Below are 110,895 nucleotides of genomic sequence, written 5' to 3' on the forward strand. Positions count from 1 at the left end.
TTTCGAACAGCGCCGCTGCCGCCACCGGATACCGGGCGTCACGCACCCTGCCGATCTGGGCCGAGATGCGCCGCCAGGCCTCCCGGCGCCGTACCCAGCTCGCCCTCGGCTTCATGGTGCTGCTGCCGCTGATCATGCTGATCGCGTTCGAGGTCGGCGACCCCGGCCCCGAGGAGGACGGCGACGGCAGCGGCGCGTTCAGCAGCATCGCCGACCTGGCCACCTCCGGCGGGCTCAACTTCGCCCTCTTCGCCCTCGCCGTCTCCGCAGGATTCCTGCTGGTCGTGGTCGTAGCGTTGTTCTTCGGCGACACGGTGGCGTCCGAGGCCAGCTGGGGCAGCCTGCGCTACCTGCTGGCGATCCCGGTCCCGCGCGGCCGGCTGCTCGGCGTGAAACTGATCGTCGCCGGCGTGTACTCCCTGCTGGCACTGCTCACCCTCACCGGCACGGCCCTGCTGATCGGCACGCTGCGCTACGGCTGGGGGCCGCTCGGCAGCACCATCGCGGCCGAACTCCCGGCTTCCGAAGGCCTGCTGCGGTTGCTGGCCGTCGTGGCGTACCTGGCAGTGGTGATGCTCGTGGTGGCCGGCCTGGCGTTCCTGCTGTCGGTGCTGACCGACGCGGCCCTGGGCGCGGTCGGCGGCGCCGTGATGCTCTGGATCCTCTCCAGCATCCTCGACCAGATCACCGCGCTCGGCGCGCTGCGCAACCTCCTGCCGACCCACTACGCCGACGCCTGGCGCGGGCTGCTCTCCAGCCCGGTGCAGACCGAGGATCTGGCGCAGGGGGCGATCTCGGCGGTCGTGTACGCGACGCTTTTCTGGGGGCTGGCGTTCTACCGCTTCACCCGCAAGGACGTAACTTCTTAAAAAGCGGGGGTCGCAGCGGGGTGGTGGGTGCGGACCGCCGCTCCCGCCGAGGCGCGCGGGCCGGCGTGCCGGCCGCTGGCGCGTCCGGAACGCACGCCTGCCCCGCGCGGCGTGCGTGAGCGGTTGCGCCCTTCTCCTCTCAGTCCCGCCCCCGGCCGACCCATCCACCCGTCCCCGCCGCGCCAGCAGATCGCCCGCCACCCGTTCGCGGGCCCGCCGCCGGTTCGTGCGCGTTCAAGTGGATCATTGCGATGAGCTGCGGGTTTGTCCGCGGCTTGGTCTTGAGCGGGGTAGCCGGCTCTTCGTGTCGGCCGACCGGGTCAAGGGCGCACGGCTCCTGCTCGAGGTGGGCTGCTGGCGGCGCCGGAGGGGTGGTCAGAGCACACATAACGTCGTTGTGGGCTCTCGCCTATGCCATGGCAGGGATGGGGTCATACGCACCGCATCGGTGTGCCCTCGTCGTTGCTGGTGCGGGCTTCGGTGTGCCCGCCTCTACCGGCCAGAGCCGCATCACGGCGGTCCACGGGCATAAAGGCGATGAGTCGGGCACGGGACGGCGGAGTGGTAGTGGGTGTGCGGTATTTCGTGGGGCCAATAGCGTCCGCCGGGTTCCGTGAAGCAGCTGGTTGCCCGGCGACGAGGACACTCAGCGTGGTCGGGGGAGGGCGCGGGGAAGCGGTAAAGGGCGGAGGGAAGTCGCTCACACCTCGGGAACTCGTGGTGGAGATCTCGGTCTCTCGTCGTAAGCTTCGGGAAACAACTGAATACCTCATCCAGAGGGGCAGAGGGAACGGCCCGATGAAGCCCCGGCAACCACCGCGCGTGTCTCGATGACGAGGCCCACCAGCTCGGCAGGTGCTAATTCCGTCCCCGTTCCGGCAGGTCGCCGCGGGGAAAGATGAGAGGAAGGCCTCGATGACGTCTGCCGTCAGCGCACCCACCGCTACCACCTCCACCACCTCCCCGGCTCGCGGCCTGGTGTGCCGCGCCTGCTCCGCGGAGTACCCGCTCGCCGCACAGCACGCCTGTTACGAGTGTTTCGGCCCGCTCGAGGTCGCCTACGACGAGGCGGCTCTCGCGCGGGTGACCCGGGCCGAGATCGAGGCGGGCCCGCAGAACATCTGGCGCTACGCGGCGCTGCTCCCGGCCGGGCAGGACCCGGCCACCCGGGTGACTCTCGACCCCGGCCTGACCCCGCTGGTCTCCGCGCCGGCGCTGGCCGCCGCGATCGGCCTGACCGCGCCGCTGTGGGTGAAGGACGACTCGCAGAACCCGACGCACTCCTTCAAGGACCGGGTCGTCTCGGTGGCCCTGACCGCGGCCAAGGAGCTGGGCTTCAACCGGTTCTCCTGCGCCTCGACCGGTAACCTGGCGAACTCGGTGGCGGCGCACGCGGCCCGTGCCGGTGTGCCGAGCATCGTGTTCATCCCGTCCGACCTGGAGCAAGGCAAGATCGTGACGACCGCTGTCTACGGCGGTGAGCTGGTCGCGATCGAGGGCTCGTACGACGACGTCAACCGGCTCTGCAGCGAGCTGGTGGAGACCGACGAGTTCGAGGACACCGCGTTCGTGAACGTGAACGTGCGCCCGTTCTACGCCGAGGGTTCCAAGACCCTGGGGTACGAGGTGGCGGAACAGCTGGGCTGGCGTATCCCGGCGCAGGTGGTCATCCCGATGGCGTCCGGTGAGCTGCTCACCAAGATTGACAAGGCGTTCAGCGAGCTTGTCGAGATCGGACTGGTGGAGGCGCCGGAGGGCGGCTGGACGGTGTTCGGCGCGCAGTCGGCCGGCTGCAACCCGATCGCGACCGCGCTGCACAACGACACCGACGTGATCACGCCGGTGAAGCCGACCGGTATCGCGAAGTCGCTGAACATCGGCGACCCGGCCGCCGGGCCGTACGCGATCGAGGCCGTGAAGCGCACCGGCGGCTGGATGGACTACGCCGACGACGAGGAGATCCGCGCCGGCATCCGGCTGCTCGCCGAGACCACTGGCATCTTCGCCGAGACGGCCGGTGGCACCACTGTGGCCGTACTGAAGAAGTTGGTGGAGAGCGGGAAGCTCGATCCGGCCAAGGAGACGGTCGTCTACAACACCGGCGAGGGCCTGAAGACTCTGGACGCGATCGCCGGCCAGGTTGGACCGACTCACACGATCAAGCCGTCGCTCAAGGGAGCCCGCGAGGCCGGCCTGCTCGGATGACGCTGAGTAACCGCATCTCTGCCGGTTGTTGAAAATCCCTCCTCGGAGGACTTGCGATCCGATCTCCGGATGGGCAGGATGCTCTACGCGGGAGGACGCGACGCCGTAAGCGGCCCCTCACCTGGACATTGGCGACAATCTCCGAGGGACCCAACGATCCAGCGCTGACCCACATGGCTTCGTGCCGGAGGCGCTGTGCGTCCGTCCTCCCGACCAAACTCACTCCTGGCGGAGGACCCGCCGGATCCACTGTCGCAGCGGCTCGAATTCGGGGTAGTTCCCGTCGGCGAGCCCGGCCCTCTTCTCGAAGTAATTGCGCGCCCCGAACGACTTGGTCAGCGTGATCGACCACGCGCAGGCGACCCAGTACGCCGGCCAGAAGAGCGGGCCGAGCACGGCGTACTGACTGGCGTGTCTGCTCTCGTGGGCCAGCAGGCGCGCGCGCCGGGAGTCCAGCAACCACTCCGCGGATCTCTTCGTGATGATCACTGAGCCGATGGTGAAGCAGGAGGCCGGCGGTTTCCGGAACCGGTAGCCCTCGGCGATCAGGATGCCGTCCGGGCCCCGCTTGATCGTGGTGCCGGTGAGTTTCGCGATCAGCAGGCCCGCCGCGGTGGTGCCGTTCACGGCGGTCAGCACGGTGCGGGTCCGCGGCTTCATCAGATCCGCCGGCGCATCTGCAGCTCGGTGAGCACCGGAACGGTGGGATGCGGCAGGCGCACACCGGTGTCGGCAAAACCCAATTTCTGGTACGCCCGGACGGCCCGCTCGTTGCCGACCACGACCTCCAGCATCAGTTCGTTCCGCCCGGACGCGAGCGACCAGTCCGCCACCGCGTCGACGAGCTGGGCGAGCACCTTGCCGCCCCGGTGGGCGGGCGTCACGTAGACCGCGAAGACGACGGTGCAGTGCGGCTCGTCGGGCAGCACGGTCCCGCCGGCGTGCCCGATGAACGGCTCGCCGGGCGGCTCGGCGATGAACTGGGCCGTCTCCGGCCCGGAGGAGGACTGCCGGATCCGGTGGCGGAAGCTCTCGTGCGGCCGGGCCGCGGCCTGGGCGAGCGTCTCCAGGAAGGCGAGCGGGCTGTCCGCGAGCATCTCCAGGCGCAGCGCTCGCATCCGTCCCGCGTCTTCTGGTGTGACCCGGCGTACGGTCCAGTTGTCCATGACGTCCTCCATACCCGCCGGTCCCCGCCCGGGCAACCCTGACCTGCGCTTTCAAGATCCTTATCGGAATACCGGGCCGGTCCGGAGGTTTCGCGAGAAGATGGTGTTTCTTGCACTCGGTACCGGGGAGTGCTAAACAAGTGATTGGCACTCGCGGCTTGTGAGTGCCAACAGGTCGGGACGGTGGGGTTCCGGTCGTTGCGCTGCCATCGGCGCTGCGACACGAAACCGGTCGTCGCGGGCTATCCGGCTCGGCCTGAGGACGTCACATCGCCAGGTGGTGACGTCCGCAGACTTCCTCAACGTGCGGAGAGCGGGGCCGACGAGGCCCGGCACCGCGGATGTCCGGGAGGACAACGCCGTATGGCCAAGATCATCGCATTCGACGAGGAGGCTCGTCGGGGCCTCGAGCGGGGCATGAACCAGCTCGCTGACGCGGTCAAGGTGACGCTCGGCCCCAAGGGTCGCAACGTCGTTCTCGAGAAGAAGTGGGGCGCCCCCACGATCACCAACGATGGTGTATCCATCGCCAAGGAGATCGAGCTCGAGGACACCTTCGAGAAGATCGGCGCTGAGCTGGTCAAGGAGGTCGCGAAGAAGACGGACGACGTCGCCGGTGACGGCACGACGACCGCGACCGTCCTCGCCCAGGCGCTGGTCCGTGAAGGCCTCCGCAACGTGGCCGCGGGCGCGAACCCGATGGCCCTGAAGCGGGGCATCGAGGCTGCTGTCGCCAGCGTCTCCGAGGGCCTGCAGCAGCTCGCCAAGGACGTGGAGACCAAGGAGCAGATCGCCTCCACCGCGTCCATCTCCGCCGGTGACTCCACGGTCGGCGAGATCATCGCCGAGGCCATGGACAAGGTCGGCAAGGAAGGCGTCATCACCGTCGAGGAGAGCAACACCTTCGGCCTCGAGCTCGAGCTCACCGAGGGTATGCGCTTCGACAAGGGCTACATCTCGGCCTACTTCATGACCGACGCCGAGCGGATGGAGGCCGTCTTCGACGACCCCTACATCCTCATCGCGAACAGCAAGATCTCCGCGGTCAAGGACCTGCTGCCGATCCTCGAGAAGGTCATGCAGTCCGGCAAGCCGCTGGTCATCATCGCCGAGGACGTCGAGGGCGAGGCCCTGGCCACCCTGGTCGTCAACAAGGTCCGTGGCACCTTCAAGTCGGTCGCCGTCAAGGCCCCCGGCTTCGGTGACCGCCGCAAGGCCATGCTGGAGGACATCGCCATCCTGACCGGTGGCGCCGTCATCAGCGAAGAGGTCGGCCTCAAGCTCGACGCCGCTGACCTGTCCCTGCTGGGTCAGGCCCGCAAGGTCGTCATCACCAAGGACGAGACCACCGTCGTGGACGGCGCCGGCAACGGCGAGCAGATCCAGGGCCGGGTCAACCAGATCCGCGCCGAGATCGAGCGCTCGGACTCCGACTACGACCGTGAGAAGCTGCAGGAGCGCCTGGCCAAGCTGGCCGGCGGCGTTGCGGTCATCAAGGTCGGCGCGGCCACCGAGGTCGAGCTCAAGGAGCGCAAGCACCGCATCGAGGACGCCGTTCGCAACGCGAAGGCGGCCGTCGAGGAGGGCATCGTCCCCGGTGGTGGCGTCGCGCTCGTGCAGGCCGGCAAGACCGCGTTCGACAAGCTGGACCTGGTCGGCGACGAGGCCACTGGCGCCAACATCGTCAAGGTCGCGCTCGACGCCCCGCTGCGTCAGATCGCCGTGAACGCCGGCCTCGAGGGCGGCGTCGTGGTGGAGAAGGTCCGCAACCTCGCCGCGGGTCACGGCCTCAACGCCGCGACCGGTGAGTACGTGGACCTGCTGGCCGCGGGCATCATCGACCCGGCCAAGGTCACCCGTTCGGCGCTGCAGAACGCCGCGTCGATCGCCGCGCTGTTCCTCACCACCGAGGCCGTCGTGGCCGACAAGCCCGAGAAGAACCCGGCTCCGGCCGGCGCCCCGGGCGGCGGTGACATGGACTTCTGAGTCCAGTCGTAGGAAAGGGCGGTCCGCTTCGGCGGGCCGCCCTTTTCGCTGCCCTCAGCCGGCGGGGACCGCAAGCCGGCGGGGACCGCAAGCCGGCAGGGACAGCGCGCCGGCGGGGGTCGGTCGTGCGCCGGCGGGGGTCGGTCGCTAGCCGGCGGGGGAACGGGGCTTCCGGGCCGGGGGCGTGCTGAGGATGTAGAGGCCGGTTCCGGTCAGGATCACCGCCGTGCCGATCCGGGCCAGCGACATCAGGTCGTGGCCGGTGACCGGCAGAGGGTCCGCGGCCGCGACGACCCGGACGGTGATGGTGCCGGTCGCGGTGCCGCCCCGGTCGTCGCCGATCGTGTAGGTGAAGCTGTCGGTGCCGCTCGCGAAGCCCGGCGCCGGGATGTAGACGATCTTGTCGGTGCTGCTCCGGGCGGCCGCGAGACCGGACGGGGACCCGCTCGATGCGGTGGCGGTGCCGTGTGCGGGCCGGCCGACGTCGATCAGCGAGATCGGGTCGCCGTCGGGGTCGGTGTCGTTGCGCAGCGGCCAGATGGTGACCTGCTCGCCGGCCGTCACGGCCTGGATGTCCGGCCCGATGAGCGGGACCCGATTGGGGCCGTCATCCGGATCGGTCGGGCTCGGAGCCACGGTCGGCGAGACGCCGGGCGACCGGGACGAGCTGGGCGATCGCGAAGAGCCGGGTGGCGAAGAGCTGGGCGGCGAAGAATTGGGCGGCGAAGAGCTGGGCGCGGGATGAGGGCTGGGCGACGGGTTCGGTACGGAAGCCGCGGCCACCCTCACCTCGATCGTCGCCTCGGCCAGGTTCCCGTACTCGTCCACCACCGTGTAGGTGAACGTGTCGGTCCCGCTGAAGCCCGGGTTTGGCGTGTACGTCACGGTCCCGTCCGCGTTCAGCGCCACCGTGCCGTGTGCCGGCGTGCCGAGCCCGGTGACCGTGACCGGGCGCCCCTGACGATCGGTGCCGGGCAGCGTGATCCCGACCCTCTCGCCGGGCCCGGTGGCCGCCGACCTGTCCGGCACGGCGGGCGGCGCGCCCACCGTGATCGTGACGGTTCCGGTCACCCGGGTCCCGGCGTCGTCCTCCGCGCTGTAGCTGAACGTGTCGGTGCCGCTGAACCCGTCAGCCGGGACGTAGCGGACCGCGGCAGTGGTGAACGAGGCGACGCCGTGCGACGGCTGGGTCACCGCGACGACGGCGAGGGTTCCGGCCGGGTCGGCGTCGTTGGCGAGCACCGGCACGGTGGCCGCGGTCCGGTACCCGGTGGCCGTCCGGTCCGGGTTCGCGATCGGCTGCCCGTCGGTGACCGTCACGTCGACGGTGGCCGAGCCGAGCCCGCCCGCGCCGTCGCTGACCTGGTAGGTGAACGTGTCCTGGCCGGTCCAGTTCCCCGTCGGGGCGTACCGGATCTGTCCGCCGGAGAGGGAGGCGACGCCGTGGCCGGGCACGCTCGCCGAGCTGATCGACAGGGTCTGCGCGATGTTGGCGTCGGTGTCGTTGGCGAGCACGTCGATCAGGACGTTGCGGCCGGTGAGCACCGCCGAGGAGTCCGGACGGGCTATCGGCGGCGCGTTCTCGACCACCACGGAGATGCTTCCGGTCGCGGTGTTGCCGGTGACGTCGCGTACCTCGTACGGGAAGGTGTCGGTCCCGGCGAAAGCCGGATCCGGCGCGTAACCGACAGTGCCGTCCCCGTTGATCGCGGCAGTGCCGTGCCCGGGCGTGCCCACCGTGACCACCGTCAGCGCCTCGGATTCCGGATCGAGGTCGTTGGCGGTCGCCGGAATGTCGACGGGCGTCCCGGAAGGCGTGGTCACCGAGTCGGTGACCGGCGCAGGCGGCCCGTTGATCGTGATGGTCACCAGGCCGGTGTCGGTGCGTCCCAGATCGTCCGTGACGGCGTAGGTGAACGTGTCCTGGCCGGTGCTGCCGGGCGACGACCGATAGGTGAGCGTGCCGTCCTCGGCCAGCACGGCCGAGCCCTTGCCGGCGGGTCCGGCCGACGCGATGCTCAGCTCCTGCCCGGTGTTCGGGTCGGAGTCGTTGCCGAGGACGTCCAGTGTCGTGGTGACCTGCGGATGCGCCACGAAGGAGTCGTCGAGCGCCACCGGCGCGGCATTACGCACCGTGATCGAGATGACCGCCGAGGCGGCTAGCCGGTACGGGTCCCTGATCGCGTACCCGATCGTGTCGGTGCCGTAGAAGCCGGTCTCCGGTGTGTACGTGTACGTCCCGTCGCCGTTGTCTGTCATCGTGCCGTGCGCGGCGGCGGTCATCCCGGCCAGCGTGAGCGCGTCCCCGTTCGGGTCGCCGTCGTTGGCGAGCGGGTCGACGACCACCGCGGTGTTCGTGTCGGTGGCGACCGCGTCGGGCCGGGCGACCGGCGCGGAGTTGACCACGCCGATCGTCACGACGGCGGAGGACGACCCGAGGCCGTCACTCAACGTGTATCCGAAGGCGTCGGCGCCTCGGTGCCCGGTGCCCGGTGTGTAGGTGATCCGGTTGCCGGGACCGACGGTCGCCAGGCCGAACGCGGCCGGCGAGGTGACGCTGAGCGTCAGCGGGTCGCCGTTCGGGTCGCCGGTGTCGTTGGCCATCACGTCGATGGCGAGCGGCACGCCGGCCTGCACGGTGATCGCGTCGTCGACAGCCCGCGGCAGCCCGTTCGCCACATCGATGGTGACCCGTCCGGTGTCGGTGTCGCCGTGGCCGTCGTCGATCGTGTAGTCGAAGTGATCGATGCCGGAGAAGCCGGCGTCCGGGGTGTACCGGACGATGCCGCCGGACCCCATCACGGCCGTGCCGTCGGCCGGGTTGGTCACGCCGATCACCCGGAGCGTGTCCGGCGGCAGGTTGCGGTCGGTGGCGCCGGCGAGCACGTCGACGTCCAGATGCGTGCCGTACGGGGTGTTCACCGCGTGGTCGGCGGCGTGCGGTGGATCGTTCAGCACCGTCACGGTGACCATCGCGGTGGAGATGAGCCCGCCGACGTCCCGCATCCGGTAGGAGAAGTCGACGGTTCCGGAGTACCCGGCCGGCGGCTGGTAGAGGACCTGGGAGCCGGACTGGACGCCGGGCGCGTCCACCGAGACGAGGATCTTGGAGTCACCCACGTTGGGGTCGGTGTCGTTGTCCAGCACGGGGATCAGCACGTCGGTCTCGAACGGCGTGGTCTTCGCGTCGTCGGCGGCGGTCGGCGCCGCGTTCTCCACGTCCACGTAGACGTCGCCGGTGTCCTGCCCGCCGTTGCTGTCCTCGACCGTGTAGGTGAAGTGCGCCCGGCCGCTGAACGAGATGTCCGGTGCGTAGGTGAGCACGTTGCCGAGCTGGGTGACGGTGCCCTCGCCGGACTGCGGCTGGGTGAACGCGGCCAGGTACAGGGTGTCGCCGAAAGCGCTGTTCGGGTCGGTGTCGTTGGCCAGCACGGAGATCGGCACCGGGCTGGCCGGCGGGGCGTTGCGCTCGTCGTCGAAGGCCTGTGGCGGGGCGTTCGCCGTGGTCACCGTGACCGTGGCGGTGCCGGTGCCGCCGTTGCGGTCGTTCAGCTCGTACGTGAACACGTCGGCGCCGGTCCAGCCGTACACCGGGGTGTAGTTGATCGTGCCGTTCGACGCGACGGCCGCGGTGCCGTGCGCCGGTGCGGCGGTGATCGACACCAGCAGGGTGGAGACCGTGTCGTCGGGGTCGGTGTCGTTGGCGCGTACGTCGATCGAGACCGCTCGGCCGTTCGAGGTGCCCGCGGTGTCGGCCGTCGCGACCGGCGGCGAGTTGACCGCGAGCGACGCGGTGCCGGTGTTGTTGCCGCTCACGGTGTCCCGTCCGGCGCCGGCGGCGGTCACGGTGGCGACCGCGTCCGCCGCGGTGGAGGAGCCGGCCGTCGCCGGGATGCTGACGCTGGCCTGGTGCCCGGCGATCACCGGACCGAGCTGGCAGGTGACCACCGGGCCGGCTGCCGCGCACCCGGCGGGCAGGGTGCCGGCGGTCAGCCCGGTGGGGAGGGTGAGCTGGGCCCGGGCGGCCGGCTCCGGGTGCGGGCCGACGTTCGTCACGGTCGCGGTGTAGGTCACCGCGGCGGGTGTCGAGGCACGCTGCACGTACGCGGGGACGACGGCCAGCGCGCCGGCCAGGTCGCTCTCCGGCTGGAGCACCGGGGTGGCCGACGTGCCGCCCGCCGCGGCCACCGCCACGCTGGTGGTGCGGCCGGTGTAGCTGACGTTGACCAGGTTGCTGATCGCGTACCCGGCCGGGGTGTTCAGGTTGACCTTGACCCGGAACGTCACATACGTGCTGCCCTGGTACGGGATGCTGCCCAGCTGGAACACGGCCGTGCCGGCACTGACCCGGGCGCCGTCGGTGTCGGCCGCGTCGGTCACCGCCGCGCCCCCGACCCTCGACGAGGACGGGACGTATGTGGTGTAGACCGGCATGGCGTCGGCGAGCGTGACCCCGTCGGCGATGTCGTTGCCGTCGTTGCGGGCCTCGATCCGGTATTCGATCTCGTCGCCGGGCACCAGCGTGCCGCCGTTCAGGTCGGTCGCCGTCTTGGCGGTGACGATCTTGGGGGCGTACAGGTCGATGGCGATCGTGATGACGCCCGGGTAGTACGTCTCCTGGGAGGTGCTGATCCGCAAGGTGGCGCTGGTCGCGGCGTTGGGCAGGATCCCGGACGCGTTGAACTGGTCCATGTCGACGCCGAACAGGTTCCGATAGCCCGGGTTGCGGCCGCCGAGGATCGCACCGCCCTCGCTGGCCGTGCTGTTGAAGACGTTGTTCGCCGGGTTCACCCCGTCACTCAGCGACTGCCCGTTCAGTTGCAGGCCGTCGCCGGTCTTGCCCAGATCACCCTCGTACGCGACAGCGCCCACCTCGGCCTGCACGGGACCGCTGTGCGGCGCCTCGAAGCCGGTCACCGGGATCGTCGTGCTGCCCGAGTCGATCAGGCCGAACCCGTCGTAGACGCGCAGGCTGCGCAGGTCCTCGGCCGGGTTCGAGTACGCGATCACCAGGGTCCAGCCGGCGTACTTGCCCTTGCCCCGGCCCGCCTGGATGTTGGCGACCGAGTACACGCCGTTGCCGGCGCCGGAGACCAGCGCGGTCACGTCGGCGAAACCCTGGTACACCGGTTCCGAGAGGGTGGTCTCGTAGAGGTCGGATGCGGTGATCGGGTTCCAGGTGGAGCCCGCCGGCGTACGGAACAGGACCTTGTTCCGGTCCGCGGGGCTGGGCGCCGCCGTGCCGAGCAGGACGCCGACGGAGGTGCCGGCGTACGGGTCGGCGCCCCAGTAGAGGCCGGCGAAGAGCACCGTGCTGCCGGCCGGCATGTCGACCGTGGCGGTGCTGTCGTTGAACGTCGCCGGGTCGCCGTCCGCGTCGGTGAAGACCATCGGATAGCCGTTGTTGTTGAGCTCCTCGTTGAGGGTCGACCCGGTGCCGTTGCGGGCCGCCGAGCAGGTCGGCGTGAGCAGGTGCACCGGACACGTCAGGTTCGCGTTTCCGCGCAGCATGATCGAGCCGTTCACGTTCACGTCGAACCGGGTGGTGAACGCCGTCGTAATGGCGGCCGCAACCCTGACCGGCAGCGTCGCCAGCATCACAGCCAGGACGAGAAACAGGATCCCGGCGCTCCGTCCGCGCACGCCCTCACGGTAGGTACGTGCGCCGCCAGGCGTACGGAAATGCCTTTTTTCGTCCGCATGGGGTACACCCGAGGGCGCTAACCTGGGACAGGTGCGTGATCCCTCGGTATCCCGGAACTCGGCCGGCCGTCTCTCTCCCATCCGGCGCACGGCCGACCTGCGCCGCCTGCGGAACGAACAGTTCGACGTCCTGGTGATCGGCGGCGGCGTGACAGGCGCCGGCGCCGCGGTGGACGCGGCCTCCCGGGGGCTCAAGGTCGCCCTGGTCGAGGCCCGCGACCTGGCGGCCGGCACGTCCAGCCGTTCCAGCAAGCTGATCCACGGCGGCCTGCGCTACCTGGAGCAGCTCGAGCTGCACCTGGTGCACGAGGCGCTGACCGAGCGCGGCCTGCTCGCCACCCGGCTCGCGCCGCACCTCGTGCGCCCGGTCCCGATCATGGTGCCGCTGCCGGCCGCCAATCTCGCTCAGCGCGCCTGGCAGCGGGGTTACTACGGTCTCGGCGTCGCGGCGTACGACGTGTTCGCCGGCGTCTTCGGCGCCGGCCGCGGCATGCCGCTGCACCGGCACCTGACCCGTGACGGCGCCCGGCACATCTTCCCCAGCCTGCGGGCCGACAAGATCAGTGGCGCGATCCGCTACTTCGACGGCCAGGTCGACGACGCGCGACTCGTGGTCAACCTGGCCCGGACCGCGGCGAGCCTCGGGGCGGCCGTGGTCACCAGCGCCCGGGTCACCGGCTTCGTGCGCGAGGCCCGCCAGGTCGTCGGCGTCCGGGTCCGTGACCTGGAAGCCCCGGGATCAGAGACCTTCGAGGTACGGGCGAAGACGGTGGTCGCCGCGACCGGTGTGTGGAGCGACGACATGTCGCAGATGCTCCGTGACGTCGGCCTGCGGCCCGGCCTGCGGGTTCGAGCGTCGAAGGGCGTGCACCTCGTGGTCCCCCGCTCGGCGATCACCGGCGAGGCCGGGCTGATCCTGCGGACCGCCACCAGCGTGCTCTTCGTCATCCCGTGGGGCGGTCACTGGATCATCGGCACCACGGACACCGACTGGCAGCTGGACCGATCCCACCCGGCGGCCTCGGCCCGCGACATCAGGTACCTGCTCGACCAGGTCAACACGGTGCTGGACCGGCCGCTCACCACCGACGACATCGAGGGTGTCTACGCCGGCCTGCGCCCGCTGCTCTCCGGCGAGGCCGACTCGACGTCGAAACTCTCCCGCGAGCACGCCGTGGTCGAGCCGATGCTCGGCCTGCTCCTGGTCGCCGGCGGCAAGTACACGACGTACCGGGTGATGGCCGCCGACGTGATCGACCGCGCGGTGCGCCGGCTGGGCGGCCCGGCACAGCCGTCCCGCACCGACCAGCTGCCGCTGCTCGGCGCGGACGGGTACGCGGCGGCCTGGCGCGACCGGCAGGACCTGGCCCGGCGGCACGGCGTCACCACCGGGGTGGTCGAGCATCTGCTGGAGAGGTACGGGACGCTCACCGTCCACCTGCTGGCGATGATGGCCGCCGACCCGCGGCTGGCCGTCCCGCTGGCCGGCGCACCCGAGTACCTCGCGGCCGAGGTGGCGTACGCGGCACTCGCCGAAGGCGCCCTGCACCTGGACGACGTGCTGACCCGGCGTACCCGGATCTCCTTCGAGACCGCGCACCGCGGCGCCGAGTCGGCCGAGCACACCGCCCAGATCATGGGTGACGCGCTGGGCTGGGACGCCACCGTGCGGCAGAAGGAGATCGAGCACTACCTGGCCCGGGTGACCGCCGAACGGCAGTCGCAGACGATGCCCGACGACGCGACCGCCGACGCCGCCCGGCTCGGGGTGCCGGACGTGCGCGGGCTGGCCGCCGACCGCCGGGTCGAGCTGCTTGAGATCGATCTTTGATCCTCGTCGACGAACCGCTCTGGCCAGGTCGCGGCTGCCTCTGGTCGCACCTGGTCAGCGACGTCTCGTTCGAGGAGCTGCACGTCTTCGCGGAGATGCTGGGCTCGCCCCGGCGGGCCTTCGACCGGGACCACTACGACATCCCGGAGCACCGGTTCCGCAGCGCGCTCTGGCTGGGCGCGAGGCTGCTGCCGTCCCGTGAGCTGGCGGCCCGGCTCCGGACGGCGGGGCTGCGCCGCCCGAAGCATGTGATGAGACCTAGGCCAGCTCTTCCAGCTCGGCCTTGAGGTTCGCCTGAGCGCGTTCCTCCCACGCGTCCCGGATCTCCGGGTGCCGATAGATCGAGGGCAGCTTCAGCAGCTCGGTCAGCACCCGGGTCCGCCCGGCCCGGAACGCGTCGTCCGGCACGTGCGCGTACTCCCGGCGGATCGCGCTGGTGTACCGCTCGTACCGCTCCGGGTCGGCGGCGAGGATCGACAGGTCGGCGTCGCAGAGCAGCTCGCCGTCCGGGTCGTCCTCCTCGGTGGCGTGCCCGGCGGTCAGCCCGACCAGCCGGGCCACCTCGGCCGCCACCTCGTCCGGCGCGCCCAGGCTCAGCAGCAGCCCTTCGGCGAACTCGGCGCTGTCCCGCTCGTTGGCGTCGCCGAGCGCCCGCGGGTCGTAGACGGCGTCGTGCAGCCAGGCCGCGAGGCGTACCCGGTCCGGGTTCGGCGCCAGGTGCTCGAACCGGTCCACCACGTCCAGGACGGCGGCGAGATGCGTCACGTCGTGGTAGTGGCGTTGCGGCTCGGCCCAGCGGCCGAGCAGGTAATTCGCGGCGGCGTCCAGGTCGGTGTCGCTCGTGGTGGCGCCGGCGCCCCGCGCCGCCGTCCGGAAACGATCGGGCAAAGATGTCACACCCGCATCCTGGCACGTAGGTTGAACTCATGATCGCCGCTCTGGCCCGCGGGCGGGCGGGCCTGATGCTCGCGCTGCAGTCGGGGCTCGCGGCAGGCCTCGCCTGGTTCGTCGCCCACGACCTCTTCGGCCGGCCGATGCCGTTCTTCGCCCCGATCGCCGCGGTGATCACGCTGGGCTCGTCGGTGGGGCAGCGGCTGCGGCGCACCTCCGAGCTGGTGATCGGTGTCGCGGTCGGCATCGGCCTCGGCGACGGGATCATCCTGCTGATCGGAACCGGACCGATCCAGATCGGCCTGATCGTTCTGCTCGCCGTGCTGCTCGCCACCGCGGTCGGCGGCGGGGCACCGCTGATCGTGCAGTCCGCCTCCTCAGCCGTGCTGGTCGCCACCCTCACCTCGACCAGCGGTCAGCCGTGGACGCGCTTCCTGGACGCTCTCGTGGGCGGCGGGATCGGTCTTGCGGTGATGAGCGTGCTGCTGCCGCTGAACCCGCTCACGGTGGTCTCCCGGGCCGCCGATCCGGCGCTGCGCGCCTTCACCGCGGGCCTGCACGACGTGGCGCGCGGGCTCACCGCCCGCGATCCCGAGGTGGTGCAGGGCGCGCTGGAACGCTTGCGCGCCGCGGAGGGGACCTTCGCGGCATTCCGTACGGCGATCGACGCCGCCCGGGAGAACGTGGCGTTCGCACCGGCCCGGTGGCGCTCGCGCGGCGCCCTGGCCCAATACGTGGAGGGCGCGGACCAGCTCACCTACGCGCTGCGGAACGTCCGCGTGATGGTCCGCCGGGCACAGATCGCGCTGAACGACCAGGAGCCGGTTCCGGACGTGCTGCCGGCCTCGATCCAGCACCTGGGCGACGCGGTGGACCTGCTCCGGCAGGAGTGGGACCGCGGGGTGGAGCCGCTGGCCACCCGGGAACGCGCGCTGCGGGCGGTGGCCGAGTCGGGCCGCGCCTACGCCGAGGGCGTCGGGTACTCCGGCGGCGTGGTGGTGGCGCAGGTCCGCACCGCGGTGGCTGACCTGCTGCGGGCCACCGGCATCGAGTACGCGGAGGCGACCCGGCTGGTCCGTGACGCGATCGGCTGGCGTGGCCGTCCGCACGGCGCCCGGAAGCGGCAGATCCGTCCGCGTCAGTCGTGAGCGCTCCTCGGGCACGCTCGTTGCGACATCGGTGACTACGCTGGCGGTCATGGCCGACGTCTCACCGCCGGAAAACGCGGCACCAACGGATGACACCGCGCCGCCGGTGATGCCTGCTGCGCCAGTGACCTCAGCGCCGCCGGTGATGCCCGCTGCCCGGGTGACCTCGGCGCCGCCGGTGATCGCTGTCTCCCCGGAGACCGATCAGATCCCGCAGCAGACCATCGTTGAGCCCCCGGAGACCAGGGATCCGGTCCCGCCGTACCCGGAGACGACCGCCGCGATGGCGAGCGCGCCGATCCCCGGCCGGCGGATCGGCTGGCGGCGCTGGCTGCCGGTCACCGCGGTGATCGTGCTGATCGCCTCGGCCGCGATCGGCATGCTGATCTTCCTCGGTTACTCGATCGGCGTCACCGGGCTGGCCATCGGCCTGACCGCGGCCATCCTGCCGGTGCCGCTGCTGGCCGGCGCGTTCGCCTGGCTCGACAGGTACGAGCCGGAGCCGGTGAAGTACCTGGTCTTCTGCTTCGCCTGGGGTGCCGCCGTGGCGACAGCTGTGGCGCTGGTGGTGAACACCGGCGCGGCCTGGCTCTTCGACCGGGTCGGCCTGCCCGATGCCCTGGTCGCGGTGCTGATCGCCCCGTTCATCGAGGAGACGATGAAAGCGATCGGCCCGCTGCTGCTCTTCTGGCGGCGTCGCAGCGAGTGGTCCGGCATCACCGACGGCATCGTCTACTGCGGTCTCTCCGCGCTCGGCTTCGCGATGGTGGAGAACGTGCTCTACCTGGGCGGGCACGGGTACGCGGCGGGCGCCGACGAGTACGGTCCGGCGACCGGCCTGCAGAACGTCTTCCTGATCTTCATCGTGCGGATCCTGTTCACCGGGTTCGCGCACCCGCTCTTCACCTCGATGACCGGCATCGGGCTGGGCATCGCGGCCCGGTCCGGCAACCGGACGGTCCGCTGGCTCGCCCCGATCGCCGGCCTGCTCGCCGCGATGATCCTGCACGGCCTCTTCAACCTGCTGCCGACGCTCTCCGCGGCCACCGGCGAAGCCCTGATCATGCTGTACGGCTACCTCGGCTTCATGGTGCCGTTCTTCTTCGCCGTCGTCGGGTTCGCGATCGCGCTGCGCAGCTGGGAGGGCCGGCTGGCCGAGCGGGTGCTGCCGCGGTACGTGGCGACCGGCTGGTTCGCGCCGCCCGAGGTGGCCTCGCTCGCCAGCCTCGGCCGGCGGCACTCCGCGCGGCAGTGGGCGAAACGTGTCGCCGGCCCGGCCGGGCACAAGGCGATGCGCAGCTTCCAGTTCGCGGCGACCCGGCTGGCGCTGCTGCGCGACGGCATGGAGCGCGGCCTCTCCCGCGAGCCGCGCGACCTGGACCGGGTGGTCACCGAGGAGCGGGAGCTGCTCGCCGCGATCACCGGGTACCGATCGGTCTTCGCGGGGCGTGACCCGCAGACCCCGTCGGCCTGGTGGGACGGGCACAGCTACCGGATCACGTTCCCGGACGGGGTGGTGCGGGCGATCGCTCCGCCGGCCGAACCGGTGATGCCGGTGCCGGTGCGCCTGGCCGCGCCGCCGGTCTACCAGCAGGGCTATCCGGGTCACCCGCAGCCGGGTTATCCGCAGCCGGGTTATCCGCAGCAGCAGGGCTATCCCCGGCCGGGTTACCCGCACCAGCCGGGCCATCCCCAGCAGCAGCAGAGCTACCCACAGCAGGGCTACCCGCAGCCTGGACATCAGCAGTCCGGTCAGCCACAGCCGGGCTTTCCCGCGTACCCGATGAATCCGCCGCCGTTCCCGCCCACGCCCGGAACCAACGCGCCCTGGCCGCAGCAGCAGCCTCATCCGCAGCAGCAACAGCCGCCGCAAGGCGGCTGGCCTCAGGGGTGACGCCTCAGAGGTAGAGGCCGGTCCCGTCCGACTCGACCCGGGTCGCCGCGACCGCGTGCACGTCACGCTCGCGCAGCAGCACGTACTCCTTGCCGTGCAGCTCCACCTCGGAACGGTCGTCCGGGTCGAAGAGCACCCGGTCGCCGACGACGATCGAGCGGACGCTCGGCCCGACGCCGACGGCGGTGGCCCAGGAGAGCCGCCGGCCGATCGTCGCGGTCGCGGGGATCACGATGCCCGCGCTGGAGCGGCGTTCGCCCTCGCCGTCGTCCTGACGGACGAGAACGCGGTCATGCAGCATCCGGATGGGCAATCCGGCGTCGGTACGGGTATCGGCACTCACAAACGCAGACGGTACGCCCGTGACGAACAGCTCTTCACCGCTGGGGAGGTATGGCCCGGGGAGCGATTCGGGCATCAGGGCACTACCGTGATGAGCGCGTGTCGCACAGTGGGCGAGGGGGTAGGCGGTTGAACCGCTTGCAGCGGGTCCGGGACAACTTGAAGAAGGCGTACGACTCCGGCCGGGAGCAGGTCCGGACCGCTCGTGAAGAGGGAGCGGTCCCGGAGCCGGACTTCGCGCCGCGCCTGCCGGAGCCGGAGATCGTGCACCACTCGACGAACAGCCGCGACGACGCCGACGTGCCGCAGCCATTGCGGGTCGCGGCGGCCTGGAGCTGGCGGCTGATCGTGGTCGGGGTGGTCTGCCTCGCGCTGCTCCGGCTGATCGGCATGGTCAGCATCGTGGTCGTCCCGCTCGCCATCGCGCTGCTGCTCAGCGCGCTGCTCGGCCCGGCCGTCGGATGGCTGCTGCGGCTGCGGGTGCCGAGCTCGCTCGCCACGTTCCTGGTGCTGGTCGGCGGGCTCGCGGCGGTGGCCGGCACCCTGACGCTGGTGGTGAACCAGTTCATCAACGGACTGCCCAACCTGACCGAGAACGCCAGCGCCGGTGTCCGGCAGATCCAGAACTGGGCGCGCACCGGTCCGCTGCATCTCTCCGACGCTCAGGTCGACTCGGCGATCGACTCGGCGCAGGAGTGGGTCAACTCGAACACCTCGCAGCTGACCTCGACCGGCATCTCGACCGCGGCCACCATCGCCGAGGTGGCGACCGGCCTGGTGCTGGTGCTGTTCGCGACGTTCTTCTTCCTGCGGGACGGCCGCAAGATCTTCCGGTTCATCGTCCGGCTCTTCCCGGTGAACGCCCGCTGGTCGGTGGCCGACGCCGGGGACGCCTCCTGGGCGACGCTCGGCGCCTACGTGCGGGCGACAGTGCTGGTGGCGTTCATCGACGCGCTCGGCATCGGCCTGGCGCTGCTGATCCTCGACGTCCCGTTCCCGTTCCCGCTGGCGGCGCTGGTGTTCCTCGGCGCGTTCATCCCGATCGTGGGCGCCAGCATCTCGGGCGCGGTGGCGGTGCTCGTCGCCCTCGTCGACCAGGGCTGGGTGGTGGCCCTGCTGACGCTCGGTGCGGTGATCCTGGTGCAGCAGCTCGAAGGCCACGTGCTCCAGCCGCTGATCATGGGTCGGGCGGTCGCCATCCACCCGCTCGCGGTGATCATCGGGATCGCCTGCGGCGTGGTGCTCGCCGGCATCATCGGCGCGCTCGTCGCGGTCCCGCTGATCGCGGTGTTCAACACCGGCGTGCGGCGGCTGTCGCGCCGCCGCCCGGAGGTGCCGCCGGACGCGGTGGTGGTCACTTCCGGGGGCTCTTCCGCCGGATAGCTCTAAGCCGGATAGCTCTTCCGTCGGGTAGCTCTTCCGCCGGGTAGCAAAAGGGGGCGGAAATCCGCCCCCTTTTCAACAGAGCGTGGACTAAGCGGTAGCCACGTTGATCGAGATCTCGTTGACGCCGACCGTGGCGTCAACGGCGAGCTCGCCGTTGCCGAACCGGCTCAGAGCCCGGACGGTCCAGGAGCCGGGAGCGGCGAAGAACCGGAAGACGCCCTCCGGGGAGGAGACGACCTCGGCGGTGAACTCGCCGGAGCCGTCCAGCAGGCGCACGTAGGCCCCGCCGACCGGGTCGCCCTCGGCGCTTGTCACGATGCCGGTGATCACGGTTTCCCGGGTCAGGTCCACGCTGCTGGGGAGGGGCGCGGACTGGTCCGGGGCGGCGCAACCGGCCGCGGCGGAGGCAGCTGTCACGTTGGCGGGTGAAGTCATGATCACGCCTTTCCGGGTTCGTCGCCGAGCGCGATCGGCACACCGATGAGCGAGCCGTACTCGGTCCACGAGCCGTCGTAGTTCTTCACGTTCTGCTGGCCGAGCAGCTCCTTCAGCACGAACCAGGTGTGCGAGGAGCGCTCGCCGATCCGGCAGTACGCGATGGTGTCCTTGCTGCCGTCGAGACCGGCCTCGCCGTAGATCTTGGCGAGCTCCTCGTCGGACTTGAAGGTGCCGTCCTCGTTGGCGGCCTTGCTCCACGGCACGCTGATCGCGGTCGGGATGTGACCGGCCCGCTGCGACTGCTCCTGCGGCAGGTGCGCCGGGGCGAGCAGACGGCCGGCGAACTCGTCGGGGCTGCGGACGTCGACCAGGTTCTTCACGCCGATGGCCTGGACGACCTCGTCACGGAACGCGCGGATCTCCAGGTCGGGGTCCTTGGCGTTGTAGACGGTCTTGGTGCGGGCCGGGACGTCCTTGGTGTACGGACGAGCGTCCAGCTCCCACTTCTTGCGGCCACCGTCGAGCAGCTTCACGTCGCCGTGGCCGTAGAGCTTGAAGTACCAGTACGCGTACGCCGCGAACCAGTTGTTGTTGCCGCCGTAGAGGATCACGGTGTCGTCGTTGGAGATGCCGCGCTCGGAGAGGAGTGCGGAGAACTGCTCCTTGTTGACGAAGTCGCGGCGGACCGGGTCCTGCAGGTCCTTCTTCCAGTCGATCTTGATGGCGCCCGGGATGTGGCCGCCGTCGTACGCGGTGGTGTCCTCGTCGACCTCGACGAAGACGATGCCGGGGGTTTCGAGGTTCTTCTCGGCCCAGTCGGCCGAAACGAGTGCGGTGTCGCGACTCATCGGTTCACTCCCTGATGGTGGGTGAGGAGAGAGTCAGCGCACGGAGAAATGCTGTCGCACTCCGCGCGGACCCAAGTTGAAGAGTGGGATCACGGGCTGCTGTGCGACGGCGCCACTGCCGGACAAAGAGATGCCCCGGGCTATCTAGAGAAGGTGCTCAGCACCGAGTGGCCCCGTCAGTTTGCGGGGCGACACAGGCACGCGGCCACGCGACACAGGTCGATCGCGCGCCTTTTCGTGAGCAACAGGCTCATGCGGTCGACCCTACCAGCGAGCCCACAGCGCGGAACAGCACCAACCAGCATCCGGGAACAGACGGTCACAGACCGCCTGCGGAGAGGTTCACATCCGCCGCGCCGGCGGTCACCCGCAGACCCTCAGGAAGGGCCTCGACCTCCCGGACGACCAGGTTCAACGGCAGTTCCGGGACCTTCAGCTCGTAGGCCAGCGCATCGATCATGCTCTGCAGGAACGGCAGCGCCGGCAGGTCCTTCGACGTCACCTCGGAGAAACGAACCCGGATCGAGCCGTTCTCGACGGTCAGGTTCGTGGTGCCGGACACCTCCAGCGGCTTCTGGCCGGGGATCTCCAGCTGCACGGTGGCGATCAGCTTGCCGTCCTGCTCGGCGAGCTGCACACCCTTCTGGTCGAGCAGGGCGGCGATCTCGTCGTAGCCGATCGTGCCGGCGCCGGTGACCGTCCCGGCGATCACGTCGCCGCCGTTGCGCAGGGTCTCCAGCGGCGCCCGCACGTCCTCGGCGCGGATGTCCAGCAGCGACATCCGCACCGTGCCGCCGGATCCGTCCGGCGCCGCGAAGTCCGGCAGCTCGATCCGGACCTGGTGGTAGTCGCCGCTGGCGACCTGGGTGAGGAACGGGAAACCGGCGATCGTCACGTCCGGCGTGCCGCTCGTCGAGTTCTGCGCCGCGACCTCACCGGCGATCCGGTCCGCCAGCATGCCCTCCGCATAGGACTTGCCGACCCGGTCCAGCACCAGCGCACCGCCGAGCAGCAGCAGCAACAGCACGACGACGACGGTGAGCAGTCTTCGCCTCACGATGCCTCCTGGTTTCCCGACGCCTGGTTTGCCCGACGCCTGGTTTGCCCGACGCCTGGTTTGCCCGACGCCTGGGAAACGTACATGCCCCCGGCGAGGGTTCGGCGAAACTGCTCTCGTCGGGACTGGTCTCGTCGGGACCGGTCTCGTCGGGACCGGTCTCGTCAGGAGAGATAGAGGTGCACCAGCGTGTAGGCCGCCACCGCGGTCAGCGCGAAACCGCCGAGCGGGCCCTGCATGTGCCTGGCCAGCCAGAACGTCGGCGCCTCCCCGGCCAGCCGGCGGCCCGCCTCACTGAAGTTCACCGCCAGGTCCACCAGGATCGCGGCCACCGCGGCGACCAGGCCCAGCACCGCGCCCTTCGCCGGGGTGAACGGCAGAACCAGATAGCTGCCCAGCACGGCGCAGGCGAGCGTGCCGACCATCGCGCCCAGCACGATGCCTGTCGCGCCGCGCGGCACCTGCGCCGCGATCCTCGGTTTCGGGAAGACCGCGTCGGTGAGCCGGGAGACCAGCAGCGCCAGCCCCGCGCCGGTGCAGCAGACCAGGATCGCCTGCGATCCGATCGGCTGCCGGGTCAGGACGATCAGGATCGCGAACGCCACCGGACCGAACACGATCATCGCGGTGGTCCGGTAGGTGTCACTGATCCGCTGCCGGTCCTCCCTCTTGAACACCTGGCCGACGAGCGCCGCCACGACGCCCGCGGCGCCGGTGTAGAGCAGCGGCATCAGTTCCGGGGTCTCGCCGCTGACCGCCAGGTAGTCGGCGATCAGCGCGGTCACGGCGGCGACCGCCGCGGTGGGCACCGGCGCCGGCGGCTGCAACGCCATGGTCCAGGCCAGCAGGCCGAGCAGCTGCACACCGAAGAGCACTATCGCGTACGACACCCGGGCGTCCGGTCCCGACGTGACCGAGCCCAGCACGAGTGCTATTGCCAGCAGAGCGGCGAAGCCGGCGATCGCGACGGAGAGTTTCGGCCGGACCGGGACGACCTCGATCTCCTCGAACTCGTCGTCGTCCGATTCGCTCGATGGTGGGTCGCCCTCCTCCTCGGGGACGGCGCCGTAGAACCCGGGCTTGGGCCGGCCCGGGTTCATCCGTGCGACCTTCTGGGAGGTTTCGGCGTCCCAGGGATCGTCCTGCGGCATGGAGGGAAACACGTTGCGATCGTGCCAGACCCGTGACCGAGCTCCCAATTCGCTGCGCAGAGTCGGGTGAAAGGTGGGTTACGAATCGGCCGTTCAGTCACCTTAGTGGCGTTCTCCACATGACTCGGGAGCGCGACCACGATGCCGGGAGTGCTGCATCGGTTAAGGTAATCGCAACCCACCCGTCGGTGACGCCGGGCCCTGTCTCTCCGGTGGCGAAGCTCCCCAGCTGCGCGAACCGGGTCACCCGAGCGGCCTTTCAGTGCCGCGAGGACGGAGGTGAGTGTGGAGATCCTTCTGCTGGTGACGGCACGTGCCGGTGAGCCTTCCGCCGTGTTGCCCGCCCTGGACCTTCTGCCCCACTCAGTACGTACCGCCCCCCGTGACGTGCGCACCCTGGTGTCCGGGCCGAGCCCCGACGCCGTGATGGTGGACGCGCGTTCCGAGCTTTCCGAAGCCCGAGCGACCTGCCGCATGCTCCACGCCACCGGCATCGGTGTCCCGCTGATCGCGGTCGTCACCGAAGCCGGCCTGATCGCGCTCAACGCCGACTGGGGTGTCGACGACGTCATCCTGGCCACGGCGGGCCCGGCCGAGGTGGAAGCGCGCCTGCGCCTCGCCGTCGGCCGCATCACCAACGCGACCGCCGGCGCCGGCGGCTCGATCCGTGCCGGTGAGCTCAACATCGACCCGGACACCTACGCCGCGAAGCTCAAGGGCCGCCCGCTCGACCTCACCTACAAGGAGTTCGAGCTGCTCAAGTTCCTCGCCCAGCACCCGGGCCGGGTCTTCACCCGCGACCAGCTGCTCCGCGAGGTCTGGGGCTACGACTACTTCGGCGGCACCCGCACCGTCGACGTGCACGTCCGTCGCCTGCGCGCCAAGCTCGGCTCCGAGTACGAGTCGATGATCGGCACGGTCCGCCAGGTGGGCTACAAGTTCGTGGTCCCGCCGAACGGCCGCCAGCTGCCCGACAACGAGCACGTCTCGCTGCCGGTCTGAGACGGTTCCGATGACGTTGGTGCAGCCGGTTCGTGCTGCGGACCGGCTGTCCGCGTCCGAGATCGACGACGTCCTCGCCCTGGCCGCCGCGGCGGCCGAGGCGGACGGCGTCTACCCCCTATCCGAAGACGTCGTGCTGCGGGTCCGGGGCGACGCGCCGCATCCCGGCACGCACCTTCTCTCCTTCGCGGGTGACCGGCTGGCCGGTTACGCCTATCTCTCCGGCGGCTCCGGCGAGCTCGTGGTGCACCCGCGGTTCCGCCGTCACCGGCACGGCACCGCCCTGCTCGCCGCGGCCGGCACCGGCCCGTTGAGCTTCTGGGCGCACGGCGACGACCCCGGCGCGGCGATCTTCGCGTCCCGCAACGGGTTCGCCCGCGCCCGGGTGCTCTGGCAGATGCGGCGTCCGCTGCTCGAACCCCTTCCCACGGTGCCGTTGCCCGAGGGGGTGACCCTGCGGGCGTTCCGCCCCGGTCAGGACGAGCAGGCCTGGCTCGACATCAACGCGCGGGCGTTCGCCCACCACCCCGAGCAGGGGAAATGGACGATGGCCGACCTGCTGGCCCGCGAGGACGAGCCGTGGTTCGACAGTGAGGGCTTCCTGCTGGCGGTCTCCGGCGACGACCTCGTCGGCTTCCACTGGACCAAGATCCACCCGGCGTCCGGAAGTGACCCGGCGATCGGCGAGATCTACGTGCTCGGCGTCGACCCGGCCGGCCATCGCCGAGGGCTCGGGGCCGCGCTGAGCGTGGCCGGGTTGCGCCACCTCGCCGGCCGGGGCCTGACCATCTCCAACCTGTATGTGGACGAGTCCAACGAGGCGGCCGTGAAGCTGTACCGGCGCCTGGGCTACGACGTCTACAAGACCGACATCAGTTACCAGCGCCCGTAAGGGGTTCCCGGGGCGGTCGCGTCCCCGGCCGAGCCGTAGCTGAGGCAGGTCAAGAGCGTGCGTTCGCTGCGTGGGCTACGGCTCGGGGGCGTGAGCCGTAGTTGAGGCAGGTTAAGCGCGCTCCTTTGCTGCGTGGGCTACGGCTCGGGGTTGTGAGCCGTAGCTGGGGCAGGTTAAGCGCGCTCCTTTGCTGCGTGGGCTACGGCTCCGTCACCCCAGCCGTAGCTCGAGCAGGTTAAGCGCGCTCCTTTGCTGCGTGGGCTACGGCTCCGTCACCCCAGCCGTAGCTCGAGCAGGTTGCCTGTGGGGCAGCCGCACGCCCGGGGCGGCCGCACGCCCGGGGGAGCCGCACGCTCGGGGGAGCCGCACGCCCGGGGAGCCGTCGATTCGGGACTTCTTCGACTGGCGGGACTGGGCGCAGGGTGACCACGCACCGGTAGCCGTAGCCCGCCGGACGGCCGGATGTCGGCAATTGGCCGCGCGGACTCTCGGGGACGGATCATGCTGCGTTTGGGGGCGGCCATGCCCGTACCGGGAAGGCTTGCACGGTCTGTCAGCTGTGACGTGCGCCGCGTAATCGACGCTGCTCATTTGTCACGGCGCGGACAAGCGTATATCTCGCGAAGGTCACGGCCGCCCGGATATTTCCGACATTCCGGATGGCAAGGGCGTGGTTCACTTAACGGACAACTGGCGCTTCGGGGATGGCTACCTTCTGGGGCTTACCTGTTCACCCTCAGTTCATTTGCGGCCGGTTATCCGGTCACTTCGCGCTCCTAGCTTTCGGTGTGCAAGCCGGTGAGTGACTGGCTGCAGATAACCCGAAGGGACAACCGTGAAGCTCCAGCGGTCCGGTTTCGTGGCCGGCATTGCTTTGACTGCGACGATCGCACTCACCGGGTGCGGTTCGGACAACGAGGCGCCGGCGGCGAGCGGTGGCAACTCCGCCGCCCCCGGCAGCTGCGTCAGCGGCAGCCTGACGGCGCAGGGATCCACCGCCCAGAAGAACGCCATGGACGAGTGGATCAAGGCGTACCAGACCCAGTGCGCCGACTCCAAGGTCGACTACCAGGGCACCGGTTCCGGCGCGGGTATCGAGGCCTTCATCGCGGGCACCGCCGACTTCGCCGGTTCGGACTCGGCCCTCAAGGAGGACGAGCAGCCGCAGGCCAACGCCAAGTGCCCCGGCGGCAAGGCGCTCAACCTCCCGATGGTGATCGGCCCGATCGCCGTCGTCTACAACGTCGAGGGCGTCGACGGCCTCCAGCTGTCGGCCAGCACCCTGGCGAAGATCTTCTCCGGCACGGTCACCAAGTGGAACGACCCGGCCATCGCCGCCGAGAACTCCGGCGCGAAGCTGCCGGACGCCACCATCGAGTCGGTGCACCGCTCGGACGAGTCCGGCACCACTGACAACTTCACCAAGTACCTGAGCAAGACCGCCGAGGCCGACTGGAAGTTCAGCAACGCCAAGGCGTGGAAGGCCCCGGGCGGCACCGGCGCCTCGAAGTCGGACGGTGTGGCCGCCAAGGTCAAGAGCACCCCGAACACCATCTCCTACGTCGAGCTCTCGTTCGCCGAGAACAGCGACCTGCAGACGGCGAAGATCAAGAACGGCGCGGGCGAGTACACCGAGCTGACCGGCGAGAGCGCCGGTAAGACCTTCGAGAACGCGACCGTCAAGGGCACCGACGGCGACCTGGCTCTCGAGCTCGACTACGCCACCACCACCCCGGGCGCGTACCCGATCGTGCTGGTGACCTACGAGATCGCCTGCAGCAAGGGCTCCGCGAAGGCCAAGGAGATCCAGTCCTTCCTGAAGTACACCTCGAGCACCGCCGGTCAGACGGCGCTCGCGGAGCTGGGCTACGCCCCGCTGCCGGAGACCCTGCGGGCCAAGGTCGAGACCTCGGTCGCCGCGATCTCCTGACGATTCGTCAATCCCTCCGAGACGACAGCGAGCGCGCAGATGGGTGACAACCCCTCCCGCTCGGTGAACGCCACCGCCGGCGACCTGAGCGTGACCTCCCGTCACGCTCAGGGCGCCGGCTCCGGTGCGTCCCCGAGCAGCTATCAGGAGCCCCCGCTGGGTGGCGGTGGAGCCCTCCCCAAGAAGGCCCGGTTCTCGATCGAGACAGGCTTCCGTGGTCTGTCCACCGCAGCGGGCGCGATGGTGCTGGTCATCATCGTCGCCATCGCGGTCTTCCTGGTGTCGAAGGCGGTGCCCGCCCTTCAGGACAACACCGCCAACTTCCTCACCGAGCGGAAGTGGTTCCCGAACGACACGCAGCCGGTCTTCGGTATCGCCGCGCTGGCCTTCGGCACGGTGCTCAGCTCGATCATCGCGCTGATCATCGCGGTGCCGATCGCGCTGGCCATCGCGCTCTTCCTGTCGCACTACGCGCCCAAGCGGCTGGCCACGCCGCTGGGCTTCGTGATCGACCTGCTCGCGGCCGTGCCCAGTGTGGTCTTCGGCCTCTGGGGACGTGACGTCCTGCAGGAGCCGGTCCGGGACTTCTCGGTGTGGCTGAACCACTACTTCGGCTGGCTGCCGATCTTCGGCGGCGAGGGCCCGTTCGGCCAGTCGATCATGCTCGGTGGCGTGGTGCTGGCGATCATGGTGCTGCCGATCGTCACCTCCCTCTCCCGTGAGGTCTTCCAGCAGACCCCGGGGATGAACGAGGAAGCCGCGCTCGCGCTCGGCGCCACCCGCTGGGAGATGATCCGCACCGCGGTCCTGCCGTACGGCAAGCCCGGTGTGATCGCCGCGGTGATGCTCGGCCTCGGCCGCGCCCTCGGTGAGACCATCGCCCTGGCGCTGACCCTCGGCATCACGTTCAACATCTCGTTCAACCTGATCGAGAACGGCGGCAACTCGATCGCCGCCAACATCGCGAACACCTTCGGCGAGGCCAACGACACCGGTCGTGGCGCTCTGATCGCCTCCGGTCTGGTGCTCTTCGCGATCACACTGGTGGTCAACATGACGGCGCGAGCGATCATCTACCGCCGTCGCGAGTTCCGGGACAGTGCCGCATGAGCCTGCTTGATCGTGAAGTGCCCGGCGTCGTGATGACGCCGGACAACATCCGGACCAAGGAACTTCCGCTCGCCGTCAACCTCGGCGTCGCGGCCGGCGCGCTCGTGCTGGCCGCCGCCGTGGTGCTCGGCACCGGCATCGGCAACTGGGTGCTCGTCGCGGTCGTCGGCGTCGTCCTCTACCTGGTCGGCATCAACATCGTCGCCAGCCGGATCGAGGGCAGGCGCGCCGCCCGCGACCGGGCCATGAAGTCGCTGATCTACGTCGCGTGCATCCTGGCGATCCTGCCGCTGGCCTCGGTCGTGTGGACGCTGGTCTCCAAGGGCGCCGAGCGGCTCGACGGCGCCTTCTTCGGCAGTTCGATGAACAACATCAGCGCCCGGGACCCCAACGGTGGCGCGTACCACGCGATCATCGGCACCCTGGAGCAGGTCGGCATCGCCACCCTGATCGCCGTTCCGCTCGGCGTGCTCGGCGCGATCTACCTGGTGGAGTACGGCCGTGGCCGGTTCGCCAACACGGTCCGCTTCTTCGTCGACGTCATGACGGGTATCCCGTCGATCGTCGCCGGTCTGTTCATCCTCTCGTTCTGGGTTCTGATCGTCAGCCCGTGGTTCAACGACGGGCAGCCGCGCTACTCCGGTTTCGCCGCCGCGCTGGCGCTGACCGTGCTGATGCTGCCGACGATCGTCCGGTCGACCGAGGAGATGCTGCGGCTGGTGCCGGGTCCGCTGCGCGAGGGTTCGTACGCGCTCGGCGTCCCCCAGTGGAAGACGATCCTCAAGGTCGTCCTGCCGACCGCCCTGCCCGGCATCGTCACCGGTGTCATGCTGGCCATTGCCCGTGCCGCCGGTGAGACCGCTCCGGTCCTGCTGGTCGCGGGCGGCGCTGCTGCGATCAACTTCGACCCGTTCGGCGGGAACCAGTCGTCGCTCGCGCTCTTCGTGTACCAGCAGGCGGGCGACGCCTCCCGGTACGCGCCGGCCCGCGCCTGGACAGCCGCGCTCACCCTGGTGGCGCTGGTTCTGATCCTCACCATCGCCGCCAAGCTGCTCGCCCGTCGCAACAAGCTGTCCCGTTAAGAGGTGTCATCAATGGCCAAGCGCATCGAGGCGAGCAACGTCTCCTCCTACTACGGCTCCTTCAAGGCGATCGACAGCGTCTCGATGACCGTCGAGCCGAAGACCATCACCGCCCTGATCGGCCCGTCCGGTTGCGGCAAGTCGACGTTCCTGCGGTCCATCAACCGCATGCACGAGGTGCTGCCGAATGCCCGCATCGAGGGCCGGCTCACCATCGACGACCAGAACATCTACGACCCGGACGTCGACGTGACGGCCGTCCGTCGCATGATCGGCATGGTCTTCCAGCGGCCGAACCCGTTCCCGACCATGTCGATCTACGAGAACGCGGTCGCCGGCCTCAAGCTGAACGGCGTCAAGAAGAAGTCGATCCTGGACGAGGCCGCCGAGAAGTCGCTGCGTTCCGCGAACCTCTGGGACGAGGTCAAGGACCGCCTCGACCGTCCCGGCGCCGGCCTCTCCGGCGGTCAGCAGCAGCGTCTCTGCATCGCCCGCACGATCGCCGTCGAGCCGCAGGTCGTCCTCATGGACGAGCCCTGCTCCGCCCTCGACCCGATCTCCACGCTGGCGATCGAGGACCTGATGTTCAAGCTGAAGGACCGCTTCACGATCATCATCGTGACGCACAACATGCAGCAGGCCGCCCGCGTCAGCGACAAGACCGGCTTCTTCTCGATCGACAAGACCGGCGACCCCGGTCGCCTGATCGAGTACGACGACACCCAGAAGATCTTCAGCAACCCCTCGCAGAAGAAGACCGAGGACTACATCACCGGCCGCTTCGGCTGATCGTCAGGCCTCTCGAGAGCCGGTCCGGCACGTGTGCCGGGCCGGCTTTTCGCATGGGTACGCGCCGACACTCCCCAACCGCAGCCACGCGCTCCCCGCAGCCGCCGCCCCTGACGCCCGTTCCCCCGGCGCACCCCGCCGCCGGCCCCGGCGTCCCGCGCCGGCTTCCCCCGAGCCGCGGCGCTCCGCGCCGGCTTTCCCCGGCCCCGGCGTCCCGCGCCGGCTTTCCCCGGGCCTGGCGTCCCGCGCCGGCTTTCCCCGGGCCTGGCGTCCCGCGCCGGCTTCCCCGGCCCCGGCGTCCCGCGCCGGCTTCCCCGGCCGCGATCTAGGAGTGCGGGACGTGGAGGGTGGCCTGGCCGTCAGGGGAGATCGTGATCCGGGGCTGGACCGGGGTGGCGGCGTCGCGATGTGCGGACGCCGCGATCACGTCGGCGATCGTGGGGCAGGCGGCCAGATGGCGCAGCGTGTGCCGGGTGGGCGGAAGCATCGGCAGCTCGGCGGTGGCGGCCGGTTCCACCCAGGCGGTCCCGTCGGCCTCGCCGGAGACGTCGTGGGTGGTCTGCGACTCCGGTAGCAGCGCCACGAAGAACCAGGTGTCGAACCGCTTCGGCTCGAACTCCGGGGTGATCCAGCGGGCCCACGGCAGCAGCAGGTCGTCGCGCAGGCGCAGGCCACGGCGTTCCAGCAGCTCGGTCATGGTCAGCTCGCGGCGCTGCACCCGGGCGCGGTCACTCTCCCAGTCGACCCCGTCGGCGGCGGCCACCGTGCGGTCCGGTTCGCCGACCGGTCCGGCGAGCAGGACACCGGTCTCCTCGAAGAGCTCACGCGCGGCAGCGCCCACCACGGCGTGCGCCTGCTCCTCCGGCACGCCGAGACGATCGGCCCAGTCCGTGCGGATCGTGGACGGGCGGTCGGACGGGTCGACGACGCCGCCCGGGAAGGCGTAGACACCGCCGAACACCATCGTGGTGGCGCGCCTCAACACGTACACCTCGAAGGAAGCGGAACCGGAAGGCCGCAGAAGGACCACCGTCGCCGCCGGGCGGGCCGCCGCGGGCGGGCCGGTGAACTCGCGCGCGCGTTTCAGCATCGCCGGCGGCAGGATCATCGCATCGGGGGAAGAGTCCGTCACCGGTCGATCGTGCCACCGGAACCGGTTCGGGCGATACGGTATCGATCATGAACGGACAGAAGGTGCGCTGGGGCATTCTCGGCCCCGGCGGGATCGCCAGCACATTCGCCGCTGACCTGCCCCTGGTGGAGGGGGCCGAACTGGCCGCCGTCGGGTCGCGTTCCAAGACCACCGCGGAGGCGTTCGCGCAGCGGCACGGTTTCGCGCGGGCACACGGCTCGTACGCGGAACTGGCCGCCGACGACGGTGTGGACATCGTCTACATCGCGACACCGCACGCCTTCCACTTCGAGGCCGCGATGCTGTGCGTGGAGGCCGGCAAGGCGGTGCTGGTCGAGAAGCCGATCACGCTCGACGTGGCGACCGCGGCGCAGCTGATCCAGGCCGCCCGGACCCGTGGCGTCTTCCTGATGGAGGCCATGTGGATGCGCTGCAACCCGGCCATCCGCAAGATCGCCGAGCTGGTCGACGAGGGCGCGATCGGCTGGGTCAGCGCGGTGCACGCCGACTTCGGCCTGCAGGGACCGTTCGCGGCGTCGCACCGGCTGCGTGACCCGCAGCTGGGCGGCGGCGCGCTGCTGGACCTGGGTGTCTACCCGATCCACCTGACGCACATGCTGCTCGGCAGCCCGGCGTCCGCGCACGCCTGGGCGCATCTGACCCCGGAACGGGTGGACGAGAACACCGGCGTGCTGCTCGGCTACGAGGCCGGCGCGGTGGCAGCCTTGACCTGCAGCATCAACGGCGCCAGCCGGAACGCCGCGTCGATCACCGGCACCGACGGCCGGATCGACCTGCCGCCGGGCTTCTTCATGCCGCGCACGTTCACGCTGAACCGGCCGGACCGGGCGCCGGAGACGTTCGAGTTCGGCTTCGAGGGCAGCGGGTACCAGTTCGAGGCCGCGGAGGCGCAGCGGTGCTTCCTCGCCGGGGAGCTGGAGAGCCCGCTCGTCTCGCATGACACGACGCTCGAGGTGATGGCTCTGCTCGACACGCTGCGCGAGCAGATCGGCGTCTTCTACGGCTGACCGGGGGCGGCCGGGTGTTCGCCGGTCCGCGGCTGACCGGGGGCGGCCGGGTGTTCGCCGGTCCGTTCGCCGCGCGAATTGCCACACCCGCGACGCCGGGAGCCCCGCCCGGATGCGGCTGTCACGGTCGGTGGCTGCCCCGGCGGAGCGTTTGCGCTTTGCGTCATTCCGTGGGGCCTGGGGCGTCCGCAGGTTTCCGCGAAGCGCGAGCTTTACCTCGGAGGCCGGGACACGGGGTGACGGTCGCGCGCTGACCGGTGGGTGCTCGAGAGCGGGTGCCCGCGGGACCGCCGGGTGCTCGGGGGCGGGTGCGCGCGGGCCCGCGGAACGGCGGGTGCTCGCGCGCGGGGGTGGCGGGTGCTCGCGCGCGGGGACGGCGGGTGCTCGCGCGCGGGGACGGCGGGTGCTCGCGCGCGGGGGTGGCGGGTGCGCGCGGGCCGGGGGCCGCAGGGTGACTGGTGCTCGCGCGGGGCCGCGGGGCGGCGCGGGTCAGAAGAGCGGGCGGACGATCAGGTAGATGACGCAGGCGATCAGCGCGGCCGCCGGGAACGTCGTGACCCAGGCGATTATGATGTTGCCGGCCACGTTCCAGCGGACCGCGCTGAGCCGCTTCGTCGCGCCCACGCCCATGATCGCCGAGGTGATCGTGTGGGTGGTGGAGATCGGCGCGTGCAGGACCAGCGCGTTGAAGTAGAGCACCGAGCTGGCGACCGTCTCCGCCGCGAAACCCTCGGCCGGGCCCAGGTCGATGATCTTCCGGCCCAGGGTGCGGATGATCCGCCAGCCGCCCGAGTAGGTGCCGAGGGCCAGCATCGTGGCCGACGCCCAGTAGACCCACTGCGGGATGTGTGTCGCCGAGCTCTGGTACCCGCCGGTGTAGAGCGCCAGGACCACGATGCCCATCGTCTTGGCCGCGTCCTGGATGCCGTGCCCGACCGCCATCGCGGCGGCGGAGAACGTCTGCGCGAGCCGGAAGCCGCGGTTCAGTTTGCCCGGATGCCCGCGCCGGAAGGTCCACATGATCGCGACCATGAAGATGAAGCCGAGGATCAGGCCGACCACCGGCGAGACCACCATCGGGATCAGGACCTTGTTCACGATGTTGGCCCACTGGACCTCGCCGAACGACGCGAGCATGGTGGCACCGACCAGGCCGCCGAAGAGCGCGTGCGAGGAGCTCGACGGCAGACCGAAGTACCAGGTGATCAGGTTCCAGGTGATCGCGCCGAGCACGCCGGCGAAGACGACGCCCAGGCTGGACACGCCGACCGGCAGGGAGACCAGGTCCTCACCGACGGTCTTGGCGACCCCGGTGCCCAGGTGCGCACCGACGAAGTTGCCGACGGCGGCCATGAGCAGCGCGACCCGCGGGGTCAGGGCACGGGTGCTGACGCTGGTGGCGATCGCGTTCGCGGCGTCGTGGAAGCCGTTGGTGTAATCGAACACCATCGCGGCGAGGATCACCGCCACGACGGCGACGAGCTGGGGATCCAAGGCCTAGGACTCCTTGACCGCGATGGTCTCGACGGTGTTCGCCACGTGCTCGAACGCGTCGCAGGCGGCCTCCAGCTCGTCCACGACCTCTTTCATCTTGAGGACGGTCAGAGCGTCGTACTCACCGGAGAAGAGGCGCACGAGCAGCATCCGGTACGCCCGGTCGCCGTCGTTCTCCAGCCGGTTGATCTCGATCCAGTACTCCTCGAGGCCCTTCATCGAGCGCAGCCGGGGCATCGCCTCAGCGGTGATCTTCGCCTGCTGGTCGAGGACCGTCACCAGCTCGTGCATCTCACGGGGCAGCGACGGGAGGGCGGTCAGCCCGTACAGGTAGAGCAGGTTGCCGGCCGCCTCCAGGTGGTCCATCACGTCGTCGAGCTGCGAGCCCAGCGAGTAGATGTCCTCCCGGTCGAACGGGGTGATGAACGTCGAGTTGATCTTTTTGTAGAGCTCGTGCGTGATGGAGTCGCTGTCGTGCTCCACGTCGCTCAGCCGGTCCGAGACCGATTGCACGTCCACACCCGGCAGCGCGAGCTCGTTGAGCAGCTCGGTGCCTTTCACCAGGTTGTACGCCGCCTTGGTGAAGAGGTCGTAGAAGGCGCCCTCGACGGGACGGAAGGAAAACTTCACGGCGTGGACCTCTATCGACGGGTTTTTGTTGGATCTCCGTTTGGCATGCTATCGGTCCACGCTGGTTGTCCCGTTGTCAGCAGTCTTAAACGGGCTCGCGGCGGGCGTTGGGCCGGGGCGTGTGACGGCGAACCGTCCGGGTCGGAAGGTAGGGGAGCGGCGCGGCGGCGGCCGGATGGCGTCGCAGGTGCCGGGCGAGTCCACTCAGGTCGCTGTCGGCGATCACGTCGACCCCGGCGGCGCCGAGCTCGGTCCAGATCGCCGCACGGACCCGGCGCGGGCCGGTGGGCAGGCCGGAGATCCGTACCGTGCGCCCGTCGTCGTGGGCGGCGCGGACCAGCGCGTGCAACTGGTGCCGTTCCTCGGCGGTGATCGGCTCGCGCCCGTCCCAGCCGAAGCGGCGGTTCCACGACTCGCTGATCGACGGCGCGAGGCTCGGTGGCGCGAAGCTGGAGCCGATGTCGTCGAAGGTGGCGTCGGCGAAGGCGTACCTGTCGCGCTGGGCGGCGAGCAGCTCGCGCACGTCCACGATGCCGGTGACTGTCACGGTGACCACCCGGGGCGTCAGCACCCCGCCCCGGCAGCGGCTCAGCAGGCTGCCGTGGTCGCGCAACTGCTGGTCGAGCATCCGGTAGGCGCGGAACAGCGTCTCGGCGTCCCGGCTGGGCCCGCCGAACTCGACGACCAGCCGGAACGGCTCCCGCTGGTCGCGGTAGAGGCGTCCGCCGCCGGCCTGTGCCCGGGTGAAGAGCGGCGCGAGCACCAGCCGCCGCAGGGTACGGCCGGGTTGCGGCCGGCCCGGCCCGAGGAACAGCTCGCCGTGCGGTCCGGGCACCACTGGCACGGTCATCCCGGTCAGCCCTAGTCGCAGCACTCCGGGGAGCGGGTCGACGTCGGTCTGTGGCAGCAGCGCGTGCCCGGCGGGGAGGCTGGGACGTTTCCGGCGGAGCACCGCGACCGAGACCGCACCACCGGCGCCGGCGATCCCGGCGAGGCTGCCCGCGATAGTCGCCATGTCCTGCACGGGTCCACCATCCGATACGTACGATTTGGGTGCTTTATACTGTGGCACAGGTGATACCCGGAGCCGGTCATCTCGCGCAGAATTCCCCTATGCCGTCACCGAGCGCAGCCGAGTTCGAGGCGCATCGCGTCTACCTGACGTCAGTCGCGTACCGGATGCTCGGCAACCGGGCCGAGGCCGAGGACGCGGTGCAGGAGGCCTGGCTGCGCTACGCGCAGCAGACCGAGGAGATCCGGGATGCGCGGGGCTGGCTCACGACGGTCACCGCGCGCATCTGCCTGGACCAGCTCAATTCGGCCCGGGTACGCCGTGCCGCGTACCCCGGTCAGTGGCTGCCCGCCTACGTCGTGGACCCCGACGCCGGCCCCGCCGAGCTGGCCGAACGCGCCGACCAGGTCAGCGTGGCCCTGCTCGTGGTGCTGGAGAGGCTGACACCGGAGCAGCGGGTCGCGCTGGTGCTGCACGACGCGTTCGCGGTCCCGTTCGAGGAGGTGGCCACGGTCCTCGACACCACACCGGCCGCCGCCCGGCAGCACGCCAGCCGGGCCCGCCGCGCGATCGCCGGCGGCGACATCAAGCACACCGCCGGGCCGGCCGAGCAGCGGCGGGTGCTGAACGCGTTCCTGACCGCTGCGCAGAGCGGGGACGTGCACGCGCTCGCCGCGGTGCTCGCTCCGGACGTGGTCGCGATCAGCGACGGCGGCGGCCTGGTCCGCACCGCGATCAACGTGATCGGCGGCGCCGAGAAGGTGGCCCGGTTCTACACCGGCCTGCTCGGCCGCAAGCTGGCCGGGGTCACCGACATGAAGGTCGACCCGGTGCTTGTCAACGGCGGCGCCGCGATGTTGCTGCGCGGCACCCTTCCGGACGGCCGGCCGCTGCTCGCGGTGCTCACCGTCGCGGTCGACCAGGGCCGGATCACCGGTCTGTTCAACCAGCAGAACCCGGAGAAGCTGTTACTGAGTGACCTCTGACAGGTGCTTGCGGTACTGCGTGGCGAACGGCTCGGTACCGTCGCCGAGCGCCACGATCAGGTGCCGGGCCGCCGCCTGGGCGTGACCGACCAGCTCGTCCGGGTACCCGAACGCCTTCCGGTGGTCCTCGAACTCGTCCTCGTCGCGGAGCTCCACCACCCCGGTCTCGCGGCGTCGCACCGCGTCCAGATCCAGGTCGACGATGTGGACCGTGTCACCCTCCCAGCGCGCCGGGGTGGTGATGTCGCAGTACACCTCGCTGGTCCGCGGCGGCGGGTTGAACATGCCCGTCCACCACGCGTAATGCGGGATGAGCAGGACGAACGGGATCTGCTCCACCGAGGGGCGGCCGTGGTAGACCGACGGCGTCCCGCGGTTCACCCCCACCCAGATGCCCAGGTCGTCCTCGGCCAAGCGGCGGGCCGGGTAGTCACGATGAGCCGATCCGTCGTACTTCGTGTAGATGACCCGGACCATCTCGCTCGGCATGAGGTGCACCCTAGCGGTGGTCCGCTTCTGTCGGTGGTGGCGGGTACGGTTCCTGCGTGCCCGCAGCTACCCGAAAAAAGGCGACCGCCGAACAGCTTCTCGCCGCAGCCGTCGGCGCCGTGCCCGGTGGGAGTTCCCGCCCCGGTCAGCAGGCCATGGTCGAGGCGATCGACCAGGCCGTCAAGGACCGCAAGCACCTGCTCGTCCAGGCCGGCACGGGCACCGGCAAGAGCCTCGGTTACCTGACGCCCTCGCTGCTCGTGGACGGCCCGGTGGTGGTCTCCACGGCCACCCTGGCGCTGCAGAACCAGCTGGTCGAGCACGACCTGCCGCGACTGGCCGAGGCGGTCGAGCCGGTGCTCGGCCGCAAGCCCAGCTTCGCCGTGCTCAAGGGCCGTCATCACTACCTCTGCGTGGCGAAGATGGAGCACGCCGACGAGGAGGCGCCGACCGACACGCTCTTCGACGACGCGCCCGCGCCCAAGGCCGGCCAGTGGCTCGGCGAGGCGGGCCGGCTCGGCAAGCAGATCCAGCGGATCCGGTCCTGGGCCGACAAGACCGAGACCGGCGACCGGGACGAGCTGGACCCGGGCGTCGACGACACGGCGTGGCGTCAGGTGTCGATGCCGGCGCGGGACTGCGTGGGCGCCGGCCGCTGTCCGTACGGCGCGGAGTGCTTCGCCGAGGCGTCCCGGGTGCGCGCCCGCGAGGCCGACATCGTCGTCACCAACCACAGCCTGCTCGCCGTCGACATGCTCGCCGAGCGGCAGATCGTCCCGCCGCACAAGCTGCTCGTCGTCGACGAGGCACACGAGCTGGCCGACCGGGTCTCCTCGGCCGCCCAGGCCGAGCTCACCCCGGAGGCGATCGAGCGGGCCGGCCGCCGCGCCCGCACGATGATCACGCCGGCCGCCGCCGAGCAGCTCGCCGAGGCGGCCGACGCGCTGACCGTCGGCCTCGCCGAGGCGCCGGCCGGCCGGATCACCAGCGGGCTGCCGGAGCAGCTGCGGGCGGCGCTCACCCTGCTCGAGTCGGCCGCTCGCGCCGGGCTGTCCGCGATCGGCGAGGTGAAATCCGACGATTCCGACCCGGTCGGCAAGCAGCAGGCCAAGGCGGTGCTGGACGAGCTGTTCACGACCGCGCAGCGGCTGCTCGAGGAGGACGACTTCGACGTCGCCTGGGTGGAGAAATCCGACCTCGGCAGCGGCCGGCGCGCGCTCGTGGTGGCGCCGCTCTCGGTCGCCGGCACGCTCGCGCAGAGCCTCTACGCCGACCGGACGGTCGTGGTCACCTCGGCCACCCTGACCCTCGGCGGCCGGTTCGACACGGTGGCCCGCTCGCTCGGCCTGCCCGCTCCGGCGGCCGGCCCGGACGGCTCGGTCACCTCCGGTGACGGCTGGACCTCGCTGGACGTCGGCTCCCCGTTCGACTACCCGAAACAGGGCATCCTCTACGTCGCGGCGCACCTGCCCCGGCCCGCCCAGTCCGGCCTTCCCGACGCGGCGGGCGCCGAGCTGCTCAAGCTGGTCGAGGCGCTCGGCGGGCGTACCCTCGGGCTCTTCTCCTCGCGCAAGGCCGCGGCGCAGGCCGCCGAGCTGCTGCGGGCCAAGACCGACCTGCCGATCCTCCTGCAGGGTGACGAGACGCTGCCGATCCTGGTCCGCAAGTTCCGGGAGCAGAAGGAGAGCTGCCTCTTCGGGGTGATGTCGCTCTGGCAGGGCGTGGACGTGCCGGGCGACTCCTGCCAGCTCGTGGTGATCGACCGGCTGCCGTTCCCCCGCCCGGACGAGCCGCTGGCCGCCGCCCGCTCGGCCGCTGTCGACGCGGGTGGCGGTTCCGGCTTCGCGTCGGTGAGCGTGCCGATCGCCGCGGTCCGGCTCGCGCAGGGTGTCGGCCGGCTGATCCGGTCGAGCGGTGACAAGGGCGTGGTCGCGGTCCTCGACTCCCGGCTGGAGACGGCCCGGGGCTACGGCGCGTTCCTGCGCAAGTCGCTGCCCCCGTTCTGGTACACGACGCGTGCCGACGTCGCGGTCGGCGCCCTGGAAAGGCTGGCGCAGAGCTGATGGAGGACCGGGGTTGATCAAGAGAGTCGCCTGCACCTTCCTGATCGATCGGGACGGCGCCCTGCTCCTGCAGCTGCGCGACGACAAGGCGCCCTACTACCCGGACGTGTGGGGGCTGCCCGGCGGCGAGATCGAGCCGGGGGAGACGCCGGAGCAGGGCGCGGCCCGCGAGCTGGCCGAGGAGTCCGGCCTGGCGGCGGACGGGCCGTTGCGCCTGTTCGCCCGGCAGGACCTGCCCGAGCAGCAGCGGGAGAAGCACTACTTCTGGGGCGTGACCGGCGCGAGCCAGGCGGACGTGGTGCTCGGCGAGGGCGCGGCGATGCTCTTCGTGCCGGCCGCCGAGGTGCTGGACCGGCCGTTCACGCCGGGCAGCGCCGAGATGATCGAGCGGTTCCTGGCCTCGCCGGAGTACCAGTCACTGCGATGACGGTGGCACCATGTCTGCCGTGACCGCGAGATGACGGGTGGCGCCATGTCTGCCGTGACGGCGAGACGACGGGTGGCACCATGTCAGCCGTGACGGCGAAGGGACGGCGACGCCTGCGGACCGCCGCGGTGGTGGCCGTCTGGATCGCCGTGCTGCTCGCGCTGAGCCTGTGGTCGGTTCGCAAGGACCCGCCGACCGTGGCCGAGCAGCGCGACCTCGGGCAGGCCCTGCCCGAGCTGCGCCGGGCCACCGGCGCCCTGATCGCCGCCGCCGGTGACGAGCGCTGGGTGCTGCGCCTCGGTGAGCTGCGGATCGAGGACTGCTCGATCACCCCGGTCCGGTCCGGGCGGGCCGCGAGCCGGGACCTCACCGTGATCGTCCCGGAAGGCGACGCCCGCACCGCGCTGGAGGGCATCGCGGCGGGTCTGCCGGCCGGTTACCGGGCCTCGGTGACGGCGGTCCGGGGCGGGACGCGGCTGTCGTTCTACGCCGACGCCGGTGAGTTCATCGCGATCGACGCGGCGGCGCTCTCCGCCGACCAGATCCTGACGATCCGGCTGGACTCGGGGTGCCGTCCGGCCGGTGGGACGGCGGAGGTGGCCGATCCGGCGGCGGGGCCCGTGCCGGCGGCGCTGACGGAGACGCTCACCGTGCTGAAGGCAGATGCCGCCGTCACCCCACGGACGCGAGCCGTGGCCTGCCCGGACGGCGGGACGGCGGCGACCTTCGTGGCCGACGCCGGTGTCCATGACTCAGAGAACGGCCCGGTGGGCGTGCCGGACGGGACGGTCCCGGTGTGGTCGGACGCGGCCGGGTGGGCGTACCGGATCGGCCCGGAATCGGTCGTGGTGACCGCTCAGGGTGGGCGCTTGCAGGTGAACGTGACCACCACCTGCGGTTAGTACACGAGCGCCTGTGCGCCCTCGGACATGATCTCCTCGACGAAGACCGCGGCGCCGGCGATCCGGATGCCGGGGACGACGTCGTCCGGACCGATGCCGCGGCGGGCCGCGCACTGCGTGCACAGGGTGACCTTGCCGGCCGCCAGGAGCGCGTCCAGCAGGTCCGGCAGCGGCGCGGCGTGCGGGAGCTCGAACTCGGCGGCCCGGCCCGGCAGCGCGAACCAGGCGGACTCCCCGGTCAGCCAGAACGAGACGTCCAGCCCCGAGGCGACCGCGGTGCTCGCCACCGTGAACGCCTGTGAGCAGCGCTCCGGCGCATCCGCTCCAGAGGTGGCCTTGACGACCAGCAAACGTGCCATACCGGTCAGCATAAGATGGGCGCGTCATGGTTACGGAGATCGGGTTCGTGAGCCTGCTGGTTGCCGCCCTGGGCGCGCTGGCGGGCGGTTTCGGCTATCTGGCCGTTCGTATTTCGAGGGGGCGTTGGTGAGCACCGAGCAGGAAAACCCGCTGGGTCCACCGCCGTGGCTGAACGCGCCACCGGTTGACCCCTATCCCTATGAGGACACGCACGACCTGCGGTCCGGTCCGGACCTCAACCCGGCGCTGCTCGGTCTGCTGCCGTTCGTCGGGCTGTGGCGCGGGCGCGGGCAGGGCGGGTTCCCGCAGGAGGAGGACTACAACTTCGCGCAGGAGATCCGGATCAGCCACGACGGCCGGGCCTTCCTGCGGTACGAGTCCCGCGCCTGGCTGCTCGACGACGAGTCGCAGCCGATCGGCCCGGCTCTCACCGAGTCCGGCTTCTGGCGTCCGATCCTGGTCGACGGCCGCCCCGGCGACGAGATGGAAGCCACGATGATCCGCCCGGACGGGGTGGCCGAGCTGTACATCGGCAAGGCCGCGACGACCCGCCTGGAGATGGGGACGGACGCGGTCGCCTACACGCCGTCCGGCCTGCACGTGACCGGCGGGCACCGGCTGTTCGGCGTGGTCGAGGGGGCGCTGCTCTACGCCCACGAGATCTCCGTCGACAACAGCGGGCTCCAGCCGCACATGTCAGCCCGCCTCCTCCGCGTCGGGGGTTAGAAGCCGAGGAGGTCGAGCAGGCGGGGCGTCCACGGGGATCGGCCGCGGGCCGTCCCGTCCAGCTCGACCACCTCGGCGAGGCCGCGCAGCGACGAGGTGAGCCAGATCGCCTCGGCCCCGGCCAGCTCCGCGCCGGTGATCATCCGCTGGGCCGCGCCGAGGCCGGCCCGACCGGCGACCGACAGCAGGTGCGCCGCGGTGACTCCGGGCAGGATGCCGGCCTCGCCGGGCGGGACCGTGTGGAGCACCCCGCCGGCCAGCCAGATGACTGACGCGGTGGGCGCTTCCAGCACGTACCCCTCGGTGGAAAGCCAGACCACGTCGTCAGCGCCCTGTCGCGCCGCCCAGCGGCGCGCCGCGAAATTGCTCGCGTAGGAGAGCGACTTGGCCGCCGAGAGGGACCACGGCGGCGGGTTGCGCACCGAGAAGCCGAGGTCGGCCGTGAGCACCCGGACGCCGTCGCGGCGTTCCCGGAGCACTGTCGCGGGGATCGCCGAGACCGAGACGTTCAGCACACCGCCGCGCGTGTAGATCACGCGCAGCGCCCCGGAGGAACCGGACAAATCCGAGATCTCCGCGCGGAGACGATCCATCGGCGGCGCCGGCATCTCCAGGATCGCGGCGGATCGGACCAGGCGCGCGAGGTGCTCCTCCAGCAGCCACGGCCCGGACGGCCGCAGATGGATCGTCTCGAAGACGCCGTCACCGAGCAGATCGCCCGGCGTCACCACGATCCGCTCGGTCACAGCAGTTGAAACTAGCGAACTATGCTCGACAACGTGTCCGCCACATCGCTAGCCGCCATGCTGCGTGAGCGTGGTCTGCGGCTCACCCCGCAACGTCAGCTGATCCTGGAAGCGGTGCACGAACTCGGTCACGCGACACCGGAGTCCGTGCACCACGCGGTTCGCGAGCGCGCGGCCGGCGTCAACATCACCACGGTCTACCGGACCCTGGAGCTGCTCGAGGAGCTCGGTCTGGTGAACCACACCCATCTGTCGCACGGTTCGCCGACCTACCATGCGGCCGGCGAGGACCAGCATGTGCATCTGGTCTGCCGGGCCTGCGGCTCGATCGCCGAGGTCGACCCGGCGGTGATGCAGCCGGTCACCGACCGGCTGCGCGACGAGCGTGATTTCCGGGTCGACGTGGGGCACGTGTCGCTGTTCGGCGTGTGCGGCAACTGCAAGGAGACCGCGTGACAGTCGTGATGGTCGAGGACCTCGACCCCAGTTCCGCCGATGCCGGTGTGCCGGCACACTTCGGTGACCCGATGCGCGAGCAGCGCCTGCTGGAGACGTCGGTCGGCCTGGTCGACCGCTCCCACCGGGACGTGATCGCGGTGCCCGGCGAGGAGCGCTCCAGCTGGCTGCACACCCTGACGACGCAGCATCTGTCGCAGCTGTCCCGCGGGCAGGCGAGCGAGCTGCTCGTCCTCTCGCCGAACGGGCACGTCGAGCACCACGCGTTCGTCACCGAGGACGGCGAGACGGCCTGGCTCGACACCGAGCCACGGGCCGGCGCCGGCCTGCTGCGATACCTCGAGATGATGCGCTTCTTCAGCAAGGTCGAGCCGCGGGACGCGACGGCCGAGCTGGCGGTTCTCTCGCTCGTCGGCCCGGGCGCGGCCGATCTCGTCCCCGGCCTGGCGGAACCCCGGGTGGGTGCGGTGCCGGGCCCGAAATTCGCCGCCGGCTCGGTGCCCCCCGAGCCGACGAGCCTCTATGCGGTACGGGAATTCGAGGGTGGCCTGGCCCGCCGGGTGCCCCTCGGCATCGACCTGCTGGTGCCGCGCGCCGAGAAGACGGCCGTGATCGAGAAGCTGGGCGTGGCACGGGCCGGCCTCTGGGCGTACGAAGCGGTCCGGGTCGCCGCCCGCACGCCCCGGCTGAACTGGGAGACCGACCACCGGACCGTTCCGCCGGAGGCCGGGCTCCTCGCCGCCGGTGTGCACCTGGACAAGGGCTGCTACCGGGGCCAGGAGACCGTCGCCCGGGTCCATCACCTGGGCCGCCCGCCGCGCCGCCTGGTGCTGCTGCACCTGGACGGGATCGCCTCGGACCACCCGCCGGCGCAGGGCACGCCGGTCGAGCTGGACGGCCGCGCGGTCGGTTTCGTCGGCACCGCGGTGCGCCACCACGAGCTCGGGATGATCGCCTTGGCCGTCCTCAAGCGCAACGTGCCCGACGATGCGCGCCTCACGGTGGGGGAGTCGGCAGCGGCCGTGGACCCGGCCTAGAACTGGCAATATGAGCCGCATGACCGGAACCTTGATCACCGTCGCCCCGACCGGCGCGGAGAGCAGCAAGGCGGACGTGCCGGCTCTGCCAGTGAACCTGGATGAGCTGGTCTCGACCGCGAAGGAGTGCGAGGCGCTCGGCGCGTCCGTGGTCCACGTGCACATCCGGGACGACGACGCCCGGCCCACCCTCGACCAGGGCCGGTTGCGGGCGACCGTCGCGGCGCTGCGCGAGTCCACCGCCCTGATCGTGCAGCTCTCCTCGGGCGGCGCGGTCACCGACAGGGAGGCGGACCGGCTCGCGGTGCTGGACGCGGAGCCGGAGATGGCCTCCTGCACGATGGGCACTGTCAACTTCGGCGACGGCGTCTTCCTGAACCGCTGGGAGTTCATCGTCGACCTGCACACCCGGATGCAGGAACGCGGCATCGTCCCCGAGTACGAGATCTTCGACCTCGGCCAGCTGACCACCCTCCAGCGGCTGCTCGGCAAGTACGGCCTGCCGTTCGGCGGTCACGTCCACGTCGATCTGGTGATGGGCGTGCCGGGTGGGATGCCGGGCACGGCGGCCGCGCTCGTCGCCTGCGAGCAGGTGATCCGGGACCTGCCGGCGGGCACCACGTTCTCGGCGACCGGGATCGGCCGCAGCACCCTGCCGGTGATGCTGACGTCGCTGGCCGCGGGCGGGCACCTGCGGGTCGGCATGGAGGACACCCTGACGTACGGGAAGGGCCGTCCGGTCGAGTCGAACATGCAGCTCGTGGCGCGGGCCGTCGGCTTCGCCCAGCTGGCCCAGCGCCCGCCGCTGACCCCGGCACAGGCCCGGGAGCTGCTCGGCGTGCCCACCCCGTCACCCGCCACCCAGGAACGGACCGAACGCTCGTGATCGTCGCAGAAGTCGTCCGCTCCGGTTTCGTCGAGAGCGTCCACCACGGAGTCGTGGCCCTGACCGTCGGCACGAGCTTCGGCGACGTCGACAGCCCGTTCTTCCCCCGCTCGTCGAACAAGCCGCTGCAGACCGTCGGCCTGCTCAACGCCGGTCTGGTCCCCCGCGAGGAGTCCGACCTGGCCCTGATCAGCGGCAGCCACGACGGCGAGCCGTTCCACATCGAGCGCGTCCGGGCGATGCTGGCCGCCGCCGGGCTGGGCCCGGAAGCGCTGCGCTGCCCGGCCGACCTGCCGCTCGGTGAGGCCGCACGGCACGCCTGGCTGCGGGGCGGCGGCGAGGCCGAGCCGATCCTGATGAACTGCTCCGGCAAGCACGCCGGGATGCTCGCCACCTGTGTGATCAACGGCTGGCCCCTGGACTCGTACCTGGAAGTGGGTCATCCGTTGCAGAAGGCCCTCGCCGACGCGGTGAGCCGGCTCGCCGGCGAGCCGATCGCGGCGTTCGGTGTTGACGGCTGCGGCGCGCCGATCTTCGCGATCTCCCCGATCGGCCTGGCCCGGGCGTTCCAGCGGCTGGTCGAGGCGGAGCCGGGCACGCCGGAGCGCCGGGTCGCGGACGCCATGCGGGCGCATCCGGCACTGGTCGCCGGCACGGGCACCGAGGACACCGTGCTGATGAACGCGATGCCCGGGCTGCTGGTCAAGAAGGGCGCGGACGGGGTGGCGGCGGCCGCTCTGCCCGGTCTCGGCGCGGTCGCTCTCAAGATCTCGGACGGGGCGACGCGAGCACGCGTACCCGTGCTGCTGGAGGCCCTGCGGCGGCTCGGCGCCGAGACGCCGGAGATCCCTGAGGTCGTGCTGGGCGGCGGACGCCCGGTCGGCGAGGTTCGCGCGGTTTGGTGAATGGCGGGGTGACTCGCTTCACGCTAGCTGTTGCAAGCGTTTTGCTTGCAATAGCTAGCACCCCGAGCTAGCTTCGAGGCATGGCCACACCCAAGGAACTGCCCGAGGACATCGGATCCTTCATCCGAGACCTGAGGCAGACCGCCAAGATCTCGCTTCGGCAGCTCGCCGACAAGGCGGGGGTCTCCAACCCCTACCTGAGCCAGATCGAGCGTGGCCTGCGCAAGCCGAGCGCTGAGGTGCTGCAGCAGATCGCCAGCGCCCTTCGAGTGTCGACGCCCGCGATGTACCTGCGGGCTGGGCTGCTCGATGGCGAGGGTCAGCAGGGTGTGCTGGCCGCCATCGCGGTCGACCCGGAGCTCACGATCGCGCAGAAGCAGTCCCTGTCGCAGATCTACGAGACGTTCCGCAACGAGAACGCGCGAAACCAGGCGGAGTCGTCCGCCACCGATTCCGACCCGATCGCCGAGGAGACCAAGTGACCGAGCAGACCAAGACCAAGATCCCCGCCCCGCTCTACGCCGCCGCCGGCGCCGGTGACCTCGCCTACCAGCAGCTGCGCAAGCTCCCGGCCGTGCTGACCGAGCTGAGCGACCGCGCCGCCGCCTCGCTGAAGGTCTACAACGAGCAGGCCGGCACCAAGGCCGCCGAGCTGCGGGACAAGGCGAACACCGCCGACTTCGTGGCCATCCGGGAGAACGCCGCCACCGCCGCGAACACGCTCGCCCAGGTCGCGCAGGAGCGTGCCGTGGCGCTCTACACCGAGCTGGTGGCCCGCGGCGAGCGCGTGGTCGGCACCGGCGTCGTCGAGGCCGCTGACGTGGTCAACGCCGACATCGAGACCACCGAGGAGCCGAAGGCCGTCGAGGCCACCCCGGCCGTCGTCGCCCAGGCCAAGGCCGTCGAGGCCGCCCCGGCCACCGCGCCGAAGCCGCGCAAGCGCGCGAAGCCGGCCACTCCGAAGACCGCGGAGTGACACCTCGAACTGTCGCTGAGTAATTCGACATGGTTTGCGGGCCCCGGCGTTTGCTGGGGCCCGCGGCATAGACTCGTCGTCATGGCCTACTCCGCGCCGGTCTTTTACGACGACGTCCGCTTGTATATCAACTTCCTGGTTCTGCTGGTTTCGCTGATCGTGCAGTCGGTGGCGCTGATCCACTGCCTGATCCAGCGGGGCGCCGGTTTCCAGGCCCTCGGCACGCTGCCCAAGGGCGCGTGGGCGGCGATCATCGGCGTCTGCCTGGTCATCACGTTCCTGACCAGCGGCAATCTGCTGATCTTCAGCATGATCGGCATCGCCGCCGCCCTGGTCTACCTGCTCGACGTCCGGCCCGGTCTCAAGGACCTGTCGGACGGCAAGGGCTTCTGGTGATCCCGTTCCCGGTGATCGCTTGAGGGGCAGGTTCGGGCCGCCTCCTCCGGACGGTGGCCCGCGCCTGCAGCGCGCGGATCGGACCGGGCCGCGGACCGGCCGGCCCACGTTGCCGGGTCCGGCCACCGAGCTGGTCACCCTCCCCTCGGGGGTACGGGTGGAGCAGCTCATCACCGGCACCGGCGACCCCGCGACCGTCTTCGCGCACGGGCTCGCCGGTGACATCTCCGGCACCCGCCCGCTCGGCAGCGGTGTCACCGGCCGCCGGGTCTTCTTCCACTTCCGCGGCCACGGCCGCTCCGGCGCGCCGCCCGGCCCCTGGTCGTTCGCCGACCTGGCAACCGAGCTGAGCGAGGTCGCCGACCTGTCCGGCGCCACCCGCGCGGTCGGCGTCAGCATGGGCGCGGCCGCCCTGTGCCGCCTGCTCGCCGCGAACCCCGCCCGCTTCGACCGGGTGGTGCTCTACCTGCCCGCGCCACTGGACGGCCGGCGTCCGGCGGTCGCCGCCCAGCGGCTGGAGCGGCTGCTCGCGGCCGTCGAGTCCGGTGAGGCCGCGATGATCGCCGAGGCGGTCGAGGCGGAGCTGCCGCCGGCGGTCCGCAACACGCCGGCCGGGTGGAGTCACCTGCGTCAGCGGGTGGAGCAGCTCCAGCGGGACGGTCTGGCGCCCGAGCTGGAGTCGATCTGGGCCGCGCCGGCGCTGGCCGAGGACGCGCTGCTGCGGGCGTACCGTGGCCGGGCCCTGGTGGTCGGCTGCCTCGGTGACGAGGTGCATCCGGCGTCCTGGGCCGAGCGGCTGGCGGAGTTGCTGCCCGACGCCGAGCTGGAGGTCTTCGACCGGCCGGCCGTGCTGTGGAACCACCGCCGCGAGTTGCGTGATCGGATCTCGGCCTTCCTCAACGATTAGTTGTGCCGTTATGTCCGTTAGCCGTAACTTTTAGGCGCTCTGGAGCGTCTTCAGTACGTGCGCTTGTCCCCTAAATCCCTCTTTTTCGGTTTGGTGATCGCCGGACTCCCGTTCGCGGTCGCGACCGGCTGGGCCCTCGGCGCTCCCGCGGCACGTCCCGCCGCGATCGGCGCCACAGGTGAAACCAGCGCCGTCGACGGTCTCGGCACGGCCCCGGCCGCGACTCTGCCCGATCGGGGCACCGCCGGTGGCTACCGGGCCGGTCCGCCCCGCGCCTCGGCCGCCCCGGTCACCTCGGCGCCCGCCACGGCGGCGACGGCCGGGCCGGCGGTCACGATGACTGTCACGGTGGTCACCTCCGTACCCCCGCCGCTGGTCACCTCGTCCTCCTCGCCGCCGCCGCTGCTCACCGCCCCGCCGGTCCCGACGCCCACCCAGGTCACCGACCCGCCGAGCTCGGCGCCGGCGCCGTCCGCACCGACGTCGTCATCCACGCCGAGTGCCTCGGTCTCGCCCTCCGGCCCGTTCGCGTTCCGGTGGTCCCGGGAGCGGCTCGCTCAGCGTTGGTACCCCGGCTGAGGCGCTGCTGGCGTCCGGGTCCTAAGCTCCCGAGGCGTGGCTGAGGATCAAGGTCGGGTGTTGTCGGCGGCACGGGATTTCGCCACCGGGGTCGGCCTGCTCGGCCGCGGGCTCGGCCTGATCCTGCGCAGCCCACGGCTGCTGCTGCTCGGCCTGCTGCCCGCGCTGCTCTCCGGGGTGCTCTACATCGTCCTGCTGGTCCTGCTGATCCGTTTCCTGCCCGACCTGTCCGAGGGCGCGACCTGGTTCGCCGACGGCTGGGACGCCTGGCTCCGGGACACCGTGCAGGTCTTCGCCGGCGCCGGCATCCTCGGGTTGAGCGTCCTGCTCGGCATCATCACGTTCACCGCTGTGACACTGCTGATCGGCGACCCGTTCTACGAGACGATCTCGGGCCGGATCGAGGCCCGGTTCGGCGGAGTGCCGGACGAGGTGGAGGTCAGCGTCCTGGAGTCGCTGCGGCGCAGCGCGGCCGACTCGCTCCGGCTGATCGGCGTCTCGGTGCTGGTCGCGATCCCGCTCTTCGTCCTGGGCCTGCTGCCGTTCGTCGGGCAGACGGTGATCCCGGTGGTCGGCGGCGCTGTCGGCGGGTGGCTGCTGGCGCTCGAGCTGACCGGGGCTCCGTTCCAGCGCCGGGGCCGGCGCCTGCGCGATCGCCGGGCGGTGCTGGGTGCGAACAAGCCGCTGGCCCTGGGGTTCGGCGCGGCGGTGTTCGTGGTGTTCCTGATTCCGCTGGGTGCCGTGCTGCTGATGCCGGCCGCGGTCGCCGGGGCGACGCTGCTCGCCCGGCGGTCGCTCGGCAAGCCGATCGCGGTGGTCTCCACGCCGTCGCTGTGACGGGCGGGGTCATCTGCCCCTACTACCGCCTGTGGGCGACCCGCAAGCTCAGGCCGATTCCCTCAGCACCAGCTCGGTCGGCAGGACCACCGACTCCGGGACGTCCTCCGCGCCGCCGATCAGCCGCAACATCAGCTGCGCCATGGTCCGCCCGGCCTCGGCGATCGGCTGGCGGACCGTGGTCAGCGGCGGATCGCTGTACCGGCTGATCTCGAAATCGTCGAATCCGATCACAGCGACGTCCTCCGGAACCCGCCGCCCCGCCGCCCGCAGCGTCTGCAACGCCCCGTGCGCCATCAGGTCCGACGCCGCGAACACGGCGTCCAGCCCCCTGTCGCGTTCGAGCAGCTCCCGCATCGCGCTCACCCCGGAGTCGCGGGTGAAGTCGCCGTTCGCCACGAGCGTCGGCAGGCCGGCTTCACCGAGTGTGTCCCGGTACCCGGCGAGCCGTTCCAGGCCGGCGACCATGTCCTGCGGGCCGGCGATGGTGGCGATCCGGCGGCGGCCGGAGGCGACCAGATGGCGTACCGCGGCGGCGACCCCGCCGGCGTGATCGACGTCCACGTAGGGCACCGGGGCGGGTGGGCGGCCGCTGCAGACGACCGGGATGCCGCGTGCGGCGAGCAGGCCGGGTAGCGGGTCGGCGCCGTGGATGGAGGCGAAGAGGACGCCGTCCACGTGACCGGCGACCGCGTACCGCTCGACGCGATGATGACCGGCCGTGGAGCCGGTCATCATCAGGACGAGCTGCTTGTCGGCGGCTTCCAGCTCCATGCCGACGCCCCGGATGATCGCCGGGAAGAAGAGGTCGTCGGAGAAGACCCGGTTCGCGGTTTCCGGCAGGATCAGCGCGATCGAGTCGGTCCGCTGGGTGACGAGGCTGCGGGCCGCCTGGTTCGGCACGTACCCGAGTTCGTCGACGGCCCGGTTGACCGCGTCCCGGATGCCGGCGGCCACTGTGGTGGAGCCGTTGACGACGCGGGACACGGTGGCCCGGGAAACCCCGGCCCGCCGTGCCACCGCTTCCAGGGTCGGCCGCTCCCGCGTCGTCACGAAGCCGCCCGCGTCGTCACGAACGCGGACCCCAAAACGGACCCCAAAGCCGCTCCTAAGAACTCATTCCAGCCCGTTGCGCCGGATCACTTCGCGGTACCACTTCGCACTGTCCTTGAGCACACGCTGCTGGGTGGTGTAGTCGACGTGCACGATACCGAAGCGCTTCGCGTAGCCCTCGGCCCATTCGAAGTTGTCCATCAAAGACCAGGCGAAGTAGCCGCGCAGGTCGACTCCCTCAGCCATCGCGTCGTGGCAGGCGCGCAGGTGCGCGTCGATGTACTCGATGCGGCGCAGGTCCTGCACCTCGCCGTTCTCGCCCGGCCCGTCCGGGTACGCGGCCCCGTTCTCCGTGATCATGAGAGGGGTGCCCGGGTAGTCCCGGTGGATGCGGGTGAGCAGCCGGGTCAGCGACGCCGGCTCGATCTGCCAGTTCATGTCGGTGACCGGGCCGACCGGCGGCCGGAACGCGATGCCCTGGCTGCCCGGGTAGTCCAGCGCGCCGGGTGCGCCGGGCAGCGCCCGGACGTACGACGGGGTGTAGAAGTTGATCCCGAGCACGTCGATCGGCGCGTTGATGGTCGCCTCGTCGCCGTCGCGGATGAACGACAGGTCGGTGATCCGGGCGATGTGGTCCAGCACGTCGGACGGGTACTTGCCGAGCAGCAGCGGGTCGAAGAAGATCCGGTTGGCGACGCCGTCGATCAGCCGGGCGGCGTCCACGTCGGCGGGGCTCGCCGGGTCGAGCGGCGCGACCTGGCACGGGTTCAGGGTGATGCTGATGTTCTGCGCGCCGGCGGAGCGCAGCGCGCGGGCGGCGAGGCCGTGCGCCAGGTTGAGGTGGTGCGCCGCCCGGAAGGCCTTGGCCGGGTCCTGCACGCCGGGCGCGTGGATGCCGGAGCCGTAACCGAGGTACGCCGAGCACCACGGCTCGTTCAGCGTGGTCCAGGTGGCGACCCGGTCGCCGAGGCGGCGGTGGACGATCTGGGCGTACTCGGCGAAGGCCTCGGCGGTCTCCCGGCTGGCCCAGCCACCGCGGTCCTCCAGGGTCTGCGGCAGGTCCCAGTGGTAGAGCGTGACGACCGGGTTGATGCCCTTGGCGAGCAGTTCGTCGGTGAGCCGGTCGTAGAAGTCGAGTCCGCGGACGTTGACCGGGCCGGTGCCGTCGGGCTGGATCCGCGGCCAGGCGACCGAGAAGCGGTAGGCGGCGAGGCCCAGGTCGGCCATGAGCGCGACGTCGTCGGCGTACCGGTGGTAGTGGTCGCAGGCGACGTCACCGGTGTGGCCGGCGTACACCTTGCCGGGGGTGCGGCTGAACGTGTCCCAGATGGACGGGCCGCGACCGTCCTCCCGCGCCGCGCCCTCGATCTGGTAGGACGCGGTGGCCGCCCCCCAGACGAAGCCGTCGGGGAAGGTGATCCCCGCGGGCGCCGGCTGAGCCGACGTGGACGTGACGGTTGCCGTCATTCTGCACCGCTTCCTGCTCTTGATCAGCTCGAACTACTTAACCGGTTCAGAGGATACTTGCTCGCACGCCGATGGCCGCCCTCAGAGTGAGAGCGTTTTCTCGAAGCGGCTCAACCGGTCCGGAGCGCCTGCACCAGCCGGGGGTCGCCGGCCACGGCCAGCTGGTCGACCCGCTTGCGGCCCGTCAGGGCCAGTTGCAGGTCGCTCGCGGTGCCGGTGGCCTTGGCGCGGGCGTGGTGGTCGTCGCTGTCCAGGATCGTCATGGTGTCGAGGAGGGCGATGCCCGGGCCGCGCAGCCGGACGAACCACTCGTGCGCGGCGTCCGTCGCCACCAGGTGCACCACGCCGCGCAGATCGTCCGATCCCTGCCGCCGGCCGGCCGGGAGCCAGGTGTCCAGCACCTCGCTCACGCCGTCGGCCGCCAGTTTCGTCTCGATCGGGGTGGCCCGCCCGGCCGCCTGCTCGGCGTCCCAGCGGCGCAGCGAGATCTCGTGGGCGATCCGGCGGTGCCAGAAGCTCGCCCGCTTGGGCTGGGGCGCCCAGTTCCACGCCGGGAAGTCCGGGTCCAGCGCTTCCAGCGTCTCGATCGTCCCGGTGAGCTCCCGCCGCAGCACGTCCAGCGCCTCCGGCCACTCCGTGGAGACGGGCGCCGGCGCGGGCGAGTCCGGCGAGGGCCGGTCGGTGGAGCCGCGGGCGACGGTGGCGCGCACCCAGCTCAGCAGTCCGGTCAGATGGGCGGTGAGGTCGGCGGCCGCTGGATCCGGGCCGGTCTCCTCGACGGCGTTCAGCAGCGCCGGCCCGTCGGCGCGCAGCGCCGCGAGCCAGAAGTCCTTCGTCGCGTGCAACCTGTTCATCGCACCTGTCTCCCGCTCGGACGGGCCGCCGGTGTCGCGCCCCACAGCCTGAGCTTAGGGTGAACCTCGTGCCCGACGCATTCACCGACCATCTGTTTGACACACCCTCCGCTGCGGAGAGCTCGCTCGCGGCGTACACGACGCTACGCCTCGGTGGCCCCGCCGGCACGCTGACCACGGCGCTCCACGCGGACGAGGCGGTGGAGACGGTCCGCGCGGCCTCGGCCGCCGGCCGCCCGGTGCTGGTCCTGGCCGGCGGCAGCAACGTGGTCATCGGCGACGCCGGTTTCCCGGGCGAGACGCTGCTGCTGCGCACCAGCGGGATCGAGGTGGTGGCCGAGGACCCGCGCAGCGTCGTGGCCCGGGTCGCGGCGGGCGAGACCTGGGACGATTTCGTCCGGTACGCGGTGACGAACGGCTGGTCGGGAGTCGAGTGCCTGTCCGGCATCCCGGGTTCGGCCGGCGCCACCCCGATCCAGAACGTCGGGGCGTACGGCCAGGAGGTCGCGCACACCATCGAGGCGGTGCGTGCCTACGACCGGATCGCCGACGAGATCCGGGTGATGACGCCGGTCGAGTGCGCCTTCGGCTACCGCACGAGCGTCTTCAAGCACAGTGACCGCTACCTGGTGCTCTCGGTCGACTTCCGGCTGGAGCGGTCCGGGAGCTCGGCGCCGATCCGGTACGCCGAGCTGGCCCGCAGCCTCGGCGGCGAGGCCGGTGACCGGGTGCCGCTCGCGCTGGCCCGGGACACCGTGCTCAAGCTGCGGGCCGGCAAGGGCATGGTGCTCGACCCGGAGGACCGGGACACCTGGTCGGTCGGGTCGTTCTTCACCAACCCGGTGATCCCCGAGGACCTCTTCCGGACGCTCGGCGAGATGCCGCACTGGCCGGCCGGGGCGGGCCCGGCCGGGGAGAGCCTGGTGAAGCTGCCGGCGGCCTGGCTGATCGAGCAGGCCGGCTTCCCGAAGGGCTTCGCCGGCGAGGGTGTCGCCATCTCCGGCAAGCACACGCTGGCCCTGACGAACCGGGGCGCCGGCACCACGGCCGCGCTGCTCGACCTGGCCCGCGTCATCCGCGACGGCGTGCGTGCGCGGTTCGGCGTCGAGCTGCACCCGGAGCCGGTGCTGGTCAACTGCGAGTTCTGAGCCTGCCGGGCCGGGACGGTTCACTGCCAGCCGAACACCTGGGTGTAATAAGGCGTGCCGTCGGCCGCGTAGGCGACGCCGGTGCCGACCGCCTTGGCGCCGCAGTTGAGGATGTTGGCCCGGTGTCCGGGGCTGTCCATCCAGGCGTCCACCACGGCCTTCGCGCTGGGGTACCCCCAGCCGATGTTCTCGCCGGCCGGCTGCTGGTACCCGGCGGCCTTGCTGCGGCTGACGAACGTGGCGCCGTCGCGCCACACGTGGCTGAAGAGCCGGGTGCGCGCCATGTACCAGCTCTGCCGCAGCGACGCGGTGCTGAGGTTCGGGTCCACGGTGAGCGCCGGGCACCCGGCGGCCTTGCGCTTCGCGTTGGTGAGGGCGGTGACCTGGATCATCATGGTGCGGGCGCGCAGCCGGGTGGCGGTGGCGGCGCTCGGCTTGCGGCTGGCCGCGGCCGCCGCGGAGGGCACGGCCCGTGCCGCGGCCGCGGGTGCGTCGGGCGCCGGCTGCGCCATCGGCGGGGGTACCCGGTGTGGCCGTGGCGGCAGGATCGGGCCGTGGCCGAGAGCCGGCATGGCGAGAACAAGCAGCGCGGGTGTCGCCGCGATCATCACGACACGTCGTACCACCAGGTCGAACACGGGTGCCTCCGATCGGAGACGGACGCGGATCGTCCATCAGGGCTATCGCACCCCGTTGATCGCGGCGTGTCACATCTTTCGCGGAAAGGGCGAAAAGCCGTACCCGAAATGTCAGGCTGAGGGGATGGCCCAGCCGGCGCCGGCGCTGTGCTGCCGGTAGTCCCGTGGCCACGGATCCTCGTGGACGGGCTCGTGGGCCGGGCGTAGGACGCTAAAATGTCACTGTCCGTAAATAGGCCGTGACATCACGCTATGGTGTTTTTGCGCCTTTGGAAATTCCTCCGTTCGCGGTCGCGCGAACGGTGCCAGGCAAGATGCTGACTTCCCGCGCGGCTTCGCCGTGCCCGGAAGTCGGCCGTGCCCGAGCGGGCGCGAGTGCGGGTTGGGGGCATGGTGAGCAAACGATGAGTCGCCTACTCGTGGTCGAGGACGACCCGGACATCGCTCTCGCCCTGCGACTGCTGTTCAGCCGGGCCGGGTACGAGGTGGCGCACGCCGCCGACGGCCGCGCCGGCCTCAAGGAGGCGTACGCCGAGCACCCCGATCTGGTGGTGCTCGACGTCGGCCTGCCGGAGATGGACGGCTGGCAGGTGCTGGAACGGCTGCGCGACGTCTCGGACGTGCCGGTCCTGGTGCTCACCGCGCACGGTCAGGAAGCCGAGAAGGTGCGCGGCCTGCGCGGCGGCGCCGACGACTACCTGACCAAGCCGTTCGCGAACAACGAGTTGCTGGCCCGGGTGGAGGCACTGCTGCGCCGCTCCTCCAGCGGGCAGAACAACTGGGCCAGCCAGATCTATGACGACGGCCTCGTGCACCTGGACCCGACCAAGCGCCGGGTCTATGTGAAAGGCGAGGAGAAGCGCCTCACGCCGACCGAGTTCCGCCTGCTCAACGCTCTGGTCCGGCATGCCGGGGCGGTGCTCTCGCCGAACCAGTTGCTGACTCAGGCGTGGGACGACCCCACCGGCATCGGCCAGGAACGGGTCAAGTTCGCGGTGCTGCGACTGCGCCGCAAATTGGGGTGGTCCGACCCGGACGAGTCGCCCATCGAGTCCGTACGCGGATTCGGCTACCGATACCGGCGGCCGGGCGGGGAAGCCTGATATTCCGCCGTTTCGGTCGAGTCTTCTCAGTTGGCGCCCGCACACGTCGATGAGGGCTGTGAAGCCGAGCAGGAGGTAAGTCGTGGAAGACCTTGGCGAGATCGTCGGCGAATTCTTGATGGAGAGCCACGAGAACCTGGACCAGATCGACCGGGATCTCGTGAGCCTCGAGCAGGAACCGGACTCGCGTGACCTGATCTCCCGTATCTTCCGGGCGATCCACACGATCAAGGGCACCAGCGGGTTCCTGGCCTTCAGCCGCCTCGAGAAGCTGGCCCACGCGGGTGAGTCGTTGCTGTCCCGGTTGCGTGACGGCGTCCAGCCGGTCACCCCGGAAACCATCACCGTGCTGCTTGCCACCATCGACGGTGTCCGCAACCTGTTGTCCTCCATCGAGGAGAACAACACGGAAGAGGGCATCGACATCGACAGCACCATCGAGCGGATCCACGCCCAGATGAACGCGCCGGCCGCTGCCGCGCCGGCCGCTCCCGCCGCCGAACCGGCCGCTGCCGCGCCCGCTGCCGCGGAGGCGCCCGCCGACGAAGCTCCGGCTGCCGAGGGTGAGGCCCCGGTCCCGTTGGACGAGACGGCGAAGCGCCCCGTGCCGGAGCCGGTCGCCGAGCAGCGCCAGCCGCTCGGCCAGATCCTGGTCGAGGCCGGCGCGGCGCAGCCGAACGACGTCACCTCGGCGCTGCAGCAGCAGATCGAGGGCGACGAGCGCAAGCTCGGCACGATCCTGCTCGAGGAGGGCAAGGCTCAGCCGGCCGCGGTCAGTGAGGCGCTGCAGACGCAGGCGCCGAAGCGCAGCATCGCGGACAGCGCGATCCGCGTCGACGTCGATCTGCTGGACACCCTGATGAACATGGTGGGTGAGCTGGTGCTCGCCCGTAACCAGCTGGTCCGTGGCGTCATGGAGATCGGCGACGCGACGCTTGTCCGCAGCGCCCAGCGCCTCGGCATGATCACCAGTGAGCTGCAAGAGGGCATCATGAAGACCCGCATGCAGCCCATCGAGCACATCTGGTCGAAGCTGCCGCGAGTCGTCCGGGACCTGAGCAACTCGCTCGGCAAGCAGGTTCAGCTGGTCATGGAGGGCAAGGAGACCGAGCTCGACCGCAGCCTGCTGGAGGCGGTCAAGGACCCGCTGACCCACCTGGTCCGCAACGCCGTCGACCACGGCATCGAGGAGCCGGAGCGCCGGACCGCCACGGGTAAGAATCCGGAGGGCACGCTGACGCTGCGCGCGTACCACGAGGGCGGCCACGTCGCCGTCGAGGTGGCGGACGACGGCGCCGGCCTGAACGTGGAGCGGATCGCGCAGAAGGCCGTGGAGAACGGGCTGCTCCGGCCGGAGCAGATCCCGAGCATGGACAAGCGCGACATCATGGCGATGGTCTTCCAGCCCGGTTTCTCCACCGCCGCGAAGGTCACCAACGTCTCCGGCCGCGGCGTCGGCATGGACGTCGTCAAGACCAACATCGAGAACATCGGTGGCGCGGTCAGCGTCGATTCCACCCCGGGCGAGGGTACGGTCTGGCGGCTCACCATCCCGCTGACGCTCGCCATCATCCAGGCGCTCACCGTCGACTGCGGCGACCAGCGTTACGTGGTGCCGCAGGTCGCGGTCCTCGAGCTGGTCTTCATCGACGGCAACACCACCAAGGTCGAGTACGCCTCCGGCGCACCTGTCTACCGCCTGCGCGGCAAGCTGCTCCCGCTGGTCCGGCTGGACCGCGCCCTCGGCTTCGAGGTCGGTGGCGACCAGGGCGTCTACATCATGGTGCTGCAGGCCGACGGCCGGCGGTTCGGCCTGGTCGTCGACCGGGTGCTGAACACCGAGGAGGTCGTGGTCAAGGCGCTCAGCACCAGGCTCAAGGACATCGGCCTGTACGCCGGCGCCACCATCCTCGGCGACGGCAAGGTGGGCCTGATCCTGGACGTCCCGGCGCTGGCCCGCCGCTCGCACCTGGCCGTCGACTCGGAGCGGGAGAACGTCGTCGAGAAGCGCGGCAAGGCCGCCGGCGGCACCGAGCGCCTGCTCGTCACCGCGGTCGGCGAGCGCCGGGTGGCGATCCCGCTGGACACCGTCACGCGGCTCGAGGAGTTCCCGCGCGACCGGCTGGAGCACGCGGGTTCCCGCGAGGTGGTCCAGTACCGCGGGCAGATCCTGCCGCTGGTCCGGCTCTCGCACCTGCTCGGCGCGTACGGCGAGGAGCTCGAGGGCGACACCGTCTCGGTGGTGGTCTACAGCGAGGGCGGCAAGAGCGTGGCGCTGGTGGTGGATCGGATCGTGGACATCGCCGAGAACTCGACGACCGCACGCCGGGAGGCCGAGGAGGACGGCCTGGTCGGCACCGCGGTGATCCAGCAACGGGTAACCGAGCTACTCGACGTGCGCCGGGCCATCCTCGCCGCCGACCCGAACTTCTACAGCGATTCGATGGACGACATGCTGGTGGAGGCCTGATATGGCGAGTCGTCAATTCGCCACCTTCGAGGTGGACGGTCAGCTCTTCGGCGTCGAGGTGCACACCGTCCAGGAGGTGCTCTCGTTCAACGAGTACACCCCGGTGCCGCTGGCGCCGTCGGCCGTCGGCGGCCTGTTCAACCTGCGCGGTCAGGTGATCGCCGCAGTGGACCTGCGGGTGCAGCTGGGACTGGCGCGGAAGGCGCTGCAGGGTCCGGTCATGAACGTCATCCTGCGGGGGGACGGTGAGCCGGTGAGCCTGCTGGTTGACAAGATCGGCGAAGTCGTCGACCTGGACGACGAGACGTTCGAGCCGCCACCGGACACGCTCAGCGGCCCGACCCGGGAGCTGGTCGTCGGAACCTTCAAGCTCGACGGCCGGCTGATGCTGGCTCTCGACGTCAACCAGGCCGTCGACACGGCGCGTGCCACCATCTGATGTACAGCCTCGTCAGCGCACCCGTCCTGGGCTTCGATCTGACCCGCCTCGAAGGCGGGTCAGCGGCGGCCGAGGTGCTGCTGCGTGCGCTCCGCCTGCAGGCCGGCGATCTTCCGGTCCTCGCGGAGAAGCTCCCGGACGAGGGCGTACGAGGACCGCTCTGGGTGGAGGTGGAGAGCGCCGCCCGCCGGATGCCCTCGCTGAAGGGCATGTCGAAGGACGATCCGGCGGCGAACCTCACCCTGGTGGAACGGGCGCCGATCGGCTCGGTGGACGCGCTGCTGACCTGCATCCGGTACGACGTGATGTCGTGGACGTGGGAGGGCAAGGGCCGCGACGCCCGGCAGTCCGACGACGCGGCAGCCGCCACCGCGCTGCTCTGTGACGCGGCGGTCGGCAGCTACCTGCGGGAGGTGCTCGACGAGGAGAGCCGCCGGCGTCTCGGCGCGGGGTGGGTGGCGGCGTTGAAGAAGCTGCCGGCCGGCGCCCCGATCGACCTGGGCCCGCACCACTACACGGTGTCGGCCCTGCTGGACCGGTTGCGGACGTTGCGCCCGGAGGACCGTGAACGGGTGCTCACCTCGGCCGACGACGCGCGCCGCAACACGGCCGGCTGGTCGCCGGCCGTGCATTCGGCGTCCTGGGCCGCCTACCTGTCGGACCGGGTGCGCACCGCCGCAGCGGCGCAGATGCTGCTGGTCCAGGCGGTCGACACCGCAGGCATTCCACTGGCCGACCGGGCCGGTGGCGTCTGGAACATGCTCAGCGGCGCCGTCCAGGCGCTGGTGGTCCGCGATCTGCTGGACACCGCAACGGCTCACCGGCTGCTCGCGCCGGTGGTTGCCGCGCTCGGTCCGGCCTGGCTCGGTTGAAGGGAGTGGTCGAATGATCTCGGTCCTCGTCGTCGACGATTCCGTAGTGGTCCGTCGGCTGATCGTCGACGCTCTCGGGGAGGCGCCGGGCATCCAGGTGGTCGGAACGGCCGCCAACGGCCTGCTGGCCCAAGCCAAGATCGATCAGCTCAAGCCCGACGTGATCACCATGGACATCGAGATGCCTGAGATGAATGGCATCGAAGCCGTCCGCGAGCTGCGCAAACGGCACGCGACTCTGCCGGTGATCATGTTCAGCACGCTCTCCGCGTCGGGGGCCACCGCCACACTGGAGGCGCTCGCCGCGGGCGCGACAGACTACGTCACCAAGCCGAGCAACGTGGGCTCGGTGCAGGAGTCGATCGCGGCGGTACGCGAGCAACTCGTACCCAAGATCCAGGCCTTGGGCGGCAGGCGCAGGCCGGCGGCGGGGCCGCCGCCGTTGCGTCCGCCGGCCGCTCCGCTGCGTCCCGGCGTCGCGCCGCTGCGTCCCGGATCACCGCCGCCGGCGCCCGGACGACTCGGGCCCGGGGTCGCCGCGGGCCCGCCACCGGCCCGGCCGGCCGCGCCCCGTCGCGCGGCGCCCGGTGGCCGGATCGACCTGCTCGCCATCGGCTCTTCGACAGGCGGCCCGGACGCGCTCACCAAGGTGCTGCTCGGCCTTCCCGCCGACCTGCCGGTGCCGATCGTGATCACACAACACATGCCGCCGGTCTTCACCAAGATGTTCGCCGAACGGCTGGACCGCAGCACGCCGTTGCGCGTGCTGGAAGCGGGCGAAGGCATGGAGCTCGCGCCCGGCACGGTCTACATCGCTCCTGGTGATCGCCATCTGGTGCTCACTCGCCGGGGGACCGCGACGCTGACCCAGCTCAGCGGGGCTCCACCGGAAAACTCGTGCCGGCCGGCGGTGGACGTGATGTTCCGCTCGGTGGCCGCACTGTACGGCGCATCGGTCTTCGCGGCCGTGCTCACTGGAATGGGACAAGACGGACGGAGTGGTGCGAAGGTGCTACGAGATGCGGGCGCCGAGGTGCTGGCACAGGACGAGGCGAGCTCGGTGGTCTGGGGCATGCCAGGCGCCGTGGTCGGCGCGGGGCTGGCGGACGAGGTGCTGCCTCTGGACCGGATCGCGGGGGCACTGCTCAGCCGCGTACGGGTGGGACGTTCGCCGGCGGTGGCACGATGACCCTCTCCCAAGCCGACTTCAATTTCGTCTCCACCCTGGTACGCCGGGAAGCCTCGATCGTGCTGGCCCCCGGCAAGGAGTACCTCGTCGAGGCGCGGCTGATCCCCGTCGCACGCGCGGTCGGGGCGGCCAACGTCGCCGAGTTCCTGGCCGATCTGCAACGGCGGCCCAACCCACAGCATCAGCGCAAGATCATCGACGCGCTGACCACCAACGAGACGTCGTTCTTCCGGGACCGCGAGCCGTTCTCCGCGCTCACCGACGTGGTGCTTCCGGAGCTGATCAAGTCGCGGGCCTCGGTGCGGAAACTGCGGTTCTGGTCGGCCGCGAGCTCCAGCGGGCAGGAGGCGTTCAGCCTGGCGATCACCCTGCAGGAGAACCTGCCGGCGGGCTGGTCCTACGAGATCATGGGAACCGACATCTCCACCGCGATGGTGGAGCGGGCGACCAAGGGCGAGTACAGCCAGGTCGAGGTGAACCGTGGTCTCGCGGCGACCCAGCTGGTGCAGTATTTCGAGCGGGCCGGCGCGCACTGGCGAGTGATCCCGGCGCTGCGGAGGAACGTGACGTTCAAGCACATGAGCCTCACCGCGCCGTTCCCGCCGATGCAGCCGTTCGACGTGATCTTCCTGCGGAACGTGCTCATCTACTTCGATGTGGCGACGAAGCGGCAGGTGCTGCAGAACGCCGCCAAGATCCTGCGACCGGACGGCCTGCTCTTCCTGGGAGCCGCCGAGACCACGATCGGCATCGACGACAACTACGAGCGCGTGGCCGCCGGCCGCACCTCTGCCTACCGAACTCGTAACGCGGTGGCCGCCGGCGCCGCGAGAAGGGGATGACGCCGATGCGCGCCATGGTGATCGACGACTCCCGCGCGATGCGCATGATCCTCAAGCGCATCGTCACGAAGCTCAACTTCGAGGCGGTGGAGGCGGGTGACGGCCAGGAGGCGATGGACCGCCTGGCTGAGCTGACCGAGGTGCCGGAACTGGCCCTCATCGACTGGAACATGCCCAACATGAACGGGCTCGAGTTCGTCACCAAAGTCCGGGCCGACCCGCGCCTGCGGGAGATGACCCTGGTGATGGTCACCACTGAGAGCGAACAGAGCCAGATCGTCCGGGCACTCGCCGCGGGTGCCCACGAATACGTGATCAAGCCCTTCACCGAAGGCGCGATGATCGAAAAGCTGGCCCTGCTGGGCCTCGTCCCGACCGGAGCGAACTCATGAGCGTCGAAGTCGAGGTCAACGAGAGCGACCTCGCCGAGATGGTGGAACAGGTGTGGGAGTCGTACCTGGATCCGGAGGGCATCAGCCCGCTGATTCCGACGTACGACGAGAACCAGCCGTCCGAGGTGCACTCCTCGGTTTCCATCACCGGATCCTGGAGCGGGCACGTGGTGTTCGCCTCCTCACTTGCCGCCGCCCAGCGTGCGGCGGCTGCCTTCCTGGCCATGGAGCTGGACGAGGTGAGCGAAGACGACATCTCGGACACCCTTGGCGAACTCGCCAACATCGTCGGTGGCAACGTCAAAGCGATGCTGCCGTCCGGCGCCCAACTGTCGCTTCCCCAGGTCGTGCTCGCGCCGGAGTCCTCGGCGCGCTACCCGAACGCCACCCGCATCAGCGGCGTGTACGGGATCTGGGAGGAAGAGCCGGTCTCCATTTCGATGTGGCACAGCAGTGCCGACCACAAGGAGGAGGGCGAATGAAGATCCTCATCGCCGACGACAGCCGGGTGATGCGGCAGATCGTCGTCCGGACCCTGCGGCAGGCCGGGTTCGGTGACCACGATTTGATCGAGGCGGCCGACGGCAAGGAAGCGTTCGACATGGTCACCAAGGAGAACCCGGACGTGGTCATCTCGGACTGGAACATGCCGCACATGACCGGCATCGAGGTCCTCCGTCAGCTCCGCGCTGCCGGCAACAATGTCAAGTTCGGGTTCGTGACCTCGGAGAGCACCCCGGAGATGAAGACCGCCGCCGAGGGCGCGGGCGCGGAGTTCTTCATCGTCAAACCCTTCACAGCTGAGCGATTCGATGAGGTTTTCGCTCCTATTTTGGGATGATTAAGACATGTCAGACGTCTCGGTACTTCCCGGCTCTCTAGCCGTTCGCAACCTGTTCGAGGACCTACTCGGCCGTGAGGTGATCGTCAGCACCGGTGACCCGCTCAGCGCGGAGGAGATCACCACGGCGACGGTCGCGATCTTCACGGACGCCGGCCAGAAGATCTACGGAGTCCTCGGCATGCAGCTGAGCCTCGCGGCGAACGCCGGCGCGGCGCTCGGTCTGCTGCCGGCCGGCGCGGCCGAGGACAGCATCGACGAGAAGCAGCTCTTCCCCAACCTCGCGGAGAACGTCTTCGAGCTCTGCAACGTCTTCACCAGCCTGCTCAACAAGGAGGGGGCTCCGCACGTCAAGCTCTACCAGGTGATCTACCCGGGCATGGAGCTGCCCGGCGACGCGCGTGCCGTCCTGCTCGCCCTCGGCCGTCGTCTCGACCTCATGTGCGAGGTCAACCGGTACGGAAAGGGCAAGCTCAGCCTGTCGCTCGCACCCTGACCCTAAGGCTCGACATTGAAGATCTCCCGTTGCGGGCCCGCCAATCGGCGGGCCCGCAAATTTTTGCGGTTCGTTCCCGACCCGTCTCGAGGCGTGTGAAGCCGCAGCCGGACCGCGAGGTCTCCACCGCCGGGAACAAATCTCATCGGGGCTAAGCATTTTTGGAGGTGGGCCGAACCTTAGGTTGAGCTCGCGACGGACAGGCTCCGCGACGGACAGGAGATGTCAATGACTTCGTCGACCTCCGGACCGACTGGTGGTCCCAGCGAGGCTGCCAAGGCGGCCGCCGCGGCGGCGAAGCAAGCCGCCGAAGCAAAGAGCAAGTCGCTCGGCGACAAGGACACCTTCATGAAGCTCCTGGTCGCCCAGCTGAAGTATCAGGACCCGACGAAACCCGCCGACTCGACCGCGTTCCTGGCGCAGACCGCCCAGTTCACGCAGGTCGAGAAGCTGGAAGACATGATCAGCATGTTGCAGTCGCAACGGATGATCGGCGCCAGCGCTCTGATCGGCAAGACGGTCACGTACATGGACGACACCGGCGCCACACAGACCGGTGTGATCAGCTCCGCGAAGCTCAACGGCGACAGCGAACCGACGCTCAAGGTCGGGAACACGGATGTGCAGCTGTCCAAGGTCACGGAAATCTCACAGACCGCCCAGCCCAGCTCATCCGACTGAAAAGGAACCTCCTTCCATGCTGCGTTCTCTTTACTCCGGTATCAGCGGCCTCAACGCGCATCAGCGAATGATCGACGTGACCGGTAACAACATCGCGAACGTGAACACCACCGGCTACAAATCGTCGCAGGTGCAGTTCCAGGACACGCTGAGCCAGATGATGGGCGCCGCCGGGTCCCCGCAGAACGGTCAGGCTGGTACCAACCCCGCGCAGGTCGGTCTCGGTGTCCGGGTCGCCGGCATCACCCAGAACTTCAGCCAGGGCTCCGCGCAGACCACCGGCAAGTCCGGCGACATGATGATCCAGGGTGACGGCTTCTTCATCACCCGCAGCGGCAACGAGAACCTCTACACCCGTGCCGGGTCGTTCTTCTTCGACTCCAACGGCACGCTGACCACCACGACCGGCGAGCCCGTGCAGGGCTGGACCGCGGTCGACGGCGAGGTCAACACGGCGGGGAAGCCGGGCGACATCAGGATGCCGCTGGGGGCCACCATCCCGCCGGAGGAGACCACCACGATGACGCTCAAGGGCAACCTCAGCAGCGACAACATCCCGGACGTCAACAACCCGGACAACTATGGCGTGGAGGACACCGGAGCCGGTCTTCCCGGCTACGTCACGTCGATCCCGGTGAAGGTCTTCGACGATCAGGGCAGCACGCGCACGGTGACCGCCAAGTTCACCCGTACCGCGAACGACAACACCGCGAACACCTCCACCTGGCGGGTGCAGATGCTCGGTGAGCCCACCCAGATCGACGACGGCTCCGGCAACATGGTCGACAACGTCGTCGGCGACCCCGTGGAGGTCCAGTTCGAGGCCGGCAAACCGCTGGGCCTGAACAACCTCGGCCAGGTCGAGATCGCCGGTTACAAGGTCGACATGACCGATGTGACCTCGTACTCCGGCCTCACCGACGCCCGGGTGTTCGACACCGACGGCCAGACGGCAGGCGCTCTCACCTCGCTCTCCTACACCGTCTCCGACACCGGCGAGATCATCGGCGTCTACAGCAACGGCTTGAAGCAAACGCTCGGCCAGGTCGCGATGGCGACGTTCAAGAACGTGGCCGGCCTGGAGAAGGTCGGCAACTCGCTGTACCGGACGTCGGTCAACTCCGGGTACGCCCAGGTGGGCCAGCCCGGCAGCCCCGGCATGGGTCAAGTCATCTCCGGCGCGCTGGAGATGTCGAACGTCGACCTCGCACAGGAGTTCACCAACCTGGTCGTCGCCCAGCGCGGCTTCCAGGCGAACTCCCGCATCATCACCACCTCCGACGAGATCCTCCAGGAGCTCGTCAGCATGAAGCGCTGATCCAGGTTTCCGGCCGGCGGCCGGGGCGGGCACTCGTGCCTGTCCCGGCCGCCGTCGTACTCCCGGAAACCCGGTGCCGGCGACGAGCTTCGCACCCGAACAGCGACCGGCTCGATCTCATCGGCAACCGAGGTCGCGCCGAAGTACCTAGTGACGGGCCACGGAGGGCCCCACCAGCCAAGACAGACCAAGGACGGAAGTCGTGATTCTCGTAACCCGCATCAACGGTTCGGTGTTCGCACTGAATCCGGATCTGGTCGAGCGCGTCGATTGCACGCCCGACACGGTCGTGACTCTGGTGGATGGCACGAAGTACATCATCTCCGAGTCCGTCCCCGAGTTCGTCGACTCGGTGCGTCACTACCGCGCTTCGCTGATCGCCCAGGCGAGCCGCATGGAGACCGAGCCTGCGACGCCCACTCATTCCTCTCTCGCCACCTCGTCGTCCGCCGACGACGAGATCGACGCCAAGGTGCTCCCGCTGCACCGAAAGGAACGCTGATGGACCTCGCAAGCATCATTGGTGTAGTCGCCGGTCTGGCGATCGTCTTCCTGGTCCAGGCTGTGGAGGGCGGCAACCCCGCTTCCATCATGCTGTGGCCCTCGATGCTCCTGGTCTTCGGCGGCGGTTTCGCCGCTGCCATGGCCGGTGGCGTCATGAAGGACACCAAGGCCTTCGGCGCTCAGCTCAAGAAGGGCTTCACCAACAAGGTCACTCCGCCCGCCGTGCTGCTCGACAGCGTCGTGAAGCTGGCCGAGCGGGCCCGCCGCGAGGGCCTGCTGGCCCTCGAGGACGCGGTCAAGACGGTCGAGCACCCGTTCCTCAAGCGCGGTCTGCAGCTCGCCATCGACGGCACCGACCCGGACGAGCTGCACGACATCCTGCACGCCGAGGTCGCCGCGAAGAAGAAGGCCGACAAGGCCGGTGTGAAGTTCTTCGAGTCGTGGGGTGGCTACGCCCCGACCATCGGCATCATCGGCACGGTCATGGGCCTGGTGCTCGTCATGGAGAACCTGGACAAGCCCGAGACGCTCGGCCACTCGATCGCTGCGGCGTTCTGCGCGACCCTCTGGGGCGTGCTCAGCGCCAACATGATCCTCCTGCCGATGGGCGCCCGCCTGGCTCGCCTGAGCGCGATCGAGGCGGAGGAGATGGAGCTGGTCATCGACGGAGTGCTGGCGATCCAGGCGGGCTCCAACCCGCGCCTGGTCGCGCAGAAGCTCCGTAGCCTGCTCCCGCCGGACGAGATGAAGAAGGCCGAAGCAGCCGCGTCGACGAAGAAGGCAGCCTGATAGATGAGTTCTGCTGGTGGCGGCTCACGGCGCAAGAAGGCGCACGAGGAGCACGAGGAGCACGTCAACCACGAGCGCTGGCTCGTGTCATATGCCGACATGATGACCCTGCTGTTCGTGCTCTTCGTGGTGCTCTACGCGATGAGCACCGTGGACCAGAAGAAGTTCGCTGAGCTGGCCGCAGGCCTCTCCGCCGGGTTCGGCGCGGACAGCGTGGCCTTCACCGGCCAGTCGGCGCCGCTCGACGGGGCCGCCAACGAGGCGCAGGTGGTGCAGATCGACCCGGGCTCCAACCCCGGCGACGGCACCTCCGGCACCGAGGGCCTGAACCAGAAGCAGCTCGAAGCGGTCGAGGCGGCTCTCAAGGCCGAGGACCGCAAGAACGCTTCGGCGAACGCCGAGAAGGCGGCCCAGGAGGCCGAGGACCTCAAGAAGCTCGAGAACAAGATCTCCGACGCCCTCGCCAAGGACAAGCTGCTCGGCAACGCGAAGTTCACCATCGACTCGCGGGGCCTGATCGTCACCATCGTGACCAACGAGGTCGTGTTCGCCGGCAACCGGGCCGAGCTGCAGACCGGTGGCAAGAAGATCCTCAAGGCCATCGCTCCGGCGCTCTCCAAGCTGCCGAACAAGATCGAGGTGGACGGTCACACCAACCAGCTCAAGAGCAAGACGACGTACTACCCCAGCGGCTGGGAGCTCTCGTCCGCTCGTGCGTCGACCGTGGTCCGGTACTTCACGGAGCACGACATCGCGAAGAAGCGCCTCAGCGCGGTGGGCTTCTCCGACACCAAGCCGCTGCTCGACCCGGCCGACCCCCGGTCGGTCACCCAGAACCGCCGGGTGGACGTCATCGTCCTGACGACGCTCACCGCCGACCAAGCAGCGCTGCTGCCCTCGGCGGCCGGCTCGGACGCGAAGCTGCACGCCGGTCAGACCACCGCCGAGGCTAAGGCCGAGGCCGCGGCTGCCGAGAAGACCACCACCGACTCCACCACTGACAACGACTGACGAGAGGGGTTCCGATATGAGCAAGGACGAGAAGGACACCGCCGCCGCTGAGGCGCCGAAGAAGTCCAACAAGATGCTGATCATGATCGTGGCCATCGCGCTGGTCGTGCTCGGTGGCGGCGGCGCCGGAGCGTTCTTCATGCTCCGCGGCGACTCGGCCGAGGCCGCCGAGGAGGCGCCGGCCAAGGGCATCGTCACGGCGATCGACAACACGATCACCGTGAACCTGGCGGACGGCCACTACCTCAAGATGGGCTTCGCGCTCCAGCAGACCGCGGAGTCCGGCACGCACGAGGTCGACCTCAACCAGGCTCTCAACCTCGCGATCGAGACCTACACCGGCCGGGAGGTCGCCGAGCTCTCCACCGACAAGGGCCGCGAGGCGGTCAAGGCGGAGTTCCTCGAGAAGCTGATCGAGGCGTACACCGAGGAGGACCACGAGATGGTGATGGACGTCTACTACACCTCCTTCGTCACGCAGTAACCGATCGGCACGGATGGGCAGGTTCCCCCAGGGGACCTGCCCATCAGTCGTAAACGGGCATAAAGCGCCACCTCGGCTCAGCGGCTCGCGAACTGAGCCGATGAGGACGACGTGACCAAGTCGTCCTCCGCGGTCTCCGCCGCCCGCTCCCCCGGCAAGATGTCACGTCGCGGCCAAGGCGGAGGGCCCGCGCCGTACGACTTCCGGCGGCCGATCAAGCTGTCCCGGGAACACGTCCGCACGCTGCAGATCGCGTTCGAGACGTACGCGCGCAGTTGCGGGACCTTGCTGACGACCAGACTCCGGGCGGTCAGCAACTGCTCCCTGATCTCCATCGAGCAGCTGAACTACGACGAGTACGTCGCCGCGCTCGCCAACCCCACGATCATCGCGGTGGTCTCCCTCGACCCGCTGCCCGGCACGGTGCTGCTGGAGATCGCGCAGTCGGCAGTGATGACCGCGATCGACCACATGCTCGGCGGCCCCGGCGGCACCCAGCCGGAGCGGCCGCTGACCGAGGTGGAGATGCCGCTGCTGCGCAGCCTGGTCGAGCGGATGCTGGGCGAGCTGCGGTACGGCTTCGAGACGCTGGTGGACATCACGCCGCATCTCAAGGAGATCGAGTACAACGCGCAGTTCCTCCGGGCCCACGCCCCCGGCGACGCCGTCGTGATCGCCTCGTTCGAGATGAAGATCGGCGCGGAGGAGTGCATCTCCACCCTCTGCCTGCCGTTCAACACCATCCTGCCGGTGCTGTCCCGCACCGAGACGATCGTGCTGAGCGCGGCCGAGCGACAGGCCAAGGACCGCGCGCTGCGGAACCTGACGGCCGGACTTTCCGCAGCTCCGATCGACGTAGCAGTGCGATTCCAGCCCATTCGGATGCGTACCGATGACATCGTGGATCTACGCCCCGGGGATGTCGTGCCGCTGGGACACGCGACCAGCCGGCCGCTCGAGGTGACCGTCAACGACATCGTCTTCGCTCATGCAGTTCCCGGTAACCAGGGCGCCCGGCTGGCCTGTCTCGTCGTGCCGTCGCCCCACGAGAGCTCGTCCAAGGAGTCTGGCCCCCAATGACAGCGCCCACCATGACCGCGCCACAGCTGGCGCTCGCCCGGAACGCCGCCGAGGCCGCGCTGGCCGTCCTTCCCACCAGCCGGGCGCTGTTCGCCGCCGATCCGCTGATCCCCGACGAGTCGACGGTGATCGAGGGGCAGGCGGTCACCGCGCGCTTCACCGGCGCGGCCTCCGGCGAGGTCGTGGTGGTCGTCGGACAGGACCTGGCGGACGCGCTGCGGGAGAGCCCGCTCGGCGAGCTGGACCTGACCGCGGCGGTCCGGCCGGCGCTGGAGGCGGCGGCCCGGGTGTTCGGCCCGGTGGTGCTCGACCCGGGTCAGCTGATGGACCCGGAGGTCGCGCTCAGCGCGCTGGCCGCGAAGGAGGGCGCGGTGGCGGTGCCACTGCGCGACGAGGAGGCGGTACGCGCCGTCGTCGCCCTGGCGCTGAGCGCGTGGCCCGGTGAGGATCCGGCCGGCGGGCTCGCCCAGCAGGGCCCCCGGATGGCCGCCGTGATGGGCGGCGGACGCGGTGGCGGGCTGGACATGCTGCACGACGTCGAGATGGAGGTCTCGGCCGAGCTGGGCCGGACCCGGATGAGCGTGCGGGAGCTGCTCTCGCTGACCCCGGGCGCCATCGTCGAGCTGGACCGGGCCGCCGGCAGTCCGGCCGATCTGCTGGTCAACGGCCGGCTGATCGCCCGGGGCGAGGTCGTGGTGGTCGACGAGAACTTCGGCATCCGGATCACCGAGATCGTCGCGCCCGGCGCCGAGTAGGAGTCACCGTCTTGTTCCAGCTCTTGCTCCAGGTCGGTATCACGCTGCTGGTCGTCCTGCTGATGATGTGGGGGCTGGCCCGGGTGATCCGGCGGCCGTTCGGCCTGCGCGGCAACGACGCGCTCATGGTTCTCGGCACTCAGCAGGTGGGCCGGGGTGCGGCCGTGGCCGTGGTCCGGGTGGCGGATCGGGCGCTCGTCATCGGCATCACCGACACCCAGGTCAGCCTCCTCGTCGAGCACGATCTCGGGGCGTTCGAGAGCGAGCCCGAGGAGGAGCACATCCCGGTCGATCTCGAAGGGGACGACCTGCCCGGACGGCATCCGGCGGCGACCGGCGGGCGGCTCGAGGGCTCACTGCTCTCGCCGCGGACCTGGACGTCGGCGGTGGACTTCCTTCGCGAGCGAACGGCACGGCCCGAGCGAACTGCGAGGCGATGATGCGACGCGCGATCCTGCTCCTGATGGCGGCGGCGGGGCTGGCCCTGGTTCTCCTGCCGGGAGCGGTGTCCGCCATGCCCCGGCACGCTCCCGTGGCGCAGGCGCAGGCGCCGGTCGCGCAGGCGCCGGTCGCGCAGGCCCCGGTCGCGCAGGGGCCGGTCGCGCAGGCCCCGATCGCGCGGGCGCCGGCGCCGCCGTCGCCGCCTTCGATCAACCTCAACATCAACGGTACGAACCCCGACGGCTCCCGCCCGGCCTCGTCGCTGGTGATCGTTCTCGGTCTGACCGCGCTCTCCGTGGCACCCGCGCTGCTGCTGCTCTGCACGTCGTTCACCAAGGTCTTCATGGTGCTCGGCATCACCCGCAACGCGCTCGGCCTGACCACCATGCCGCCCAACCAGGTGCTCGCCGGGCTGGCGCTGTTCCTGAGCCTGTTCATCATGGGGCCGACCGTCTCGTCGATCAACGACGTCGGCGTGCAGCCCTATCTGGCCGGCGACAAGACCCAGTCGCAGGCGTTCCAGGACGGCGTCGAGCCGCTGCGCGACTTCATGTCCGAGGTGACCCGCGAGGACGAGGTCGCGCTGCTGATCAGGGTCTCCGGCGAGGAGCAGCCGGCGAACATGGACGACGTCCCGCTGACCACGCTGATCCCGGCGTTCGTCCTCTCCGAGCTGCGGGCCGCGTTCATCATCGGGTTCGTCATCTTCATCCCGTTCCTGATCATCGACCTCGTGGTGTCCGCGTCGCTGATGTCGCTGGGCATGATGATGCTGCCCCCGGTGACAGTGGCGCTGCCGTTCAAGCTGTTGCTGTTCGTGCTGGTCGACGGCTGGGGCCTGATCATCACGGCGCTGGTGGGCTCGTACTGAGGTCATGAACTTCGAAGTCGCCACCGCGGAGTTCCTGGCGGTCATGCTGGGAACGGTCCGCACCGGCGCCTGGATGATGCTCTGCCCGCCGTTCAACTCACGACTCATTCCGGTGCAGGTCAAGGCGCTGCTCTCGGTCGGCCTGACGCTGCCGATGGCGCCGTACCTGCGGGCGACCGTGCCGAGCCTGGACACCCAGGACCTGATCTTCAGCGCGGCCCTGCAGTTCTTCATCGGCGCCACGCTCGGCTTCATCACGCTGATGCTCTTCGCCGCCCTGCAGGCCGCCGGTGATCTGCTCGACCTCTTCGGCGGCCTCACGCTGGCCTCGGCCTACGACCCGCTGTCGCTGAGTCAGAGCTCGATCTTCGGCCGGTTCTACAACCTGGTGGCGGTCACCCTGCTCTTCGCCAGCGACGGGCACCAGTTGATCCTGCGCGGCTTCCTGCAGAGTTTCCGGACCATGCCGCTGGACACCGGGTTCGACACCGAGACCTCGATCCAGGTGCTGGTCCGCGGCGTGGCCGAGATGTTCCTGGCCGGGCTGCAGATCGCCGGCCCGCTGATCGCGGTGCTCTTCCTCGCCGACGTCGCGCTGGGCCTGCTGAACCGGGTGGCGCCGGCGCTCAACGCGTTCCAGCTCGGCTTCCCCGTGAAGATCTTCCTGGTGGTGACGCTCTCCGGCCTCGCCATCACGATGCTGCCGGCCGTGCTCAACGTCCTCGTCGAGAAGTCGGTCACCGTTGTCGTCCGTCTCGGCGGCGGCTGAACCCGCAGGAGGTGAGATGTCCGGCGAGAAGACCGAACAACCGACAGCCCAGAAGCTCAAGAAGGCCAAGCAAGAGGGCCAGATCGGCAAGACCCAGGACCTCGGCGCCTGGGTCGGCATCCTGGCCGCCAGCATCATGCTGCCGCGCACCCTGAGCAAGGCGATGGAGCAGGCGCAGGGCCTGATGGAGAAGATCCCGGACACCGTCCAGAACCCGGACCCGGGCAAGGCCATCGCGATCATGAAGGAGGCGCTGACCGGCGTGGTGTGGGCGGTGCTGCCGCTCGCGCTGACGATGATGCTGGTCGGCGTCGCGGGCGCCGGCGCGCAGGGCGGCATCCGGGTGGCGACCAAGCTGTTCAAGCCGCAGTTCAAACGGCTCAACCCGCTGCCCGGCATCAAGCGGATGTTCGGTGCGCAGTCGCTCTGGGAGGCGACGAAGGCGCTGGTCAAGACGGGTGTGCTGACCGGCGTGCTGTACATGACGATGAAGGACATCGTGCCGAAGCTGATGCAGGCCGGTCAGCTGCCGCTCGCGTCCACCCTCAAGATCGTCAGTGACGCCTCGATCTCGCTGATCCGCGCCGCCGCGGCGGCCGGCATCGTGATGGCGGCGGCCGACTACTTCGTGGTGAAGCGGCGCACCAACAAGCAGCTGCGGATGAGCAAGGAGGAGGTCAAGCAGGAGTACAAGAACACCGAGGGTGACCCGCTCATCAAGGGCCAGATCCGGGCCCGGCAGCTGGCGATGGCCCGCAGCCGGCAGATGGCCGACGTGCCCACCGCGGACGTCGTGGTGGTCAACCCGGTGCATGTCGCTGTCGCTCTGCGGTACGAACCGGAGAAGGGCGCGCCGCGAGTGGTGGCGATGGGCAAGGGCCCGATCGCGGCAAAGATCCGTGACATCGCCACCGAGAACCGTGTCCCGATGGTGCAGGACGTGCCGCTGGCCCGGTCGCTGCACGACAGCTGCGAGATCGGGCAGGAGATCCCGGCCGAGTTCTTCGGCGCGGTGGCGAAGGTCCTGGCGTTCGTGATGAGCCTGAAGTCGAAGGGCTCGGCGGCCGGTCTGCACCAGAGTCCGAACGCTGTCGCGGTGTGACACTCCGGCGTGTCGGCTCGTAACTGACGGGGTTCCTGTGGCATAACGGAAAATTCCGGAGATTTCCTCACATCGCGGTCGGTGAGCAGGGAAGATCGGTGCGTGGCGGTGCCATAGCGGCCTCAGTGACACGGCGAGTGATCGCCGGGGGCTTCGCATCGCCCGGACTGCCCATGCTCGGAAGGTGCCGTGAAGAAGCAGAGCCTCAGCAAGTTCGCCGTACCCGTCGGGGTCGTCGGCATCATCCTCATGATGGTCGTACCCCTGCCGACCTTCCTGCTCGACCTGCTGATCGCCGTGAACATCACGGCCGCCCTGTTGACCCTGCTGATCTCCATGTTCGTCCAGAAGCCGCTGGACTTCGCTGTCTTCCCGGCGCTGCTGCTGGTCATGACGCTGTTCCGGCTGGCACTCAACATCAGCGCGACCCGGCTGGTGCTGCGCGACGGTGACGCCGGCAAGGTGATCCACGCGTTCGGCAGCTTCGTCGTCGGTGGCAACCTGGTCATCGGTCTGGTGATCTTCTCGATCCTGGTGATCGTCCAGATGATCGTGGTGACCAAGGGCGCCGAGCGGGTCGCCGAGGTCGGCGCCCGCTTCACCCTCGACGCGATGCCCGGCAAGCAGATGGCGATCGACGCCGACCTCAACGCCGGCCTGATCGACGAGTCGGAGGCGAGGAGGCGCCGCGCCGAGGTGTCGTCCGAGGCCGACTTCTACGGCGCCATGGACGGTGGCTCGAAGTTCGTCAAGGGCGACGCCATCGCCGCCATCATCATCACCGTCATCAACCTGGTCGGCGGCTTCGCGATCGGCATCATGCAGGCCGGTATGGCACCGGTCGACGCGATGAACCACTACAGCATGCTGAGCATCGGCGACGGCCTGGTCTCCCAGATCCCGGCGCTGCTGCTCTCGGTCGCCACCGGTCTGATCGTGACCCGGTCGGCCACCTCCGGCGACATGGGTTCCAGCGTCACCACCCAGCTCAGCCAGAACAAGCTGGCCCTGCGCATCGGCGGGGGCGCCGCGCTCGCCCTCTGCGTCATCCCGGGCCTGCCGAAACTGCCGTTCCTGTTGGTCGGCGGCGCGGTCCTGGCGATCGCGCAGCGGGTCAAGGAGCCGGTGCCGGAGACGGCCGAGGAGGCCATCGCGGCCGAGGCGGTCGACATGCCCGCGCCCGACTCGCCGGAGCAGCTGCTCGGCGAGATGCGGATCGACCCGCTGGAACTCGCGCTCGCGCCGGACCTGGTCGACCTGGTCGACGCGAGCAGTGGGGACCTGCTCGACCGGGTACGCGCGCTCCGCCGCAAGATGGCCATGGAACTCGGCGTGATCATGCCGCCGGTGCGTACCCGGGACGACCTGGACCTGCCGCTCTCCTCGTACGCGATCCGGATCTCCGGTGTCGACGCCGGCACCGGCCAGGCGCCGCCGGGCGCGGTGCTCGCCATCGGCGAGGGCCTGCAGGCGCTGCCCGGACGAGCCGGTGTGGAACCGGTCTTCGGCCTGGCCGGCAAGTGGGTGCCCGCCGAGCTGCACTACCAGGCCGAGCTCTCCGGAGCGACGGTGGTGGACCGCGCCTCGGTGATCATCACGCACCTCGCCGAGATCGTCCGGAGCAATGCGAGCCGGCTGCTCGGCCGCGAGGACGTCCGCGCGCTGACCGAGATGGTGAAGCGCACGCATCCGGTCGTGGTCGAGGAACTGACGCCGGGCCTGCTCAGCCTCGGTCAGATCCAGAAGGTGCTGCAGGCGATGCTCGACGAGGGCGTGCCGATCCGCGACCTGGTCCGGATCTTCGAGGCGCTCTCCCTGCGCGCCAAGTCGACGAACGATCACGACAGCCTGGTGGAGGCGGCGCGCGGCGCCCTCGGCCCGGCGATCGCCGCCCAGTACACGACGGCCGGGCGGCTCACCGTGATCACGCTCGACCCGATGCTCGAGCAGAGCCTGCTCGAGTCGTTGCGGCCCAGCGACACCGGCGCCTTCATGGCGATCGACGGCATGCGTGCCGAGTCGATCGTCAGTGAGGCCAGCCGGCTCGCCGAAGCCGCCGAGCAGCAGGGCCTCAACCCGGTCCTGGCCTGCTCCCCACAACTGCGGCTGCCACTGATGCGACTGCTGCGGGCCGGCTCCCGCCGGGTGCAGGTGCTGTCGTACAGCGAAATCTCTGGTTCCACCGCACAGATCGAGACGATAGGGGTGGTGAACGGTGCCTACGCGGGTGCTGCTTGAGGGGCCGACCATCGAGCCGCTGCTGGCTCAGGTACGTGACGAGTACGGCTCCGGCGTGAAGATCATTTCCGCCGACAAGGTACGAAGCGGTGGTATCGGGGGCTTCTTCGCGAAGCAGCACTACGAGCTTTCCGTCGAGGTACCGGATCCGACCGAGGACAGTGATGACATGGCGCAACAAACCGTTGCCGGTAACAACCCCAACAACTTCGAGCGCCTGCTCGAACAGGCCGAATCCCAGGACCGGGTGACCACCGAGCCGGGGCAGTCCCCGGACCTGCGCGCGCAGCGTGAGGGCCGCGCCGCCGGGCTCGGCGACACCGGGGCGGCCTTCGCGGATCTGATGGCCGGCCTCGACGTCGCGAGCCATCCGGCCGGCGGCGGCCCGGCCCGGGCAACGGCCCGGCCCCGGCAGACCGAGACACGGGAGGACACCCCGACGGTACGGCCGTTCCGCCCGTCCGCCGCGGGAGGAGCAGCGGTGAACCGGCCGCTGCCGGCCGCGCTGCCCACGGTGCCGAGCTTCCCGGCCCGGCCGGGTGCGGCAGCGCCGAAGGAGCCGCCGATGCCGTCACCGCCGTCCATGCCGCCGCACCCGTCGCAGCCGGCCGCGGCCCAGGTGTCGCCGGCCCCGATGCCGACCGCTCCGATGCCGCCGACCGGGTCACCCCGCAGCGGCATGGCGCCGCCGATGACCTCGGCTCCGATGCCCTCGATGCCGATGACGTCGGCTCCGATGCCGCACATGCCGGAACCGGTCGCGCCGATCCGCACGGCGATGTCCGCGCAGGCGCGGGCCGCCACGCCGACACCGCTGCGGACCTCCGAGCCGACAGCCGTGCCGGCCCGGGCGGCGACCGCGGCGCCGTTCAGCCCGGCGCCGGTGCGCTCCGCGGCCGAGGTGTACGGACTGGACGAGACGCCCGAACCGGTCTCGCCGGCCGCCCCGCCGGTCGCCGCCGCCCCACCGGCGCCCGTACCGGCCCTGCGCTCCGGTGACCTGGACGCGGTGCAGCGCAACCTCGTGACGGTCGGCATGCCGGAGGAGATGGCTCGCCAGATCACCGGCGGGGACACGTACGCGGGGGTGCTCAGCGTCCTCGCGGCCCGGCCCGCCGCACCCGGCATCCCGGACGGACCCGGCGAGATCCTGGTCCTGGCCGGTGAGGTGCACACCGCCGTGCCGATCGCCAAGATGCTGCTCGAACAGGTCCACGTGGATCAGAGCCATCTGCTGCTGGCCGGGCCCTCCACGGCCGGTACCGGGCTGCACTCGTCGCGGCTCATCTCCAGCCGGGGCGCGGCCGAGTCACGCTCCGACAAGCTGCAGAACGCCGATCACTCGTGGATCGTGGTGATCGACGCGCCGGTCGGCGGCACCGACCCGTTCTGGGTGAACGACATGTGCGACGCTCTCGGCGCCACCGCGCTCTGGGCCGTCGTCGACGCCACCCGCAAGACCGCGGACACCGCCCGCCACCTGCGCGGACTCGGTGACGTGGAAGCGCTCGTGGTGCACAGCGTGGAGCTCACCGCCGACCCGGCCTCGGTGCTCGGGCTGGACGTGCCGATCTTCTCGCTGGACGGCAAGCCGGCCACCCCGCACGCGTGGGCGGCGATGCTCTGCGCCCGGATCGCGGCCGAGGTGATGCCGTCCGCGGCCTCGCCGCGCCGGGGAACCCGCGCCAACCGGCGATGATCCGGCCGTCGGTTCTGCTGTTCGCGCTGCTGATCAGCGCGCCGGCCTGGTACCGCCTGCTCTTCGACCAGCTCGACTTCGTGCAGGTGCTGATCCGGTTCCTGATCGCGGTGCCGATCGCCGCGCTGCTGCTGGCCGCGCTGCGTTTCATCATGGCCGGCTATCGGAAGGACCCGGAGTCCACGCCGGTCACGCCCGAACCGACGGACCCGGCACCACCGTCCTGACCCTTCTCATCACCGACCCGGCACCACCGTGCTGACCGTTTCTCATCACCGGCCCGACAGCTACCGGAACGACGACGACCACCCGCGTGCTGCGGGTGGTCGTCGCGCGTATCGCTGTCAGGCCTCGACGTCCACCCGCCCGGCCGGAACCGTCCGGCGGGTGGCGTTCGGCGCCGGCTCGGCCGGCAGGTCCGCGGCACCGCCCTGCGCCGCGCCACCCCGGCGGCCCGGTCCACCGGCCTCCGCGAACTGCTGGCGGGCCTGCTGCTGCGCGGTGCCCTGGCGCAGATCGAGGGTGCAGTTCCCGAAGCCGGATTCCTCCAGTTCGCGGCGCAGGTCGTCGAGGGACGACCGGAGCGCCTCGGTGCCGGCCTCGGTGCCGCCGGAGAGCTGCACGGAGATGTCGCCGTTCCGGATCTCCGCCACCACCTGGACCGGTCCGAGGTCGACCGGGTGCAGGTGCACGGTTAGCCGGTGCACGCCGTCCGCGTCCAGCCGCAGCGGAACGATCCGCATCGCGAGCTGGTTCGCCGTCGGGCCCGGGATCGGCGTGGACGGCGGCGGGGCCGGAACGTCCGCGGCCGGTGCGGTGGTTGCGGCAGGCGCCGCGGCCTGCGGCCCCGTCACTCCTGCCGGACCAGCGGGTACGCCGCCGGGCACGCCCGCCTCGACCGGAGACCCACCGGGTACGCCGGTCGGCAGCGCACCCGGACCGCCGGCAGCCGGAGCCGCGCCGTCGGTGGTGGCCGTCTCCGGTGACCCGAACTGCTCAGCACCGGTTCCGCCGCCGCCGCTGCTCGCTGAGCCGCCGCCGGTGTTCGAGGCGGAGGTGTCAGCGACGGGTCCCGCGTCGGCCGCGGGCGCGGCCGTGGCGTTCTCCCCGATGGCGTTCTGCCCGGTGGCGGGCGTCGTGGTCCCGGCGATCGCCGGGGTGGCGCCGGCCGGCTGGCCGGTTGCGGTGGCCGCGCCGGTCGCCGGTGCCGCAGCGGTCTGCGTCGCGTCCGGGCTCGCCGCGGCCGTCGCGGCCGGGTCCGGTGTGAGTCCCGCGGTGGAGGGTGGCGCCGCCTGGCCCTGCGGGGCCTCGCCCGGGACCGGTCCGGTGGCGGTGGCGCCGGCCTGCTCCACTGCCGCGTCGGCGCCGGCCGGCGTGGCGGACTGCGGCACCTGGGCGGTGGCGGCGGGGGTGCCGGTGGCCGCCGGAGCGGTGGCGGCCGGGGTGGCCGCGACTCCGGTCACCGACAGGGCGCCGGTGGACGTGCCGGTGGTGCCTTCGGTGCCCTCCGCCGGGGTCGCGACCGGCTGCGGCGCGGCCATCGTGGTCATCGCCGCCAGAACGCCGGGGTCGGCGCCGGCAGTGGCCTCGGTCTCGGTGCCCTCGGCTTCCGCGGTCTCGGTTCCGGCGCTCTCGGTTCCGGCGGTTCCGGTTCCGGCGGTGATAGACGCGGCCGCGTCGCCGGTTCCCGGGGTTTCGGCGGTGGTTCCGGTGACCTGCTCGGCGTCCTGGCCGGCGCTCTTGGCGGCGGGACGGCCCGATACCCGTTCGCCGGCGGCGCCGGGGGTGGCCCGGTCTGTCGTGGCCCGGTCGGTCGTGGCGCGGTCCGTGGATGCGCGGTCCGTGGTGGCACGGTCGGCGGTGGCACGGTCGGCGGTGGCCCGGTCGGTCGTGGTGCGGTCGGTGGTGGCGCGCTCGGCCGGCGTGCGCGTATCGGCGCGGTTGACGACAGGCCGGACCGTGGCGCCCCGGTACGCGGACGCCCGGTCGGCGGCGGCCCTGTCGGCGGCGGCCCGGCTCGTGGCTGCCCGCTCGGTGGCTGCCCGGTCCGTGGCTGTCCGGTCGGCGGCTGCGCGGTTGGAGGCGGCCCTGGTCAGGGCGGCGGCCCGCGTGGCGGCGGCCCGGTCGGCTGCCGCGCGCTGGTTCGCCGCTGCCCGGTCGTCGGCCGCGGTGCGCTGGGCTGCGGCTCGGTCGGCCGCCGCGGTGCGCTCGGCAGCGGTGCGGTCGGAGGCCTCCCGGGACGTCTTCGCCGCGGCGGCTGCCTTGTCCTCCTCGCCGCCGGGACGGCCCATCTCGGCCGAGAGAGCCGACCCGAAGTCCGCGCCTCCCTCATCCCGCCGGCCCGACGAACGGCGGGTGCTCTCGGTCGTGGGCCGGCGATCGGGACCCGTCACGGAAGTCGGCATGGGGTCATCTCTCCTGTTCCGGGTTTGGTCAGCCGCCGAGCGCGGCCAGAGCCTTCTGGACCTTCGGGACGTACGCCTGCGTCTCCGCGAACGGCGGGATTCCGTCGTACTTGCGCACCGCGCCACCGCCCGCGTTGTAGGCGGCCAGGGCCAGCGGCACCGACTTGAACTCCTTCAACAGCGAGGAGAGCATCTTCGCGGCGCCGTCCACGGCCTGCGCCGGGTCGAACGAGTCCTTGACTCCCAGACCGCGTGCGGTCGACGGCATGAGCTGCATCAGCCCCTGGGCGCCGGCCTTGCTGACCGCCCTCGGGTCGTACCCGGACTCCACCTTCGCGACCGCGGCGAGCAGCTTCGGCGAGATGCCGTGACGGGCGCCGGCCTGGTTGAACAGGTCGGCGTACGGCACACCGGTGACGCCACCGCCGGTGGTCCGCAGGCCGGCCGGCCGCAGCGCGGACATGTCCTGGACGGCGGCGGCGGGCACGGTGTCGAGGACGCGACGGATGTGGCTCGGCGTCTCGTACACAGATTGGATCTTGACCCGGTCGCCGGGTTTCGGCGCCGCGATCATCTTGTTGTCGCCGAGGTAGATCGCGACGTGGTCGACGGGTGTGTTGAACGCGAGGATGTCGCCCGGCTTGGCATCGGCGATGCTCGCCACCGGGCGCCCCGCGCGGGCCTGCTGCCAGGAGTTACGGGGGACCTGCACGCCGAGGTCCTGGTAGGCCTTCTGGACCAGGGCCGAGCAGTCCAGGCCCTTGGCCGGGTTCTCGCTGCCGAAGACGTACGGCGTACCCAGGTATTTCTTGGCTGCCGCGACGACGTCGGCCCCGCTCGGTCCGGCGGTTCCGGGCTGAGCGACGCCGGCGCCCGTCGCGTCGGCCAGCGCCGATGCGAACTTGGTGCCCGAGGTGCCGGCGGCCGTGGTCGACGGCGGCGGGTTGAGTCCGAGTTGTTCCTTGAGCTCGGCGACGCGGGACAGGACCCCGCTGACACCCATGGACGTCATCGCCGGCTCCCGTCGTCAGAGCCGGAGGCAGCCCGCCGAGCCTTCGAGGTGACTGCCAGTTCATCGAGGTTGGCCTGGTCGACGCGGAGATCGTGGTCGCGGACGGCCTCGGCATGCCGTTCGCCGAGCATCTCCACCGCACGCCGCTTCTTGGCGGACTCGGTGAGCGCGGCCATCTTCTCCCGCTCGAGGTCCTCGGCGTCGGTGACCATGCGCTGCGCGGAGAAGAGGCCGGCGGCCAGGGACTGCCGCGCCACCAGCGAGGCGACCATGGCACGTGCGGTGCCCTCGGTCGGCGCCTGGGCGCCAATCAGATCGAGCCGGCGGCGTTTGACCAGGGCTTCGGCTTCACGGATCTCGGCCCGGGACTGAATGACCGCGCCGCGGGCGGCATCCTCCTGCGCCTTCCGGGCACGAAGTACGGGTCCGAGTCGGAACAAGCGGTTCACGTTCGCCTCCTACCGGGGCCGGGAGGGCCCTCACATGACCGCTTCGGCGTGCGACCCGATTCGCTGAGCCCCTGCACCCGCTCTGCAACCGGCGTAACGCCCGTCACAATCCGTTCCCGCCAGCCCCCGCCCGCGCCGTGCCCCGGCGGGACCGGCAGTGGGCGGGTACCCGGGTGGGTCAGGTGGTGGCTATCAGGGCTCTCAGCTGGGCCCAGGCGTCCTCGGCGGTCAGGCGTTCGTCCAGGTCCTGGCGGAGGAAGGCGCTGATCTGGGGCCACGCGGCGTTGGCCCGGTCGGCGTCCGGGTTGGTGCCCTGCACGTAGGCGCCGATCTCCACGAGTTCGCGTACCTCGCGGTGGGCGGCCATCAGGCGGCGCAGCTCGGCGGCGTCCGCCCGCTGCTCCCGGGTAGTGATCTTGTTGGCGACCCGGGAGATCGAGTCGAGGGCCTGGATCGCCGGGAAGTGGCCGGCCGTGGCGAGCTTGCGGTCCAGCACGATGTGCCCGTCGAGGATCGACCGGGCCGCGTCGGCGATCGGCTCGTTGTGGTCGTCGCCCTCGACCAGCACGGTGTAGAGGCCGGTGATGCTGCCCCGCGCGCCCGGGCCGGCCCGTTCCAGCAGGGCGGCGAGCATCGCGAAGACCGACGGCGGATAGCCGCGGGTGGCGGGCGGCTCGCCGACCGAGAGGCCGACCTCGCGCTGCGCCATCGCCGCCCGGGTCACGCTGTCCATCATCAGCAGCACGTCGGCGCCCTCGTCCCGGTAGTACTCGGCGATCCGGGTGGCGACCGAGCCGGCCCGGAGCCGGACCAGCGGCGGGGTGTCCGAGGTGGCGATCACGACGACCGAGCGGGCCAGGCCCTCCTCGCCGAGGTCGTGCTCGATGAACTCGCGTACTTCCCGGCCGCGCTCACCGACCAGGGCGACCACGTTCAGCTCGGCCGAGGTGCCGCGCGTGATCATGCTCATCAGCGTCGACTTGCCGACGCCGGAGCCGGCGAAGATGCCGATGCGCTGACCTCGGCCGCAGGGCACGAGCGTGTCGAGAACCCGTACCCCCAAGGACATGGGTTCGTCGACCAGCTGGCGGTCCATCGCGGCCGGCGGCGCGGCGTCGATCTCCACCATCGTGCCGCGCAGCGGCGGGCCGCCGTCCATCGGACGGCCGAGGCCGTCCAGGATGCGCCCGCGCAGGTCCGGGCCGACAGCGACACGCAGCGGACCGCCCGTGCTGTACGCCGGGGTGCCGGCGCCCATCCCGGCGATCGGGCCGAGCGGGAGGCAGGAGAGCCGCTCGCCGTCGAGGGCCGCCACCTCGGCGAGCACCGCGTCCGGCCCGTCGCCGATCCGCAGCAGGTCACCGACGTTGGCGTTGATCCCGCTGACCGTCACGCGCAGGCCCACGGCGCCTGTCACCCGGCCGCTGACCAGGGGGCGGGCCGCGACGATCGCGTTGTGCAGCCGGTGCTGGAAGAGATCGGTCATGGGTGCCTCAGATCCGGAGCGCCTCGCGGGCCCGGCGCATCGCTGACTCGATCGTCGCGTCGATGGTCGCGGTGCCGGTGGCGGCGACCGCGTCACCGGGCCGCAGGCTGGGGTCGGGGCGCAGGCTGATCCGGCGGCCCGCGAAGTCGAACTCGGCGTCGCCGTCGCCGACGAGCGTCCGGTAGTCGTCCGGGTGCAGGCTCACCGAGACGCCGCCCTGCTCGGGGGCGGCGCTCATGGCCCGGCGCACCGCGTCGGCGCCCCGCTCCGGGTCGTCCCGCAGGGTGCGCCCGACGATCGCCTCGGCCAGTTCGAAGGCGCTCGCCAGCACGACTTCCTGCAACTCGGTGAAGGTCGGCATGAGCTGGTTCTCCAGCTCGGTCACGGCACGGCCGAGGGCGTTCACGGCGCTGGCGAGGGCGGTCGCCCGGCGTTGCTCGTACGCCTCCTCGCTGGCCACCGCCCGTGCCGCGGCGGCTTCCGCGGCCGCTACGGCATCGCGCTTGCCCTGTGCCCAGCCCTCGGCGTAACCGGTGGTCCGGGCCTGCTGTTTCGCGCGTTCCACGGCTTCGCTGTCGAGCACCGGATCGTCCCGGCGCAGATCGACGGAGAACTGCGCGGCGGTGGCCGCCTCGGCCACCGCCCCGCGGATCACCGGCCGGTCAGGCGATGAGCTCATCGGCTTCGCCACCGCGCTGGATCTCGATCTGTCCGGAGTCCTCGAGCGTGCGGATGACACCGACGATCTTCGCCTGTGCCTCCTCGACCATCTTGACCTTGACCGGTCCTTGCAGGTCGATCTCTTCGAGCAGGTTCTCCCGGCCACGCTCGGAGAGGTTCCGGGTGACCTTGTCGCGGACGGTCTCCGGCACACCCTTGAGCGCGGTGGCCAGGTCCGCCGGCTCGACCTGGCGGAGCACCAGCTGCACCGAGCGGTCGTCGAGGTTGATGATGTCCTCGAACATGAACATCCGCCGGCGGATCTCCTCGGCCAGCTCCGGGTTGCGCGCTTCGAGCGCCTCCAGGATGAGCCGCTCGGTGGTGCGGTCGGCGCGGTTGATGATGTCGACCAGCGGCTGCAGACCGCCGACCGTGGAGAGCTCGTCCGGCTGGAGCACGGTGGAGAGCTTGCGCTGCAGCGCGGTCTCCACCTGCCGGATGACGTCCGGGGAGGTGCGGTCCATGATCGCGATACGGTGCGCGACCTCGGTCTGCACCTCCAGCGGAAGCCCCGCCAGGATCGACGAGGCCAGGGCCGAGGGTATGTGGGCCAACACCAGCGCGATGGTCTGCGGATGCTCGTACTGGACGTACGAGAGCAGTTGTCGCGGGTCCGCGTGGCTGAGGAAGTTGAACGGGATGTCGTTCATCGACGCCTCGAGCCGGTCCAGGATCAGCGCCGCCCGCTCCTTGCCGAGCGACGCCTCCAGCAGCTCCCTGGCGTAGTCCATGCCGCCGGACCCGGCGTACCGGGTCGTCGCCATGGCGTAGAACTCGTCCATCACGTCGTCGACCTGATTGGGTTCGAGCTTGCCGAGCCGAGCGACCTCGGCGGACAGCATCTCGACCTCTTTCTCGGTCATGTTCGCCAATACTTCGGCGGACTGTTCCTTGCCGAACTGGACCAGCATTATCGCGGCCTTGCGCGCGCCCGTGAGCGAGAGCGTGGTGAGACCCGGAGTGGTCAACGGATACTCCTCAACCGTCGTGGTGCTAGTGGTTCATCAGTGCGTCGCGTCGGCCGAGAGCCAGCTGCGGATCAGCGCGGCGGTCTCCTCCGGCTTCTCCTTGACCAGTTGCTCGATCTCCCTGTGCCGTTCCTCGCGCGCTTCGTTGTTCTGGTTCACGATCTCCGGGCTCTCCAGCATGTTCATCGCGGTGGCGGTGGTGACGTCCAGCTCGGCTCGGCGCTGCGCCTCCAGAGCGGCCTGCATGTCCTCGAGGTGCTTGCGTTCCTCCTCGGTGAGCTGCTGGCGTTTCTTGGCCCGCTTGTTGGCCCGCCAGGCCAGGAAGATCAGCGCGAGGACCACGAAGAGCAGGGCACCCGTCTTGATCAGCGTCAGCTGCTTCGCCTCCTGCTCGGCCGCTGCGGCGGCGGCGAGCTCGTCCTGGGCCGCGGTGGCCGCGCTCGTGTCGAACGGCATGGAGGCGACCGCGATGGTGTCGCCGCGGGTGGCGTCGATGCCGGCCGCCGCGCTGAGCAGCTCCTGCACCTGATCGGGGTTCACGCCGCCGGCTGTCGCGCTGTCCAGCAGGACCGAGACGTTGAGGCGCTCGATGCTGCCCGGCGCGTTGCGGCGCAGCTCCTCGACCTCGTCGAGCTGCCGGGTGCGCACCTCGTTCTTGTTGTTGTACTGGCCGCTGCCGGCGTTGTTAGGCACCTGGATGTTGTCCGGGCCGAGCACGCCGCCCTGATCGGCGCCGCCGCCGGTGTACGTCTCGGTGTTGATGCTCTCCTGCTCGGCCGGCGTCGCCGGGTCGGCCGTGTACTTCTTGCTCCGGGTCTCGGTCTGGTCGAAGTCGAGCATGGCCGTGGTGGTGACCACCGCGTGCCCGGGACCGACCAGGCTGTCCAGCATCTTCTGCAACGAGGCGTTCAGCCGGTTCTGGAAGTTGACGGTCTGCGCCTCGGCGCCGCTGTCGCCACCCGTCGCGATGGTGGCGCCACCGCCGGTGGAGAGGATCCGGCCGTCCGAGCCGGCGACCGTGACCTGGGTCGGATCGAGGCCTTCGACGCTGGACGCGACCAGGTGCACGATCGACTGCACCTGGTCGCCGCTGAGCTCGGAGTTGCCCTTCGAGGCGACGAGCACCGAAGCCGTCGGCTTGCTCTGGTCGTCGGTGAAAACGTCCTTCTGCGGCATGACGAGGTGCACGGTGGCCGCCTCGACGCCTTCGATCGACTTGATCGTCTTGGAGAGCTCGCCCTCCAGCGCGCGCTGGTAGTTGGCGTGCTGCATGAAGTCGCTGGTGGTGATGCCCTGCTGGTCCAGCAACGAGTAACCGGTGCCCTCGTCGTTGGGCAGGCCCTCGCCGGAGAGCTGCAATCGGAGCTGGTTCACCTGGTCGCGGGGAACCATGACGGTCGTGCCGTCGTTCGCGAGCTCGTAGGAGACACCCGACTTCTGCAGGGACTCGACGATCGCGCTGGCGTCCTTTGTCGACAGGTTGTTGAAGAGAATTTGGTACGACGGCTTGGCCGCCCAGGTGGCGAAGAAGTAGCCACCGACGATGAGAGCGAGGACCGCGAAGATCGTGACAGCCTTCTGTCCCGGTGTGAAGGACTTGAAGGTGTCCGTGACGCGGCGTACCGGAGCGGGAAGGCGGTCGGTCATGTCACGCCTGCATCCTCATGATCTCCTGGAACGCCTCCACGGCCTTGTTGCGGATCGCCATGGTGAGCTGGAGTCCCAGAGCGGCTTCGGTGGACGCCATCGTGTACTGGGCCGGGTCGGCCAGCGTGCCGTTCGCGACCTGCACGGCCAGATCGCTCGCCTTGGACTGGTTGGCCTGGACGTTCTCCAGGCCCTGGGCGAGCATGCCCGCGAAGTCGGCGTTCGGGCCCTTGGTGGTGGTCTCGGTGTCGTCGGAGATCCCGCCGACACCGCTGAACCCGCCCAGCCCGGAGATGCCCTCGACGCCGGAGAAGCCGCCGATGCTGCCGATACCGCCGATCGGAGAGGTCATCACGATCACTTCCCGAGGTTGATCGCGGCGGAGTACGACTCACGCGCCCGGTCCACCACCGCGAGGTTGGCCTGGTACGCGCGCTGCGCCATCATCATCTGGGCCATCTGGCTACCCAAGTCGATGTCCGGGCGCCGGACGTATCCCTCGGCGTCGGCGAGCGGGTTGTCCGGTTCGTAGGCGAGCACACCCTCGGCGCTGCCGAGCTGGATGCCGCCCACCTCGGCCCCGTTGCCGTCCTGTGCGGCACGCGCCTCGACATACCGGGCCTGGAAGGCGTTCTCCGAGGTACGGGTGGTGGTGTTGATGTTGGCGATGTTGTCGGACACCGCGTCCAGCCACTTGCGGTAGACGGTGACGCCGGTGCCGGCCACCCCGATCGCGTTGAACGTACTCATTGTCACGCCCCCTTGATGGCTTCGCGGAGCAGGCTGTACTTGCCGTCGAGCGCCCGGATGGCGAGGTTGTAGCGCATCGTCGTATCGATGTGCGACAGCGTCTCTTGATCGAGGTTGACGTTGCTCCCGTTGAGCCGTGTCGGCTCCAGTGAACTCAGCACGGACGGGGTGACGTCGCTCGGCGATCCGCCGTTGTCCATGGCGCCCTTCAGCGCTTCCTCGAACTTGACCTTACGGGCCCGGTAGCCGGGGGTCTCGATGTTGGCGATGTTGTTGGCGATGGCGGACTGCCGAGCCGCGAGGCCCGCGACAGCTACGCGCAGCGCGGACGACGAACGGTCATCGAACACGGGAACTCCTAGCCGATCCGTCTGGTCGCCGATCCATGGCTTCTCGGTGAGCAATCCGTTGCTCGTACCTTGCAGTTCGGCCTGAGCCGCGATCCGCTGAGTCCCAAGCGGTTGCTGAGAGGTTGCACACGAAAACGTCCCGGAACCCCCCTGCCGGGGTTCCGGGACGCCGTGGTCACATCGCGCAGTCGAGGTATACGGGTCGCTTTACCGCCTCACCGGTCTCGATCCGGGACGTCATCGACATCTGCTGACGGTTCGCCGTGAGCCGCCGGGCGATCTCCTCCGCCGCGGCCAGCTGCCGGGTGAGGATCTCGTCGGCCCGGGGCTTGAGCTCGAGCGGCAGCGCGCCCAGCTCGGTGGGCGGCTTCCACAGGTCGGCCGGCGGGGTCTCGGCGTGCCGATGCTCGTCGGCGAGCATCGCCTCGACCGCCTCGATGTCCATCTCGAGTTCGTTGAGGGCTTCGGTCCAGGCGTCTCGCCAGTCCACGGCCTGCGTCTCGGTGCTCATGTCGTTGTCGCCGCCTTGCGCCATGCGTCGCGCAGCGGCTCCAGCAACTTCCGGCAGCTCGCCACCCGGTCCGCGTCCCGGCTGATGTTGGCGCCGATCAGCTCGGTCAGTATGAAGCCGTACAGGTTGGCCAGGCCGGGGGCGCCGTCCCAGGCCTCCACGTCGAGCGTGGTCCGCAACTCCAGGACGATCTCCTGAGCGTGCATCACCTTCGCGCTACCGAGTTCCCGGTCGCCGTTGCGGAACGCCTCCTCACCCTGACCCAGGTCAAGGATCAGCCGGTCGTAGAGCATGGTCAGCAGCTTCGCCGGCGAAGCCGTGTTGATCGAGTCCTGCAGGTAGCGGTCGCGAAGGTTGGGCGCGGTCATGAGTCTCCTCGGGTCAAGGGCCGGTGTCTGGTCCTGCTGGCCGCGTTACATCGGGTGTTGTCAGGAAAGGCCGGACAGCTGGCCGGCGAGCCAGGTCGACTGGTTCTGCATCTTGCCGAGCGCCGTCTCCAGCGCGGCGTACTGCCGCTGCAGTGCCATCCGCCGGGCGGAGAGCCGGACATCCCAGTTGCTGACCTGCTCGTTGAGCGAGTCGATCTCGTTCTTCCGGCCGGTGATCACATCGGTCACGGTGTTGGACTGCTTCGTGACCGTCTCTTTGACCTGGTTCGCGAAGCCGATCGCGCCGCTCTGGATCCGGCTCGGGTCCTTGGCGTACTCGGCTTCGAACTTGCTGGCGGTGAAGCTGAGCTGACCGGTGGCGTCCAGCTCGATGCCGAGCTGGCTGAGCGAGCCGAAGGACACCTGCTCGGTGCTCTCCACCTCGCCGTTGGCGTCAAAGATCTTCTTGTCGTACGTCAGACCACCACTGATCATGCTGAGCATGGCCTGGTTCATCTGCCGCACGGTGAAGTCACCGGTCAGCGGTGAGCCGGTCTTCGTCTCCGCGTCGTACGCGGTCTGCGTCTTGATCTCGGTGAACGCCGCGTTGGCCGCGTCGACATAAGCCTGGATCTTGGCGGTCATCGCGCTGACGTCCGAGGCCGCGGTGACCGTGACGCCGGTCTGAACCTTGGACGCGGTGATCGTGACACCCGGCATCACGTCGGTGAACGTGTTGGTGCTGCTGGTGACCTTGTACTCGGACGGGGTGCCCGGGTTGAGCTTCAGCGAGGCGTCCCGCGACGAGCTGCTGGTGATCTCTTCGCCCGGATTCGACGGGTCCACCAGCCCGGTGATCTCGAAGCCCTGCGCGGCGCCGGTCTTGGAGCTGGTGAACTGGAGCGCCCCCTGATTCGGGCCGGTGGTGACGACGTACGCCCGGATGCCGATGTCGGCGGCGTTGACCGCGGCCGCCACCTTCGCGGCGGTCGGCGGCGTGCCCACCTCGATGACAGCGGGGTCGGTGTCGTCGGGCGTGAAGGCGTCGTTCTCGGTCAGCGGGTCGTCGTCGGTGTCGGCCCAGCCACCCTTCTGAATGGTGAACTGGGTCGGGAAGGTCTCCGAGGTCGTGTCGACCCTGAGCACCGAGGTCTGCGCGCGGGCGACCTTCTCCACGTCGAAGGTGATGGCGCCGGCCATGCTCGACACGCTGCCGGAGGCGGTGGCGGTGACCGCGTCGGAGCTGGACGTGGCCTTGACTGCCCGCCAGGTCTCCAGCCGGGCCATCGACTCGGCGGCCGACTTGACCGCCTTGAGCTTGGCGTTCACCGACTGGTAGGAGGTCACCGCGGTCTGGGCGGTCTCGACCTTGGTCTTGAGTTTGGTCTGCGGCGCCGCCTCAACCTGCATGAGCTGGTTGATCATCGACGAGGTCTGCATCCCACTGACGAGGCCGTCAACAGAAGTGCTCACGAAAACCTGCTTTCGTCCGAGGACAATTGCGCGGTGGGGGTAGCCGATTTTCTCGGCTACCCCCACCTATTCGGCCGTCTCGCGGCGAGATTCAGTTGTAGTCGGTGGCTGTTCGGTTGCGAGTGCCTCGCCTGCTGTTACGGCAGAGCTTGCTGTTACCGCAGAGCTTGCTCTTACCGCAGAGCTTGCTGTTACCGCAGCAGCGAGAGCACGCCCTGCGAGGACTGGTTCGCCTGCGCGAGCATGGACGTGCCGGCCTGGGTGAGGATCTGGTTCCGGGTGAACGAGACCATCTCCTGCGCCATGTCGGTGTCACGGATCCGGGACTCCGAGGCGGACAGGTTCTCCACCGCGGTGTTCAGGTTGTTGATGGTGTGCTCGAAGCGGTTCTGCGACGCACCGAGCTTGGCCCGCTGGTCGGAGACCGTGGTGATGGCCTTGTCGAGCGCCGTGATCGCCGCCTCCGCGCCCGACGGGACGGCGGGGTCGGTGCCGGTCGCCGCGACGCCGGCCGTGGTGAGGTCGAGACTCTTGAGGCCGAGGCTCTGCGAGTTGACGGCCGCGATGCTGATGTTCAGCTTCTCGTCGGCGTTGGCGCCGATCTGGAAGTCACCCGGCGTGGCGCCCGTGCGCGCGGTGCTCGACGAGCTCGGGTCCACGATGGTGGTGTCCGTGCCGTCGGTCTTGAAAGTCTGACCGCCGGACGCGCTCACCTCCCAGGTGATCTCCTTGGTGGTGGCGTCCATCTTCGCGCTGACGGAGATCTCGTCGCCGTTGTAGCCGTTGAGCTTCAGCGCGTCCGAGAGCTGCTTGTTCATGTCCGCGACAGCGCTGTCCATGGTCGTGTCGCCGGCCTCCGCCGGCGTGTTGACCGTCGCGGTGAGCGTCGCCTTGATGTCCAGCGAGGAGACGTCGATGCCGTTGAGCTCGTCGATCTTGATGCCGAGCGCGTCACCGTCGGCGAGCACCGCAGGGGTGGCCGTCGACACGCCCTGGGTGTTGCCGAAGGTGCCGTCGAGCAGCTTCGACTTGCCGAAGGAGGTGGTGTCGGAAACGCGGTCGATCTCCGAGCGGAGCTGGGCGAACTCCGCCTGGGCGGCGTTCTTGGCCTCGGCGTCCAGGGACGCGTTGTTGGCCTGGACCGCCAGGTCGCGCATGCGCTGCAGCATGCTGGTGGTCTCGTTCAGCGCGCCTTCAGCGGTCTGCACGACGCTGATCGCGTCCTGGGCGTTGCGGACGGCGACCTTGAGGCCACCGACCTGGGAACGCAGGCCCTCGGAGATCGAGAGGCCGGCCGCGTCGTCGGCCGCCCGGTTGATCCGGAAACCGCTGGACAGCTTCTCGAGCGACTTCGACATCTGGTTGTCGGTCACCGAGAGGTTCCGGTAGGCGTTCTGCGCGGCGATGTTCTGGTTGATGCGAAGACCCATTGAAAAACTCCTCCTTGACTGGGGTCCTGAGCGGCCCGTCCATGAGCCGTGTGTGTTACGCCTCATCCCTTCGGCCGGTCGCCGAGAGGCCATGAGCATTCTCTGAGATTTTTTCGGGCTTTTCGGGCGAACCGAAAAAGCCTGTCTTCGGGTGGGCAGGTGGGGCGATCGTCGGAAACCGCTCAGCGGCACGGCGGATGTGCCGACCTGTCCGAATGAGCGGGTCCGCCGAGGGGGTGAGCCCGACAGCGAGACGACACGGAGGTCCGGGTGAGCCTGACCGACCTGGCCAGCGTCCTGTGGCGTGCACGTGAGCTGCTGGAGATGCTGCTGTTCAAGCTTGAGGAGGAGCAGCTGCTCCTCGCCGCCAACCGGTCACGCTGGCTCAGCCACGCCACCCGCGAGGTGGAGGTTGTGCTCGACCAGATCCGGCAGACCGAGGTCATCCGTGCCGCGTACTCGCAGGAGGTCGCCGCCGAGCTCGGCCTGTCGCCGGACGCCTCCCTCGGCGAGCTCGCGGACGCGGCACCCGACCCCTGGTCGGATCTGCTGCACCAGCACCGTAAGGCGTTTTTGCTGCTGACGTCGGAGATCCGGGCCCTGGCCGACGTCAACCGTGACCTGCTCACGGCCGGGCAGCGCGCGGCTCGCGAAACCATGCTCGCGTTCGCCGAGACTGTGGAAACGTACGGGCCGCAGGGCCAGACCGTCACCGGCGGCGCTCGCCGCCCCAGCCTGGTTGATGAGGCGATCTGATGGGCAGCACATTCAGTGGACTCAATACGGCGCTGACCTCCTTGTACGCGCAGCGCCGCGGCCTGGACGTCACGGGCCAGAACATCGCCAACGCGAGCACCGAGGGCTACACCCGGCAGCGCGTGGTGATGCAATCGCAGAACGCCAATCTCGTACCGGGCGTCTACGCCACCACCACCGCGGTGGGCAGCGGCGTCACGGTCTCCTCGGTGGAGCGGCTTCGCAACACCGCTCTCGACCAGCGCAGCTACACCGAGCATGCGAACTCGGCGTACCACAACGAGCGGGCCTCGTCGTACGCGCTGATCGAGGACGCCTTCGCCGAACCCAGCGACACCGCGTTGCAGGCCCGGCTCCAGGACATGTGGGACGGCTGGAACGCGGTCTCCACCAACCCGGACAAGGCCGCGCCGAAAGCGGCGATGCTCCAGCAGGCGACCACCGTCGCGGCGACGCTCAACGACGCGTCGGCGCAGCTGAACAACCAGTACAAGGCGACCCGCGCCGGACTCGACACCTATGTCGGCGAGGTGAACAAGGCAGCTGAGACGATCGCCCGGCTGAATCAGGAGATCGTGGTGGCCACCGCGGCCGGCCTGCAGGCCAACGAGCTGCAGGACCAGCGGGGGCAGGCGGTGCTGAAGCTCTCCGAGATGGTCGGCGCCACCGCGACCGACCTGCCGAACGGCGCGGTCAGCGTCTACGTCGGCAGCGCTCCGCTGGTCGCCGAGTTCACCACCCGGCCGATCGAGATCGAGGCCGGTGGCGCGCTGCGGCTGGAGGACCTGGAGACCACCGAGGTCAATCTGCGGTTCGCCGACACCAGGTCGCCGGTCAGCGCCGGCGGCACCGTGGGCGCGTCGATGGAGATGCTGGCCCGGGGCGGAACGCTGCAGAACATGTCCGACCGGCTGGACACCGTCGCGACGAAGCTCGCGGACACGGTGAACGAAATCCATGCCCGCGGGTACAGCATCGACGGCACCGGCCCCGGCGAGGATTTCTTCGTCGCCGGTAACGCCAACCCGCTCTCCGCCGCGAACATCACGGTGGGCATCACCGACACCGACAAGCTCGCCATTTCCTCCGGCGACCCGACCCTCGACCCGGGTGGGGTGCTGGACGGCGTGATCGCCGACGAGATCTCCGAGCTCTCCACGTCGCGTACCGGCGCCGACGCCGAATATCAGTCCCTGATCGGGGATCTCGGCGTCGCGGCGCAGGCCTCGATCCGCCGGCGGGACATCCAGAACGCGGTGACCGACCAGGTGGACGCCGCCCGTGACGCGGAGTCCGGCGTGAACCTCGACGAGGAGATGACCAACCTCCTCACGTACCAGCGTGGATATGAGGCCGCGTCGCGGGTCCTCACCACGATCGACTCGATGCTCGACCAACTGATCAACCGGACCGGCCTTGTCGGCAGGTAGGGGGAGTTCCGTTCATGAGCAGTAGCCCTCGGGTCACCGAAAGCAGCGTCCGCACCAGGACGATGGCGAGCCTGCAGCGCAATCTCAGCCGTACTCAGACCGCGCAGGACCAGATCTCCAGCGGCAAGCAGCTGCATCGCCCGTCCGACTCGCCGACGGGCACGGTGACCGCCCTTCAGCTGCGCAGCGAGGTACGCGCGCAAAAAAAGTACTCGACGAACGCCGACGACGCCATGGGCCGTCTCGGAACCATGCAGGACACCCTGCAGGACGCGACGGCCCTGGTCGCCAAGGTTCGGGAACTGACCTTGGCGGCGACCAGCGCCGGCGGTGGCAGCACTCCGGAGGCCAACAAGGCGCGAGCCGCCGAGATCGAACAGATCAAAGGCACTCTGATCCAGTACGCCAACACCAAGTACCTGGATCGTCCGGTATTCGGGGGCGCCACACCGGGGAACGCCGCTTATGGATCAGCCGGGGAATACACCGGCGAAGCCGAAGGCGAAGTGCTCCGGACGATCGGCCCGAACGCCAAGGTTCGCGTCGACGTACGAGGCCCGGAGGTCTTCGGAGCGGAGACTCTGCCGGGCTCGACCGACCCCAATCCGGCGCAACTCTTCAATGTCCTGCAGGGCCTCACCGACGCCATGCGTGACGGTGACAGCGCCGGAATTACTGCTGGTCTGAAGAATCTCGATAAAGCGTCAGAGATCCTGAATTCCACGCTTTCGGAGGTAGGTGCCCGATACAATCGGGTTACCCAGATGAAGCAGTCCGCTGAGGATCGCTTGATGTCCGTGTCGTCGCAGCTCTCCGATATCGAGGATGTCGACCTGCCCAAGGCGATCATGGAATTGCAGCTCCAGCAGACCTCGTATCAGGCCGCCCTGGCCGCCACGGCCAAGGTGATCCAGCCCTCGCTCATCGATTTCCTGAGGTGACCATGACTACTCGCACCGCGTCCCGACCGATCGAGGCCACCATGACCGACCCGTCGCTTGGGTTGCCGACCATCACGATGGCGGTGCCCATGCCGGGTTTCCCGGCGCACCGGGAATTCGTTCTGGTGCGTCTCAACGACGAAGGACTGCTCTTCGCACTCACTTCCGTCGACAACCCGGAGTTGCGTTTCCTCGTCGCGCCGCCGGAGCCCTTCTTCCCGGAGTACGCGCCGGAGATCGAGAACCAGGTGTTCGCGGCGCTGAACACGAAGGACCCGGATCGTCTGCTGCTGCTCACGGTGATCACCGCCGGCACCGAGGAAACCACGGCGAATCTGCTCGCGCCCATCGTGGTGGACCGCGACTCCATGCGGGCCATGCAGGTCGTCCTCAGTGGATCGGGTTACCCGGTCCGGGCGATCATGAATCGGAAGTTCTGATCCTCCTGAACAAGGCGCGGTCGCGTTTCCTTCGCGACCGCGCCTTTGCCATGCTGTCCGTTCCATGCTCTCGAAGAGGGATGGATGGTGGAGGGGTGGATGGAGGAGGGCACCGATGCTTGTGCTGACCCGGCGGGCAGGGGAAAGCGTGATGATCGGCGACGACGTCGTCATCACGGTTCTCGAGGCCCGCGGTGACGTCATCCGGCTGGGCATCCAGGCTCCCCGGGACGTGCAGGTCCATCGCGAAGAGGTCTATCGCGAGCTGCAGGACGCCAACCGGGAGGCCGCGTCGCCGACCGAGGACGCGGTCCACGCGCTGACCCGGATGCTCGAGAAGTCCGACCCGGACGAGTGATTTCGAGGAGGCGGCGTCCCGGGCGGACGCCGCCTCCGACCGGTTCCTATCCCAGGGTCACGCCTCGGCTGCGGTAGAACGCGATCGGGTCGACAGCGTTCGCGTGGGTGGCCGGCGCCGCGTTCACGTGCACCTCGAAGTGCAGGTGCGGGCCGGACGAGGAGCCGGACGTGCCGACGTACCCCAGCAGTTGGCCCTTCTTCACCGGCTGGCCGACCGTGACGGCCGGGCGGCGGATCATGTGGCAGTACCGGGTGACGACGCCGCCGGCGTGCTGCACCTCGGCGTACCACCCGCAGCCGGAGAGAGTGCGGTTTCCGTCCACATCGCACGATCCGGCGGAGACGTTGCAGACCACCCGGATCACCGTGCCGGCGGCGGCGGCGACGATCGGGGTGTTGCGGGCCGCGGAGAGGTCGACGCCGTCGTGCGACGGGCGGGCCGTCGTGCGGAACCCGCTCACCATGCTCGCGCCGATCGGCAGCCGCCAGCTCTCGCCCTTGGTCTTCTTCGGGATGGCCGGCGCCCGTTCGGCCGGGGCCTCGGCCGGCGTCTTCGCGGGGGCGCACCTCGGGATGCCGGTGCTGGGACGCACCACGTAGGCGTCCGAGACGTAGGAGCCGTTCGCCAGGTGATCCCAGAGGTTCGTGGTCCGTACCGTGCCGGTGACCTGCTGCGCCGCGACCTGGCAGAGAATCCAGACCGTCTTGCCGTTCGCGACCGAGCCGACCCGCTCGGCACTCGGCGACGGCGAGCGGCGCATGTTCAGAGGCGTGCTGCCGGTCTTCGCGCTGCCGGTCACGACGGTGACCTTGGCCTTGACCTTGGCCTTGGCCTTGGCGACCGTGGCTTTGGCAACCGTGGCCTTGGCGGCCGCGGCGGCGGGCGCGGCAGCGGCCGGGGTCAGGAGACTCGCCAGGACGGCGGCAGCGAGCACGGTACGGCCGCGATGTCGGACCTTCATGCGTTCCCTTCCTGCGCACGCGGGCGCGTGCGCGCGGTCGGGAAGAGCCTGCCCGGGTACGGGTACCGGCCCGGGTACCCGACAAGTGCGACTCGGTTGCCGGGCCGGTGGCCGACGACGCACCTCACCTGCACCGGCCGCTGACCCGGCCGACAACATCGCTCCCGCACTCTCATCGCAGACGGGAAGAACCCCGTCCTTGAAACGCGGGGAGCAAGCGTGGTGGTAGAGCGCGAGTCAGTCGTCGCCGGCGCACTGGATCTGACGGTGGATGCCCACGTGCACACCGGCTTCGCGTCCGGCCGGGACGCGGTCGGCGTGGTGGTCTCGGCTGCCGACCGGGCCGGCCTGCGTGCGCTGACCTTCGCTGATCAGGCCGGACCGGACACCGGTTGGCTCACCGCGTACGCCGATGCGGTCCGCCGGGCCCGGCACCGCACCGAGCTGACGCTGCGGGTGGCCGCCGAGGTCGAGGTGATCCGCCCGGACGGCTGGCTGGCCCTGCCGTCCGACCTGGCTCAGCTGGACGCCCTCTCGGTCGCGGTCTCCGCGCTGCCGGTCGGCGGCGAGCTGCTGGACGCCCGGCTGGTGCGGTTCGCTCTCGACGAGCGCACGCTCACCCCCGAGCAGGTCGCCGAGCAGCTCGTCGAGACCACGATCAAGGGCATCGAGCGGGCGTCCCGGTACGTTCCGGCGCAGCTGGCCCGTCCGCTGGCGCTGCTGGCCCAGGCCGGCGTCGACGACAGCGCGGTGAGCCCGGAGATGGTCGCCGCGCTGGCGAGCGCCTGCCGGACCACCGGGACGGTCGTGGAGATCAGCGAGGCGTGGCGCAGCCCGTCCGCGCACATGGTGAACGCGCTGCGCGACGCCGCCGTGACGCTCGTTCCCGCGAGTGACGCCCGGTACGCCGCCGAGGTGGGCCGCTGGCAGTACCTGCGTCGCGTCTGAGTAAAACTGAACACGACTAGTGCTCGTCTCCGTACGCTCTGTCATGCCAGCACTTCAGCATGGGAGAGTTGCGATGAGCATGGTTCAGCAGGCGATCGAGGTCAGTGCACCGGTCCACACGGTGTACGAACAACTCGCGGCGTTCGAGAACTACCCGCGTTTCATGACCGGTGTCCGGCAGGTGACGGCGATCGGCGCCGACCAGACCCACTGGATCATGGACGTGGACGGGAAGCGGCGCGAGTTCGACGCCCAGATCATCGAGCGATCGCCGGACGAACGGGTCTCGTGGTCGACGATGGAAGGGCCGCTGCTCGCCGAGACGCTCACACTGCGGCCGATGGGCGAGACCAAGACCCAGATCGTCGCGCAACTGGAGGCGGACATCGCGTTCCTGATGCCGAGCGATCGGCACGGTCAGGAGTCGCTGAACCGCCGGCTCAAGGCCGACCTCACCACGTTCAAGGGACTGGTCGAGAGCGGCGTTCTGGGCGGCCGCCCGATTCCGACCGGCGCCAGCACCAAGCAGATGACCGGACGCTCGTTCCTGGGCAACGCGGCCACGGCGAACCCCGCGTCGCCGGCCTCGGTGGCCCAGCGCATCCGTAACCGCAACGCGGCTCAGCCGGCGCCCAGCCCCGGCGCGGGATGGGACACCGGCGCGGCCGACCTCGGCAACGCCGACCCGACCGGCACCCGGCTCACCGACAACCCGCTGCACAACACACCGACCTCGGCGGACATGGGTGGGTTCCGGGCCGCGTCGCAGGAGACCGGCGGTGGCCGGCGGGTCGCCGGGCCGGGCCCGCTGAGCGGCGGGGTGGCCGGCAGCGCGCGGATGGGCGGCCGGACCAGCAAGTCAGACATGTGGGGTGACGGGATGATAAATGAGGAAGAACGCGGCAGTTAGCGTCACGCAGCGGAGGCCGGCCCCTGGGCCGGCCTTTTGCTATGCCGGGGCTCGTTCCAGGGTCACCACCAGGCGGGCGCCCTGCGGCGTGGTGTGCTCGTAGCGCACCGAGCCGCCGTTCGCCTCGACCAGGTGCCGGACGATGAAGAGGCCCAGGCCGGCGCCCCGGATGAACCGGCCGAAGATCCCGGGCAGCACGTCGTCCGGAATGCCGGGGCCGCTGTCCTGCACGACCAGTAACACCCCGTCGGCGTACCGATCGGCCCGGACCAGGACCGGCGGAGAGCCGTGGGTCAGCGCGTTCTTGAGCAGGTTCTCCACGACGACGGTCAGATGCCCGCGGTCGGCCAGCGCGGTCAGGTCCTCGTCGATCGCGATCTCGACGCCCCGATCGCCGGCCATCGCGGCGCTGACCGTGCGGACCACTTCGAGCAGCGGCACCGGCGCCCGCCGGGTGGTGACCGAGCCGGTGTCCAGGCGGAAGAGCAGCTGCAGGTCGTTCATCATCTTGACCAGCCGCCGGGTGTTCTTGTCGATCTTCGTGGCGAGTTCCAGGCGGACGTCGTCCGGCAGGTCCGCCCAGTCCGCGGAGAGCAGCTCGGCGAGGCTCGCGATCGAGCTGATCGGCTGCGCCACGTCGTGGGTCAGCATCGAGGTCAGGTCGTTCTTGAAGGCGAGTGCCGCGGCGAGCTGGGCGTTGCCCCGCTCGAGCTCGGCGGCGTGCTCGGTGAGCGCGTCCTCGGCGTGCTTGCGGTCGGCGATGTCGACGCAGGTGGCGACGTACCCGAGGGTTGCTCCGGCGGCGTCCGGGATGGCGGCCATCGTGGCCAGCACCGGCACGGCGGTGCCGTCGGCCCGGGGAATCGTCCAGTCGCCGCCGGATCCGGGCGGAGGCAGCGGCGGCGGATCGCGGGCCACGTCGTCGTCGGGGTATCCGGTCAGCTCGCGCCAGCGGCGGTTCACGTCGATGACCCGGTAGTTGGCGTCCAGCACCATCACTGCCTCGTTCATCGACTGCAGCAGGGAACGGGCGAAATCGTCCTGATCGCGCGGCGCGGCCGCGGCGGCCGTCGCGGCCGCGACGGGGGCGTCGGCGGGCGCGGGTTTCGCGGCGTCGTCATCACGGGGCTCGGCCGTGGCGGGGGCGTCGGCGGGCGTGGGCTTCGTGGCGTCGTCCGAGGACCGGAACAGGATCGCGCCGGCGATCAGCGCGGAGAGCAGAGCGGCCGCCGTCGCGGCCGGGAAGTCGCTGGCTCCGGCGGTCGCGAGGGCGGCGGCGGCCAGTGCGAGCAGCGCGACGAGAACGGTGCGGAGCCGGTGGGCGCGGCCACCGGAAGCCGGAATCATCTGGACGAAGAGTGCGATACCGGCCGGAACAAGCGCGACCGCCGGAGTGGGCAGGAGCCCCTCCGGCGGTGCGCCATCGTCGAGCGTGCGCGTATCCAGGGCGCCGAGAACGGCGACCGTGAGTCCGGCGCACCCGGCGATCAGCCGGGACAGCCTGCCCACGCCATGCGCAGCGATATGCACATATACCCCCAAGACGTGAGGGAAAGAGCATAACGCGGCGAACCTGTGCAGGCGGTTACTTACCCGCCCAGCCGAAGCCCTCCTCGATGCGAATCTTGCGTCCGATCCGGCGGATGTCCGAGTCGTACCGGTTGGCGTGGTGGCCGCAGAACGCCAGGTCACCGCCGCTGGCCAGCTCGACCTCCAGCTTGGCGGCCGCACCGCAGCGATCGCAGCGGTCGGTGAGCTCGCCTACGGTGTCGATCTCGGGCGACAGCAGAGTGGTCATATCGCTCTCCTTGCTGAGGTGGCGTGCAGCGGTCCTGACAGCAGGATTGTTCGGCCCGCCGCACGGTCGGCTTAGAGGTTCCCGGTGTGATCCGGCCGATCGGAATCGGCCCGGACCGCGGCAACTGCGGCGCACCCCGGCGCGAACCGGAAGTGCTCTCTTCTCTGGTCACCATTTCCCTCAAGTGCTTACGGCATGCCCCCGGGCCGGAGCGAGACCGAGAGGATCACGCATGTTCGGTACCGCCGGCCGCCGGGCCGCACGTCTCATCGCCGCCGCGACAGTTACCTTTTTCGGACTCACCGCGCCCGCCTCGGCCGCACCCGCTTCTCCGGTGCCGGGCACGCCGGTCGGGGTCATCTCCGGAGCCGGGGTGGCGGGGGCGGTCCCCGGCAGCTACATCGTGGTCGTGAAGCCCGAGGCCGGCCCGGTTCCGTCGGTTGCCCGCGCCCTGGCCCGGAAGTACGGCGGAACGGTCGGCGCGAACTACCTCTCGACCGTACGCGGATTCCAGCTCCGAGCGACCGCGTTCCAGGCGGCTCGTCTCGCCGCCGACCCCTCCGTGGGGTACGTCGAGCAGGACGCCCTCATGACTGCCACGGCTACCGCGGCGACCCCGTGGGGACTGGACCGGATCGACCAGCGCACCGCGAAGCTCTCCGGCACCTACCGCTCCTCGTCCGCCGCGGACGTCACCGCGTACGTGATCGACACCGGGATCCGGGTCGCGCACGACGAGTTCGGCGGCCGGGCCCGGAACGGCTGGGACTTCATCGGCGACGACCGGGTCGCCGAGGACTGCAACGGTCACGGCACCCACGTCGCCGGCACCCTCGGCGGCGCGACGTACGGCGTCGCCAAGGACGTCCGGCTGGTCGCGCTCAAGGTGCTCGGCTGCAACGGCTCCGGCAAGTTCTCCGACTTCATCGCGGCCGTCGACTGGGTGACCGCGAACGCGAAGCTGCCCGCCGCGGCCAACATGAGCCTCGGCGGTCCGGTCAGCAAGACGCTCGACGCGGCAGTCAACCGGTCCATCGCCAAGGGCGTGACGTACGTGATCGCCGGCGGCAACGAGAACCGGAACGCTTGCAAGTCGTCGCCCGGCGGCACTCCCGACGCGATCACCGTCGGTGCGGTGGACAAGGCCGACAAGCGGGCCAAGTTCTCGAACTACGGCTCTTGCCTTGATCTGTTCGCGCCGGGCGTGAACATCAAGTCGGCCGGCAAGGGCTCGGACAGCGCGGTCAAGACGATGAGCGGCACCTCGATGGCGGCGCCGCACGCGGCAGGTGCGGTCGCGCTGGTGCTCGGCACGCATCCCGACTGGACGCCTCGTCAGGTGCGCGCAGACCTGGTCGGCAATTCCGTCTCGGGGCTGGTCCGCAGCCCGGGTTCCGGTTCGCCGAACAGGATGCTTTACACGGGTCACCTCAGCTGATCCAGGAGGGCGGCTTCGGCGACTGGACATTCGACGGGACCAGGACATCCGACGGGCCGGGACATGTTGACGAACCGGGACATGTTGACGACGCAAGTCAACAGGGAGCAGTCAACAGGTTCGTGTTGACGCGTCCAGTCAACAGATCAAGTCGACCAATCAAGTCGACAGGCCAACTCAACGGGAGCAGTCAGCAGATTCGTGTTGACGCGTCCAGTCGAACGAGCGCGGTTGGCAAAGCGCCGTACATCAGGCTCCCCGGCCGATAGCGTGAGGATCGACCCCAGCCCCGAGGAGGAACGAATGTCCGAGGCGCCGGTCGCCGAGAAGCCGACCGTCCTGGTCGTCGACGACGAAGAGGATCTGCGCGACATCATGCGCCGCATGCTGGAGCGCCGTGGGTACGCGACGCTGGTGGCCGGTGATCACGAGGAGGCCATCTCGGTCTGCCGTGACCATCCGGAGATCGCGGCCCTGGTCACCGACCTCACCCTGCCCGGTATCGGCGGCGGTGAGCTGGCCGGCGCCGTCGGTGATCTCCGGCCGGGTCTGGGCGTTGTCTTCATCTCCGGGCTGCCGAAGGACATCGCCGTCACGAAAGGCCTGGTCGGCGAGGACGCGCTGCTGGTGAAGAAGCCGTTCACCGCGGACGCCCTGCTGGCGGCACTGAAGACGGTCCTGACCTAGAGACTCACGCCGAGCCGCGACCCACGCCGAGCCGCGACTCACGCCGAGCCCGGACTCACACCGAGCCGGGCCAGGGCAGTGTCAGCTCACCCAGCCGCCACCGGCCCGGCCCGTCGAGCACCGGCCACCCCTCGGCACGCATCCGCCGGACCGTGGCGAGCCATCGCTGCCGCGGCCCGAACGGGGTGGCCTCGGTCTCCCACGCGCGACCGAGCGCCCGCAGCAACTCGTGCACCGGATGACCCGGCACGTTGTGGTGGATCAGCGCCTTGGGCAGGCGCTCCGCGAAGACCTCCGGATGCTCCAGCGACGCCAGCCGGGCCGAGAGGGTCAGCGTGCGCGGCGTGCCGGCTTCGACAACCGCCCAGGTGGCGATCCGGCCCAACTCGTCGCAGGTGCCCTCGATCAGCAACGCGCCGCCGGCGGTCATCGTCTGCCAGGCGGCGGTCACCTCCTCCTCGGCGTACTGGCGCAGCACGTTGAACGCGCGCACCACGTCGGGATTCAGCCCGGCCAGCTCGAATCCGCCCCGGCGGAACTGGAGGTGCGGCGGATCCGCGAACGGCTGAGCGTCCGTCACCCGTACCGGATCGATCTCCAAACCGATCACCGTGACGTCAGCGCGCACGGCGGCCGCCAAGCGGCCGCGGAGCTCGACCGCGGTGACCGGGGTCGCGCCGTAGCCCAGGTCGACGACGAGTGGCTGCGCCGCTTCGATCAAAATCGGACCGCACCGGTACGCCAGGAAGTTGTCGACGCGACGCAACCGGTTGGGATTGGTCGTCCCCCGGGTGATCGCGCCGACCGGCCTCCGCGGTGGCGGAAACGCCACTACTTCTCCCGGTGCACCTTGTGCTGGGCGGCCTGCGCGATCGGCCGCACCACCAGCCGGTCGATGTTGACGTGGTGCGGGCGGGTCGCCGCGAACGCGACGATGTCCGCGATGTCGTCGGCCACCAGTGGCTCCTTGACCCCGGCATAGACGGCTTCGGCCTTGTCCTGGTCGCCGCCGAAGCGGTTCAGGGCGAATTCGTCGGTGCGGACCATCCCCGGGTCGATCTCCACGACCCGGACCGGCTTCCCGGAGAGTTCCAGACGCAGCGTCCCGACCAGGGCGGTCTGCGCGTGCTTGGCCGCCGTGTACCCGCCGCCACCTTCGTAGACCACGAACGACGCGGTCGAGCCGATCGTCACGATCGTGCCCGCCCCGCTCGCCTCCAGCGCGGGCAGCAGCGCCTTGGTGACCCGGAGGGTGCCGAGCACGTTCACGTCGTACATCCACTGCCAGTCGGCGACCGAGCCGTCCGCCACGTAGTCGCCGCCGCGGGCGCCGCCCGCGTTGTTGACCAGCAGGGTGAGCGGGCCGCCGAGGCCGGCCACCGTCTCGGCCAGCCGGGCCACCGAGTCGTCCGACGTCACGTCGCAGCTGACGGCTGTCGCGTTCGGGCCGATCTCGGCGACCAGCTCGTCCAGCCGATCGGTCCGCCGTGCCACGGCGGCCACATGGAATCCCTCGGTGGCGAGGCGGCGTGCGGTGGCGGCGCCGATGCCGCTGGAGGCCCCGGTGACGACTGCGATGTTCTGCATGAACCGATCTTCCCCCAATGACTTGGATCACCCTCGCTCGGCTGCATGGTGGTTCACGCTCCGCCGATGGGGAAGATGAACGTTGGCGCAACAAGTTTTCACACCGTTCTCAGGGCACGAAGCGGAGGGAGCCAACGTGGTTGAGCTGAGAATGCCCGGCTCGCGACCCGCCCCCCGCCGGATTGCCACACTTTCGGTGCACACGTCCCCGCTGGAGCAGCCGGGCACCGGCGACGCCGGTGGGATGAATGTGTACATAGTGGAGTCCTCGAAACGCCTGGCGGCGCGCGGTGTCGAGGTCGAGATCTTCACCCGGGCCACCGCAAGCGGGCTGCCCCCGCTGGTCGAGATGTCACCGGGAGTGTTCGTCCGGCACGTCACCGCCGGCCCGTTCGAGGGTCTCGACAAGGAGGAGCTGCCGTCGCAGCTCTGCGCCTTCGCGAACGGCGTGCTGCGGGCCGAGGCGGCACACCCGCCCGGCTACTACGACCTGATCCACTCGCATTACTGGCTCTCCGGCCAGGTGGGCTGGCTCGCGCGGGAACGCTGGGGTGTGCCGCACGTGCACACCGCGCACACCCTCGCCAAGGTGAAGAACAAGTTCATCGCTGCCGGCGACCGCCCGGAGCCGAGGGCCCGGCTGATCGGCGAGGAGCAGGTCGTCGCCGAATCCGATCGGCTGGTCGCGAACACGCGTTTCGAGGCACAGGATCTGATCGGCCACTACGACGCCGACCCGGACCGGGTCAGCGTTGTGCAGCCCGGCGTCGACCTGCAGCGGTTCCGGCCCGGCAGCGCCGATCGGGCCCGGTTCGGCCTTCCCGAGCGCGGCCGGATCATCGCCTTCGTCGGACGGATCCAGCCGCTCAAGGCACCCGACGTGCTGATCTCCGCGCTCGCCGCGATGCGCGAGCGCGGCGTAGAGGACGTCACAGTGGTGATCTGCGGCGGGCCCAGCGGCAGCGGCCTGGATCGGCCGTCCTCGCTGATCGAGCTGGCGTCCTCGCTCGGCGTCTCCGACTCGGTGGTGTTCCTGCCGCCGCAGACCGGTGACGGCCTGGCCGCGCTCTACCGGGCTGCCGACCTGGTCGCGGTGCCGTCGTACAACGAGTCGTTCGGGCTGGTGGCGCTCGAGGCGCAGGCCTGCGGCACCCCGGTCGTGGCGGCGGCGGTCGGTGGCCTCGTCACGGCGGTCCGCGACGGGATCAGCGGTGTGCTCGTCGACGGGCACGATCCCGGGGACTGGGCGCGTGTGCTGGAACGGCTCCTCGACGCGCCCGCGTTCCGGCACCGGCTGGCCGCCGGGGCGGTCGCCCACGCCTCCCAGTTCTCCTGGGATCGCACTGCGGACAACCTGTTGCGGGTCTACCGTGACGCGGTGACCGAACACCGGGCGCTGATCGCGGCACGGCTGGAGGGGGCGACGTACGCATGGTGACGAAGCTGATCGAGCAGGTGCTCACCGACCGCGAGCTGGAGTGGGAGGCGACCGGCGACTCGTCCTATGTGGTCACGCTGCCCGGCGTCCACAAGCTCAAGACCGCCTGCAACCTGATCGTCGGTGAGCACTCGCTGCGGATCGAGGCGTTCGTGATGCGCCACCCGGACGAGCGCCACGAGGACCTCTGGGCCTGGATGCTGCGGCGCAACGCCCGGATGTACGGCGTCGCGTTCTCGATCGACGCCGCCGGCGACGTCTACCTCACCGGCAGGGTCTCGCTGAAGGGCCTGGACGCCGACGAGCTGGACCGGATCCTCGGGTCGGTGCTCACCTACGCCGACGAGTCGTTCGACACGATGCTGGAGATCGGCTTCGGCTCGTCGATCCGCCGCGAGTGGGAGTGGCGGATCAAGCGCGGCGAGTCCGTCGCCAACCTCCAGGCCTTCAAGCATCTGGCGGAGGGCCAGAGCTAGTCTGCCGTACGTGGCGTTCCCGGCCGGGCAATCGGGGCCGGGAGTGGTGCCGCAAGGCGTTCCCCGGATAGTTGATCTAGGCGGAGTATATGCGGATCGACCGATCGCGCGGATCACCCCGAGGTGAACTCTGTCTATCTCCGGAGGGCAATTTGTTCGATGCCGGAGAGCCCGGAAGAGTGATTGGCGGATCGTCCGATCGGTTGGTTGTTGGTTTCTGTGACGGTCGGAACACATGTCGACACAGAAACGGGTTGTGAGGCTTGACTGCCCCAACTAGCGTGGTCGATGGACGCCGAGCCGTCAGTTCGGGGAACGGGTCGATCAGCAATGATCGCCGCGGATCGGCGTTTGGGGACGGGTGGCATGAGCCGTTGGGGGACGGCGCGACCCGAGACCGGCGGTTAGTGCGGGCGGCGCCTATGGGGATGGGTGTCGTCCGCCGCCGCCGGTGCTTTTGTTTATGGCCCGTTCACATGTTTTCGCGGGTCGGCTATCGGATAATAAAGACCGTCCGATGTGTTCAGTGTGCCCTCAGGCGGTCGCTGTCGCGGTCAATTCCCGCTCGGCGAGCGCGATCTCTTCCGTGCGCCGCAGAGCCGTCCGCCGGGCGCGCGCCGGGCCGGAGAGAAGTTGTCCCACTGAGGCGAGCGCGCAAAGTCCGAAACAGCCCACCCACAGCACGGCATCGCCGCCCTTCTGCAGCACCAGTCCGCCGAGAATCGGGGCGAGCGCCGTTCCGATCGACCAGGACAGCGAGTTCAATCCCTGGTAACGGCCGCGGAGATGGGGTGGCGCGAGGGCCGCGACGGTGGCCGCGTTGCTGGGCGACTGGAGCATCTCGCCGAGCGTCCAGACGACCACGGTGAGCGCGAAGACCCAGGCGGTGTCGGCGATCGCGACCAGCCCGAACCCGACGCCGATGATCAGGCCGGCGAGCGCGAGGACCCGCGCGCTGTCCCTGCCCTCGATCAGCTTGGGCACGAACAGCTGGCCGAGAACGATCAGCACCCCGTTGACCGCGATCACCGCGCCGTAGGTGGCGGCCGTGAGCCCGTCGGCCAGCATGGTGAGCGGCAGTGTCGTCGAGTGCTGCAGGATCACCAGCACCGACGCGAGGCTGAGCAGCAGGTAGACGAGGAACACCCGGTCGCGCAGGGCGGTGCCCATGCCGCCGGCCGGGACGGCAGCCCCGGGGGTACGGGTCCGAGCCGGCCTGGTCTCGGCCAGGAAGATCGCCGTGATGATCGCGGTGAGGCAGGTCGTCCCCGCGTCGACCACGAAGAGCAGCAGGTAGTCGAACTGTGCCGCGAACCCGGCCGCGACCGCCGCCAGCGCGAAGCCCAGGTTGATCGCCCAGTAGTTCAGCGAGTACGCCCGTACCCGATCGTGTTCCGGCACGACGTCGACCATCATCGCGGAGAACGCCGGCCGCACTCCTTCGGAGAACATGCCGAGCAGGAACGTGACGGTGGCGATCTGCCAGTAGGTGTGCGCGAACCCGAGCGTGAGCATCAGCGCGGAAGCGCCGAACTGCGCGGTCAGCATGGTGGGCCGGCGTCCCCAGCGGTCGGCCAGGACGCCGCCGGTCATCGTGCCGATCGCGCCGCCGACGCCGTAACAGCCGAGCACCAGGCCGGCCTGGCTCTGCGTGAAGTGCCGGTCGCTGGTGAGGTAGATGCTGAGGAACAGCACCACGAACGACCCGACTCGGTTGATCAGCGTCCCGGTCCAGAGGAACCAGAACTGCCGGGGCAGTCCGCCCGCGGCTTGCCGTAACCAACCGGACACGTCGCCCCCGTAAGTAGTGATCTAGTTCTGTTCCCTTACAACGTAGGAGGCCGCGCAACCGACTTTCCAGCCCTCGTGATCCGTCAGACAGCGACTGGGGGGAAGATGAGGGCATGACTGGAACCCTGGTGCTGCTGCGACACGGCAACAGCGAGTGGAACGCCAAGAACCTCTTCACCGGCTGGGTCGACGTGGACCTGGACGCCAAGGGTGAGGACGAGGCCCGTCGCGGTGGCGAGCTGCTCAAGGAGCAGAACGTGCTGCCCGACGTGGTGCACACCAGCCTGCTCCGTCGCGCGATCCGGACCAGCGAGATCGCGCTGCACCTCACCGACCGCCACTGGATCCCGGTGAAGCGGTCGTGGCGGCTGAACGAGCGCCACTACGGCGCGCTGCAGGGCAAGGACAAGAAGCAGACCCTCGAGGCGTACGGCGAGGAGCAGTTCATGCTCTGGCGCCGGTCGTACGACGTCCCCCCGCCCCCGATCGAGGACGGCTCCGAGTTCTCCCAGTTCGGCGACGCGCGGTACGCGAGCCTCCCGCCCGAGCTGCTGCCGAAGGCCGAGTGCCTGAAGGACGTCCTGGAGCGGGCCCTGCCCTACTGGTACGACGAGATCGTCCCGGACCTGCGCGCCGGCAAGACGGTCCTGGTCGCCGCGCACGGCAACTCGCTGCGCGCGATCGTGAAGCACCTGGACAAGATCTCCGACGAGGCGATCGCCAAGCTGAACATCCCGACCGGCATCCCGCTGCGCTACGACCTGGACGACAACCTGCGCCCGACCAACCCGGGCGGCGAGTACCTCGACCCGGTCGCCGCGAAGGAAGCCGCCGCCGCGGTGGCGAACCAGGGCAAGAAGTAACGACCGACGACGGAGGCCGGGACACCCCCGTGGTGTCCCGGCCTCCGGATCCGGCGCCCTGCGAAGGCGCGGATCGATTCAGTTCTGTCCGGCCGGGCTCTCGCCGGTGACCAGGTAGATCACGTGCTCGCCGATGTTCACGGCGTGGTCGGCGTACCGCTCGTAGAACCGGCCCAGCAGAGCGCCGTCGATGGCGGTCTCCGCGCCGTACGGCCAGTCGTCGGCCAGCATGATCTTGAAGAGGTGCCGCTCGGCGTCGTCGATCGCGTCGTCGTCCGACTCCAGTTCGGCGGCGAGCGCCACGTCGGGCTTGCCGAGCAGCGTGATCAGCTTCTCGGCCATCCGGTCGGCCACGTCCGCCATCTGCTGGAACGTCGGGCGCAGCTCGGCCGGCACGGCCGGCGACGGGTGCCGGCGGGCCGCGGTCTTCGCCACGTGCTCGGCCAGGTCGCCCATCCGCTCCAGGTCGGCGGAGATGTGCAGGGCGGTGATCACTCGCCGCAGGTCACTCGCGACCGGCGCCTGCCGGGCGATGGTGTCGGCGACCTTGACCTCGACCTGCTCGTAGATCTTGTCGACGTCAGCGTCCCGCTCGATCACGGCCTCGGCGGCCTTGAGGTCGGCGGTCAGCAGCGCGGTCGTCGCCTTGCGCAGGGCGGCGCGGACCGCTTCTGCCATGGTCACCAAAAGACGGCCAACCTCGACGAGGTCGGCCTGGTACTCCTCGCGCATGTCTGTAATCCCGGTGCTCCTCAGGGCCGGCCCGAGGTTCGGGCGGCCGGTTGTGATGCCCACGCTATGGGTGACCGGCGGCGCCAACGTGAACAGCGGTGAACGACGCCAGGCGTAGTGGTGAACATTATTCGACGTCGGCCCGATTTGTACTTTTGGCCCTGTAGCCCAGGTAAACAATGACCCTACGATCGCAGCGTGGAATGGAAGTACGCCGTCGGCCTCATCCTGCTCGCGCTCGCCGTCGGTGTCGGGGCGGGCCTGATTCTGGCCCGGGTCCGCCGGCTGGGCGAGACGGCCCCCGAGGGGCCGCTGGAGGGGAGCGCCGCCATCGAACCGGACGAGGACCGCCCGGCAGGTAAGAACGGGATGAAAGGGCTCGGCCGGAAGAGTCTCGACTCGCTGCGGGTCGGTGTCGTCGTCCTCGACTCGGACGATCACCCCGTGCTGGTGAACCCGGCAGCCCGGGCGATGGGACTGCTGCGCTCCGGTGGCGCGCCCGGCACGATCGCCGCGCACCCCATCCTCCGTACCCTGGCGGGCCAGGTGCGACGCACGGGCGTGCGTCGCGAGGTGGAGCTCGACCTGCCCCGAGGCCGCGCCGGCGGTACGCAGGCCCCGCTCGGACTGCACCTGCGGGCCGTCGCCCTGAACTCCACGCACGTCGCGGTCGAGGCCGCCGACGTGACCGAGTCGCACCGGCTGGCCCGCGTCCGCCGTGACTTCGTGGCCAACGTGAGCCACGAGCTGAAAACCCCGATCGGCGCTCTGCAGCTGCTGGCCGAGGCGCTGCTGGACGCCACCCAGCTGCCCGACTCGGCGCCCGAGGCGCAGTCCGAGGACCTGATCGCGGCACGCCGGTTCGCCGAGCGCATCCACCACGAGTCGGCCCGGATGGGCCGGCTGGTCAGCGAGTTGCTCGAGCTCAGCCGCCTGCAGGGGGCCGAGCCGCTGCCGGACCCGGAGCCGGTCCCGCTGGACTGGGTGATCGCCGAGGTGGTGGACCGGACCCGCACCACGTCGTCGGCCAAGAACATCGAGGTCGTCTATGACGGCCCGAAGGGCGCCATGGCGTACGGTAACGACAGCCAGATCGCCACCGCCGTCACCAATCTCGTGGAGAACGCGATCGCGTACTCCGGCGAGGACACCAAGGTCTCGCTCACCATGCGGCAGAGCGACGACTGGATCGAGATCGACGTCGCCGATCAGGGCATCGGCATCGCTCCGCAGGACGTCGACCGGATCTTCGAGCGGTTCTACCGTGCTGATCAGGCGCGGTCCCGCTCCACCGGTGGCACCGGCCTCGGCCTGGCCATCGTCAAGCACATCGCCACCAACCACGGTGGTCGTGTCGACGTCACCAGCGCCCTCGGCGACGGCTCTACGTTCACCCTGCGCCTACCCGCGCGTCCCCCGGAAGCCCCCTCGCCGTCACCGACGGCGATTGAGATCGAGTCTGGTGTGGCCGGGCGCTGAGTCTTCCGGGCGGCTCCGCCGCAACACCCGGAAAACCCAGATATGCCCTGCCACCGACGACGGAAGGAACCACATTGGCCCGCGTGCTCGTGGTCGAGGACGAGGAGTCGTTCTCCGACGCACTGTCGTACATGCTGCGTAAAGAGGGTTTCGAGGTGTCGGTCGCCGCGACCGGGACCTCCGCCCTCACGCAGTTCGACCGGACCGGTGCCGACATCGTGCTGCTCGACCTCATGCTGCCGGAGATGTCCGGCACCGAGGTCTGCCGCCAGCTGCGGCAGCGCTCGGCCGTCCCGATCATCATGGTCACCGCCCGGGACAGCGAGATCGACAAGGTTGTCGGCCTGGAGATCGGTGCGGACGACTACGTCACCAAGCCGTACTCGCCGCGTGAGCTGGTCGCCCGGATCCGTGCCGTGCTGCGCCGGCAGGGCACCGAGGCCGCCGAGGTGACCACTCCGACGCTCGCCGCCGGACCGGTCCGGATGGACGTGGAACGCCACGTGGTCACCGTCGACGGCGCCGGCGTCCAGTTGCCGCTCAAGGAGTTCGAGCTGCTCGAGCTGCTGCTCCGCAACGCCGGCCGGGTCCTCACCCGGGGCCAGCTGATCGACCGCGTCTGGGGTGCCGATTACGTCGGCGACACCAAGACCCTGGACGTCCACGTCAAGCGCCTGCGCTCCAAGGTCGAACCCGAGCCGTCGGCCCCGCGCTACATCGTCACGGTGCGCGGCCTCGGCTACAAGTTCGAACCCTAGAGATCTTTCGAGGGTACGGACCAGGCCCTCCCGCCGAACCCGACCCGTCCCCAGGAGTCCGCGCGATCAGCTGCCCGCCCCGGGCCGCTGCGCGGCCGCCGGGGACGGGCGGGTGGTCCCGCTGCGCCCCGTTCCGTGCGTCCCCGGCGTGCCACCCCGCACCCGTGCGGCGGCGTCTGCCGGGACCTGCTCGGCTAGGCGTTGCGGGGGGAGGCCGGCTCGCGGCCGCCGCGCTTCTTCGGGGCGGTGGCCAGGGCGGTTGCCGGGTGGATGGCGATCAGGCCGGACTTCAGGCGGGCCGCGCAGAGCTCGGCGAGTTTCTCGTACGCCGCGTCGCCGATGAGCGCGGTCAGCTCCGGGCCGTAGGTGACGTACATCGGCTCGGTGCCGACGTGTGCGTCCGGTGACGACGTGCACCACCAGGAGAGGTCGTGGCCGCCCGGACCCCAGCCGCGGCGGTCGAACTCGGTCAAAGTGGACTGCAGGAGCTTCGCGCCGTCGGCTCGTGTGATCCAGTCCTGTTCCCGGCGGACCGGCAGCTGCCAGCAGACGTCCGGCTTGTAGACGAGCGGATGCACGCCGTCCCGCAGCGCCTGGGCGTGCAGCGCGCAGCCGCCCCCGGCCGGGAAGTCCGCGTCGTTGAGGAACACGCACGGCCCGTCACCGGATCGGGTGGCAGTACGCCGTGCGGGTTTGGTTCCGTCGACGGAATCCATCTCGGTGTAATTCTTGAACCCCCGCCGGTGGTGCTGCCACGTCTCCGGAGTGAGTTTCGCGGCGGCCGCTTTCACCCGGTTCTCGTCGTCCGCGTCGGTGAAGAACGCGCCGTGCGAACAGCAGCCGTCCTCGGCCCGGCCCGGCAGGATGCCCCGGCAGGCAGAGCCGAAAACGCAGGTCCAGCGGGAGAGCAGCCAGGTAAGGTCGGCGCGGACGAGGTGCTGCTCGTCGGCGGGATCGAGGAATTCGATCCACTCGCGAGGGAAGTCGAGCGGGACCTCGGCGGGCGGCTGCGTGCGGCTCATCCGGCTCAGCGTACGCCCAATGGTGGACCCTGACCGTTTAGAGGTGATATATCCGTGCGTGCCGGACGAGGCTACCCTTGAACCGTGAGTTCCCGCGTTCCCGTGCTTCTCTCCAGCTCGTCGGTCTTCCCGGAGCCGACTGCGGCCGCGTTCGAAATGGCGGCCACGGTGGGTTACGACGGCCTCGAGGTCATGGTCTGGACCGACGCTGTCAGCCAGGACGCCGGCGCCCTGAAGGGGCTGGCCGATCACTACGACGTTCCGGTGCTC

At 70.1% G+C, this 110,895-nt stretch carries 113 protein-coding genes, 2 pseudogenes and 1 riboswitch (1 of these 116 cut by a window edge); of the genes and pseudogenes, 71 read left to right on the forward strand and 44 right to left on the reverse strand.

The window, feature by feature from the left end; translation table 11 throughout:
- Positions 1 to 65: 65 nt before the first annotated feature.
- Both AB0F72_RS15865 and thrC read left to right on the forward strand, forming a co-directional pair.
- Positions 66 to 869, forward strand: coding sequence for an ABC transporter permease subunit (locus AB0F72_RS15865; RefSeq protein ID WP_360431244.1), 804 nt, complete (start codon positions 66 to 68; stop codon positions 867 to 869).
- Between the two features lie 766 nt (positions 870 to 1,635).
- Positions 1,636 to 1,774, forward strand: a riboswitch (SAM riboswitch).
- 10 nt (positions 1,775 to 1,784) lie between these two features.
- A complete protein-coding gene (thrC, locus tag AB0F72_RS15870; RefSeq protein ID WP_360430880.1) occupies positions 1,785 to 3,074 on the forward strand; it encodes a threonine synthase in 1,290 nt (429 codons plus the stop codon).
- Positions 3,075 to 3,293: 219 nt separating this feature from the next.
- Here thrC and AB0F72_RS15875 read toward each other — a convergent pair whose 3' ends face one another.
- Together AB0F72_RS15875 and AB0F72_RS15880 are read right to left on the reverse strand one after the other, a co-directional pair.
- A complete protein-coding gene (locus AB0F72_RS15875; RefSeq protein WP_360430882.1) occupies positions 3,294 to 3,734 on the reverse strand; it encodes a hypothetical protein in 441 nt (146 codons plus the stop codon).
- The gene (locus AB0F72_RS15880; RefSeq protein WP_360430884.1) at positions 3,734 to 4,240 is read right to left on the reverse strand and encodes a GNAT family N-acetyltransferase; all 507 of its coding nucleotides are present in this window, start codon (positions 4,238 to 4,240) and stop codon (positions 3,734 to 3,736) included. Before AB0F72_RS15880 ends, AB0F72_RS15875 begins: the two co-directional genes overlap by 1 nt.
- Before the next feature lie 363 nt (positions 4,241 to 4,603).
- Between AB0F72_RS15880 and groL the strand changes: the two genes are divergently transcribed.
- The gene (groL, locus tag AB0F72_RS15885; RefSeq protein ID WP_360430886.1) at positions 4,604 to 6,226 is read left to right on the forward strand and encodes a chaperonin GroEL; all 1,623 of its coding nucleotides are present in this window, start codon (positions 4,604 to 4,606) and stop codon (positions 6,224 to 6,226) included.
- Positions 6,227 to 6,373: 147 nt separating this feature from the next.
- Here groL and AB0F72_RS15890 read toward each other — a convergent pair whose 3' ends face one another.
- Entirely contained in the window at positions 6,374 to 11,869 is a 5,496-nt protein-coding gene (locus tag AB0F72_RS15890) for an Ig-like domain-containing protein (protein ID WP_360430888.1), read from the reverse strand.
- 91 nt (positions 11,870 to 11,960) lie between these two features.
- Here AB0F72_RS15890 and AB0F72_RS15895 point away from each other — a divergent pair, with 91 nt between their 5' ends.
- Together AB0F72_RS15895 and AB0F72_RS15900 are read left to right on the forward strand one after the other, a co-directional pair.
- Positions 11,961 to 13,760, forward strand: a complete 1,800-nt coding sequence (locus AB0F72_RS15895) for a glycerol-3-phosphate dehydrogenase/oxidase (RefSeq protein WP_360430890.1) — start codon at positions 11,961 to 11,963, stop codon at positions 13,758 to 13,760.
- Positions 13,757 to 14,047, forward strand: coding sequence for a DUF4031 domain-containing protein (locus AB0F72_RS15900; protein WP_360430892.1), 291 nt, complete (start codon positions 13,757 to 13,759; stop codon positions 14,045 to 14,047). Before AB0F72_RS15895 ends, AB0F72_RS15900 begins: the two co-directional genes overlap by 4 nt.
- Here the strand turns inward: AB0F72_RS15900 and AB0F72_RS15905 are convergent.
- The gene (locus AB0F72_RS15905) at positions 14,019 to 14,657 is read right to left on the reverse strand and encodes a metal-dependent phosphohydrolase (RefSeq protein WP_360430894.1); all 639 of its coding nucleotides are present in this window, start codon (positions 14,655 to 14,657) and stop codon (positions 14,019 to 14,021) included. The genes AB0F72_RS15900 and AB0F72_RS15905 overlap by 29 nt on opposite strands.
- A gap of 29 nt (positions 14,658 to 14,686) precedes the next feature.
- Between AB0F72_RS15905 and AB0F72_RS15910 the strand changes: the two genes are divergently transcribed.
- Both AB0F72_RS15910 and AB0F72_RS15915 read left to right on the forward strand, forming a co-directional pair.
- Complete coding sequence (locus AB0F72_RS15910; protein WP_360430896.1) at positions 14,687 to 15,799, forward strand: FUSC family protein; 1,113 nt, start codon at positions 14,687 to 14,689, stop codon at positions 15,797 to 15,799.
- A gap of 145 nt (positions 15,800 to 15,944) precedes the next feature.
- A complete protein-coding gene (locus AB0F72_RS15915; RefSeq protein WP_360431247.1) occupies positions 15,945 to 17,693 on the forward strand; it encodes a PrsW family glutamic-type intramembrane protease in 1,749 nt (582 codons plus the stop codon).
- Positions 17,694 to 17,697: 4 nt separating this feature from the next.
- On the opposite strand, the gene AB0F72_RS15920 is transcribed toward AB0F72_RS15915, so the two are convergent.
- Positions 17,698 to 17,994 (reverse strand): co-chaperone GroES, encoded by a 297-nt coding sequence (locus tag AB0F72_RS15920; RefSeq protein WP_360431250.1) that lies wholly within the window; start codon positions 17,992 to 17,994, stop codon positions 17,698 to 17,700.
- Positions 17,995 to 18,164: 170 nt separating this feature from the next.
- Here AB0F72_RS15920 and AB0F72_RS15925 point away from each other — a divergent pair, with 170 nt between their 5' ends.
- Positions 18,165 to 19,418, forward strand: a complete 1,254-nt coding sequence (locus AB0F72_RS15925) for an AI-2E family transporter (RefSeq protein WP_360430898.1) — start codon at positions 18,165 to 18,167, stop codon at positions 19,416 to 19,418.
- Between the two features lie 90 nt (positions 19,419 to 19,508).
- Here AB0F72_RS15925 and AB0F72_RS15930 read toward each other — a convergent pair whose 3' ends face one another.
- The 5 genes from AB0F72_RS15930 to AB0F72_RS15950 all read right to left on the reverse strand — a co-directional run bounded on the left by AB0F72_RS15930 (position 19,509) and on the right by AB0F72_RS15950 (position 22,927).
- Positions 19,509 to 19,856 carry a DUF1416 domain-containing protein gene (locus AB0F72_RS15930; RefSeq protein ID WP_360430900.1) on the reverse strand — a complete coding sequence of 116 codons (348 nt, stop codon included), beginning with the start codon at positions 19,854 to 19,856 and terminating at the stop codon, positions 19,509 to 19,511.
- 2 nt (positions 19,857 to 19,858) lie between these two features.
- Positions 19,859 to 20,707, reverse strand: a complete 849-nt coding sequence (locus tag AB0F72_RS15935) for a sulfurtransferase (protein WP_360430902.1) — start codon at positions 20,705 to 20,707, stop codon at positions 19,859 to 19,861.
- Positions 20,708 to 20,883: 176 nt separating this feature from the next.
- The gene (locus tag AB0F72_RS15940; RefSeq protein ID WP_360430904.1) at positions 20,884 to 21,012 is read right to left on the reverse strand and encodes an Ms5788A family Cys-rich leader peptide; all 129 of its coding nucleotides are present in this window, start codon (positions 21,010 to 21,012) and stop codon (positions 20,884 to 20,886) included.
- 14 nt (positions 21,013 to 21,026) lie between these two features.
- Positions 21,027 to 21,764: a DUF2993 domain-containing protein gene (locus AB0F72_RS15945; protein ID WP_360430906.1), complete on the reverse strand. Its 738-nt coding sequence runs from the start codon at positions 21,762 to 21,764 to the stop codon at positions 21,027 to 21,029.
- Between the two features lie 164 nt (positions 21,765 to 21,928).
- On the reverse strand, positions 21,929 to 22,927 hold the full coding sequence (locus AB0F72_RS15950; RefSeq protein ID WP_360430908.1) for a hypothetical protein: 999 nt from the start codon (positions 22,925 to 22,927) through the stop codon (positions 21,929 to 21,931).
- A gap of 273 nt (positions 22,928 to 23,200) precedes the next feature.
- Between AB0F72_RS15950 and AB0F72_RS15955 the strand changes: the two genes are divergently transcribed.
- The 6 genes from AB0F72_RS15955 (at position 23,201) to pstB (ending at position 29,720) form a co-directional block, all read left to right on the forward strand.
- The gene (locus AB0F72_RS15955; RefSeq protein ID WP_014447796.1) at positions 23,201 to 23,917 is read left to right on the forward strand and encodes a response regulator transcription factor; all 717 of its coding nucleotides are present in this window, start codon (positions 23,201 to 23,203) and stop codon (positions 23,915 to 23,917) included.
- A 10-nt stretch (positions 23,918 to 23,927) separates the two neighbouring features.
- Positions 23,928 to 24,809: a mycothiol synthase gene (gene mshD / locus AB0F72_RS15960; protein ID WP_360430910.1), complete on the forward strand. Its 882-nt coding sequence runs from the start codon at positions 23,928 to 23,930 to the stop codon at positions 24,807 to 24,809.
- An 835-nt stretch (positions 24,810 to 25,644) separates the two neighbouring features.
- The gene (pstS, locus tag AB0F72_RS15965; RefSeq protein WP_360430912.1) at positions 25,645 to 26,739 is read left to right on the forward strand and encodes a phosphate ABC transporter substrate-binding protein PstS; all 1,095 of its coding nucleotides are present in this window, start codon (positions 25,645 to 25,647) and stop codon (positions 26,737 to 26,739) included.
- A 39-nt stretch (positions 26,740 to 26,778) separates the two neighbouring features.
- The gene (gene pstC / locus AB0F72_RS15970) at positions 26,779 to 27,849 is read left to right on the forward strand and encodes a phosphate ABC transporter permease subunit PstC (RefSeq protein WP_360430914.1); all 1,071 of its coding nucleotides are present in this window, start codon (positions 26,779 to 26,781) and stop codon (positions 27,847 to 27,849) included.
- A 32-nt stretch (positions 27,850 to 27,881) separates the two neighbouring features.
- Entirely contained in the window at positions 27,882 to 28,931 is a 1,050-nt protein-coding gene (gene pstA, locus AB0F72_RS15975; RefSeq protein WP_360431253.1) for a phosphate ABC transporter permease PstA, read from the forward strand.
- Between the two features lie 12 nt (positions 28,932 to 28,943).
- Positions 28,944 to 29,720, forward strand: a complete 777-nt coding sequence (pstB, locus tag AB0F72_RS15980) for a phosphate ABC transporter ATP-binding protein PstB (protein ID WP_360430916.1) — start codon at positions 28,944 to 28,946, stop codon at positions 29,718 to 29,720.
- A gap of 325 nt (positions 29,721 to 30,045) precedes the next feature.
- Here pstB and AB0F72_RS15985 read toward each other — a convergent pair whose 3' ends face one another.
- Complete coding sequence (locus AB0F72_RS15985; RefSeq protein ID WP_360431256.1) at positions 30,046 to 30,828, reverse strand: NUDIX hydrolase; 783 nt, start codon at positions 30,826 to 30,828, stop codon at positions 30,046 to 30,048.
- A 71-nt stretch (positions 30,829 to 30,899) separates the two neighbouring features.
- On the opposite strand from AB0F72_RS15985, the gene AB0F72_RS15990 reads away from it, so the two are divergent.
- On the forward strand, positions 30,900 to 31,880 hold the full coding sequence (locus AB0F72_RS15990; protein WP_360430918.1) for a Gfo/Idh/MocA family oxidoreductase: 981 nt from the start codon (positions 30,900 to 30,902) through the stop codon (positions 31,878 to 31,880).
- A 489-nt stretch (positions 31,881 to 32,369) separates the two neighbouring features.
- Here the strand turns inward: AB0F72_RS15990 and AB0F72_RS15995 are convergent, their stop codons facing one another.
- The 3 genes from AB0F72_RS15995 to AB0F72_RS16005 form a co-directional block, all read right to left on the reverse strand.
- Positions 32,370 to 33,374 carry an inorganic phosphate transporter gene (locus tag AB0F72_RS15995; protein ID WP_360430920.1) on the reverse strand — a complete coding sequence of 335 codons (1,005 nt, stop codon included), beginning with the start codon at positions 33,372 to 33,374 and terminating at the stop codon, positions 32,370 to 32,372.
- A gap of 3 nt (positions 33,375 to 33,377) precedes the next feature.
- Positions 33,378 to 34,004, reverse strand: a complete 627-nt coding sequence (locus AB0F72_RS16000; protein WP_360430922.1) for a DUF47 family protein — start codon at positions 34,002 to 34,004, stop codon at positions 33,378 to 33,380.
- A gap of 85 nt (positions 34,005 to 34,089) precedes the next feature.
- Entirely contained in the window at positions 34,090 to 35,019 is a 930-nt protein-coding gene (locus AB0F72_RS16005) for a hypothetical protein (protein WP_360430924.1), read from the reverse strand.
- 98 nt (positions 35,020 to 35,117) lie between these two features.
- Here AB0F72_RS16005 and sigJ point away from each other — a divergent pair, with 98 nt between their 5' ends.
- Positions 35,118 to 36,002 carry an RNA polymerase sigma factor SigJ gene (gene sigJ / locus AB0F72_RS16010; protein WP_360430926.1) on the forward strand — a complete coding sequence of 295 codons (885 nt, stop codon included), beginning with the start codon at positions 35,118 to 35,120 and terminating at the stop codon, positions 36,000 to 36,002.
- Here sigJ and AB0F72_RS16015 read toward each other — a convergent pair.
- Positions 35,985 to 36,491 (reverse strand): DUF402 domain-containing protein, encoded by a 507-nt coding sequence (locus AB0F72_RS16015; protein ID WP_360430928.1) that lies wholly within the window; start codon positions 36,489 to 36,491, stop codon positions 35,985 to 35,987. The two genes, sigJ and AB0F72_RS16015, sit on opposite strands and share 18 nt — an antisense overlap.
- Before the next feature lie 56 nt (positions 36,492 to 36,547).
- On the opposite strand from AB0F72_RS16015, the gene AB0F72_RS16020 reads away from it, so the two are divergent.
- The 3 genes from AB0F72_RS16020 to AB0F72_RS16030 all read left to right on the forward strand — a co-directional run bounded on the left by AB0F72_RS16020 (position 36,548) and on the right by AB0F72_RS16030 (position 39,883).
- Complete coding sequence (locus tag AB0F72_RS16020; RefSeq protein ID WP_360430930.1) at positions 36,548 to 38,554, forward strand: ATP-dependent DNA helicase; 2,007 nt, start codon at positions 36,548 to 36,550, stop codon at positions 38,552 to 38,554.
- Between the two features lie 13 nt (positions 38,555 to 38,567).
- On the forward strand, positions 38,568 to 38,981 hold the full coding sequence (locus AB0F72_RS16025; protein WP_360430932.1) for an NUDIX domain-containing protein: 414 nt from the start codon (positions 38,568 to 38,570) through the stop codon (positions 38,979 to 38,981).
- An 89-nt stretch (positions 38,982 to 39,070) separates the two neighbouring features.
- Positions 39,071 to 39,883, forward strand: coding sequence for a hypothetical protein (locus AB0F72_RS16030; RefSeq protein WP_360430934.1), 813 nt, complete (start codon positions 39,071 to 39,073; stop codon positions 39,881 to 39,883).
- Here the strand turns inward: AB0F72_RS16030 and AB0F72_RS16035 are convergent.
- Positions 39,880 to 40,254, reverse strand: a complete 375-nt coding sequence (locus AB0F72_RS16035) for a DsrE family protein (protein WP_360430936.1) — start codon at positions 40,252 to 40,254, stop codon at positions 39,880 to 39,882. The genes AB0F72_RS16030 and AB0F72_RS16035 overlap by 4 nt on opposite strands.
- A 14-nt stretch (positions 40,255 to 40,268) precedes the next feature.
- Here AB0F72_RS16035 and mtfM point away from each other — a divergent pair, with 14 nt between their 5' ends.
- Together mtfM and AB0F72_RS16045 are read left to right on the forward strand one after the other, a co-directional pair.
- Positions 40,269 to 40,373, forward strand: coding sequence for a small membrane protein MtfM (mtfM, locus tag AB0F72_RS16040; RefSeq protein ID WP_041830316.1), 105 nt, complete (start codon positions 40,269 to 40,271; stop codon positions 40,371 to 40,373).
- Positions 40,370 to 40,969: an FABP family protein gene (locus AB0F72_RS16045; RefSeq protein ID WP_014447778.1), complete on the forward strand. Its 600-nt coding sequence runs from the start codon at positions 40,370 to 40,372 to the stop codon at positions 40,967 to 40,969. Before mtfM ends, AB0F72_RS16045 begins: the two co-directional genes overlap by 4 nt.
- On the opposite strand, the gene AB0F72_RS16050 is transcribed toward AB0F72_RS16045, so the two are convergent.
- On the reverse strand, positions 40,966 to 41,715 hold the full coding sequence (locus tag AB0F72_RS16050) for an aminotransferase class IV (protein ID WP_360430939.1): 750 nt from the start codon (positions 41,713 to 41,715) through the stop codon (positions 40,966 to 40,968). The two genes, AB0F72_RS16045 and AB0F72_RS16050, sit on opposite strands and share 4 nt — an antisense overlap.
- A 21-nt stretch (positions 41,716 to 41,736) precedes the next feature.
- Between AB0F72_RS16050 and AB0F72_RS16055 the strand changes: the two genes are divergently transcribed.
- The 8 genes and pseudogenes from AB0F72_RS16055 (at position 41,737) to AB0F72_RS16090 (ending at position 47,278) form a co-directional block, all read left to right on the forward strand.
- On the forward strand, positions 41,737 to 42,171 hold the full coding sequence (locus tag AB0F72_RS16055; RefSeq protein WP_360430941.1) for a Fur family transcriptional regulator: 435 nt from the start codon (positions 41,737 to 41,739) through the stop codon (positions 42,169 to 42,171).
- An 8-nt stretch (positions 42,172 to 42,179) separates the two neighbouring features.
- Positions 42,180 to 43,208, forward strand: coding sequence for a folate-binding protein (locus AB0F72_RS16060; protein ID WP_360431259.1), 1,029 nt, complete (start codon positions 42,180 to 42,182; stop codon positions 43,206 to 43,208).
- Between the two features lie 19 nt (positions 43,209 to 43,227).
- Positions 43,228 to 44,094 (forward strand): 3-keto-5-aminohexanoate cleavage protein, encoded by an 867-nt coding sequence (locus tag AB0F72_RS16065; protein ID WP_360430943.1) that lies wholly within the window; start codon positions 43,228 to 43,230, stop codon positions 44,092 to 44,094.
- Entirely contained in the window at positions 44,091 to 44,999 is a 909-nt protein-coding gene (locus tag AB0F72_RS16070; protein WP_360430945.1) for an asparaginase, read from the forward strand. The genes AB0F72_RS16065 and AB0F72_RS16070 overlap by 4 nt, the downstream gene beginning before the upstream one ends.
- Before the next feature lie 80 nt (positions 45,000 to 45,079).
- Positions 45,080 to 45,463 (forward strand): annotated as a pseudogene (locus AB0F72_RS16075) (helix-turn-helix transcriptional regulator); the annotation flags it as partial.
- A gap of 14 nt (positions 45,464 to 45,477) precedes the next feature.
- Positions 45,478 to 45,975 (forward strand): hypothetical protein, encoded by a 498-nt coding sequence (locus tag AB0F72_RS16080; RefSeq protein ID WP_360430947.1) that lies wholly within the window; start codon positions 45,478 to 45,480, stop codon positions 45,973 to 45,975.
- An 81-nt stretch (positions 45,976 to 46,056) separates the two neighbouring features.
- Positions 46,057 to 46,371, forward strand: a complete 315-nt coding sequence (locus AB0F72_RS16085) for a DUF2516 family protein (RefSeq protein ID WP_360430949.1) — start codon at positions 46,057 to 46,059, stop codon at positions 46,369 to 46,371.
- Between the two features lie 19 nt (positions 46,372 to 46,390).
- Positions 46,391 to 47,278: an alpha/beta hydrolase gene (locus tag AB0F72_RS16090; protein WP_360430951.1), complete on the forward strand. Its 888-nt coding sequence runs from the start codon at positions 46,391 to 46,393 to the stop codon at positions 47,276 to 47,278.
- A gap of 251 nt (positions 47,279 to 47,529) precedes the next feature.
- Here AB0F72_RS16090 and AB0F72_RS16095 read toward each other — a convergent pair whose 3' ends face one another.
- A complete protein-coding gene (locus tag AB0F72_RS16095) occupies positions 47,530 to 47,772 on the reverse strand; it encodes a hypothetical protein (RefSeq protein WP_360430953.1) in 243 nt (80 codons plus the stop codon).
- A gap of 121 nt (positions 47,773 to 47,893) precedes the next feature.
- Here AB0F72_RS16095 and AB0F72_RS16100 point away from each other — a divergent pair, with 121 nt between their 5' ends.
- Entirely contained in the window at positions 47,894 to 48,694 is an 801-nt protein-coding gene (locus AB0F72_RS16100) for an EI24 domain-containing protein (protein ID WP_360430955.1), read from the forward strand.
- Positions 48,695 to 48,742: 48 nt separating this feature from the next.
- On the opposite strand, the gene AB0F72_RS16105 is transcribed toward AB0F72_RS16100, so the two are convergent.
- From AB0F72_RS16105 to AB0F72_RS16115, 3 genes are all read right to left on the reverse strand, one after another.
- Complete coding sequence (locus tag AB0F72_RS16105; RefSeq protein WP_360430957.1) at positions 48,743 to 49,747, reverse strand: LacI family DNA-binding transcriptional regulator; 1,005 nt, start codon at positions 49,745 to 49,747, stop codon at positions 48,743 to 48,745.
- 63 nt (positions 49,748 to 49,810) lie between these two features.
- Positions 49,811 to 51,214 (reverse strand): GH1 family beta-glucosidase, encoded by a 1,404-nt coding sequence (locus AB0F72_RS16110; protein WP_360430959.1) that lies wholly within the window; start codon positions 51,212 to 51,214, stop codon positions 49,811 to 49,813.
- Positions 51,215 to 51,324: 110 nt separating this feature from the next.
- The gene (locus AB0F72_RS16115; RefSeq protein WP_360431262.1) at positions 51,325 to 52,068 is read right to left on the reverse strand and encodes a maleylpyruvate isomerase family mycothiol-dependent enzyme; all 744 of its coding nucleotides are present in this window, start codon (positions 52,066 to 52,068) and stop codon (positions 51,325 to 51,327) included.
- Between the two features lie 68 nt (positions 52,069 to 52,136).
- Here AB0F72_RS16115 and AB0F72_RS16120 point away from each other — a divergent pair, with 68 nt between their 5' ends.
- Positions 52,137 to 53,216: a UDP-N-acetylmuramate dehydrogenase gene (locus AB0F72_RS16120; RefSeq protein WP_360430961.1), complete on the forward strand. Its 1,080-nt coding sequence runs from the start codon at positions 52,137 to 52,139 to the stop codon at positions 53,214 to 53,216.
- 20 nt (positions 53,217 to 53,236) lie between these two features.
- On the opposite strand, the gene AB0F72_RS16125 is transcribed toward AB0F72_RS16120, so the two are convergent.
- On the reverse strand, positions 53,237 to 53,854 hold the full coding sequence (locus AB0F72_RS16125) for a CAP domain-containing protein (RefSeq protein ID WP_360430963.1): 618 nt from the start codon (positions 53,852 to 53,854) through the stop codon (positions 53,237 to 53,239).
- Positions 53,855 to 54,258: 404 nt separating this feature from the next.
- Here AB0F72_RS16125 and AB0F72_RS16130 point away from each other — a divergent pair, with 404 nt between their 5' ends.
- The 25 genes from AB0F72_RS16130 to AB0F72_RS16250 all read left to right on the forward strand — a co-directional run bounded on the left by AB0F72_RS16130 (position 54,259) and on the right by AB0F72_RS16250 (position 76,467).
- Positions 54,259 to 54,957, forward strand: a complete 699-nt coding sequence (locus AB0F72_RS16130; protein WP_014447761.1) for a response regulator transcription factor — start codon at positions 54,259 to 54,261, stop codon at positions 54,955 to 54,957.
- Positions 54,958 to 55,039: 82 nt separating this feature from the next.
- Complete coding sequence (locus AB0F72_RS16135; RefSeq protein WP_360430965.1) at positions 55,040 to 57,427, forward strand: chemotaxis protein CheW; 2,388 nt, start codon at positions 55,040 to 55,042, stop codon at positions 57,425 to 57,427.
- Position 57,428: 1 nt separating this feature from the next.
- On the forward strand, positions 57,429 to 57,866 hold the full coding sequence (locus tag AB0F72_RS16140; RefSeq protein ID WP_014447758.1) for a chemotaxis protein CheW: 438 nt from the start codon (positions 57,429 to 57,431) through the stop codon (positions 57,864 to 57,866).
- On the forward strand, positions 57,866 to 58,738 hold the full coding sequence (locus AB0F72_RS16145; protein ID WP_360430968.1) for a hypothetical protein: 873 nt from the start codon (positions 57,866 to 57,868) through the stop codon (positions 58,736 to 58,738). The genes AB0F72_RS16140 and AB0F72_RS16145 overlap by 1 nt, the downstream gene beginning before the upstream one ends.
- Positions 58,739 to 58,751: 13 nt before the next feature.
- Complete coding sequence (locus tag AB0F72_RS16150) at positions 58,752 to 59,927, forward strand: chemotaxis response regulator protein-glutamate methylesterase (RefSeq protein WP_360430970.1); 1,176 nt, start codon at positions 58,752 to 58,754, stop codon at positions 59,925 to 59,927.
- On the forward strand, positions 59,924 to 60,769 hold the full coding sequence (locus AB0F72_RS16155) for a CheR family methyltransferase (RefSeq protein WP_360430972.1): 846 nt from the start codon (positions 59,924 to 59,926) through the stop codon (positions 60,767 to 60,769). The genes AB0F72_RS16150 and AB0F72_RS16155 overlap by 4 nt, the downstream gene beginning before the upstream one ends.
- 5 nt (positions 60,770 to 60,774) lie before the next feature.
- Positions 60,775 to 61,161 (forward strand): response regulator, encoded by a 387-nt coding sequence (locus AB0F72_RS16160; RefSeq protein ID WP_172666649.1) that lies wholly within the window; start codon positions 60,775 to 60,777, stop codon positions 61,159 to 61,161.
- Positions 61,158 to 61,643, forward strand: coding sequence for a chemotaxis protein CheX (locus AB0F72_RS16165; RefSeq protein ID WP_360430974.1), 486 nt, complete (start codon positions 61,158 to 61,160; stop codon positions 61,641 to 61,643). The genes AB0F72_RS16160 and AB0F72_RS16165 overlap by 4 nt, the downstream gene beginning before the upstream one ends.
- On the forward strand, positions 61,640 to 62,002 hold the full coding sequence (locus AB0F72_RS16170) for a response regulator (protein WP_360430976.1): 363 nt from the start codon (positions 61,640 to 61,642) through the stop codon (positions 62,000 to 62,002). Before AB0F72_RS16165 ends, AB0F72_RS16170 begins: the two co-directional genes overlap by 4 nt.
- Positions 62,003 to 62,009: 7 nt before the next feature.
- Positions 62,010 to 62,498: a hypothetical protein gene (locus AB0F72_RS16175; protein WP_360430978.1), complete on the forward strand. Its 489-nt coding sequence runs from the start codon at positions 62,010 to 62,012 to the stop codon at positions 62,496 to 62,498.
- 228 nt (positions 62,499 to 62,726) lie between these two features.
- Positions 62,727 to 63,179: a flagellar hook capping FlgD N-terminal domain-containing protein gene (locus AB0F72_RS16180; RefSeq protein WP_360430980.1), complete on the forward strand. Its 453-nt coding sequence runs from the start codon at positions 62,727 to 62,729 to the stop codon at positions 63,177 to 63,179.
- Positions 63,180 to 63,195: 16 nt separating this feature from the next.
- Positions 63,196 to 64,497 (forward strand): flagellar hook protein FlgE, encoded by a 1,302-nt coding sequence (locus tag AB0F72_RS16185; protein WP_360430982.1) that lies wholly within the window; start codon positions 63,196 to 63,198, stop codon positions 64,495 to 64,497.
- A 202-nt stretch (positions 64,498 to 64,699) separates the two neighbouring features.
- Positions 64,700 to 64,999, forward strand: coding sequence for a flagellar FlbD family protein (locus tag AB0F72_RS16190; RefSeq protein WP_360430984.1), 300 nt, complete (start codon positions 64,700 to 64,702; stop codon positions 64,997 to 64,999).
- On the forward strand, positions 64,999 to 65,790 hold the full coding sequence (locus AB0F72_RS16195; RefSeq protein WP_360430986.1) for a MotA/TolQ/ExbB proton channel family protein: 792 nt from the start codon (positions 64,999 to 65,001) through the stop codon (positions 65,788 to 65,790). The genes AB0F72_RS16190 and AB0F72_RS16195 overlap by 1 nt, the downstream gene beginning before the upstream one ends.
- A 3-nt stretch (positions 65,791 to 65,793) precedes the next feature.
- Complete coding sequence (locus tag AB0F72_RS16200; protein ID WP_360430988.1) at positions 65,794 to 66,801, forward strand: flagellar motor protein MotB; 1,008 nt, start codon at positions 65,794 to 65,796, stop codon at positions 66,799 to 66,801.
- A 16-nt stretch (positions 66,802 to 66,817) separates the two neighbouring features.
- Entirely contained in the window at positions 66,818 to 67,285 is a 468-nt protein-coding gene (locus AB0F72_RS16205) for a flagellar basal body-associated FliL family protein (RefSeq protein ID WP_360430990.1), read from the forward strand.
- 111 nt (positions 67,286 to 67,396) lie between these two features.
- Positions 67,397 to 68,365 carry a flagellar motor switch protein FliM gene (locus tag AB0F72_RS16210; protein WP_360430992.1) on the forward strand — a complete coding sequence of 323 codons (969 nt, stop codon included), beginning with the start codon at positions 67,397 to 67,399 and terminating at the stop codon, positions 68,363 to 68,365.
- Complete coding sequence (gene fliN / locus AB0F72_RS16215; RefSeq protein ID WP_360430994.1) at positions 68,362 to 69,120, forward strand: flagellar motor switch protein FliN; 759 nt, start codon at positions 68,362 to 68,364, stop codon at positions 69,118 to 69,120. The genes AB0F72_RS16210 and fliN overlap by 4 nt, the downstream gene beginning before the upstream one ends.
- Before the next feature lie 11 nt (positions 69,121 to 69,131).
- Complete coding sequence (locus AB0F72_RS16220) at positions 69,132 to 69,560, forward strand: flagellar biosynthetic protein FliO (RefSeq protein ID WP_360430996.1); 429 nt, start codon at positions 69,132 to 69,134, stop codon at positions 69,558 to 69,560.
- Positions 69,557 to 70,432 (forward strand): flagellar type III secretion system pore protein FliP, encoded by an 876-nt coding sequence (fliP, locus tag AB0F72_RS16225; RefSeq protein WP_360430998.1) that lies wholly within the window; start codon positions 69,557 to 69,559, stop codon positions 70,430 to 70,432. Before AB0F72_RS16220 ends, fliP begins: the two co-directional genes overlap by 4 nt.
- A 4-nt stretch (positions 70,433 to 70,436) precedes the next feature.
- Entirely contained in the window at positions 70,437 to 71,201 is a 765-nt protein-coding gene (locus AB0F72_RS16230; RefSeq protein ID WP_360431000.1) for a flagellar biosynthetic protein FliR, read from the forward strand.
- Positions 71,202 to 71,217: 16 nt separating this feature from the next.
- A complete protein-coding gene (locus AB0F72_RS16235; protein ID WP_360431002.1) occupies positions 71,218 to 72,303 on the forward strand; it encodes an EscU/YscU/HrcU family type III secretion system export apparatus switch protein in 1,086 nt (361 codons plus the stop codon).
- 189 nt (positions 72,304 to 72,492) lie between these two features.
- Positions 72,493 to 74,541: a flagellar biosynthesis protein FlhA gene (flhA, locus tag AB0F72_RS16240; protein ID WP_360431004.1), complete on the forward strand. Its 2,049-nt coding sequence runs from the start codon at positions 72,493 to 72,495 to the stop codon at positions 74,539 to 74,541.
- The gene (locus tag AB0F72_RS16245; protein WP_360431006.1) at positions 74,519 to 76,240 is read left to right on the forward strand and encodes a hypothetical protein; all 1,722 of its coding nucleotides are present in this window, start codon (positions 74,519 to 74,521) and stop codon (positions 76,238 to 76,240) included. Before flhA ends, AB0F72_RS16245 begins: the two co-directional genes overlap by 23 nt.
- Positions 76,237 to 76,467: a hypothetical protein gene (locus AB0F72_RS16250; protein ID WP_360431008.1), complete on the forward strand. Its 231-nt coding sequence runs from the start codon at positions 76,237 to 76,239 to the stop codon at positions 76,465 to 76,467. Before AB0F72_RS16245 ends, AB0F72_RS16250 begins: the two co-directional genes overlap by 4 nt.
- Before the next feature lie 117 nt (positions 76,468 to 76,584).
- Here AB0F72_RS16250 and AB0F72_RS16255 read toward each other — a convergent pair whose 3' ends face one another.
- The 14 genes from AB0F72_RS16255 to AB0F72_RS16320 form a co-directional block, all read right to left on the reverse strand.
- Positions 76,585 to 78,645 carry a flagellar hook-length control protein FliK gene (locus AB0F72_RS16255; RefSeq protein ID WP_360431010.1) on the reverse strand — a complete coding sequence of 687 codons (2,061 nt, stop codon included), beginning with the start codon at positions 78,643 to 78,645 and terminating at the stop codon, positions 76,585 to 76,587.
- A 28-nt stretch (positions 78,646 to 78,673) separates the two neighbouring features.
- The gene (locus AB0F72_RS16260; RefSeq protein ID WP_360431012.1) at positions 78,674 to 79,657 is read right to left on the reverse strand and encodes a transglycosylase SLT domain-containing protein; all 984 of its coding nucleotides are present in this window, start codon (positions 79,655 to 79,657) and stop codon (positions 78,674 to 78,676) included.
- Entirely contained in the window at positions 79,654 to 80,106 is a 453-nt protein-coding gene (locus AB0F72_RS16265; RefSeq protein ID WP_360431014.1) for a cell envelope biogenesis protein TolA, read from the reverse strand. The genes AB0F72_RS16260 and AB0F72_RS16265 overlap by 4 nt, the downstream gene beginning before the upstream one ends.
- Positions 80,107 to 80,284: 178 nt before the next feature.
- Positions 80,285 to 81,592 (reverse strand): FliI/YscN family ATPase, encoded by a 1,308-nt coding sequence (locus tag AB0F72_RS16270; protein ID WP_360431016.1) that lies wholly within the window; start codon positions 81,590 to 81,592, stop codon positions 80,285 to 80,287.
- A gap of 7 nt (positions 81,593 to 81,599) precedes the next feature.
- Positions 81,600 to 82,271: a FliH/SctL family protein gene (locus AB0F72_RS16275; RefSeq protein WP_360431018.1), complete on the reverse strand. Its 672-nt coding sequence runs from the start codon at positions 82,269 to 82,271 to the stop codon at positions 81,600 to 81,602.
- Positions 82,255 to 83,280, reverse strand: coding sequence for a flagellar motor switch protein FliG (gene fliG, locus AB0F72_RS16280; protein ID WP_360431020.1), 1,026 nt, complete (start codon positions 83,278 to 83,280; stop codon positions 82,255 to 82,257). The genes AB0F72_RS16275 and fliG overlap by 17 nt, the downstream gene beginning before the upstream one ends.
- Before the next feature lie 36 nt (positions 83,281 to 83,316).
- Positions 83,317 to 84,927 (reverse strand): flagellar basal-body MS-ring/collar protein FliF, encoded by a 1,611-nt coding sequence (fliF, locus tag AB0F72_RS16285; RefSeq protein WP_360431022.1) that lies wholly within the window; start codon positions 84,925 to 84,927, stop codon positions 83,317 to 83,319.
- Position 84,928: 1 nt separating this feature from the next.
- Positions 84,929 to 85,279, reverse strand: coding sequence for a flagellar hook-basal body complex protein FliE (locus tag AB0F72_RS16290; protein WP_360431024.1), 351 nt, complete (start codon positions 85,277 to 85,279; stop codon positions 84,929 to 84,931).
- A gap of 5 nt (positions 85,280 to 85,284) precedes the next feature.
- Positions 85,285 to 85,677 carry a flagellar basal body rod C-terminal domain-containing protein gene (locus AB0F72_RS16295; RefSeq protein WP_360431026.1) on the reverse strand — a complete coding sequence of 131 codons (393 nt, stop codon included), beginning with the start codon at positions 85,675 to 85,677 and terminating at the stop codon, positions 85,285 to 85,287.
- A 2-nt stretch (positions 85,678 to 85,679) separates the two neighbouring features.
- Complete coding sequence (locus AB0F72_RS16300) at positions 85,680 to 86,027, reverse strand: flagellar basal body protein (protein ID WP_360431029.1); 348 nt, start codon at positions 86,025 to 86,027, stop codon at positions 85,680 to 85,682.
- Positions 86,028 to 86,202: 175 nt separating this feature from the next.
- The gene (locus AB0F72_RS16305; RefSeq protein ID WP_360431032.1) at positions 86,203 to 86,538 is read right to left on the reverse strand and encodes a hypothetical protein; all 336 of its coding nucleotides are present in this window, start codon (positions 86,536 to 86,538) and stop codon (positions 86,203 to 86,205) included.
- Positions 86,535 to 86,906 carry a flagellar export chaperone FliS gene (gene fliS / locus AB0F72_RS16310; protein ID WP_360431034.1) on the reverse strand — a complete coding sequence of 124 codons (372 nt, stop codon included), beginning with the start codon at positions 86,904 to 86,906 and terminating at the stop codon, positions 86,535 to 86,537. The genes AB0F72_RS16305 and fliS overlap by 4 nt, the downstream gene beginning before the upstream one ends.
- A 60-nt stretch (positions 86,907 to 86,966) precedes the next feature.
- The gene (gene fliD / locus AB0F72_RS16315) at positions 86,967 to 88,379 is read right to left on the reverse strand and encodes a flagellar filament capping protein FliD (RefSeq protein ID WP_360431037.1); all 1,413 of its coding nucleotides are present in this window, start codon (positions 88,377 to 88,379) and stop codon (positions 86,967 to 86,969) included.
- 191 nt (positions 88,380 to 88,570) lie between these two features.
- Positions 88,571 to 89,809 (reverse strand): flagellin, encoded by a 1,239-nt coding sequence (locus tag AB0F72_RS16320; protein ID WP_360431040.1) that lies wholly within the window; start codon positions 89,807 to 89,809, stop codon positions 88,571 to 88,573.
- 270 nt (positions 89,810 to 90,079) lie between these two features.
- On the opposite strand from AB0F72_RS16320, the gene AB0F72_RS16325 reads away from it, so the two are divergent.
- The 5 genes from AB0F72_RS16325 (at position 90,080) to csrA (ending at position 93,734) form a co-directional block, all read left to right on the forward strand.
- Complete coding sequence (locus tag AB0F72_RS16325) at positions 90,080 to 90,565, forward strand: flagellar protein FlgN (RefSeq protein WP_014447721.1); 486 nt, start codon at positions 90,080 to 90,082, stop codon at positions 90,563 to 90,565.
- Positions 90,565 to 91,995, forward strand: coding sequence for a flagellar hook-associated protein FlgK (gene flgK, locus AB0F72_RS16330; protein ID WP_360431043.1), 1,431 nt, complete (start codon positions 90,565 to 90,567; stop codon positions 91,993 to 91,995). The genes AB0F72_RS16325 and flgK overlap by 1 nt, the downstream gene beginning before the upstream one ends.
- 14 nt (positions 91,996 to 92,009) lie before the next feature.
- On the forward strand, positions 92,010 to 92,936 hold the full coding sequence (locus AB0F72_RS16335) for a flagellin (protein WP_360431046.1): 927 nt from the start codon (positions 92,010 to 92,012) through the stop codon (positions 92,934 to 92,936).
- A 2-nt stretch (positions 92,937 to 92,938) separates the two neighbouring features.
- Positions 92,939 to 93,376, forward strand: a complete 438-nt coding sequence (locus AB0F72_RS16340; RefSeq protein ID WP_041830310.1) for a flagellar assembly protein FliW — start codon at positions 92,939 to 92,941, stop codon at positions 93,374 to 93,376.
- 115 nt (positions 93,377 to 93,491) lie between these two features.
- Positions 93,492 to 93,734 (forward strand): carbon storage regulator CsrA, encoded by a 243-nt coding sequence (gene csrA, locus AB0F72_RS16345; protein ID WP_014447717.1) that lies wholly within the window; start codon positions 93,492 to 93,494, stop codon positions 93,732 to 93,734.
- A gap of 46 nt (positions 93,735 to 93,780) precedes the next feature.
- Here csrA and AB0F72_RS16350 read toward each other — a convergent pair whose 3' ends face one another.
- Positions 93,781 to 94,698 (reverse strand): peptidoglycan DD-metalloendopeptidase family protein, encoded by a 918-nt coding sequence (locus AB0F72_RS16350; RefSeq protein WP_360431049.1) that lies wholly within the window; start codon positions 94,696 to 94,698, stop codon positions 93,781 to 93,783.
- Between the two features lie 219 nt (positions 94,699 to 94,917).
- Between AB0F72_RS16350 and AB0F72_RS16355 the strand changes: the two genes are divergently transcribed.
- Together AB0F72_RS16355 and AB0F72_RS16360 are read left to right on the forward strand one after the other, a co-directional pair.
- Positions 94,918 to 95,646 (forward strand): hydrolase, encoded by a 729-nt coding sequence (locus AB0F72_RS16355; protein ID WP_360431052.1) that lies wholly within the window; start codon positions 94,918 to 94,920, stop codon positions 95,644 to 95,646.
- 73 nt (positions 95,647 to 95,719) lie between these two features.
- Positions 95,720 to 96,556, forward strand: coding sequence for an SRPBCC family protein (locus AB0F72_RS16360; protein ID WP_360431055.1), 837 nt, complete (start codon positions 95,720 to 95,722; stop codon positions 96,554 to 96,556).
- Positions 96,557 to 96,595: 39 nt separating this feature from the next.
- On the opposite strand, the gene AB0F72_RS16365 is transcribed toward AB0F72_RS16360, so the two are convergent.
- Both AB0F72_RS16365 and AB0F72_RS16370 read right to left on the reverse strand, forming a co-directional pair.
- Entirely contained in the window at positions 96,596 to 98,065 is a 1,470-nt protein-coding gene (locus AB0F72_RS16365; protein WP_360431058.1) for a PAS domain-containing sensor histidine kinase, read from the reverse strand.
- Positions 98,066 to 98,141: 76 nt separating this feature from the next.
- Positions 98,142 to 98,354, reverse strand: coding sequence for a hypothetical protein (locus AB0F72_RS16370; protein ID WP_360431061.1), 213 nt, complete (start codon positions 98,352 to 98,354; stop codon positions 98,142 to 98,144).
- A 232-nt stretch (positions 98,355 to 98,586) separates the two neighbouring features.
- Here AB0F72_RS16370 and AB0F72_RS16375 point away from each other — a divergent pair, with 232 nt between their 5' ends.
- The gene (locus AB0F72_RS16375; RefSeq protein ID WP_360431064.1) at positions 98,587 to 99,792 is read left to right on the forward strand and encodes a S8 family peptidase; all 1,206 of its coding nucleotides are present in this window, start codon (positions 98,587 to 98,589) and stop codon (positions 99,790 to 99,792) included.
- 303 nt (positions 99,793 to 100,095) lie between these two features.
- Complete coding sequence (locus AB0F72_RS16380) at positions 100,096 to 100,479, forward strand: response regulator (protein WP_360431067.1); 384 nt, start codon at positions 100,096 to 100,098, stop codon at positions 100,477 to 100,479.
- A 55-nt stretch (positions 100,480 to 100,534) separates the two neighbouring features.
- Here the strand turns inward: AB0F72_RS16380 and AB0F72_RS16385 are convergent, their stop codons facing one another.
- Together AB0F72_RS16385 and AB0F72_RS16390 are read right to left on the reverse strand one after the other, a co-directional pair.
- Positions 100,535 to 101,311: a class I SAM-dependent methyltransferase gene (locus AB0F72_RS16385; RefSeq protein WP_360431070.1), complete on the reverse strand. Its 777-nt coding sequence runs from the start codon at positions 101,309 to 101,311 to the stop codon at positions 100,535 to 100,537.
- Entirely contained in the window at positions 101,311 to 102,066 is a 756-nt protein-coding gene (locus tag AB0F72_RS16390; protein ID WP_360431073.1) for an SDR family oxidoreductase, read from the reverse strand. The genes AB0F72_RS16385 and AB0F72_RS16390 overlap by 1 nt, the downstream gene beginning before the upstream one ends.
- Positions 102,067 to 102,111: 45 nt before the next feature.
- On the opposite strand from AB0F72_RS16390, the pseudogene mshA reads away from it, so the two are divergent.
- Together mshA and AB0F72_RS16400 are read left to right on the forward strand one after the other, a co-directional pair.
- Positions 102,112 to 103,504: pseudogene (gene mshA / locus AB0F72_RS16395) on the forward strand (D-inositol-3-phosphate glycosyltransferase).
- On the forward strand, positions 103,498 to 103,980 hold the full coding sequence (locus AB0F72_RS16400) for a YbjN domain-containing protein (protein ID WP_360431076.1): 483 nt from the start codon (positions 103,498 to 103,500) through the stop codon (positions 103,978 to 103,980). The pseudogene mshA and the gene AB0F72_RS16400 overlap by 7 nt, the downstream one beginning before the upstream one ends.
- A gap of 534 nt (positions 103,981 to 104,514) precedes the next feature.
- Here the strand turns inward: AB0F72_RS16400 and AB0F72_RS16405 are convergent.
- Positions 104,515 to 105,771 carry an MFS transporter gene (locus AB0F72_RS16405; protein WP_360431079.1) on the reverse strand — a complete coding sequence of 419 codons (1,257 nt, stop codon included), beginning with the start codon at positions 105,769 to 105,771 and terminating at the stop codon, positions 104,515 to 104,517.
- A gap of 113 nt (positions 105,772 to 105,884) precedes the next feature.
- Between AB0F72_RS16405 and AB0F72_RS16410 the strand changes: the two genes are divergently transcribed.
- Positions 105,885 to 106,634 (forward strand): phosphoglyceromutase, encoded by a 750-nt coding sequence (locus tag AB0F72_RS16410; protein ID WP_360431082.1) that lies wholly within the window; start codon positions 105,885 to 105,887, stop codon positions 106,632 to 106,634.
- Positions 106,635 to 106,712: 78 nt separating this feature from the next.
- Here the strand turns inward: AB0F72_RS16410 and phoU are convergent, their stop codons facing one another.
- Complete coding sequence (gene phoU, locus AB0F72_RS16415; RefSeq protein WP_360431085.1) at positions 106,713 to 107,366, reverse strand: phosphate signaling complex protein PhoU; 654 nt, start codon at positions 107,364 to 107,366, stop codon at positions 106,713 to 106,715.
- A gap of 198 nt (positions 107,367 to 107,564) precedes the next feature.
- Here phoU and AB0F72_RS16420 point away from each other — a divergent pair, with 198 nt between their 5' ends.
- Positions 107,565 to 108,845 carry an ATP-binding protein gene (locus tag AB0F72_RS16420; protein ID WP_360431089.1) on the forward strand — a complete coding sequence of 427 codons (1,281 nt, stop codon included), beginning with the start codon at positions 107,565 to 107,567 and terminating at the stop codon, positions 108,843 to 108,845.
- A gap of 74 nt (positions 108,846 to 108,919) precedes the next feature.
- Positions 108,920 to 109,603 carry a response regulator transcription factor gene (locus tag AB0F72_RS16425; RefSeq protein ID WP_014447701.1) on the forward strand — a complete coding sequence of 228 codons (684 nt, stop codon included), beginning with the start codon at positions 108,920 to 108,922 and terminating at the stop codon, positions 109,601 to 109,603.
- A gap of 194 nt (positions 109,604 to 109,797) precedes the next feature.
- Here AB0F72_RS16425 and AB0F72_RS16430 read toward each other — a convergent pair whose 3' ends face one another.
- Complete coding sequence (locus AB0F72_RS16430; protein WP_360431092.1) at positions 109,798 to 110,625, reverse strand: hypothetical protein; 828 nt, start codon at positions 110,623 to 110,625, stop codon at positions 109,798 to 109,800.
- A gap of 84 nt (positions 110,626 to 110,709) precedes the next feature.
- Here AB0F72_RS16430 and AB0F72_RS16435 point away from each other — a divergent pair, with 84 nt between their 5' ends.
- A protein-coding gene (locus tag AB0F72_RS16435; protein WP_360431095.1) for a sugar phosphate isomerase/epimerase crosses the window boundary here: on the forward strand, positions 110,710 to 110,895 show its 5' end (the start). 630 nt of this gene lie beyond the right edge of the window; 186 of the gene's 816 nt are visible here — the first part of the coding sequence; it begins with the start codon at positions 110,710 to 110,712; its stop codon lies beyond the right edge, outside the window.

This window comes from Actinoplanes sp. NPDC023936, assembly GCF_040639325.1.
Taxonomy (GTDB): domain Bacteria; phylum Actinomycetota; class Actinomycetes; order Mycobacteriales; family Micromonosporaceae; genus Actinoplanes.

Excerpts from the sequence above, each read along its gene's own strand:
- AB0F72_RS15865 (WP_360431244.1), top strand. The coding sequence starts at position 66 with ATGCGCCGCCAGGCCTCCCGGCGCCGTACCCAGCTCGCCCTCGGCTTC.
- thrC (WP_360430880.1), top strand. The coding sequence starts at position 1,785 with ATGACGTCTGCCGTCAGCGCACCCACCGCTACCACCTCCACCACCTCC.
- AB0F72_RS15875 (WP_360430882.1), bottom strand. The coding sequence starts at position 3,734 with ATGAAGCCGCGGACCCGCACCGTGCTGACCGCCGTGAACGGCACCACC.
- AB0F72_RS15880 (WP_360430884.1), bottom strand. The coding sequence starts at position 4,240 with ATGGACAACTGGACCGTACGCCGGGTCACACCAGAAGACGCGGGACGG.
- groL (WP_360430886.1), top strand. The coding sequence starts at position 4,604 with ATGGCCAAGATCATCGCATTCGACGAGGAGGCTCGTCGGGGCCTCGAG.
- AB0F72_RS15910 (WP_360430896.1), top strand. The coding sequence starts at position 14,687 with ATGATCGCCGCTCTGGCCCGCGGGCGGGCGGGCCTGATGCTCGCGCTG.
- AB0F72_RS15915 (WP_360431247.1), top strand. The coding sequence starts at position 15,945 with ATGCCCGCTGCCCGGGTGACCTCGGCGCCGCCGGTGATCGCTGTCTCC.
- AB0F72_RS15920 (WP_360431250.1), bottom strand. The coding sequence starts at position 17,994 with ATGCTGCATGACCGCGTTCTCGTCCGTCAGGACGACGGCGAGGGCGAA.
- AB0F72_RS15930 (WP_360430900.1), bottom strand. The coding sequence starts at position 19,856 with ATGACTTCACCCGCCAACGTGACAGCTGCCTCCGCCGCGGCCGGTTGC.
- AB0F72_RS15935 (WP_360430902.1), bottom strand. The coding sequence starts at position 20,707 with ATGAGTCGCGACACCGCACTCGTTTCGGCCGACTGGGCCGAGAAGAAC.
- AB0F72_RS15940 (WP_360430904.1), bottom strand. The coding sequence starts at position 21,012 with ATGCTGGTTGGTGCTGTTCCGCGCTGTGGGCTCGCTGGTAGGGTCGAC.
- mshD (WP_360430910.1), top strand. The coding sequence starts at position 23,928 with ATGACGTTGGTGCAGCCGGTTCGTGCTGCGGACCGGCTGTCCGCGTCC.
- pstC (WP_360430914.1), top strand. The coding sequence starts at position 26,779 with ATGGGTGACAACCCCTCCCGCTCGGTGAACGCCACCGCCGGCGACCTG.
- pstA (WP_360431253.1), top strand. The coding sequence starts at position 27,882 with ATGACGCCGGACAACATCCGGACCAAGGAACTTCCGCTCGCCGTCAAC.
- pstB (WP_360430916.1), top strand. The coding sequence starts at position 28,944 with ATGGCCAAGCGCATCGAGGCGAGCAACGTCTCCTCCTACTACGGCTCC.
- AB0F72_RS15985 (WP_360431256.1), bottom strand. The coding sequence starts at position 30,828 with ATGATCCTGCCGCCGGCGATGCTGAAACGCGCGCGCGAGTTCACCGGC.
- AB0F72_RS15990 (WP_360430918.1), top strand. The coding sequence starts at position 30,900 with ATGAACGGACAGAAGGTGCGCTGGGGCATTCTCGGCCCCGGCGGGATC.
- AB0F72_RS16005 (WP_360430924.1), bottom strand. The coding sequence starts at position 35,019 with ATGGCGACTATCGCGGGCAGCCTCGCCGGGATCGCCGGCGCCGGTGGT.
- sigJ (WP_360430926.1), top strand. The coding sequence starts at position 35,118 with ATGCCGTCACCGAGCGCAGCCGAGTTCGAGGCGCATCGCGTCTACCTG.
- AB0F72_RS16015 (WP_360430928.1), bottom strand. The coding sequence starts at position 36,491 with ATGCCGAGCGAGATGGTCCGGGTCATCTACACGAAGTACGACGGATCG.
- AB0F72_RS16035 (WP_360430936.1), bottom strand. The coding sequence starts at position 40,254 with ATGCTGACCGGTATGGCACGTTTGCTGGTCGTCAAGGCCACCTCTGGA.
- mtfM (WP_041830316.1), top strand. The coding sequence starts at position 40,269 with ATGGTTACGGAGATCGGGTTCGTGAGCCTGCTGGTTGCCGCCCTGGGC.
- AB0F72_RS16055 (WP_360430941.1), top strand. The coding sequence starts at position 41,737 with ATGCTCGACAACGTGTCCGCCACATCGCTAGCCGCCATGCTGCGTGAG.
- AB0F72_RS16060 (WP_360431259.1), top strand. The coding sequence starts at position 42,180 with ATGGTCGAGGACCTCGACCCCAGTTCCGCCGATGCCGGTGTGCCGGCA.
- AB0F72_RS16065 (WP_360430943.1), top strand. The coding sequence starts at position 43,228 with ATGACCGGAACCTTGATCACCGTCGCCCCGACCGGCGCGGAGAGCAGC.
- AB0F72_RS16085 (WP_360430949.1), top strand. The coding sequence starts at position 46,057 with ATGGCCTACTCCGCGCCGGTCTTTTACGACGACGTCCGCTTGTATATC.
- AB0F72_RS16110 (WP_360430959.1), bottom strand. The coding sequence starts at position 51,214 with ATGACGGCAACCGTCACGTCCACGTCGGCTCAGCCGGCGCCCGCGGGG.
- AB0F72_RS16115 (WP_360431262.1), bottom strand. The coding sequence starts at position 52,068 with ATGAACAGGTTGCACGCGACGAAGGACTTCTGGCTCGCGGCGCTGCGC.
- AB0F72_RS16130 (WP_014447761.1), top strand. The coding sequence starts at position 54,259 with ATGAGTCGCCTACTCGTGGTCGAGGACGACCCGGACATCGCTCTCGCC.
- AB0F72_RS16140 (WP_014447758.1), top strand. The coding sequence starts at position 57,429 with ATGGCGAGTCGTCAATTCGCCACCTTCGAGGTGGACGGTCAGCTCTTC.
- AB0F72_RS16145 (WP_360430968.1), top strand. The coding sequence starts at position 57,866 with ATGTACAGCCTCGTCAGCGCACCCGTCCTGGGCTTCGATCTGACCCGC.
- AB0F72_RS16150 (WP_360430970.1), top strand. The coding sequence starts at position 58,752 with ATGATCTCGGTCCTCGTCGTCGACGATTCCGTAGTGGTCCGTCGGCTG.
- AB0F72_RS16155 (WP_360430972.1), top strand. The coding sequence starts at position 59,924 with ATGACCCTCTCCCAAGCCGACTTCAATTTCGTCTCCACCCTGGTACGC.
- AB0F72_RS16160 (WP_172666649.1), top strand. The coding sequence starts at position 60,775 with ATGCGCGCCATGGTGATCGACGACTCCCGCGCGATGCGCATGATCCTC.
- AB0F72_RS16165 (WP_360430974.1), top strand. The coding sequence starts at position 61,158 with ATGAGCGTCGAAGTCGAGGTCAACGAGAGCGACCTCGCCGAGATGGTG.
- AB0F72_RS16170 (WP_360430976.1), top strand. The coding sequence starts at position 61,640 with ATGAAGATCCTCATCGCCGACGACAGCCGGGTGATGCGGCAGATCGTC.
- AB0F72_RS16175 (WP_360430978.1), top strand. The coding sequence starts at position 62,010 with ATGTCAGACGTCTCGGTACTTCCCGGCTCTCTAGCCGTTCGCAACCTG.
- AB0F72_RS16180 (WP_360430980.1), top strand. The coding sequence starts at position 62,727 with ATGACTTCGTCGACCTCCGGACCGACTGGTGGTCCCAGCGAGGCTGCC.
- AB0F72_RS16185 (WP_360430982.1), top strand. The coding sequence starts at position 63,196 with ATGCTGCGTTCTCTTTACTCCGGTATCAGCGGCCTCAACGCGCATCAG.
- AB0F72_RS16195 (WP_360430986.1), top strand. The coding sequence starts at position 64,999 with ATGGACCTCGCAAGCATCATTGGTGTAGTCGCCGGTCTGGCGATCGTC.
- AB0F72_RS16200 (WP_360430988.1), top strand. The coding sequence starts at position 65,794 with ATGAGTTCTGCTGGTGGCGGCTCACGGCGCAAGAAGGCGCACGAGGAG.
- AB0F72_RS16205 (WP_360430990.1), top strand. The coding sequence starts at position 66,818 with ATGAGCAAGGACGAGAAGGACACCGCCGCCGCTGAGGCGCCGAAGAAG.
- fliN (WP_360430994.1), top strand. The coding sequence starts at position 68,362 with ATGACAGCGCCCACCATGACCGCGCCACAGCTGGCGCTCGCCCGGAAC.
- fliP (WP_360430998.1), top strand. The coding sequence starts at position 69,557 with ATGATGCGACGCGCGATCCTGCTCCTGATGGCGGCGGCGGGGCTGGCC.
- AB0F72_RS16230 (WP_360431000.1), top strand. The coding sequence starts at position 70,437 with ATGAACTTCGAAGTCGCCACCGCGGAGTTCCTGGCGGTCATGCTGGGA.
- AB0F72_RS16235 (WP_360431002.1), top strand. The coding sequence starts at position 71,218 with ATGTCCGGCGAGAAGACCGAACAACCGACAGCCCAGAAGCTCAAGAAG.
- AB0F72_RS16250 (WP_360431008.1), top strand. The coding sequence starts at position 76,237 with ATGATCCGGCCGTCGGTTCTGCTGTTCGCGCTGCTGATCAGCGCGCCG.
- AB0F72_RS16255 (WP_360431010.1), bottom strand. The coding sequence starts at position 78,645 with ATGCCGACTTCCGTGACGGGTCCCGATCGCCGGCCCACGACCGAGAGC.
- AB0F72_RS16260 (WP_360431012.1), bottom strand. The coding sequence starts at position 79,657 with ATGACGTCCATGGGTGTCAGCGGGGTCCTGTCCCGCGTCGCCGAGCTC.
- AB0F72_RS16270 (WP_360431016.1), bottom strand. The coding sequence starts at position 81,592 with ATGACCGATCTCTTCCAGCACCGGCTGCACAACGCGATCGTCGCGGCC.
- AB0F72_RS16275 (WP_360431018.1), bottom strand. The coding sequence starts at position 82,271 with ATGAGCTCATCGCCTGACCGGCCGGTGATCCGCGGGGCGGTGGCCGAG.
- fliF (WP_360431022.1), bottom strand. The coding sequence starts at position 84,927 with ATGACCGACCGCCTTCCCGCTCCGGTACGCCGCGTCACGGACACCTTC.
- AB0F72_RS16290 (WP_360431024.1), bottom strand. The coding sequence starts at position 85,279 with ATGACCTCTCCGATCGGCGGTATCGGCAGCATCGGCGGCTTCTCCGGC.
- AB0F72_RS16295 (WP_360431026.1), bottom strand. The coding sequence starts at position 85,677 with ATGAGTACGTTCAACGCGATCGGGGTGGCCGGCACCGGCGTCACCGTC.
- AB0F72_RS16305 (WP_360431032.1), bottom strand. The coding sequence starts at position 86,538 with ATGAGCACCGAGACGCAGGCCGTGGACTGGCGAGACGCCTGGACCGAA.
- fliS (WP_360431034.1), bottom strand. The coding sequence starts at position 86,906 with ATGACCGCGCCCAACCTTCGCGACCGCTACCTGCAGGACTCGATCAAC.
- AB0F72_RS16320 (WP_360431040.1), bottom strand. The coding sequence starts at position 89,809 with ATGGGTCTTCGCATCAACCAGAACATCGCCGCGCAGAACGCCTACCGG.
- flgK (WP_360431043.1), top strand. The coding sequence starts at position 90,565 with ATGGGCAGCACATTCAGTGGACTCAATACGGCGCTGACCTCCTTGTAC.
- AB0F72_RS16335 (WP_360431046.1), top strand. The coding sequence starts at position 92,010 with ATGAGCAGTAGCCCTCGGGTCACCGAAAGCAGCGTCCGCACCAGGACG.
- AB0F72_RS16340 (WP_041830310.1), top strand. The coding sequence starts at position 92,939 with ATGACTACTCGCACCGCGTCCCGACCGATCGAGGCCACCATGACCGAC.
- csrA (WP_014447717.1), top strand. The coding sequence starts at position 93,492 with ATGCTTGTGCTGACCCGGCGGGCAGGGGAAAGCGTGATGATCGGCGAC.
- AB0F72_RS16350 (WP_360431049.1), bottom strand. The coding sequence starts at position 94,698 with ATGAAGGTCCGACATCGCGGCCGTACCGTGCTCGCTGCCGCCGTCCTG.
- AB0F72_RS16360 (WP_360431055.1), top strand. The coding sequence starts at position 95,720 with ATGAGCATGGTTCAGCAGGCGATCGAGGTCAGTGCACCGGTCCACACG.
- AB0F72_RS16370 (WP_360431061.1), bottom strand. The coding sequence starts at position 98,354 with ATGACCACTCTGCTGTCGCCCGAGATCGACACCGTAGGCGAGCTCACC.
- AB0F72_RS16375 (WP_360431064.1), top strand. The coding sequence starts at position 98,587 with ATGTTCGGTACCGCCGGCCGCCGGGCCGCACGTCTCATCGCCGCCGCG.
- AB0F72_RS16380 (WP_360431067.1), top strand. The coding sequence starts at position 100,096 with ATGTCCGAGGCGCCGGTCGCCGAGAAGCCGACCGTCCTGGTCGTCGAC.
- AB0F72_RS16390 (WP_360431073.1), bottom strand. The coding sequence starts at position 102,066 with ATGCAGAACATCGCAGTCGTCACCGGGGCCTCCAGCGGCATCGGCGCC.
- AB0F72_RS16400 (WP_360431076.1), top strand. The coding sequence starts at position 103,498 with ATGGTGACGAAGCTGATCGAGCAGGTGCTCACCGACCGCGAGCTGGAG.
- AB0F72_RS16410 (WP_360431082.1), top strand. The coding sequence starts at position 105,885 with ATGACTGGAACCCTGGTGCTGCTGCGACACGGCAACAGCGAGTGGAAC.
- phoU (WP_360431085.1), bottom strand. The coding sequence starts at position 107,366 with ATGCGCGAGGAGTACCAGGCCGACCTCGTCGAGGTTGGCCGTCTTTTG.
- AB0F72_RS16430 (WP_360431092.1), bottom strand. The coding sequence starts at position 110,625 with ATGAGCCGCACGCAGCCGCCCGCCGAGGTCCCGCTCGACTTCCCTCGC.